This is a genomic window from Arachnia sp. (assembly GCF_057238465.1).
This window is the reverse complement of record NZ_DBHHFZ010000001.1, coordinates 344,241-457,223: the sequence shown is the minus strand read 5'-3', so window position 1 is coordinate 457,223 and position 112,983 is coordinate 344,241. Positions and strand designations below refer to the sequence as shown.

The following is a 112,983-nucleotide window of genomic DNA, read 5'->3' as shown; positions in this document are numbered from 1 at the left end:
CTCGGCCCCCATTGCCTCGACATCCGAGACGTTGACCGCCACCGCCTTCCTGCCGGTCTGGAAGGCGGGCGACCAGGAGCGTTTGAAGTGGACGTTCTCGATCAGCACGTCGGTTGTGATGACGATGTCGCCGCGCGGCACCAGCACCGCCGCGTCGTCACCGGGCCCCAGTCGCACGTCGGAGCCGAATGCCAGGCCGTCGGTGAGCTCGGCGATCATCTCGAACTCGGAGCTCATCAACGCAACCCCACCGGGCGTTCGAGGGCGAGTTCGATGAGTCTGGTGACCAGCTCGGGATAGGGCACCCCGGATGCCTGCCACAGGGCCGGGTACATCGAGATCCGGGTGAATCCGGGCATGGTGTTCACCTCGTTGATCCACGCCTGGTCCTCGGTGGCGAAGAAGTCGGCGCGCACTAGGCCCTCGGCTTCGAGCGCGTTGAAGGCCCGGCAGGCCAGCTCCCGGAGTTTGGCGGCCAGCTCCGGGGTGGTCCTGGCCGGGGCGTCGAGGGCGGCCCCGTCATCGTCCAGGTACTTGGTGGTGAAGTCGTAGAAACCGTCCTTGTCCCGGACCCGGATCTCGCCCACCACCGAGGCCCGGCACCCGTCGGGGGATCCGGGGTCACCCAGCACCGCCACCTCCAGCTCCCGGGTTCCGACGAATCCCTGCTCGAAGATCACCTTGGGGTCGTGGCGCTGCGCCTCCGTCACGGCCGCCTCCAGACCGGACGGGTCGGTGACCCGGGTGATCCCGATGGAGGAACCTCCCCTGGCAGGTTTTACGAAGACCGGGAAACCGAGCCCCGCGACCTCGGCGAACACGGCCTCCCGTTCGAGGCGCAGTCTGCGCTCCGAGGCGACGACGTAGGGGCCGACGGGCAGCCCCGCCGCCTCGAAGGCCAGTTTCATGAAGTGTTTGTCCATGCCCACCGCGGAGGACAACACACCCGACCCGACATAACGGATGCCCATCATCTCGAACATCCCCTGGATGGTGCCGTCCTCGCCGTAGGGGCCGTGCAGGAGGGCGAAGACGACATCCACCGCCTGCACATCCAGCAGCTGGTCGCCGACCCGGGTGGCGATCTCGCCCCCGCGGTCACCGACCAACCAGACCGCGTCGTGTTCGGGTTCCGGAACCTCCGGTGTGGCTCCCCCGGTGATGTGGAGATCCGCGACCTCCTCCAACGACATCCGGGACCACCGGCCGCTCCTCGAGATGCCGACGGCGACGACGTCGAACCGTTCCCGGTCGATGGCTCCGAGCACGCTGGCCGCCGTCAGGCAGGAGATGCCGTGCTCCGACGATTTTCCTCCGAAAACCAAGGCGATCTTGGTTCGTTTCGACACTGGGGCCTCCTGAGTTCGACTGCCGAATCATCCTACTTGCCGCGGGGCACCCGGCCGGATCAGCTCCTGCGTCCGGCTCCTGCGAGAATCTCGTTCACCTCGGAATCGGTCAGTTCGCGGTGGTAGAAGAGCGAGTAGAACTCCTTCACCTCCTTCGGCAGGTCGAAATCGTATACATCCGGGTAGATGGTCTCCGCCGCCCAGACCGCACCGATCACCTGGTTGACCGATGGCGGGCCGTCCATCCAGGCCCAGGGAGCCTGCGGGGAGTTCAGCACATTGCCCCTGGAAACCGCGGGCAAGGATTTGAAGGCGTCGCTCAAGGCCAGATCCGCGCCGCCTTTCCCGGGCATGGCGATGATCCAGTCGGGATCCCAGGTGAGCAGTTGCTCGGCGTTCACGTCGACCCGTCCCGAGGCCTTCTCGGCCGTTCCGTACACGTTCCTGGCTCCGATGGCGTCGATCACCTGGGCGTGGATGTTCTTGCTGCCCGCGGTGCTCAGGCCCGCATCGCCCGTGGCGTAGTAGACGGAAACGCGTTGCTCATCGGGGATCGTCGCCGATCCCCGCGCGAGTTCGGTGTTGATCCGCTCGATGTGGCTCGCCAATTGCTCACCACGCGCCTCATCACCGAAGATTCGACCCATCATCCGGTAGGACTCGGGCAGTTTCTGGAGCTCCGTCGACAACTGGACCACCTGGATCCCGCTCTGCTGTTCGAGGTCGTCGTCGATCTTCGCGTACTCGGCGGAGACCTCGCCCGCGTCGAGGATGACGTTGACCCCGCGACCCAGCAGGGTTTCGGCGTTGAACGTGCCGTCCTTGCCGTTCGCCCTGCCGAGAACCGGCAGCGCCGCGGCCTCCGGGGTCACGTACCGGGAGACCTGCTCGGTCACCTTGGTGTTCCAGCCTGCGAGTTTGTCCGCCCCGAAGGTGTAGATCATGACGGTGGCGGGAGGGCCCGCCCCGAAGGCCAGTTTCGCCGGGGCCGCCAGCTCGGTGTCACGCCCACCCATGTCCTTGAAGCTGAGTGAGCCTCCCGACGCGGAGGCCGCGGGGGTCCGGGACCCGGTCGTCTGAGTGGGGGCCGACGAGCAGCCCGTCAGGAGCGTGGCCAGGGCGACCAGCCCCGCGAACAACGGTTTCCACTGCGTTTTCATGGGTTCCTCCTGATGATGTGGTTGAACATGCGGAGTCCTTGGCGGGCCTCCGCCATCCCGCCGCCGAGGCCGATGGCCCGCCGGACGTGACCGGGGTCGATCACCAACGACCCCCCGATCTCGGCGACGCAGGCGGGTAGCACCTCGGGCGCGAAGGGCGCGCTCGGACCGACGAGGATCACCCTGGCCCCGCTGCACAGCTCGAGCAGCCGGGGCAGGGTTTTGTTGGTGAGGGCGGAGCCCGTGATGAAGACGAGTTCGCGGTCGGCCAGCAGGTACTCGGCCGCGGGGTCCGGGAGATCGTTTCCCGAGGGCGACCGCTCCAGGACGATGAGGTCACGGCCCTCGGCGGCGTATTTCTCGATGTCGCCGAAATGACCGATGGTGGCGATCCTGAGGTCCGGGCGGGTTTCCGCGTGACGTTCGAAGGTGGATCTCTCGTCCTCGCCCGCAAAGGGGTGGGCGCCGAGCCGTTCCTTCGTGGTCAGGAAGGAGTTGATGGCGGCCACCCCGAGGGCCGCCAGCTCCAGGTCCCAGGATTTCACTGCACACGCGGCATCCCGGAGGTCGCGTCCGACGATGTCGCGTTCGGCGAAACCGGCCCGGGGGCCGCCGCGGTAGATCATCGCCACCCCGGTCCCGGCGTCGGATGTGACGCAGGCCCAGTTGCCGATATGGGCCTCACGCACCTTCACCCCGGGCGGGATCAGGTCGATGAGGTCGTCGTAGAGCTGCCACGGATTGTTCATTGGTCTCCTCTGGTCTCGGGCCGGGTCACACAGAGGCGTAGCCCGGGCATTTCCGTCAGGTCAACCACCCTCATGGGAAGGTCGTAGAGGTGGCTGAGGTCCTCCCCGGTCAGGTCGGCGATGGGTTTCAGCCCGGGGCTGCGACCCTGCTTGAGGAGCAGGACGTCGTCGGCGAATTCGAAGGCGTGGTTGGGCTGGTGGGAGCTGAGCAGCACCGTCAGGCCCTGGCTGTCCACGAGCCGGCGGAGCCGCCTCAACACCCGGATCTGGTTTCCGGCGTCGAGGGCGGATGTGGGTTCGTCCAGCACGAGCAGCCTTCCACCTTGGCAGAGGGCGCGGGCGATCAGCAGCAGCATCACCACTCGCCGCTTGGGCATCTCCTTTGACATCAGGGAGATTCTAACGATTTGATCCGCTTTGGCGGACGTAGGTCAGGTTTGTGATCCGCTTTTGCGGTTTCTTGGAGATCGTCCGTCGATACGGTGCGTCAGGGATGCCCCGGTCGGCGGCGGGGATCACTCCGGAGGCGTGCGTTTCCGGAGGGCGACGCGGCCTGGTCCGTTGACCGGCCGGCCCTGTTGACGTGACCTCCCGGGGTCACCGGTGAGCCGATGCGTGTCGCGGGATAGAATCAACCGGAGAATTTGTCCTGACAATGTGGGCATTGTTGCCCGGAACGGACCCCAGATGACTGACTCCCTGCCCCGGCCCCGCACCACCGACCCGACCTCCGTGCCCGCCCTCCGCTGGGGCGTGATCGGCACCGGGTGGATCGCCGACCAGTTCGTCACCACGGTGACCCGGAACACCTCCCAGCACATTGTCGCCGTCGGCTCCCGCTCCCCGGAGCGGGCCCGCGAATTCGCCGAAGAGCACGGCATCGAGATGGCCTGTGGCTCCTACGAGGAACTCGTGGCCCAGGACGTGGATGTCGTCTACGTCGCCACGGGCCACCTGGATCACGCCTCCCACGCCCGGCTCGCCCTGGAGGCCGGGCGGAACGTGCTCGTCGAGAAACCCATGACCCCCACCGTCGCGGCCACGCGGGAACTGGTCGAGCTGGCCCGCGGCAAGGGCCTGTTCTGCATGGAGGCGGTGTGGTCGCTGGCGCTGCCCCGTTTCGACGTGGTCCGGCAGGTGCTCGAGGCGGATCTGCTGGGCAGGATCGAGGCCGTCACCGTGGACATGGGCGAGTACCTGGTGGATCACCGCCGCGCCATGGACCCGGCCCAGGGCGGCGGGGCCATGAACGATCTCGGGATCTATCCGCTGATGTTCGCCGACTGGGTCCTGCCCGGGGTCGAGGTGGTGGCGGCCGCCGGTCCCCGGCACGCGACGGGTGCCGTCGGACAGTTCATGGCGCTGCTGGAGGACGGCGAGGGGCGTCAGGCGAGCGTGTTCGCCTCGATGCTGACCGACACCCCGAGCGTCGCCGTCATCGGGGGCAGCGACGCGACCCTGGTGCTCGACGGCCCGTTCTACCGGCCGGGGCCCGTCGAGGTTCGGTTCCGGGATGGCCGGGTGTTGTCCTGGGACGAGCCGCGCATCCACCACGAGGGTCTCTTCCACGAGGCCGTGGAGGTGGCTCGCTGCATCGCGGCGGGGCTCACCGAGTCCCCGCTGCGTCCGCTGGACGCCACCGTCGCCACCGTCGAGCTGATGGAACGGGCCCGCGCCCTGATGAACGATCCCGCCTGAGGCTCACCCCCGCTGGGGTACTCGGGCCCCGACCCGCATGTCCCAGCGCCCCTCGGGGGCGGGTCCGCCCCTGAGTTCGGCGACGACCGCGGTGATCGCGTCCATGATCGCGACACCGGCCCGTTCCACGTCCTCCCGCGTGGGTTCCTCCCCCACCGGGAAGGCACTGAGGTCGACGGGCGGCCCCGCCTGCACCATCACGGGGCGCCTGCGCAGGGAGAACAGCCGGTGAAGTTCCAGTTTCTTCCGGCCCAGGAGGGCGTCTGTCCCGACCTGACAGACCGGGATCACCGGCACCCCGGTCGTGAGCGCCAGGCGGGCGGCACCCGGGCGCCCGGTCATGGGCCAGCCATCGGGATCGGCCGTTATGGTGCCCTCGGGGAAGATCGCGACACACTCCCCCGCTTCCAGGGCCTCCCGGGCGTGCACGAGCGAGTCCTTGGCCCGTTCGGAATGACGCACGACGGGAATCTGGCGGCATTGACGCGCGAACCAGCCGACCACCGGCACCTTCCAGATCTCGGACTTTCCCAGGTAGCGGGGCCAGCGCCCGGACCAGATGAGGAACTCGCCGGTCGTGGGGACGTCGAAGTTCGACAGGTGATTGGAAACCACCAGCACCCCGCCGGGCGGGAGGTTCTCCTGTCCCCGCCAGGTTCGCCTGACCAGACCACCCATCACCAGGTGAACCAGCCGCGCCAGGAAACGGTAGGCGCGGGGCGCCGGTTCATGGTTCGCCTCACGCAGAGAGCGTTGCCAGGGACGTTTTTCGACTTCCACGGAGCAGGAGAATACCGTCGGGATCGTCGCCCGTCCGAGCAGCGGTCCTCAGGAGACGGTGTCCGCGGTCCGCACGGGCAGGGTCTTCGGTTTGAATCCCGGGCGGGTCGCCTCGTAAGCCCCGATCTCGGCGTCGTGCTGCAGGGTCATGGAGATGTCGTCCAAACCGTTCAGCAGGCGGTGCTTGGTGTACTCGTCGATCTCGAACCCGATCACGAGATCCCCGCGGGTTATGGTCTGCTCCGGCAGGTCCACCGTCACCGGTTGTTCGGGGGCGTCCTCGATGGCGGCCCAGAGCCTGTCCCGGTCCTCCTCGGTGACGAGGGCCACGAGCAACCCTGCCTTGCCCGAGTTGGAACGGAAGATGTCACCGAACCGGGTTCCCACGATCACCTTGAAGCCGTAGTTCTGCAGCGCCCAGACGGCGTGTTCCCGCGACGAGCCGGTACCGAAGTCGGGTCCGGGAACCAGGACGGTCCCGCCGCTGAAGGGCTCACGGTTGAGCACGAAATCGGGGTCGCTGCGCCAACCCGCGAACAACCCGTCCTCGAAACCGGTCCGGGTGATGCGCTTGAGGTAGACGGCGGGGATGATCTGGTCGGTGTCGACGTTGCTGCGCCGCAGCGGCACTGCGATCCCGGTGTGGGTGGAGAAGGCGTCCATGTCTCAGGCTCCGATCAGGTCGGCAGGGGCGGCAAGGTGACCGGCGACTGCGGTCGCGGCAGCGACGGCGGGACTGACGAGGTGGGTGCGTCCGCCCTTTCCCTGGCGTCCCTCGAAGTTGCGGTTGGACGTGGAGGCCGACCTCTCCCCCGGGGAGAGCTGGTCGGGGTTCATGCCGAGGCACATCGAACATCCCGCCGCCCGCCACTCGGCCCCGGACGCGAGGAAGATCTTGTCCAGACCCTCGAGCTCCGCCTGGAGCCGGACCCGGGCCGAACCCGGGACGACGAGCATCCGCACGCCTTCGGCGATCCTGCGTCCCCGGAGCACGGAGGCCGCCAGCCTCAGGTCCTCGATCCGGCCGTTGGTGCAGGAACCGAGGAACACCGTGTCCACCGCGATCTGCCGCATCGGGGTACCCGGGGCCAGGTCCATGTATTCGAGGGCCCGGCGGGCGGTGGCCCGCTCCACCTCGGAGTCGAAGTCCTCGGGGGCGGGCACCACTCCCCCGAGCGGCACGCCGTGCCCGGGGTTGGTGCCCCAGGTCACGAAGGGGGTCAGCCGGGTCGCGTCGATGTCCACCTGCGCATCGAAGTGGGCGTCGTCGTCGGAGCGCAGGGTCCTCCAGTACTCGACCGCGGCATCCCAGTCGGCCCCCTCGGGGGCGTGCGGGCGGCCCTTCAGGTAGGCGAGGGTGGTCTCGTCCGGGGCGATCATGCCGGCCTTGGCACCCCATTCGATGGACATGTTGCAGATCGTCATGCGGCCCTCCATCGACAACTGTTCGATGGTGCTTCCCCGGTACTCGACGATGTAGCCCTGGCCACCGCCCGTGCCGACCTTGGCGATCAACGCCAGGACAACGTCCTTGGCGGTGACCCCGGGCGGCAGGTCGCCGTTGATGTTGACGGCCATCATCTTCGGTTTCTTCTGCGGCAGCGTCTGGGTGGCGAGCACATGTTCCACCTCCGATGTGCCGATCCCGAAGGCCAGCGCCCCGAAGGCGCCGTGGGTCGAGGTGTGGGAGTCGCCGCAGACTATGGTCATGCCGGGCTGGGTCACCCCGAGCTGCGGGCCGATGATGTGAACGACACCCTGGTCGCGATCACCCAGGGAATGGAGGCGGATTCCGAACTCGGCCGCGTTCCTGCGCAGTGTTTCCACCTGGGTCCGGGAGACGGGGTCCGCGATGGGTGCGAGAATGTTCAGCGTCGGGGTGTTGTGGTCCTCGGTTGCCAGGGTGAGATCCGGACGGCGCACCTTCCGGCCGTTCATCCGCAGGCCCTCGAATGCCTGCGGGCTCGTGACCTCGTGCACCAGGTGCAGATCGATGTAGAGAAGGTCGGGTTCACCATCAACAGCGCGTACAACATGCGCATCCCAGACCTTCTCGGCGAGGGTCTTCCCCATTTTCACGCTTCCTCATTACGATTGGGTGCAGGACAAGGCCTGCCAGATGGCGACACTCTATCTTGCATGTCCAGCATTCGAAACGATAGTCTCGGAATATGGACGAAGGAAGTGGAGTAGGAGTTCTCGACAAGGCAGCTGCGGTGCTGACGGCCTTGGAAACCAGCCCCCTGACGCTCGCAGGGCTGGTGAGCGCCACCGGTCTGGCACGCCCGACGGCACACCGGCTGGCCGTGGCCCTGGAACACCATCGCCTCGTCACCCGGGACCTCCAGGGACGTTTCGTTCTGGGACCGCGCCTCGCGGAACTCGCGAGTTCCGCCGCGGAGGACCCGCTGCTGGCCACCGCGGGGCCAATTCTCACCCGGCTGCGCGACATCACCGGCGAATCCGCCCAGTTGTTCCGCCGCCAAGGTGATCTCCGGATCTGCTCCGCCGCCGTCGAACGCCCATCGGGTCTGCGGGACACCGTTCCCCTCGGGGCGCAGCTGTCCATGACCGCGGGATCGGCCGCGCAGGTGCTGTTGGCCTGGGAGGAACCCGAGAACCTGCCGCGCCTGCTCAAGGAAGCCACGTTCACGGTGCTGACGCTGCAGCAGGTTCGCCGCCGCGGCTGGGCGCAGTCGGTTGCCGAACGCGAACCCGGGGTGGCCTCGGTCTCGGCCCCGGTGCTCTCCCCCTCCGGGAAGATCATCGCGGCCGTCAGCGTCTCCGGTCCCATCGAACGCCTGACCCGGCAACCGGGGCGGCTTCACGCCCCGGCCGTGATGGCCGCTGCCGAACGCCTGAGTGAGGTGTTGCGCCGCAACGGCACCGAATGACCGGTGGAAGAACGCCTACTGCGAGACCACGGGCCGGCGCTGCACCACCAGAACCGTCACGATGACCATGACGGCCGCCAGACCTGCAGCCGAGCAGGCCAGCGGAAGCACTTCGTCCATGCCCTGCCCGCCGCTTGTCGATACAGCGGCGGATCCCAGAAGCACGGTCCGGGTGATGACGGCCTGCGGGACCAGGAGGTCCAGCGGTCCCGTCCCGGTTCCCGAGGCGGCACTGGCGAAACCGATCATGCATCCGGCCAGGCAGATGGCCACGGGGGCGGCGAAGGACCTCATCAGCATCGACATCAACGATTGCAGCAGCACCAGCGGTACGGACACGGGAACACAGAGCGCCGCGGCAACGAGGAAGGAGGACGCAGGCGCGCCCTGGAGCCCCAGCAGCAGCCCGAGCCCCCAACTGAACCCGACGAACACCAGTTGGACAAGGACCACCAGCAGCAGGATCACGACGGACTTCATCAGCACCAGCGAAACGGGCGATCGTCCCGTGGTCAGAACGCGGTTCCACGAGCTGCTCCGATGCTCTGGACGCCACACAGCAGCGCCCAGGAGCGCAACCCCGGTGGAGAAGAACATCATCCCGTAGAACAAGGTGATCTGCCCGGTAAGGACATCCCAGCCCGTCTCCAGGGCTCCGTTGGTCGTCTGGAGCCAGTAGTTGGCTCCGCCCGAGACAACCGCCAGCAACGGCAGGAGTACCACGACCCACCACACCATGGAACGGCGCAGCTTCATTCTTTCGGCGGCAAACATCACCGTCACCTCTCAACCCGGTCGAGTCGTTTCGTACACCGGGCAAAAGCCGCCGCCCCGAGCAGGACCAAACCGATCAGCCATGGCCACGGCGGCAGGACGGGAACGAGCCCGTTTGAGCCGGCAGCCATCGCAACCGGGGTGATCACGGCGTAATACCCCCAAGGAATGACACGGGCGACACTCGGCGCGAGAAACATGTAGAGCGCGATGAAACCGCCAACCAGCCCGGTACCGACACCAACGAGCTGATTCTCACAGATCGCGGAGAGCCAGATGTGGAATGCCAGGAGAACCGTGTCGACCAGAACCAGCGACACCACATACCAGGACCACATCGGGACGTCGAGGGGCACCTGGACGCCGGCCACCACCCCCAACGCCACAACGGCCCCGGTCTGCACGAGGGTCGCCGGGATCACCACCGCCACGAGGGCGAAAAACTTCATCCGGCACAACGTCCCGGGGGTTCTACCCGTGGTGGCGTTCAGGAACCAGCCTGCCGAGGAGTGTTCGATGTCAGTCTGACGGGATGCCAGCACCGCCACGAGAATGGGATGGATGAGAGCATTCGCGAATGCGAAATTGAGAAGTGGTTGCCCCCAGGGCAACTCGTGGGGATCGTTGAGCCGGGAAACAGCCCCCGGAGCAAACAAGGAAAGAGCGACGACCGGGATCGCGGCAGCCAACAGGACCAACGTCAGGGGAATCACGTGCAGTCTCCGCATCTTCGTCATCTCCAAACGGATCTCGCCCATCACAAGGCCTCCGCCCCACCGGTCAGGTCCATGAAGACCTCCTCCAATGACTGCTGGAGGCGACGAACCTCATGAATGGGGATCCCCGCCTGCACCAGTCGCACGATCAATCGGGCGGCATCTTCCTGACCGCAACCCTGCACCCTGATCCCATTCCTCTCCAGGTGGCAGCCCCTGACCAGATTGGCGGCGGCATTGGCCTGCGGTGTCACCACGAGCAGATCCGGAATGGACCGTTCGAACAGTTCCTTCCTGCTTCCCTGGAAAACCAGCCGCCCCTGTGAAAGGACACCGAGGACGTCCGCCATCCTGTCGATCTCGTCGAGGAGATGACTGGAAATCATGACCGTGACCCCTCCGGAGGCCAGGTGGATCATCAGTTCCCTGATCTCCTCGATGCCGGCGGGGTCCAGTCCGTTGGTGGGCTCGTCGAGGATCAGCAGTTCTGGCTCCCGCGCCAGGGCCATCGCTATTCCGAGGCGCTGTTTCATCCCCAGCGAATAGGTTCGTTGCAGCCGGTTCCGGTGGTCGGTCAGACGCACCAGTTCGAGTGCCCTGTCGATCCGGGTGGTCTCCAGGTTCAGCAGCCGGGCCAGGAGCCTCATGTTCTCTGCCCCTGTGAGATGACCGTATCCGGGTGGATGCTCGATCATCGATCCGATCCGGGGCATGAGCCGTGCCCGGGCCTCACCCCGCGGATCCTCCCCGAGCAGGAAGATCTGTCCCGCGCTCGGGTGGAGCAGCCCCAGGAGCATCTTCATGGTGGTTGATTTCCCGGATCCGTTGGGCCCCAGAAAACCGTAGACACCCCCTCGGGGAATGGCCAGGTCCAGACCGTCCACGACAGTGCGTTTCCCGAAACTCTTCGTCAAACCCCTGGTCCTCACGGCCAGATCGGCGTCTCGTAACTCCATGACGCAAGTTTCGGAATCCGAGGGCCGGAAAACGTCATGCCGAAGAATGGTTCCGGCACGGTTGACACCTCATACCCGGGGATGATGCAACCGGAACGGAGCGCCCGTAGGTTTTCCCCATGCCCATCGCCGCATCGCGTGTCCGTGCGTTTCTGCCGAAACCGTTGGATGCCGGTATCGCTGCCACAGTGCTCTGGCTGGGTGCAGTGGCGCCCGGGGTCTCCGGCCTACCGTACTCGGAAGTGATCTACCCGCTGCTCCTGGTCGCATGTGGAACCGCCCTGGCCTGGCGGCAACGACATCCCGTGTTCTCGGTGTCGATCATCGGCGGGGCCATGGTCATCCATGCCGTTGTGTTCAACTCCATGTCGTTGCTGACCATGAGCTCCACCCTCCTTGCCGTGTGGACCGTTCAGTCGTACCTGAACAGACCGTTGCGGTGGCTGTTTCTCGGGTTCTTCACGGCCGGATCGGGGTTGGCCGCCAGCCTGGCCTCGGTTGCCGCAAGCCCGAGACGAGATCCACTGGAACACGTGATCCTGGTGGGCACGGTTCTGCTCGCCGTGGCGGTGGTGGCGCTGGCCGGAGCAAACAGACGTGCCGCTAATTCCCGGACCGAGAGGGCACTGGAGCGGGTGGCGCTTCTGGAAGCACAACAGGACACTCTGCACCGCCTTGCCGCCGCGGAGGAGCGGGCGCGGTTCGCGCGAGAACTCCACGACGTCCTCGGACACACCCTCGCGATCATCGCGGTCCAGGCAGAAGGCGCTCTTCTGATGTTGGAACATTCCCCGGAACGTTCCCGGGAGGCGCTGCGCAACATGGCAGCCATCAGCCGCAGGGGGGTCGACGAGACGCGTTCCCTGGTGGATGTGCTCCAGAACGACGAAGGCGTGCCCACATCCCCGGTTCCCGAACCGGAACGGGCCCCACGGAGAACCGCTCCAGGTCTTTTCCCGGAAATCGTGCTGCTGGCCGAGAGCACCGGGCTCCCGATCCGGGTCACGCTGGATCTCCCGCAGCAGGCCATGCCGCCCTCCCGGGCCGCGCTCATCCTGGACACGGTCAAGGAGGCACTGGCGAATGTGGCGGGGCATGCCGGATTCGTCCCCGTCCGGTTGTCGTGCGCCCTGACCGGGACCGGTATCGTCCTCGACGTGAAGAACGGGTCAGGGTCCCGGGGAACCGTCCCGGGTGGTGTGTCCCACACCGGAACCGGTCTGTCCAGGTTGCAGAAACGGGCAACGGCGCTGGGAGCGACCCTCGATGCAGGACCGGGCGATGATGGCTGGCACGTCTCGCTCACGGTTCCGCGGGAGCCGCAGGAACCGTGACGACCATCGCGCTGGTGGACGACGAGCCGTTGTTCACGGCAGGACTCGCCATGATCATCGACTCGCAGGAAGACCTCGAGGTCATCTGGCAGGCGGACAGCGGAATCCTGGCCCTCGAACGGCAGCAGCGGAACCCGGCCGATGTGATTCTGATGGACATACAGATGCCGGTCCTGGACGGCCTGGAAACCACCGCCGAGTTGATCGCGCGCGGGCTACCGGGACGGGTAATGGTGTTGACCACCTTCGACACGGATGACCACGTGATCCACGCCATCGAGACCGGCGCGTCCGGTTTCCTGCTGAAGAACACACCACCGGACCGTTTGCTGGATGCCATTCGAACAGTTGCCAGCGGCGATTCGGTGATCTCTCCGGGCCCCACCCGCAGGCTCCTGCACTCCCTGCGACGGGGACCTGTTCATGATTGTTCATCCACGCCCACCCGACTTCCCCGGTCTGATCGCATCGGTCTCGAACAGATGACCCCCAGGGAGAGGGAGGTCCTGGCGCTGGTCGCGGCCGGTTTGACGAACCAGGAGATCTGTGACCGGCTCTGGCTGTCGATGCCCACGGTCAAAACCCATGTGGGCCGGTTGTTGTCGAAGACGGGATCGAGGGACCGGGTGCAGCTGGTGCTGTTCGCTCTCCGCACCGGTGTGACGAGTTTGGAGGAGATCCTGCAGGGCTCCTCGTGAATCACGGGATCGGGATCTGACGCGGGATGATGATGCGCCCCGGAAATGACGAAGGCCTTGGCCGGACCAGTGTCCGACCAAGGCCTCCACCCTGGTAGCCCCGACGGGATTCGAACCCGCGCTACCGCCTTGAGAGGGCGGCGTGCTAGGCCGCTACACAACGGGGCCAGGCGATGGGATGGGGCCTCCTGGGAAGCCCGCTCCGCAGGGGTACCTGGACTCGAACCAAGACTAACTGAACCAGAATCAGTCGGGCTGCCAATTACCCCATACCCCTTTGTGCTCTCCCGAGCACGGAGAGAAACAGTACACGGCCCGCCTCGGGTGCGCAACTCGGCGATTCAGCCGTTCAGGGAGGCGAGGTTCTCCTCCAGCTCGGGACTGATGCGGACCTCTCCCGGCCCGCTGGTCGCCGGGTGTCCAAGGCGGGTGAGGATGGCGTCAACCACCTCGAAACGCCCGCGGCCCATGCCGTCGGAGATCTTCACCGCAATCCCGATCCCCTCGGGCAGGCCGACGGCGAGGATTCCCTCAGCGCCCACCTTCGCCACGGCCCCCGGCACCTGCTCCACGAGCCTGACCACGGGATGGGAGGTGCCGGAGGTGTATTCGGGATAGCGGCGGAAGGCGTCCGCCACCAGCCTGCCGGGACCTTCCTCCTTCTCGGAGGCCAGGCGCGCGAAACCATGCGCCAGCCCCGGCAGGGTGGTGGCGAAGGCGGGTGCCGTGCAGCCGTCGACCACCGGATCGCCGAGCACACCGCAGTACTCCTCGATGACGGTCCTGATGGCCTGTTGCAGGGGATGCGACGGATCGCGGTAGCCCTCGGTGGGCCAACCCGCGAGCCGGCAGGTGCGCAGCATGGCTGCGTGTTTCCCGGAGCAGTTGTGTGCCAGCGGCTCCTTCCTCCTACCAGCGGCCAGCCATGCCGCGAGCGATGCCTCGTCGCCGGGGAGGTCGGCGGTGTGCTGGAAGTCCGACGTGCTCAGCCCCGTCATCTCGAGGATGCGAAGCGCCCCTTGAGTGTGTATGGACTGCCCGAGATGCGACGCCGCGGCCAGCGCGAGCAGCTGATTCTCGAGGTCCAGGCCGCTGCGCAGCATCGCGATGGCCTGGAACGGTTTGAGAGCCGACCTGGGCAGGGTGGGCGCGGTCAAGTCCCCGAGGCTCAGCAGAACCCGCCCGTCCTCGCGAACCACGCTGATCCTGCCCCGGTGGTGGCTCTCGGCCACCCAGCCCCGGTCCACGATCCCCAGAAGCACATCCATCATGAGGTGCAGTGTAGGGTGCCGCCCGCCGCGGCTGTCCCGGGCAAACCGCTGAGCGGGTTCAGGGGGTCAGGGTCGCTACGCGCATCCTGCGCCCGATCCACCAGGCGAGGGCACCGAAGACGGCGAAACTCGCGAGGTCCGAGCAGGCCACCTCCCAGGAGATCTCCGAGGTCGCCTTGAGCGCGGCGACACCACCCATGAACAGTGCGTACCCGAAGGCGAAGACATTGTTGGCCACGTGAACGGCGATCGCGGCCTCCAGACCACCCGTGGCCCAGACCAGGGTTCCCGCAATCAAGCCGAAACCCAGTCGGTGCGCGAAGAGCGCGATGTTCTGATTGCCGTGGAAGAACGCGAAAACCAGGGCCGAACACACGATGCCCACCCAGGCCCGGCCCGCCAGGGAACCGATGGCCTGCTGCAGGTAACCGCGGAAGAAGAACTCCTCCGCGGCCGCCTGCAGGGGCGAGGTGATGAGGATCAGCGCGAGATAGACCCCCCAGTCGGGCTGGGCCGCCTGCCAGGCCATGTTCCCGCCGCGCATGAGCCACATGAAGACGTTCAGCACCGCCGCCGCCACCGCGAGGCAGATCAGCAGGTATCGCCAGCGCCCCCCCGGCTGGACGGAAATCACCCAGTCGGCCTTCCTGCCGTGCCAGTACCGCTGGATCAGCAGCACGAACAACAACAGACCCGCGATCCCGAGGTGGCTCGCCAGGATTCCGTCGGGCAGTTCATAGGCCAACGCCCGGGAGTTGTAGTCCTTGAGATCCGGCAGTCCCCTGAGCAGCCAGCCGACCCTCAAGATGGCCTGGGCCAACAACCCCGTGAGCAGGAAGGCCAGGAGAGCCCCTGACAGGCCCATCACCAGTTTCACGGGATCCTCGCCCCGAAGGGCCACCGGATACCTGAGCCCTGATCCGGGCGGGTGGGTGATCACGCGGCGGTCACGGGATTGCTCAGCACCCCGAGCCCATCGATCTCCACCGAGACCACGTCCCCGTCGGCCATCGGACCCACCCCCGCCGGTGTTCCGGTGAGGATGACGTCCCCGGGAAGCAGGGTCGCGAACGAGGAGATGTAGGTCACCAGCTCCGGGATTCCCCGGACCAGCTGGGATGTGTTCCCCCGCTGCCGCACATCCTCGCCGCCCCGGGTCTCGATCGCGAGATGACCCGCCTCCGCCGGGGTGAGGTGCGTGTTGATCCAGGGACCGAGGGGGCAGAAGGTGTCACATCCCTTGGCCCGGAACCACTGGTCCGTTTCCCGCTGCCAGTCCCGTGCGGTCACGTCGTTTGCGATGGTGTAGCCGAACACCACATCGGCCACCCGTTGCTCCGGGACCTGTTTGCAGATCCTCCCGATGACGATGGCCAGCTCGCCCTCGTGATGCAGGTCCCGGCATCCCTCGGGTCGCACGATGGGTTCGTTGGGGCCGATCACGCAGGTGTTCGGTTTGAGGAACAGCATCGGTTCCTTAGGGACTGGTGCCCCCTGTTCCGCGGCGTGATCGGCATAGTTGCGCCCGATCGCGACGATCTTGCTGCGGGGAATGACGGGGGCCAGCAGACGCACATCCGCGAGATCGTGTCTGGCACCCGTGTAATTGACGGGCACCCCGGCCAGCGGGTCCCCCGTTATCGCGGCGACGGTCTCCGGGTACTCCCCGCCGTCGACCTCCAACTCGATGATGCCGTAGGCGGGATCCTTGCCGGCCGCGGCGAAACGGGCTATGCGCATGGCGCAAGCCTAGCGACGGAATCGGTATCGGGCGCGGGGCCGCGGCGGATGCGACCATCTCGGGGAATGGGAACCGCGTCGCCACCCCCGGCAGCACACCTAGTCTTCCCGCATGACACGACAGACCTTGGCAGTTGTTGGTGGCGACGGCATCGGCCCGGAGGTGATTGCCGAGGCACTCAAGGTGTTGCGGGCCGCCGCGGGCGAAAACGCCTTCGAGGAGGTTCACTTCGACCTCGGGGCGGAACGCTGGTTGCGCACCGGCGAGGTCCTGCCCGACTCCACACTGGAGGATCTGAGGGCCGCGGATGCCATCCTGCTCGGGGCGGTCGGGGCGGCCCCCGGTTCGGGCAGGATCCCGAGCGGTTTGCTGGAGCGGGGGTTGTTGCTGAAACTGCGGTTCGCCTTCGACCATGCCGTGAACCTGAGACCGTCACGGCTCCACACCGGGGTTCCCACCCCCCTGTCTCCCGAGGTCGTGGCCCGGGGCGACATCGACTTCGTGGTGGTCCGCGAGGGAACCGAGGGGCTCTACTGCGGCAACGGCGGTGCGGTGCGGGTCGGCACCCCGCAGGAGATCGCCACCGAGGTCTCCGTCAACACCGCGTTCGGGGTGGAACGGGTGGTTCGTGACGCGTTCGCGCGCGCCCGGGCGCGTCGCGGCAGGATCACCCTGCTGCACAAGCACAACGTCCTGGTCAACGCCGGGGGTCTGTGGCGTCGGCTCTTCGACCAGGTGGGTGAGGAATACCCGGATGTCGAGCGCGACTACCTGCACATCGACGCCGCCATGATCGCCATGGTGGTCGATCCGGCCCGGTTCGACGTGATCGTCACCGACAATCTGTTCGGCGACATCGTCACCGACCTGGCGGCGGCGGTCACGGGGGGCATCGGCCTGGCGGCCTCCGCGAACATCAACCCGTCGGGCGAGTACCCGTCGATGTTCGAGCCCGTTCACGGTTCGGCTCCGGACATCGCAGGCCGGGGAATCGCAGATCCGACCGCGGCCATCAGCTCCGTGGCCCTCCTGCTGGCTCACCTCGGGCACCCCGAGGCGGCCCGCCGCGTTGATGCCGCGGTGGCCGCCGACATCGCGGCCCGCCGCCCCGGTCCCGCCCGGACCTCCGAGATCGGGGATCGAATCGCCGCTGCCGTGACCGGTTGATCCATGACACGAACGAGGGTGCCGGACCCGATCGGGTCCGGCACCCTCGTGTTCCCGGGATTTTCACTCGGCGGTTTCGCCCTTGAGCACCTTGCCGTCCGTGTGGCCCTTCAGGAAGTCGAGCAGATCGATGCCGGTGGTGTTCTTGATCATCTCGACGGTCTGCAGCACATTGTCGTTGACCTGGCGGGGCAGTGCGGCCGCCCCTTCCGTGGAGACGACGGTGAGTTTGTCGATGCTGCCCATGGGAGCGGCAACCTTCTCGGCCACCTGCGGCAGCACCTCGATGAGCATCTGCAGCACCGCGGCATCGTTGTAGTTCGCGAAGGCAGCGGCCCGTTTGTTCATGGCCTCCGCCTCGGCGGTACCGACGGCGAGGGCCGCGGCGGCCTTGGCCTCGCCCTCGGCGCGGACGGCATCGGCCTCCGCGATGCGGCGCGCCTTCTCGGCCTCACCGCGGCGTGCCCCTTCGATGGCCTCGGCCTCGGCCAACGCGGCGCGGCGCTGTTTCTCGCCCTCACCTGTGAGGCGTGCGGTCTCGGCCTGGGCCTCGGCGTTGGCGATGGCGGCCGCCTTGCGGGCCTCGGCCTCGAAGATCTCGGAGTTGCGCCGCGCCTGGGCCGCGGTTTCGGTCTCATACCGCTTCGCATCCGCGGGCTTGCGGACCTCGGTGTCGAGCTGGCGGTCCTTCAGAGCGGCCTGGCGCACGGCGACCTTCTCCTGCTCGGTGAGGATGGCCTGGTCGCGGTCGGCCTGGGCGAGCGGCCCGGCGGCCGCGGCCTGGGCGCGGGCGGCATCCGTCTCGGCCTTGATCTCGGCCTCCTTGAGCACCAGTTCGCGCTCCGAGATCGCGATCTCCTGTTCCGCCGCCAGCCTCGCCTGCTCCGCCTCGCGACGCGCATTGGCCTCGGCGATCGCGGCGATCTGGCCGACCTTGGCCGACTCGGGACGTCCCAGGTCGGAAAGGTAGGTGCCGTCGTCGGTGATGTCCTGGATCTGGAAGGTGTCGAGCACCAAACCCTGACCGGTCAGGGAGGCCTCGGACTCGTCTGCCACCCGCTGGGCGAAGGCGGCGCGGTCACGGATGATCTGCTCCACGGAAAGACCACCGACGATGGACCGGAGCGCACCCGCGAGGGTTTCCTGGGTGAACGTCTCGATCTCCTCCTGCTGCATCAGGAAGCGCTGCGCAGCGGCCCGGATGGAATCCTCATTGCCCCCCACCTTGACGATCGCGACGCCGTCGAGGTTCAGTTTGATGCCCTGCCCGGAGACCGCGTTGCGGATCTGCACCATGATGCGGCGGCTGGACAGGTCGAGCACGTGCAGACGCTGGATCAGGGGAATCACGAAGACACCGCCACCCATGATGACCTTCTGGCCGGACAGGTCGGTGGAAACCAGACCGGTCTCGGGGTTGGTGACTGCCTTGCCCTTCTGACCCGTGATGATGTACGCCTCGTTCGGACGGGCCACCCGGTACCTGCTGGCGATCAGCCAGATCACCAGGGCGACCAGTAGAACTATGCCCCCTGCTCCGGTGACCAGGGAGGAGAAATTATTCATGGATGTGCGAACCTTTCTGTTCAGTACTGGGGAGGTTCATCGGCGGTGGGGCGAACCTCGACAGCTGTGGGGGACAGGACACCGGAAACCCAGACCGGGGTTCCCGCGGGGATCGACAGTTCCGCCCGCGCCGCACGCTTGTGGGTGCCGATCCGGATTTCACCAAAACCACCTTCCGGGATATCCGTGATGACGCGGGCCTCCGCCCCGACCAGGTGGTCGCTGCGAAGGGCCTGCCCGGTTTCCGCGCGTTTCAACCAGCGGGTGAGGGCCACCGCTCCCCAACCGGCCAGGCTTCCTGCGACCAGACCGGCCAAGGAGGCCAACCACACGCTGTCGGTGAATTCATGAACGGCCACCCCACCGAACCCGAAGGCCCCGACGAAGGCGGCGATCACCGAGGTGGAGAAAACCTCGGAATCCAGACCGTCGAAATGAAGGGCGGAATCCAGTAGATCTCCCAGGATCAGGGACACCAACAGGACCATGACCCCTGCGATCCCGAGAATCAGGAAGATGCTCACCGTTGTCCCTTCTCCTCTTGTCCAGTGGTCCAAATTTACCAAACCAGCAGTGCAGCCCCGGGTGCGTATCACCCCTAGACAGAGCCGGTGAGAAACGGCAGCGGGCCTCCCCGGGCCGGATGGCCCACCCGCGCCCCGGGGTTTCCAAGCGCCGTCTCAATCGGTTTCAAGAACTCTTCCCGCGAGGCCTTTCCGGCGCGGGCGAATCCCTGGATCACGGCCAAGGGGAAAGGAATCAGGGGTGGTTCTCATTCCCAGCGCAGCCGAATCGTCGAGGTCAGTCGATCCCGGCGTCGCGTTTCTCGGGAAGCAGGAAAGCGGCGCCCGCGGCCATCGCGAAGGAAACTGCGAAGACCGCGAAGGTGGTCACGATGCCACCGCTGCTCATCAGCACCGGAACGAGCAGGGGCGCGATTATCGAGGCGAGCCTGCCCACCCCGGCCGCAGCCCCGGTACCGGTGCCGCGCAGCGACGTTGGATACAGTTCGGGGCCGATGGCGTACAGGGCACCCCACGCGCCCAGGTTGAAAAATGACAGGGCGCATCCGGCTGCAATGATCGCGCCCTCCGTTCCCGCGACCGCGAAACCCAGCGCGGAGAGGGCCGATCCTGCGAGGAACAGCGCCAGGGTCAGACGGCGGCCGATGACCTCGATCAACCAGGCCGCCACGGCATATCCGGGTAGTTGGGCCAAGGTGATGATCAGGGTGAACTCGAAGGACTTGACCAGGGTGAAACCCTGTTTCACCAGCAGCGACGGAATCCAGATGAAGGCCCCGTAGTAGGACAGGTTGATGCAGAACCACACCAGCCACAACGCCAGGGTACGGCGCCTCAGCTGCTTGGAGAACAGGGTGGACCTGGTCGTCTCGATCGTCTCTCCCCGGTGCTTCGCGGCCTGCTCGGCGGTGTCGATCGTGGGGCCGTCGTAGGAGGTTTTCGCCGACCTCTCGAAACGCCCGACCGTCGCCTCGGCCTGCTCATAGCGTCCTGCGGTCTCCAGGTATCGCACGGATTCGGGTGTGCCGAGCCGGATCAACAGCGCCCACAGGGCCGGCACGGCACCCAGCGCGAGGGCCCAGCGCCATCCCTGTTCGGAGCCGGCCACCACGAAGTACCCGATGATCGCCGACAGGATCCAGCCCACGGCCCAGAACGCCTCCAGCCAGATCACCACACGGCCCCGGATCCGACGGGGGGCGAATTCCGAGATCAGGGTGGAGGCCACGGGGAGTTCAGCACCGAGCCCCAGCCCCACCACGAAACGCAGCAGCAGCAGGGCGGCCACCGAGGACACGACGGCCGTGGCCCCGGTCGCCAGCCCGTAGACCAGGAGCGTGAGCGCGAACACGGAACGACGACCGATCTTGTCGGCGAGCAACCCACCGAATGTGGCCCCCAGGGCCATGCCGACGAATCCGATCGAGACGACCCACGACTTGGTGGCGTCATCCAGTCCCCACTGCTGCCCGAGCGCGACGATGACAAAGGAGATCAGGCCCACGTCCATCGCGTCCAGGGCCCATCCGACCCCCGATGCGCCCAGTAATTTGCCGTGTTCGCGCGTCATGGGCAGTCGTTCCAGGCGTTCTGTTCTGGTCAGCATTTCAGTTTTTCCTCCGGATCTAAACAACGGGTGCCCGCCGACAACGGGCACCCGTTGTCGGCGTTGGGATCAGCGAGCGGCCGTGCCCTCCACGTAGTCATCGGTGCCGTGGTCCTTGACCCAGCTCATGAGCCTGCGCAGCTCGCGGCCGGTGGCCTCGATCGGGTGGGCCTCACCCTTGGCGCGCAGCTCCTTGAACTCGGGGGCCCCGGCCTCCTGGTCCTCGATGAAACGCTTCGCAAAGGCCCCGGAGCGGATGTCGTCCAGCACGGCCTTCATGTTCTCCTTGACGTGTGCGTCGATGACGCGAGGCCCGGAGACGTAGTCACCGAACTCGGCGGTGTCGGAGATGCTCCACCGCTGCTTGGCGATGCCCCCCTCGTACATGAGATCGACGATCAGCTTCATTTCGTGCAGGCACTCGAAATAGGCCACCTCGGGCTGGTAACCAGCCTCGACCAGGGTTTCGAAACCCGACTGGATGAGAGCGGAGACACCGCCGCAGAGAACCGCCTGCTCGCCGAACAGGTCGGTCTCGGTCTCCTCCGTGAACGTCGTTTTGATACCACCCGCGCGCAGCGCACCGATGGCCTTGGCGTAGGAGAGCGCCAGCGGCCAGGCGTTTCCGGTGGCGTCCACCTCGACGGCGATGATGGCGGGCACCCCCCTGCCCTCGGAGTACTCACGGCGCACCAGGTGCCCCGGCCCCTTGGGTGCGACCATGCAGACATCGACACCTTCCGGGGCCTTGATGTAGCCGAACCGGACGTTGAAGCCATGGGCGAAGAACAGGGCGTCGCCGGGCACCAGGTGGGGTGCGATCTCCTCGGCGTAGAGCTTCCGCTGCACCTGGTCCGGGGCCAGGATCATGACGAGATCCGCCTCCTCGACCGCCTCCGCCACGGAGACCACACGCAGCCCCTCCGCCTCGGCCTTCGCGACGGACTTCGACCCGGGCCGCAGTCCGACCCGGACATCGACCCCGGAGTCACGCAGGCTCAGCGCGTGGGCGTGTCCCTGGGAGCCGTAGCCGATGACGGCGACGCTGCGGTTCTGAATTATGGACAGGTCGGCGTCCGAGTCGTAGAACATCTCAGCCATTTCTGTTTCCTCACTTTTCCTGGTGAATTACTTGGACTTGTGATCGGCGAGGGTCCTGGCTCCCCGCCCCAGGGCCACCTGGCCCGACTGCACCAGCTCCTGGATGCCATGGGGGGACAGCATCTCCAGGAGGGCGGCGAGCTTCTCGGGGCTGCCGGTTGCCTCGATGGTGACGGACTCGGGACTGACGTCCACGGCCTTTCCCCTGAACAGGCTCACCACGTCGATGATCTGGCTACGAGAGTGCACGTCTGCGCGAACCTTGACCAGAACCATCTCACGGCACACGGTGTTGGGTCCGAGTTCCAGCACCTTCCGGACCTCGATCAACTTGTTGAGCTGTTTGACGATCTGCTCCAGAACGGCATCGTCCTCGACGGAGGCCACCACCGTCATCCGGGAGATCTCCGGGCGCTCGGTGGGGCCGACCGCGAGCGAGTCGATGTTGAATCCACGACGGGAGAAGAGGGCGGCGATCCGGGTCAGGACCCCCGGTTTGTTGGAGACCAGAACCCCAAGGGTGTGCATACTCACAGTTCTTCCTCTTCCCACACTGGGGCCATGTTACGGGCCACCTGGATTTCATCGTTGCTGACCCCCGCGGCCACCATGGGCCACACCATCGCGTCCTTGTGGACGACGAACTCCACCACGACGGGGCGGTCGTTGATCTCCAACGCCTTCGCGATGCACTCGTCCATCTCGGTCTCGTTGGTGGCACGCAGACCGACGCACCCCATCGCCTCGGCGAGCATCGGGAAGTTCGGGAGGTGTTCGGTGTGGAGGTCGGTGTTGGAGTAGCGGGAGTCGTAGAACAGGGACTGCCACTGCCGGACCATGCCCAGGGCATGGTTGTTGATGATCGCGATCTTGACCGGGATCCGGTTCAAGGCACACGTGACCAGTTCCTGGTTGGTCATCTGGAAACAGCCATCGCCGTCGATGCCCCACACCACTTTGTCGGGCTGGGCCACCTTGGCTCCCATCGCCGCGGGAACGCAGAACCCCATGGTGCCCGAGCCTCCGGAGGTGAGCCATTTCATCGGCTGTTCGTGGGGAAGGAAGTGCGCCGCCCACATCTGGTGCTGCCCGACCCCGGTGACGTAGACGGTGTCCTCGGGGCTGAGCTGCCCGATGCGCTGGATGACCTCCTGCGGCGAGAGCTTCCCGTCGGGCGCCTCGTCCCAGCGGGGTTGGTAGCGCTCCTTCACCCTGCCGAGGGCCTGCACCCACTCGTCGGTGTCGGGGGCGCGGACGATTTCCTTGGCGAGCAGGGCCAGGGTCTGGCGGCAGTCGCCCACGATCGGCACGTCGACCGCGCGGTTCTTGCCGATCTCGGCCGGGTCGATGTCGGCGTGGATCACCTTGGCGTTGGGTGCGAAGGAGTCCAGTCTGCCCGTGACCCGGTCGTCGAAGCGGGTGCCGATGGCGACGAGCAGGTCGGCGCGCTGAAGCGCACCCACGGCGGCAACGGTCCCGTGCATCCCGGGCATCCCCATGTGCAGTGGATGGGAGTCGGGAAGCACACCACGAGCCATCAGGGTGGTGACCACGGGTATCCGGGCCTTCTCCACCAGGGCGGCGAGTTCCTCGAACGCCTCCGCCTTGACGATGCCCCCGCCGACGTAGAGGACGGGTCTCCTCGACTGCGAGATCAGTTTCGCGGCCGCGCGGATCTGACGGACGTGCGGCTTGACGGTGGGTTTGTAACCGGGCAGGTCCAATTCCTCGGGCCAGTGGAACGGGGCCTTCGCGGCCAGCGCGTCCTTCGCGATGTCGACGAGCACGGGCCCGGGTCTTCCCGTCGAGGCGATGTGGAAGGCCTCCTTGATGGCCGAAGGGATCTCCTTGGTTTCCTTGATCAGAAAACTGTGTTTCGTGATCGGCATCACGATCCCGCGGATGTCGGCCTCCTGAAAGGCGTCGGTGCCGATGGCGGTCCCGTTGACCTGCCCGGTGATCGCCACGAGCGGGGTGGAGTCCATGTAGGCGTTTCCGATCGCGGTGACCAGGTTCGTGGCCCCGGGACCGGACGTGGCGATGCAGACCCCCACCTTGCCGCTCGCGATCGCGTAGCCCTCGGCCGCGTGACCGCCACCCTGTTCGTGGCGCACCAGGATGTGACGGATCTTCGAGTCGAACAACGGGTCGTACGCGGGAAGGATCGCCCCGCCGGGAATCCCGAAGGCTACTTCCACCCCGGAACGTTCGAGAGACTCGACGAGCGCCTGCGCGCCCGTCAGCAACTGGCCGTCTGCCCTGGACATCGCTCTCCCTTCGATTGCAGCCCGGAACTGCTTCGTTCAACAAAAAACCCTCGGCGCCATCTGGCACGCGAGGGGGCGTCTCGACACTGGATCGAAACGCTGTCAGACGATTACGAGCTGACTGTTGGTCATGCGCCCAAGGATTGCGGGAGGCCCGGATGCTGTCAAGCGACACACCCCACCTGTCCTGAATGCTGAGACGCCACCCACCCGGACGATCGGGCCACCACCCGGGCGACAGGCCCACGGCACCGCACCCGAAACCCATTCCGCGGTCCTCGGGAGCATTTTCCACGACCCCCTCCGCAATTCTTCGGCAACGCCTCGATGAACCCTCAACCTCGATCACCGCTCGAGGGTTTCGAAAAATCTCACAAATCCATTAGATACGCCTCTGACTAGGGGTTTCACTTATTCACCCCGGGAAATGCGCAGGGGCTTCGGCTTGAGCTTCAAGGCTTGTTTTCCTAACGTTCCGGATTACCCGACTCGGATCCGCGAGAAAGGACCAGCGATGATCGACTCCCCACGAAAGGGCCGTGCGCTCAGGCTGTTGCGCGACTCGGCCATCGGGTTGGTGCTGACCGCCCAGTTGACGGTCGTCGTACCCGCCATCTTCCCCGACGGCAGGGCCGAGGCCGCCGGTGGCAATGTCACCGCCAGGGTGGCCGTGAACGTCCGTTCCGGTCCCGGAACCGGTCACTCCCGCCTCGGCGTGCTCTACCCGGGTGAATCGCTGTCCATCCGGGGTTCCGCCGCCAACGGCTGGGTTCCCGTCACCTGGCACGGCCGCAACGCCTGGGTGGCCTCGGCCTACGTCACCGGGTGGGGGGACGGCGAATCGGGTTCCTCCACCAGCGAGAAGGGTTTCGCCTGGACGAGGGTCAAACTCAACGCGCGTAGCTCCCCCTCCCTCAGTGCCGATATCCGGGCGGTCCTCGACAAGGGCGCCCGGGTTTCCCTGACCGGCCGGGTCTCGGGACGGTGGAGCCAGATCGACCTGAACGGCGACACGGCCTGGGTGGCGACCCGTTACCTGGGCCCGTTCACCCCCGGAGGAACAGCACCCACCCCCCAACCAGCATCCGTTTCCGCCACCGAAGCGCCCGAGACGATCGGTTCCCGATGGGGAAGCACCGAACTCAACCTGTGGACCGCCGCGCGCGGCGACCGGTTCGTCGAGGTGGCGCCGAAGGGCACCGAGTTCAAGATCACGGGCACCGTCTCCGGCGGGCGCGCCCAGGTCGTGTGGAAGGGCGCGGTGCGCTGGGTTACCGCCCGCCACCTGACCGACAGCGCCCCCGCCAGGTCGTCCGCCTCCTCCGGTGGGGAGACCTGCCTGGCTTCGTTCTACAGCGATGACTCCGCCACCGCATCCGGTGAACCCTTCGACCAGTGGGCGATGAAGACAGCCCACAAGACGCTGCCCCTCGGCACCCGGCTGCGGGTGAGGAACCTCGCAAACGGCAAGACCGTCGACGTGACGGTGAACGATCGGGGACCCTACGTCACCGGCCGCTGCCTCGACCTGACCACGGGCGCGTTCAGATCCATAGCGGACACCCGGCAGGGGGTCGCGAAGGTCAGCTACGAGATCATCGGCTGAGAACACGACCATCATCCCTGGCTGCTCAGGTGCCGTGGAATAGTTGAGCCATGGTAGACACCGCAGCGATCGCTGCCATCAATCTGAGACTGAATCTGCTGGGGCTGCGGGTTCCGGAGGCCGTCGACCACGCCGAGGGATCCGACCTTGTGCGCCCGATACTGGCGCGGCAGCGTGAGCTGGACCGGCGGCTCTCACACCGGCTTCCCGCAGTTGATGGCCGCATCCAGGCGTTCCTGGATTCCTACCTGGAGGGGACCGGTACCGCCCCGAAGCTACCCCGGCAGACCTTCGTGCTGGATCAGGCCGGACTGGCCAGGACGTTGTCGTTGCCCGTCGGGGCCGACCAGTTCTCCTCGGAATATCTGAGCAGCTACCGCCTGGTCAACGGGGTGCTGCACAATCCCCTCAACGATCGCCGCACCACCAAGGGGGTCTTCCACATCGCCGAGGGTGGCACCGCGGTGCAGGACGACAAACTGGCGGTTCCCCGGGAGGTCTACGGGCGCCTGCTGGAGCACGCCCTGAACCCGCCCGCGGATGCGATGACCCTGCCCTACTGCGCTGGAGATGCAGCCCCCGCCCAGGCGTGGGTGTCCCTGCTGCTGCGTCCCGTGGTGGTTCCCCGCGTCCCGGGTTTCGCGCGGGAACGCAGCCTGGAGGTGCGTTTCTTCGCCCCCGGCACGTTGGTGGCGAACCTTGACTTCGTGGAGGGCATCTTCGGAAATGGGGGTGACCCCTACCTGCCGGACAACGACGCCTCCTTGAAACCCAGGGGCTGGACGGGTCACACTGGCGCGGTGATCCTGGCCCCGCACCTGACGAAACTCACCAAACGGGAACTCGGCCTTCCCCACCACGACGACGCGACACAGCGCCAGCGCCGCGACGGCATGTGCTGGCAGGACCCGGAGGAGCTGTACAACGGCGGCAGCGCTTTCAAGGTGTGCGCCCGTGACGAGCGCGGGGTGATCGTCACCGTGATCGCCGACAACTACTTCGGGTACTGCAAGAAGGAGGTCAAGGCCCAGATCAGCTACTCCGCCAACCTGCTGGGGCTGGTGGAGGAGGAGCACGCGGGCGGCGCCATCTGTTTCCCCCGCTACAACCTGGGCCAGCAGTTCACCGACAACTACGCCGATCCCAGCTATCGGCTGGCCGACATCATCGCCCGCGACCCGCAGCGTTTCATCTCCCAGCCCGAGGGGCACGCCTTGGATCTGGAGAACGAACACATCATCCTGGTCCCCGAGCATTCCACCTACAGCCTGCGTGACCAGACCGTCACCTGGGAGGTCGACGGCCGCAAGGGCCAGATCCCGTTGCACGCCGACAAGGCATACGTCGGGCCGGATGGTTATCTCGTGCGGCTGCACCACCCGGAGACCGACGGCACCCAGTGGACCCTGGTCGGAACCGCGCCCCGCGCCACCCACTGCCACAAGCCCGCCACGGTCTCGGGCGGTGGCAAGTCCGAGATCTCCAAGGCCATCACCGACGCCGTGATCACCGGCGACGCCTACGTCCGGGATTTCGACGAGGACATGGCGGCGGTCACCCGGATCCTGGGTTATGACTTCAGCCGCCGTTTCGCGGACCCGGCCCGGAACGGTCATGACGCCCGGCCCGTGTTGTCCGACCGGCGTTCCGTGGGTTCGGTGATCAAGCTGCTCACCCCGAGCCGCGACTACAACGACGAGTACAACGCGTGGCTGGAAGCGATCCCCAACCATGTCAAGGAACTCGTTTTCGTGGTGAAACGGTTCTACCGCCCGGAGTGGGGCGAGGACTGGGCCAGCCATTTCACGGTGGGCATCATCAACGGACGAAAGGGAAGTTCGCTGCGTCTCGACGGGGAGAAGATCCGCGTGAACATGCTGCGGGTGGGTTTCGCCCCCGACGGTTCGTGGCGGCTGTTCGGGCTGCGCCACGACTTCCAGCCCGCGGCGAAGGTGCAGACCGAGGACGACATCACCGCCAGCATCGTCGTGCCTCCCCGACCCTCGGGCAGCACCCTCTCCAGGAAGTTCGTGACCAACTGCGAGCAGCTGCTGTTCCAACGCCCCGACGACGCCATCCACCGCGGCTACGACAAGCAGGCGGAGTGGGACATCGCCCAACCCGGGACCTTCCTTTCAAATTTCGAACCGCTCTCGCTCCAGGATGCCCGGGCGTTGGTGGACAACGCGATCGAGTTCAGCCAGTTCACGGCTCCCACACAGGAGCTGATCCGTTCCTTCGCGGCATCGACCGGTCCTTCACCCTCCTGGCTCGTGAGCTCGGCCCATCCGCGGCTGGTCAATGGCAATCCCTCCAAGAATCCCCGCTATCTGCAGCAACGTCCCGACATCACCAACCCGGAACGCTCCGCGGAGGCGGAACTGGCAGCCCGGCTGCAACGCAAACTGCCGATGACCCAGGAGCTGTGCCTGCCGGTCGACGTGGTGGCCGCGGGCCGCAGGAACAACGCCGCTGAGCCCGGCATCCCACCGCTGTGCGCCTACTCCCCCCTGCACTACATGGAACTTCCGGAGCTGTTCATGGAGTTCATCAGCTCCATGACCGGGAAATCGCCCTCCACGACGGGGGCCGGTTCCGAGGGGGCCATGACCAAGGGACCCTTCAACGCTCTTCCGTCGGTGATCGACCTGAACGCCGCCTTCCTGTCCTTGGCGCTGACCGGATACGACGGGTGGTTGTCCAGCGCCGGGGTGGTGGGACCGCACGTGCGGGTCGACCACGACATCAGTCTCCTGGTTCCCGAGGTCTTCTCCCGGATGTCCGACTCCGAGCGTTGCGCGGCGAACCTAATCGAGGAGGGCTGCCTGGAGCGCGTCCAGGACTACGAGGTGGACGGCGAGCTGATTCTCGCCTCCCGGCTGGGCTACCGGATGACCGAGAAATTCGCGTCCAAGTACTTCGGGCGGATCTTCCTGCACCCCCATGTTGTCTTCACCCCCGAGATGCTGCGCCCCGAGCTGCAGGACCCGGATGTGTTCGCCGAATCGGTGCGAACCATCTCGACCACGCACGCCCGGGTCGCCCAGGCGTATTTCGACGACGGCACCGTGGCCCTGGCTGTTCCCCCGGTGCGGGCGCTCCTCGAGATCATGGCCACCGGCCACACCCAGGATGGCCTGACCCTGGACGACGCCCCGTTCCGGGAGCTGTTCAGTCGCGATTCCGTGCTGGCATCCGACTGGTACGAGGAACGCGTTTCCGCGCTCCGCGAGGTGGAACTGGCCCGTCTGAAACGCTCGCTGGATTCCATCGACGCCTTCACCGCCAATGAGCTGCACGGCGCAACCGCCGAACGCCTGGGCCTCGCGGCGCGGCGCGCCTCGGTGGAGTCGCGGATCGAGGAGCTGAACCAGGTTCCCGATCTGCTCTGGGGCACGATCGGCCGACAGGTCACCTGGCGGCTGTGATCCCACCGCCTCAAGGATCCGGTTTCACCGCCCTCCCCCGAAACCGGACGAATGTGCACCACGTGGTGGCGGCGATCGTCGTCTTCACCATGACCGTGTCCGCGTTGGTCTGGCTGGCACGCCCCATGGGGAACTCCTGGAACGGCGAGCTGATCCCGGTGGACGGCGTCCTGTCCAGCCACATGGACGGGCACACCTGGGTGACCCGGGAACATGCCATCTCGTCCCTGGCCCAAGTTGTGTCGAGCGGGCCCGAGCACATCGCGTTAGCCATGAGATCCGAGAACATCGGTGATGCGGAGCGGACCTGGTGGCGGGAGTTGACGACCCGCACCTCCGTATCCGGCGTCGAAAGGCAACTGACCTTGCGAAGGCTACAGGCCGGGAACGTGGAGCAGACCTTGGTGATCGGGCCGGGCACGGAGTTGCGCGTCTTCAAACCGGGCCTGCCCGAGCTCCCCGCGAGTACACGGCCCGGTTCGGTGTGGAAGGCCGAGGGACGGGTGCAGGTGTCGCGTGACCTGCAGACGATGACAGAGACGGGGTGGCGCTACCAGGCCAAGGCCTCCACCCCGGAGGATCCGGGACAGGCCGCCCCGGGGTGTCTCCGGATCACCTCCGAACTCGAAATCGACGGGAGGATCGAGAACACGGACCGAACCTGGTGTCCCGGGCTGGGGCCCGTTCCTTCCGCATCTCAACAGCCGGTTACGGTGCCACCGCTCACCCTGGCCTCTGATCTGGACTGGCGGGTGGAGGACTGGAACCCGACATCAACCTCCCTCTCCCAGCGTGAACCCGTAGTCTGGCCCGTCGAGTTGCCACCGGTGGGTAATCACGACGTCATGGTCGTCGCCCATCAAACGGCCGGGGACCTGTTGTTCATGGGCACGAACGCCAAGACCTTCCGCGCCCATCCCGGAGGTTACGTAACGTCCCTCACCCGACAGGGCGACCTGATCCTGGCCACCACCACTACCCCGAACGCCACGGGCTACGACCTGCAGGGACGGCCACGCTGGCGCACCCGCCTACCCGACACCGTTCCCTTCGCCCCAGACTGGCGGGAGGACAGGGTCGTGATGGTGGACGCCAGCGGGACCGTGACGGCACTCGACGGCGCCACGGGATCCATCCTGTGGCAGCAGGAGCTGGACGCAGGACCCACCGCCAAAGCCATTTGGTGCGGCGATCACGTCGTGGTCCCCACCAGCGACGGTTTGACGGGAATCGATGCTCAGTCCGGCGAAACGGCCTGGTCCCTGGACCTTCAGGAACGCCCCAATTCGGTGGCCTGCATCGCCGGTCACGTAGTGGCAGCGGCCAATCCGAGGCTGGTCGTGGCATCCCCGGACGGGAACCTTCTGTCCGCCCACACCATGGCCGAGGACAACCTTGGTGAGCTTCTCAACGTGGACGACACGTTGGTGACGCTGAGCAGGAACTCCATTCGCGGGTTCACCTTGGGCGGGGATGACCTGAGGGCCACTTGGAGGGTCGGGGGGCGGTTTCATTCAATGGTGACGGACGGTCACGTAATCGCCGCGCTGAGTTCCGACACCCTGGTCGCCCTGGGTTCCTCGGGCGGCCAGCTCGGCTCGTGGCCCATGACGGCGGCCACCCCCGCCACCAACCTGAGCCTAGGGACGCTGCAGCAGGGAGTCGCCAGCCTGGGAATGGACGGCATAGTCAGGAAGTCATCATGATCAGGGCGTTGAAGCAACTCTGGCGAGGAATCGTCGTCCGTCCCCTGGTCACGGGTTGCGTTCGGCCATCCGGATGGCCTCCCGTGGTCAAACTCCTCGGGGTCATGCTGCTCATCGTCTTCGCCCTTTCCGTGATCCACATCATCGCCACGCCGCTGCTCAGGGGAAACGGTGAGCTGCAGCCCTTTGGTTCCCTGGGGTTGTTCTTCCCCCAGGCCTCCCTGCCCTTGGTCATCGCCGGCATATGGCTCTCCACGACGTTGCTGCACACGGCAGCGCTGCACTCCGGCTGGTTCGTCCGGTTGCTGGCGCTACTGCTGTTGGCGGCGTCGCTTCAGGCCGCCTTCATCGTGGCATCAGACAAAAATTTCTGGTGGTTGTCCCTGCTTGCCGCAGGCCTGTTGTTGCTGCTGCACCTGCTCCGGTTCCGTCGCAGCTACTCGGATTGGGAACCCCTCGTGGTAGGAGTACTCACGGCCCTGCTCATCGGGGCGCCGTTGCAGGCCGTCCTCTCGGGGATATCGTTCGGTTTCGACATACGACTCATGCTGTTGGCCATCCACCTCCAGGTCCTCCTCATCGTCGCAGTGATTCCGCTGACGGTGGCGGGAGCGGCCCTGGCCCAGGTTTCCATCCAGGCGGGCTTGTCCCTCGGGTCGGTGACCAGCCGTTCCCTGTCACCGCTGTGGACGTGGCTGGTCCTGATCGCGATCCTGGCCTGGCGCACCTTCGCGGTGCTGCGTGATCTGGCGGACATCCCGCCGCAGATGTTGTCCACCAAGCTCCTCTGGACCCTCCTGTCGCTCAGCATCACCGCCCTGCTTCTCTGGCTGCTCTTGTCCTTGGCCGGGCGACACGCGGACGATCCCCTCGAAACCCTGCTGGAGCCCTTCTCCCAGGTCAGCTATCTGCTCGTTCTGGGCACCACGCTGTGGCTCTTCATCCCGGTCCTGGCACACACCACCAACACCGCGCTGACCTCGCTGGGGCAACAGAACCCGGATTGGCTCATCGCCTTGGCGGACAGCAGCTCCATGGCCAATAGCAACCCGTGGAGACGGTTGCTGAGCGGGTTGGGGTTGCTGGTGGTGGGCGTGGTCCTGACCCGTGGACGCGGCCGATGGCAGGTGGGGGCGCTTGCCGCGGCCTTCGCGGTTCCCCAGGCGCTTCTGCTGCTGACCGGACTCCTGCCCAGCTGGATGAGCCCCGACCTCGATCGGTCCGCGACCGCCCTGTGGTTGCAGATCGCCTTCACCGCGGCGGTCATCCTTGTCGCGATTCGGCGCGAGTTCACCAGAGAACGCGCGCGCATGCTGCTGACGGTCGGGGCCGTGCTGGTGGTTCACGACCTGCGTTTCATACTGGACGACCCACTGAGCTGGGTGGTGGGTTTCTCCTCCGTGGCCGTGCTGCTCTTCGGTCTGACCTGGCGTCTGCTGACCGATGGCGAGTTCACTCACGCGGACACGAAAACCCTGCCTCGCACCACCCGGGTGCTGCTGTATCTGGCGAATGCCGGTTTCGCCTGCACCCTCCTGCTTTTCAGCACGCTGACACGGGACACCACCGGCTACTTCGACCTTGAGGTCTGGGAGAAGCTGGGTGACGATGTCTTTGCTCCGCCTCTGCTCATAACCGTCGTGCTGCTGGGCCTGGCGAAAACCATCGCACCGGACACGATCCGGTTTCCCCCACCCCCAGTTCCCGCTCCCCCGCTTCCTGTGTACGGGCCCGGAGTGGGACCAGTCGTCGGCAGGGTTCCATGAAACCGAGTTCCTGATCAGGCCGGCGGTCATTTTTCCGACCTTTCGTTTCAACCGAGACGAGACGATGTGCTGTATGGGGGTCAACGCAAACACCGAGGCGAGGGCATCATCAGCGCACCGGAGCCCAGGAGACGGCCCGAATTCCCGGATCCCGGAAGCCGGGGGATCCGTCAACGCCGGGAGGCACTGTGCTTCACGCGGACCGGTGGAGGCTGGTGGCAACAGCCGTGGCCACCAGGCCTCCTGCCTGCCGCAACCGGTCGCCGGGATTCTGTCTCCTGGACATCCGGGGTTCCAATGCCGTTTCCGTGAAGTCGCTGGCCCCGATCGGAACGGCCGGTCATCCCCCGGGCAGTCGCCATCCCGGCCCAGTGTCCTCGAGCCAGCCCAGTTCGGTGAGTTCCGCGGCCGCGGCGATCACCTCGGGCACCGTCATCCCGGTTGCTACCGCCAGTTCCGAGGCCCCCACCGTCGTTCCCACGGGGACGGCCTCCCTGACGGATCTGAGGGGGACGGGAAGGGAATCGATGGGCCGCTCCTCTCCCCGCAGCGGAAGTTCTTCCTGAAACCCCAGAGGGGACAGCAGGGCGGTCACGTCCGTGGCCGAGGTGACGAGTGTGGCAATTGATTCCCGGATCAGATGATGCGGGGTCACGGACAGCGACGACGTGACCGGCCCGGGAACCGCCATGGCCACACGACCCAGCTCCGCCGCCCAGGAGATGGTGTTCCTCGCCCCGGAACGGGCTCCCGCCTCCACAACCACGGTGCCGCTTCCGAGGGCCGCTATCAGCCGGTTCCGCCCGAGGAAACTGGCTCGCAGCGGATGGATGCCCGGAGCCAGCTCCGTGATGACGGCGCCGGTGGCCTGGATCTGGTTCCGAAGCCCGTGATGGCTGGCTGGATAGGTCTTGTCCACCCCGGTCGCCATCACGGCCAGGGTCGGGCCTCCCGCCCCCAGCGCGCCACGGTGGGCGGCGCTGTCGATCCCGAAGGCCAGTCCGGAGACCACCAGCCAGCCGGAGGCGCTGAGGTCGGCCGCCAGTTCTTCCGCCACTTGCAGGCCGTAGCTGGTGGCCGCCCGGGCCCCGACAACCGCCACGGCCCGCGGCATCATCAACAACTCAGGGTTTCCCGCGACCCACAACCCCAGCGGCTGCCCGCCCTGGTCCCCCAGCTGGCAAGTCCCGAGATCGGCGAGGGCTCCGGGCCAGAACTCGTCCCCGGGAACGAGGAAACAGGCACCGCTTCGGGTGGTTGCGGCTTCCAACTTCTCTGGATCAACCCCCTGCGCACGGCGCCCCAGGGATGTGGATTCGCCCTGCCGCCGGATGGTTTCCCACACTTCCCGGGCCCCGTGGGTCTCGACGAGATGGGCAAGCCTCGGATCAGCGGCGACCTGAAGTGCACACAGGGCCATTCGGGCCCTGCGTTCCGCGGTATCCATCACGCAGCCTCCTGGAATGCGCCCTGCCTCAACTGCATGGCCACACGCAGGGAGGCCGCCGATATCCGCTCCTCCCCGGCCAGGTCGGCAACGGTCCACGCCAGTCGCAGCACCTTGTCCACGCCACGGGCGCTCAGCAGGCCACGGTTCAAAGCCCGTTCCAGGGGTGACGGATCCTCCGGCAGGGGCAGGTGCGAACGCAGCCACGGGCCGGACACCTCACCGTTCGTCCGCCAGGGCGTGTTCCGAAGCCGCCCCGCCTGTCTTTCCCGCGCCTCCAGAACACGCGCAGCGATCCCCGCGCTGGACTCGGGTTGTTCCAAGGCTCCGCCCAGGAAGGAACGATGCTGCGGCAGCATGTGATGCCGGATGTCGATTCGGTCCATGATCGGCCCCGACAACCGTTCCTGGTACCTCCGCACCGTCATGGGAGAACAGCGGCATTCGCGGCCCGTCACCCCGTGGAAACCGCAAGGGCAAGGGTTCGCCGCCAGCACCAGTTGGAATCGTGCCGGGTAGCGCACCTGCACGGCCGCCCTGCCTATGGTGACCCACCCGGACTCGAGTGGGGTACGCAACGCGTCAAGGATGCGCGCCCCGAACTCGGGGGCCTCGTCGAGAAACAGCACTCCCCGGTGGGCCAGGGAGATGGATCCGGGACGCACCAGTCGCGCTCCCCCACCGATTATCGAGGCCGGGGAGGATGAGTGGTGCGGATCCGCGTACGGCGGTTCGATCAGCAAACCCCCGCTGAGATCCATCCCGGCAAGCGAGTGCAGGGCCGATACCTCAACCGCCTCCTCACCGTCGAGACAGGGCAGGATGCTGGTCAGCCTGGCCGCGAGCATGGTCTTTCCGACCCCCGGGGCGCCGTGCAGGAACACGTGATGCCTCCCCGCAGCCGCCACCTCCATGACCCAGCGGCCATCGAGATGCCCACGCACATCCCGGAAGTCCAGCGGGGGCCGCTGCCGGGGATTCGTGTCCTCCTCGACGGGAAGTTCCCAGCCACCCGATGGCGGTTCCCCGTTCAGCACGGCGACGAGGTCCTTCAGGTGACCGACGGCCCAAACCGTGATCCCGGGCACCAGCGAGGCCTCGGCCTCCTGACTGGCCGGGACGATCACCTTGTCGAATCCGCTCCGCACGGCGGCCAGCACCGCAGGCAGGATTCCGGGGACCCTGCGCAGCCTGCCGTCCAGTCCCAGCTCTCCCAGACACACGTGGTTCCGGGCGGCCTCCACCGGTACCTTTTCGATGGCGGCCAGGGCGGCCGTCGCTATGGCCAGATCGTAATGGGTGCCGGTCTTCGGCAGGTTTGCCGGGGAGAGGTTGATGGTCACCAACCCGTTGGGCCACGGCAGGCCGGCCCCCGTCACGGCCGCCCGGACCCGTTCCTTCGCCTGCGAGAGCGCCGCATCCGGCAGGCCGACGAGCACGGTGCGGGGCAGGCCGCCTCCCTCGGCCACCTCGACCTCCACCATCGCCCCGTCGAGCCCATTGAGCGCCACGGACCAGGCCGATGCGGTGCTCATTCCTCGATCCCCCGGACGTGGTTGACAACGGGTTCTCGTCCGGGACGCAGCAGCACCCCGACGGCATCGATGCGCAACCGGTCCGCCCGGATCCTGTGCTCAGCGAGCCACAACAGGCTGAGTTGCCGGAGTTTGCTGCGTTTGCGCCACGTGATCGCTTCGAGGGGATCCCCGAAACCGAGTCCCGAACGGCACTTCACCTCGATGAACACCAGCGCCCCGGCGTGCGGGTCGTGGGCGATGATGTCGAGCTCACCCTCGTTGCACCGCCAGTTGCGGTCAAGCACCTGCCATCCGAGACCGATCAGATGCTCAACTGCGTGTTCCTCCCCGATCCGGCCGATCGCCCGGGTTTTTCCACGAACAACCACAAGATCACCTCCTGCCCACACTCTGGGCAGGAAGCCGGTCCCGCGAACTATTTCCACAGGACCTTCTCCCCGCGAGACCCCTGAAGAAATCACCCAGACGGGGGGTCCGGCGGAGAACAGAACCTAGGTCTGGTTGGGAACCGGGAAATCGGAGTGGGTGATCTCCTCGATCGAGACGTCACGGAAGGTCAGGACCTTTGCGCTCTTCACGAACCTGGCGGGCCGGTACATGTCCCAGACCCAGGCGTCCCCCATGGACACCTCGTAGTAGACATCGCTGCCCTCGGTACGAACCTTCAGGTCGACAGCGTTGCACAGGTAGAACCGTCTCTCGGTCTCCACGGCATACGTGAAGATGCTGACTACGTCCTTGTACTCGTGGTAGAGGTCAAGCTCCAGCTTGCTCTCGTACTGTTCCAGGTCTTCCGTGCTCATGGTGCCTCACACTCTAGCCGCATCGGGTACGCAGGCGTAGCTGAGACGGTGGATGGGGCTCGGCCCGAGCCGTTCCAGGGCTTTCTTGTGGGCTGTGGTGCAGTATCCCTTGTGCACGGCGAGACCATAGCCGGGGTATTCCCGTTCGTAGGCGACCATGATCGCGTCGCGCTGGACCTTTGCGACGATGGACGCGGCGCTGATGCAGGCCGACACCTTGTCCCCCTTCCAGATACCCAGCCCCGGCGTTCCCAGGCCGCTCACCGGGAAGCCGTCGGTCAGGACGAACCCGGGCCTGACCCCCAGCCGGGCCACGGCCCTGCGAAGCCCCTGCAGATCGGCCTCGTGCATCCCCAGCGCGTCGCATTCGGCGGGTTCGACACGGGTCCAGGCAACCGCCATGGCGCGTTCCAATATCAGTTCGCAGAGCCCGGCCCTGCGTTTCGGGCTGAGCGTCTTGGAGTCGTCGAGCCCCTCCACAGGGCGGGCGGGGTCCAGGATCACGGCAGCCGCCACCAGCGGCCCGGCGCAGGCTCCGCGCCCCGCCTCGTCCGCCCCCGCGACCGGGCCGAAACCCGCTGCCGTCAGGGCGGCCTCATATGCGTGGGCGCCGGTCAACACCCTGCCGGGGCCTCGATGATGGTGGGTTCCGCGGGTGCCTCCTGCTCGGGCGCTGGGACCTTCGCGTAGGTATCCGGCACATGGAAGGTCGACAATCTGTCCAGCGGCGCCACGACGGCCACCGCCGCCCCAACCACTTTGTTCGTTGGCACGAACGCAGCCGATCCGGCCTTCCTGCCGTCCCGGGTGTCCCTCAGGTGGCAGCGGGAATCCGCTGACGCGTTCCGGTGGTCCCCCAGCACGAATATGTGACCGGCGGGAACGATTACGTCGAACGACATGGTCGAGGGGGCCACCTGGACCCCGTTCTCGGAGTACAGGTATTGCGACTCGTCCAGCGCCTCCCCGTTCACGGTCACCGCCCCCGCCGCCGTGCAGCAGGCCACCCGGTCCCCGGGCATGCCGATCACGCGTTTGATGAGATATCCCGCGCCGGAGTTCGGCAGGACCCCGATGAACTCGAGGACCTGCTCCGCTGGTGTGCGTTCAGGTTGCGGGCCCGAGAGCCAGTGCGCGGGATCCTCGAAGACCACGACATCGCCGCGCTGGAATCCCCCGAACTTGGCGACCAGTACCCTGTCCCCCACCTTGAGGGTGTTTTCCATGCTGCCGCTCGGGATGCTGAACATCTGGGCGACGAAGCCCCGCAGCAAGGTGGAGATCAGGAGCGCACCGACGAGGATGATGGCGATCTCCCCAACCCCACTGAAAAACCTTCGGTTGAAGGACCGTGGTTTCTCCTGCGCGACCCCGGTGCTGGATTCCTCGGTGTTTTCCAACGCAATCGCCTTCCTGAGAAAAACAAACGGCCCGCGCCGCCGGGTCTCACCCTACAGGCGCGGGCCAAACAAACGCGCTCAGGCGCGCTTTTCCTTGATCCTGGCGGCCTTGCCGCGCAGACCACGCAGGTAGTACAGCTTGGCGCGCCGCACGTCACCGCGGCGTTCCACCTCGATTTTCTCGATGATGGGGCTGTGAAGCGGGAAGGTGCGTTCCACGCCCACGCCGAGGCTTATCTTGCGAACCGTGAAGGCCTCCTGCACGCCACTGGCGTTGCGGGCGATCACGACGCCGGCGAACACCTGGATACGGGATCGGCCGCCCTCGATTACCCGCACGTGAACACGCACCGAATCGCCGGGACGGAACTCGGGGATGTCTGGACGCAGGGAGGCCTGGTCAACGGCCTTGATCAACGGATTGGTCATGGTGTCCTCGTCAGTGCCACAGGTCACCGCGGTAGTCGTTTCCTCGCCGCGTCCCGGACTGTCCCCCTGTGGCAGGAGCCGGAACTGAGCGGACCGCCCTGTTGGGCAGCGGCTGACAATTATGCCACAAGAGGCGTGGCGATGCCGGATCTCCAGTAGCCGACGTGGGGCGCCCGTTCCCGGACGCCCCACGCGGGTGGCTTGAGCTGACGGTTCGGTGAGACCCGGTCTCCTACTTGCCGTCGCCCTTGAACAGCGACTTGATGAGGTCGCGGTTCAGCTGGGAAATGGACTCCAGCGGGATGCCCTTCGGGCAGACCGCGGAGCACTCCCCGATGTTGGTGCAGTTGCCGAAGCCCTCTTCGTCGTGCTGGGCGACCATCGCCTTCACGCGACGGTAGCGTTCCGGCTGGCCCTGCGGGAGCATCGCCAGGTGGGTGATCTTCGCCGAGGTGAACAGCATCGCGGAGCTGTTCGGGCAGGCAGCCACGCAGGCACCGCAGCCGATGCAGGTGGCGTTGTCGAAGGCCTTGTCGGACTCCCGCTTCGGGGCAGGGGTCGCGTGGGCATCCGGAGCGGAACCCGTGTTGGAGGAGATGTACCCACCGGACTGGACGATCCGGTCCAGTGCCGTGCGATCCACCGCGAGGTCCTTGATGACCGGGAATGCCCCGGCCCGCCAGGGCTCGATCTCGATGGTCGCCCCGTCAGCGAAGGAACGCATGTGCAGCTGACAGGTGGTGGTTGCGGAACCGCCGTGGGCAACGCCGTTGATCACGAGACCACACATGCCACAGATGCCCTCACGGCAGTCATGGTCGAAGGCAACCGGTTCCTGGTTGGCGTCCGTGAGCTGCTCGTTGAGCATGTCGAGCATCTCCAGGAAGGACATGTCCGGGGACACGCCGTCGATGTCGTACTCGGCCATCGCACCCCTCGAGTTGGGGCCGGCCTGGCGCCAGATGCGCAGCTTGAGCTTCACTTGTAACTCCGTTGCTTCAGTTCGATTGCCTTGTAGACGAGTGGCTCGCGGTGCAGGATCGGCTTGTTGCCCTCGCCGGTCCACTCCCAGGCCGCGACGTAGAGGAACTCGTCGTCGTGACGCAGCGCCTCGCCCTCCTCGGTCTGGGACTCCGCCCGGAAGTGACCGCCACAGGACTCCCTGCGGTGCAGGGCGTCGATGCACATCAACTCACCGAGTTCGAAGAAGTCAGCGACCCGTCCGGCGCGTTCGAGGGCCTGGTTGAAGTCCTCGTTGACGCCGGTGACACGCACGTTGCGCCAGTACTCCTCACGGAGCTCTCGGATGAGACCGATGGCCTTGATCAGTCCCTCCTGCGTGCGGTTCATGCCGCAGTATTCCCACATGATCTGGCCCAGTTCCTTGTGGAAGGAATCCACGGAACGGGTGCCCTGGATTTTCAGCAGCTTGTAGAAGCGTGCCGTGGCGGTCTGCACCGCCTCCACCACAGCCGGGTGGTTGTCCGAGATCTTCTCGAAGGGGCCGTCGGCCAGGTAGTCGTTGATCGTGTTGGGAAGCACGAAGTACCCGTCGGCGAGCCCCTGCATCAGGGCCGAGGCGCCGAGGCGGTTCGCGCCGTGATCGGAGAAGTTGGCCTCACCCGTGACGTAGAGACCCGAGATCGTGCTCTGCAGGTCGTAGTCCACCCAGACCCCACCCATGGTGTAGTGAACCGCCGGGTAGATGCGCATGGGCACCTCGTAGGGGTTCTCACCGGTGATCTGCTGGTACATGTCGAAGAGGTTGCCGTACCTGTTGGAGACCCCGTCCTTGCCCAGCCGGTTGATGGCGTCGGAGAAGTCGAGGTAGACGCCCCTACGCACCTGTTTGATGGTCCCGTCCGCCTGCTTCTCGGCCACTGCCGGGCCGACCCCGCGGCCCTCGTCGCACATGTTCTTGGCCTGACGCGACGCGATGTCGCGGGGCACCAGGTTGCCGAACGCCGGGTAGATCCGCTCCAGGTAGTAGTCGCGATCCTCCTCGGGGATGTCGCGGGGATCCTTGGCGCAGTCCGCGGCCTTCTTTGGCACCCAGATGCGGCCGTCGTTTCGCAGCGACTCCGACATCAGGGTCAGCTTGGACTGGGTGTCGCCGTGAACGGGGATGCAGGTGGGATGGATCTGCGTGTAGCAGGGGTTCCCGAAGTAGGCGCCCTTGCGGTGCGCACGCCAAGCGGCAGTGGCGTTGCATCCCATGGCGTTGGTCGAGAGGAAGAACACGTTGCCGTAGCCACCGGTACCGAGCACGACTGCGTCGGCGGTCCAGGCCTCGATCTTGCCGTTGACCATGTTGCGGGTGACGATGCCGCGGGCGCGGCCGTCAACGACGATCAGTTCGACCATCTCGTGGCGCGAGTACATCTTGACGGTGCCCGCCTCGATCTGGCGTTCCAGCTGCTGGTAACAACCGATCAGCAGCTGCTGGCCCGTCTGGCCACGGGCGTAGAAGGTGCGCTGCACCTGCACGCCACCGAAGGACCGGGTGTCCAGGAGGCCGCCATACTCGCGGGCGAACGGAACGCCCTGGGCGACGCACTGGTCGATGATGTTGGCGCTGACCTCCGCCAGCCGGTAGACGTTGGTCTCGCGGGCACGGTAATCGCCGCCCTTGACCGTGTCGTAGAACAGCCGGTAGGTGGAGTCGTTGTCGTTGCGGTAGTTCTTCGCCGCGTTGATGCCACCCTGGGCCGCGATGGAGTGGGCGCGACGGGGGCTGTCCTGGTAGCAGAAGTTCAGGACGTTGTAGCCGGCCTCACCAAGGGTCGCGGCGGCGGCACCACCGGCCAGGCCGGTGCCGACGATGATGACGCTCAGCTTGCGTCGGTTCGCAGGGTTGACGAGACGGGCCTGGAACTGGCGGGTCTGCCAGACCTTGTCGATCTCCACCGCGGGTGCCTTGGCGTCGGCGATGTCCTCGCCTTCGATCCAGTAGTCGGAAGGGTTGAAAGTCGTGGTCGTCATGGTGCTGCTCACTTCAGGATTCCGAACTGGACACAAAGGGGCATGATCATGAATCCGGCGTAGAGCACGACGGAGACGACCAGCGCGATGATGTTCAGCCACTTGCGGGAGTTGGCGGAGAGATTCCCACCCAACGTCGCGAAGGCGCTCCACAGGCCGTGACGGATGTGCATGCACACGAGCGCTATGGAGACGGCGTAGAACACGGTGATCCACCATTGCTGGAATCCGGCGATCACCATGCTGTGCGGATGATCGCCGTTACCGCCCAGGGAGCCCGGGACGACGGTGAACTGGATCAGGTGGAAGATCACGAACACCAGGATGATCACGCCGCCCCAGCGCATGGTCCGGGACGCGTAGGTCTGCGCCTGGCGTTTGGTGACCTGGTACTTGCTGCCGCGGTTCTTGACGGTCTTCGCCGACAGCGTCGCCGCGGACCAGATGTGGAGGACGATGGACAGGAGCAGCACCGCCCTGAACACCCATATGAACTGCCCGGCCGGCATGACCGGGTACAGGATGCCACCGTCCTCGCTGGCGCCCTTCAGCCAGTGGGCGTAGTGATCGAAGGCGTGGTATGTGTTCGCGCCGGCGTTGGCCGCGAAGTCGTAGCCGACGAACATCTTCAAGTTGCCGTACATGTGCACGAGCAGGAAGACAATCAGGATCAGACCGGTTACCGCCATCAGGGCCTTCCGGGCGACCGTGGACCGCAACGCTCGTTGATGGATAGTTAGTGATGTTGCCACGAGGCTCACTCTAGCTGCCTTCGGACGTTGTTTCGCACACCGGGTCCGATTAAGGGTCGCCCCGTCGCAAAAATGCGCCAAACCCTTGCCCATAAGGGGTTTTACGCTACCCGGAAGGGACGAAAATATGTCCCTCAGGTGCCCTCTTCGAGCAGGTCCGGGCGGCGTTGCCGAGTGCGCTCCAGAGCCTGTTCCCGACGCCATGCCGCGATGGCCGCGTGGTTGCCGGACAACAGGATGGGAGGCACCTGACGGCCCCGCCAGACGGGGGGTTTCGTGTAGTTGGGGTATTCCAGCAGCCGGTGTCCGGGAGCGTGTGATTCCTCCACCAGCGAGTCCGGGTTCCCGAGCACCCCCGGGAGGAGCCGAACCACCGCCTCGGTGATGACCAGCACCGCTGCTTCACCACCGTTCAGGACATAGTCGCCAAGGCTTACCTCAATGAAGTCGTAGCTCTCCGCGCAGTGGTCCAGCACCCGCTGATCGATGCCCTCGTAGCGTCCGCAAGCGAACACCAGCCTCTCCCGGGTGCTCAATTCGTGGGCCAGGCCCTGGTCCAGCACCCGGCCCGTCGGGGTCGGCACCACCACCGTCATGGGCGCGGGGTTGAGGTGTTCCATGGCATCCAGGGCCTCGCCCCAGGGTTCGGGCTTCATCACCATGCCGGCGCCCCCGCCGTAAGGGGTGTCGTCGGTGGTGTGGTGCCGGTCGTGGGTCCACCAGCGAAGATCGTGGATGGCCAGGTCGACGATGCCCGCCTCGACCGCCCGGCCCACCAGCGACAACGACAGCGGCGCCAAATAATCGGGGAAGATCGTGATGACGTCGATTCTCATTCGAGTTCCTCCAACAGTCCACCCACTTCAGCGAACTGCACCTCCCCCGCCACGAGATCGACCCGGGGCACCAGGGCCGACACGAAGGGAACCAGGCGCCGCCCGTGGGTGGTCTCGACCGCCAGGCAGTCCTGCGCCGGTAGGTGCAGCACCTCCACGATCTCACCGACCTGCCGGCCGTCGGCGTCCAAGGCGCGAAGCCCGATCAGCTGCCGGTCGAAGTACTCCTCCGGTTCACTCGGGGTCTCATCTGCAGGAACGTCGACGAACAGGCGTTCGCCGCGAAGCGTCTCGACAGCGGTCCTGTCCGGGTAACCCCGGAAGGAGACCACGAGTCTCCCGCGATGCCAGCGGATGCGCTCCAGGACCAGCTGTGCACCGGACGCGAGACGGAGCCCGGACCCCGGTTGGAACCGGCGTCCGGGCTCGTCGGTACGCAGATCGATGAACACGTCGCCGCGGATGCCGTGGGCGCGACCCACGACCCCGACGAGCACCTCAACCAGATCGGTCAAGGCGGACCCGTTCAGCGGCGACGGGGCCGGTCGACATCAACGAAGTCGACGCGGACCTGTTCGTTTCCCGCCAGCGCCCCGACCACGGTGCGCAGCGCACTCGCGGTACGACCCTGCCGACCGATCACCTTTCCGATGTCCTCGGGATGGACACGCACCTCCAGAAGACGACCGCGGCGCAGGTCCTTGTCGCGCACGGTCACATCGTCGGGGTTGGAGACGATCCCTGCCACCAGGTGCTCAAGAGCGTCGGCGAGCACGACTCAGGCCTCCTGCTCGGCGGCCTCGTCCTCGGCAGCAGCCTTGGCGGCTTCTTCCTCGGCCTTCTTCTTCGCCTTCGAGATGGCGGGGGCGACGGCATTGCCGTCCTCGGCCAGGGCCTTTGCGAATTCGGCCTCGCGGTCGCGCGGCTCGGGCTGGGGAAGGATCCCGGAGGAGGTGTCCTCGCCCGTGAACTTCTGCCAGTCGCCGGAACGCTTGAGGATGGCTACCACTGCCTCAGTCGGCTGGGCGCCCACGGACAGCCAGTACTGGGCGCGCTCGGAATTGACGCGGATCAACGACGGATCATTCTTGGGATGGTAGAGACCGATCTCCTCGATGGCCTGCCCGTCCCGCTTGGAACGGGAGTCCATGACGACGATGCGGTAGTGGGGTGAGCGAATCTTGCCGAAACGCTTCAGACGAATCTTGGTGGCCAAGTTCGGAATCTCCTGTTGCTTTTGGGTCTGTGACCAGACGAGTTGGATGGCCAGTGGGCGGTGCGTGTGGGGCACGCCCGGCACTGACCGGATGAACCGTGCTCGCCGGAGTTAGAGGGCGCCAGCGACAGGTGCGGATGTATTCTGCCAGATTTCCCCGGGCAGTCCCAACAATTCCCCCGTAGGATCGGTCGCGTGGACATCGGTGAGGAAGACTTCTACGCGCTGGTCGAGGAGGCCCTGGACACCCTCCCGGAGGAATTGCTGGACGGTCTGGACAACGTGGCCATCGTGGTGGAGGACGAACCGGAGGACGGTTCCGACACCTTGGGGGTCTACGAGGGAACCGCCCTCACCGAGCGTGATTCCTCGTGGTTCGGGATGCTGCCGGACCGGGTGGTGCTGTTTCGCGGCCCCCTGTCGCGGATGTGCGAGGACGAGGACGAACTGTTCGAGGAGATCGCCATCACCCTGGTCCACGAGATCGGGCACTACCACGGCATCGAGGAGGAACGGCTCCACGAGCTGGGCTGGGGTTGAGCCTTTCCTCAGGAGTTCCCACAGACCCCGGAGAGGTCTCCAGCGTAGGCGATCGGGGCCGTGACGCTGCACATGCTGGCGGAGGCCACGGTCCTGTCCCCCAGCGCCGACAACGGCAGCGAGGTTCCCCAGGCACGTTTCGCTCCGAGCAGTGCCGACAGGCCCTTGGGTTCAGCGACCTTCTCCACCACGGTTTTGTCCGGATCCAGGCCGGCTGCGGTGGCGGCGTGCCGGAAGAACTCGTCGCGCCCCATGACGGCGTCGGCGAGTCCGAGTTCCACCGCCTGCCGGGCGCTGAAGACCCCGGCCCCGAATTCGTTTCGGATTCGTTGCGGGTCGATCTTCCTACCCGCAGCCACCTCGGAGACGAAAATCTCGTAGTCGTCGTCAACCATCGCTTGGAGTCGCTGGCGTTCCTGCTCGGTCAGATCCCGGTACGGGTTGCTCAGGTCCTTTCCGGTGCCCGAGGTGATGTACTCCTGGCTGATGCCTCCCGTGGTGGTGATCCCCTGCTGCAACAGAGTGCTTCCCGTAGCGACGACATCCTTGTAGCGCGGCAGCGGGCCCAGGATCACGCCGATGGAGCCGATCATGGAACCGTGATCGGCGATGATCTCGTTCGCCGTCGCGGTGGAGTAGACCCCACCCGAGGTGGAGGAGCCCTCGACGTGCACGAGCACCGGTTTCCCGGTGCGCTCGCGATAGCGGGTGATGGCGTCGGCGATGGCCTTGGACCCGGTGATGGTGCCGCCCGGGGTGTTGACCAGCAGCACCACCCCGTCGGCCTGGTCCGTCTTCAGGGAGTCCAGTTGATCCGCCACCTCGTAGCCGTAGGTTCCGGAGGGGAGCAGCGCCCCGTCGGTGGCGTCGGTCATGATGATGCCGGAGATCCGGATGGCCCGCAGGTGGCCGCTGGCCCCTTCAGCTCCCCAGACCCTCTCGAGGGAGGTGCTGGCTCCGTCCTTGGTGATGGAACTGAGCAGCATTCCCAGCGAGATCACGGCGAACAGTCCGCCCACGATGCTGAGCACCACGAAACCGGTCATCAACCCCAGCCCGGCCCCCAGACCGGTGCCGAATCCGCGTTTGAAGCCGCCCTTCCCGGCCGGGGGTGGCGCCACCGGTTGGATGGGACGGCCGAGAGGCGGGGCGTAGGGATTGGTCTCGGGCTCGTGGGATTCGTTCTTCGACTTCTCAGGCTCCGTCATGCACCAAGTCAATCAAATCCGGGTCAGGAAATCAGCCGTCCGCGCAGAACCCGGGCGACCGGATCCCGGAGCACACCCGTGTCGAGACGCGGGTCGGTGCTGGTGACGATCAGGTCCGCGCTGGCCCCTTCCGTGAGGGAATCCGCACCGAGCCAGGACCTGGCGCCCCAGCTCGACGCCTCGATGGCGAACGCCCCACCTCCGAGCGAGGCCAGTTCCGCAACCTCGGAGAGAATCTCCCCGTGGGGCACCACGGTACCCGCGTCGGTGCCCGAGTGGACATCGATCCCGGCCTCGATGGCCTTGCCGATGGTTTCCCGGCGACGCGCGTACAGGGCCATCATGTGGTCGGCGAACACCGGATACTTGTCACGTCCCGGTTCCGCGTACTGGGGGAAACGGTTCAGGTTGACCATGGTCGGCACCAGGGCGACACCACCGTCGGCCATCTGCTGGATCACCTCGTCACTCATCCCGGTGCCGTGTTCGATGCAGTCAATCCCGGCCGCCACCAGCTCCGCTACGGACTGTTCCCCGAAGCAGTGGGCGGTGACCCGGGCCCCCTCCTCGTGGGCCACCGCGATCGCCTCGGCCGCCAGGGCTGCCGGGAAGGACGGCTCGAGGTCACCCGTGGAACGGTCTATCCAGTCGCCGACGAGCTTCACCCAGCCGTCGCCGTCGCGGGCCTCGTGACGTATCTGTTCGATCAGGGCCTCGGGTTCCACCTCGACGGCCAGGTGACGGATGTAGCGGCGGGTGCGGGCGACGTGTCTGCCCGCGCGGATCAGCCTCGGCAGGGTCTCGTCCTGCTGCACCCAGCGGGTGTTGGAGGGGGATCCCGCATCACGGACCAGCATGGTTCCGGCGGCCAGGTCGGCACGCGCCTGGCGAAGTGTCTCCTCGACGCTGACGGCTCCCTCCACCCCCAGCCCGATGTGGCAGTGGGCGTCCACCAGTCCGGGGATGATGTAGGCGTCCCGGGCCAGGGTTCTCGCCCCGGCGACGGGTTCGGAGGTGAGTCTGCCGTCGGCCACCCAGAAGTCCCTGGGTTCCTCATCGGGCAGGAAGGTGCCGTGTATGTGCATGGGCTCCGCAGTCATGGGCGAAAGCATAGAGACTCCGGGCCGGGAACGGCCTATTTCCGCTGCTGCTCGTCGAACATCTTCTGCAGCTCGGGGGGCAGCTGGAAGTCGTCCATCGTCTGGGGGATGGACTGCGCGGCCCCGGGTTTGATGCCGCGGGCGCGCTCGGCCTCCTGCTGTTTGCGTTTGGCTGGGTTGCCGGAGATCTTGTGCCCGCGTTTCCGAGACTTGCCCTGCTGCTTGCGTGCTGCACGTCCCCCGCCCATACCCGGCATTCCGGGCATCTTCCCCCCTGCCATCTGCTCCATCATCTTGCGGGCCTCGACGAACCGGTTGACGAGGTTGTTCACGTCCGAGACCTGCACCCCTGCACCCTTGGCGATCCGCGCCCTGCGAGAACCGTTGAGGATGCCGACGTCGTCGCGTTCGGCCGGGGTCATGGAGAAGATGATCGCCTCGATCCGATCCACTTCTTTCTCGTCGATCGAGTTGATGGCGTCCTTGAACTGACCGGCGCCGGGCAGCATTCCGAAGATCTTGCTCAGCGGTCCCAGTTTCCGCAGTTGTTGCATCTGGGCCAGGAAATCCTGCAGCCCAAAACTTCCCTTGCCGGCGCTGAGTTTCTCGGCCGCCTTGCGGGAGGATTCCGCGTCGAAGTTCTTCTCGGCCTGCTCGATCAGGGTCAGCACATCCCCCATGCCGAGGATGCGGGAGGCCATCCGGTCCGGGTGGAAAACGTCGAAGTCGGCCAGGCCCTCGCCGTTCGATGCGAACATGATGGGTTTGCCGATCACCCGGGCGATGGACAGGGCGGCGCCGCCGCGAGCATCGCCGTCGAGTTTGGTGAGGACAACCCCGTCGAAGCCGATGCCCTCGTTGAAGGCCTTGGCGGTGTTGACGGCGTCCTGACCGATCATGGCGTCGACGACGAACAGCACCTCGTCGGGGTGGGTGGCGGCCTTGATGTCGGCGGCCTGCTGCATCAGCACCTCGTCGATGCCCAACCGGCCCGCGGTGTCGATGACCACCACGTCGTAGAGGCTGCGCTCCGCGTGCTCCAAGGCCTTCCGGGCCACCTGGACCGGATCGCCGACGCCGTTGCCGGGTTCCGGCGCGAAGACGTGCACCCCGGCCCGCTCCCCCACGATCTGGAGCTGATTCACCGCGTTCGGCCGCTGCAGGTCGCAGGCCACCAGCAGGGGGCTGTGTTTCTCGGATTTCAGCCAGCGGCCCAGTTTCCCGGCGAGGGTGGTCTTGCCCGCGCCCTGCAGGCCTGCGAGCATGATCACCGTCGGTGGTTTCTTGGCGAACCGGACGGTGCGGGCCTGGCCGCCCAGGATGCCGATGAGTTCCTCGTTGACGATCTTGATGATCTGCTGCGAGGGGTTGAGGGCGCGGCTGATCTCGGTTCCTGCGCAGCGTTCCTTGACCGCTGAGACGAATTGCTTGACCACACCAAGGTTGACGTCCGCTTCGAGCAGGGCGATGCGGATCTCGCGCATGGTGGCGTCGATGTCGGCCTGGCTGAGGCGCCCCTTGGACCTGAGGCTCTTGAACAGATCTGCTAAACGGTCCTGAAGTGTGTCGAACAAGTCCTTGGCTCCTTGGGTTCCGGGGCGGTGCCTGCCAAGAATACAGTGGAGTTGTCAGTGTATGTAGGTGCTCGGGCCGCCGAGGGACTCCGCCTCGCGTCCCCGGTTTGGCAGTTCAACGCTCACGACCCACTGGTTGCCCTCCGGGCCGGCGGTGAATCTACCCCCTGACAGGTCGATGCGTTCCTGGATCCCGGCCAGCCCGTAGCCCAGCGACAGCTTGGACTCGCGTTTGTTCTCGGGCAGTTCGTTGCAGACGCGGAGCCTGACGACGGTTTCCTCCACTTTCAGTTCCACCAGGCATTTTCCCCCGTGCTCCGCGTAGCGGATGATGTTGGTGACGCCCTCCTGCATGGCTCGGGTGATGGTACGTCTCGTGATCTGGGGCAGATCGTCGGATGATGGGTCGATCTTGAACTCGGTCTGGAAGTGCGCGTTCTTGAGGGTTCCCTCCAACCGGTCGGCCACGGTGAGGGGACGCACCAGGGCGGGAAGCTCCCCTTTCTCCCCGTCGGACATGACATCCGTCAGGAGGAAGAGTTCTCCCTCCGCGGCCTCCAGGGAACCCGCTATCCGGTCCAGGGCGAACCGGACCTCCTCCGCGTCGTCGCTGTCACCATAGGCCATGCACTGCAACAGGACCACGGAGAAGTGGTGCGCCAGGACGTCGTGGAGCTCGCGTGCCAAAAGGTTGCGTTCCTCCGTCCGGGCGGCCTCGATGGCCTCCATCAGGGCGGCGGCCTGCTGGTCCTGGCGGCTCCGGATCTTCGCGTACTGCCAGCTGATGGCAGCGCAGACCAAGCCGATGAAGGGCATCGAGACCCCGACGACGAGTTCCGGGCTGTCGGTCAGCCTGGTTATGCTGAGCACCCACAGCCCGATCAGGGCCGCCAGCCCGGCGCCGAGGGCCCAGTAGGGGTTCCGTCCCCGGGTGAACTTCCAACAGGCCATCAGGATCACCGCGGACAGCGCCACGGGGGTCTGCTCGGGGGTGATCAATATGCCAGCGACGGCCACGGCACCCATGACCCCGCCGGGGATCGGCCACCAGTACATGATCGCGGTGCTCAGGTAGCCGAAGATCGCCCAGGCCAGCGACCAGTCCAGCCGCTGGGTGTTGTAGGTCCAGAACGCCAGGGCTCCGAGGACGAGCAGGGGCAGCGCGACGCAGGCGATCCTTCGTCCGAGCGATTTCTTCTCCTCGGTGGAGGCGGCGTCGTCCACCCCGCCTGCCCTGGATTCCGGGAGGCGGAACTCAAGCAGCTGGCCTTTTCCGGTGAACGCCCTGGAGAAGCGTCCCCCGAGGGCCTGCACCCGTTCCTGGATCCGTTCGAACGCGGAGATGTCTTCTTTGCGGAGTTCGTTGGGTGTGACGATCTCCGCCATCACCTGGGTTTCCCCGGGTGGGCAGTCCACCTTGAGCCGCAACGGGTCGGGACGCAGGGCCTCGGCGGAGTTCAGCAGCAGCTGCGCCACCCGGGTGGCGGTCAGCTGGGTGACGACGCTCCTGTGGTTGAGTCTGTCGTCAACCTTCAACTCCACGTGGAACCCCTGCCTGCGCAGGGTCTCGGCCATGCTGGCGAGTATCTGGACCGGTCCGATGATCGACAGGGACTCGTCGTTGCCTTCTGCCACGGGGTCCTCCCGCAGCATCCCGACCAGGGCCCGGACGCGGGTGACCGCGTCCAGGCAGATGATCTGCACCCTTTCGAGCGCATCCCTGAGAACCCAGGCGTCGCAGGTGTGGCGCGGGGCCTTCTGGCCCTCCCAGGCCTCCTCCAGCCGCTCTCCCACCACCGTCCGGAGCTCACCTGCCAGCCTCAGCCGCTCGCCGCTGCGAATCTCGGCGATGTCCCCGGCCAAGATGGCGAGCCGCACCTCTCTGCGGCCAATGGCGGCGTGGAGCCCCCTGATGACCAACCCCAGGAAAACACCGAACAGCGTCAGAGCGGCATAATGAACCATCTGTTCCATGGGACCGTCAGGGGTACCCACCGCGTTGAGTCCGCGCAGCCCCCCATAGCATGCTCCCGCCAGAAAGGTCGGGAGAATTGTCCGTGCACCATACTGGAAGGCAAAGATCGCCGAGGCCAACATGAAGAAGACGAAGTCAGCCCCGGTGTCATTGCTGATCAGAATGAGGGTTGTGGGCAGCAGGCCAATGGACAGGCCAATCCACGGCCGCCAAAGCAGAACGAAACAGGCCACCCCAATGGTGCAATAGATCAGAGCGACCATGGGTGAAATCTCTTGTCCCGCCATAGGGATTTCCAAGATATCTGAGATCAGCTGGACCCCGACGATGGTCAAAACAATCCAGCGGCCGACACCCGTCAACGCGGCTGTCGGCCCCTGATCCCCTGTCTTCGACCCCATGAACCCCCAATCGATTCAGATCATTTTTCAGTCGGCGGCGGCCCGGAGCCCCGCCGAATCGCTACCGAACCTTACACCAGGTGCGGATCCCGAACCACAGCTTGACAATGCATCCGAGGCCATTGGTGTCATTGCCCTGGATGGTGGAGATGGGGACCTGATTGGTGACCGGTTCGGTGGTGTTGGCATTCGCGGGAACCGCGCCAAGGGTGATGCAGGAGCCCAGAACGAGGGCGGCTGCCGCGAGGCGCATCTTCTTCATCGCTTTCCTCCACTTTTCACGCGACCACCGACATCCTTCCCCAGACAACACAGGGAATCTTACACACCGCGTCGCTGTAAGCACAGTTTTGTTGGCGGGTCATCCGTAGAGCACCTCCATCGAACCTCCCGTTCAACCTGGTTCAGCGTCGAGGATTTCCCGATCTCCCCCGAGTCCTCTGGAAGACACGCCGTTCCGCGTGGCGCGACAGTAGATGAGACAAATCTCGCCTGTTTGGATTATGGTTCCACCATGACCGAGCTCTGTCGCGTACTCGTCGCCGACGATGATCCCATGGTCCGTGAGGCCTATCGCATGTTCCTGACCCGACACGACAACTACGAGGTGGTCGGAGAGGCACGCAACGGTCGGGAAGCAGTGGAGGCATACGAGGAGCTGAAACCCGATGTGGTGCTCATGGACCTGCAGATGCCGGACATGTCGGGGGTGGATGCCATACGCGAGATCAACCGAAAGCACCGCGGGGCCTGCATAGTGGCCCTGACCACCTTTGGCACCCAGGAATACATCGTCTCCGCCCTGCGCGCCGGCGCCTCCGGGTACCTGATGAAGGACTGCGGCGGCCCGGCGCTGTTGACCGACATCCAGCAGGCCCGCGACGGCGAGATGCCGCTCGCCCCGGGAGTCCGGCGTGAACTGGTGGCCGATCTCCTGACCGGCCACCCCAAGATCCTGACCGACGAGGCCGCAGCCGCCGGGCTCGCCCCGCGTGAGAAGGAACTGCTGATCTGGCTGGGCCAGGGTATGACCAATGCCCAGATAGCCGCCAAGATGTTCATCTCCGAGGGCTCCGTGAAACAGTACCTGTCCCACATCGGTGACAAAATGGGGCTGAAGTCCCGCACCCAGATCCTGGTGCGGGCCATTCAGCTGGGGCTCGTCGATCCGACGCTCATGACCCCCGGGGTGTCCTGAGGTTCCTGTTCACCTTCACTCCCCGAGGATTCCGGCCACGAAACCCTCGGGGTCGAAGGGGGCCAGATCGTCCACGCCTTCCCCGAGACCGACGAGCTTGACCGGCACCCCGAGTTCCCGCTGCACCTGGATGACTATGCCTCCCTTGGCGGAGCCGTCCAGCTTGGTGAGCACGATTCCGGTGACATCCACCACCTCGGAGAAGATCCGGGCCTGCGTCATGCCGTTCTGACCCGTGGTGGCGTCGAGAACCAGCAGGACCTCGCTGACGGGGGCCTTCTTCTCGATGACTCGCTTCACCTTGCCGAGCTCGTCCATCAGCCCGACCTTGGTGTGCAGCCGCCCTGCGGTGTCGACGAGAACCACGTCGGTTCCCTCCTCCTTGCCCTTGGCCACCGCGTCGAAGGCGACGGATGCGGGGTCGCTGCCCTCGGCGGAACTCACCGTCGCGACGCCGACCCGTTCCCCCCACGTCGCGAGCTGTTCGGCGGCCGCGGCCCGGAAGGTGTCGGCCGCGCCCAGCACCACGGAACGACCCTCGGCGACCAGCACCCGGGCCAGCTTGCCCACGGTGGTGGTCTTGCCCGTCCCGTTCACCCCGACCACCATCACAACGGCAGGGTCGCCCTCAGCGGCGGTCAGGTTCAGGCCCCGGTCGAGGTCCGGCCCGACCAGTTTCAGGAGTTCGGTGCGCAGCACCTGACGGGCACGTTCGGGGTCAGACACACCGTCGATGCTCAGTTCCCGACGCAGTGCCTCGGTGAGTTCCGTGGTGGGTCCGACTCCCAGGTCGGAGGCGATCAGGGTGGCCTCGAAGTCGTCCCAGGTCTCGGAATCGATCCGGTCGACGCTCAGCAGCTCGCCGAGAGCCCGGGCCAGCACGTTGTTGCTCGACGCCAGACGGCGACGCAGCCGGGCGAACCGGGAGCGCGGCTCCTCGGGTCGATCCAGCTCGGGTTCCGCGGCTTCTACTGCCGGTTCCCCGGCCTCGACCGGTTCCTCCCCGGCCACCGACTCCTCTTCGGCCACCGGCTCTTCTTCGACCACCGGTTCCTCTTCGACGACGGCTCCCGCCCCGGGGGCCTCGATGGCCTCCCGTGTCTCGCCGGGGGGTAGTTCCTTCTTGCCGTACCTGATGATGAGCGCAGCCACCACCAGCCCGGCCCCGACGATCGCGACGACCAACCAGAAAATCAAATCTCCCACGGGGCAATCCTAGAAGGTTTCGCCCGCCGGGCAGATCACGATGTCCCGGGCGACAAGAGGCAACACCCGCGGCCACCGGGCAGAAAAGGAAAAGGGAGGCCCTGTCCCGCTGGTCCATGGCCCGGCGTCACGGTCTCCCTCTCGAACCCACGTCATCCCGCTTCCCGGGGCGGATGTGACCGCGTGACGGGGCGCCGGATGGCGGCTACTGGAGCCGCTGGCTGACCACTGTGGAGAGACCGTCGCCGCGCATGGTCACACCGTAGAGACTGTCCGCGATCTCCATGGTGCGTTTCTGGTGGGTGATCACCAGCAGCTGGGAGTTCTGCCTCAGCTCCTCGTAGATTCCGAGCAGGCGGCCCAGATTTGCGTCGTCCAGGGCAGCCTCCACCTCGTCCAGGATGTAGAAGGGGCTCGGGCGGGCGATGAACAGGCTGACCAGGAAGGTCACTGCCACCAGCGAGCGTTCCCCTCCCGAGAGCAGCGAGAGCCGTTTGACCTGTTTGCCCGCAGGCCGGGCCTCGACATCCACCCCGGTTTCCAGCCAGTTCCCGGGGTCGGTGAGCAGCAGCTTGCCCTCGCCTCCGGGGAAGAGCCGCTGGAAAACCTCCCCGAAGGTGCGTTCGACATCGCGATAGGCCGCCTCGAAGACCTCCTGCACCCTCCGGTCGACGTCGTCGATCAGCGCGAGCAGGTCGGCGCGGGTCTGTTTCAGGTCGGCGAGTTGCTCGGCCAGGAAGGCGTGCCGGGTCTTCAACGCCTCGAACTCCTCCAACGCCAGCGGATTGACCCGCCCCAGGGCCGCCAGCCCCCGCTCGGCGCGGCGCAGGCGTTTCTCCTGCTCCGCGCGCACGTAGGCAATGGGTTCGGGAATCTCGTCGTCGGGGCCGAATGCGGTGCCATCGGGCCGGGTGATGACCGGGACCGGCTGGTCCGGGCCGTATTCGGCGACGAGCTGGTCTCCTTCCAGGCCCAGTTCGGTCAGGCTCTTCTCCTCCAGCTGTTCGATCCGCATCCGGCGTTCGATCCGGGCCAGTTCGTCCCGGTGGGCGCCCCGTGTGAGCTCTTCGAGACGTTGACCGGCGGCCCGGGAGGCCTGCCTGGCCTCCACCGTCGCGGTCTCGGCGGCTCGTCGGCGGGCCTCCGCGGCGTCCCGGCTGGCCGTGGCCCGCCCCATGGTGATCTCGACCATCCCGGACAGTCGCTGTGCCGCGTCGTGCACCGCCCGACCCACCGCCGCCTCGCGGCGAAGCTGCTCCGCCCGGGCGCGGGCCCGGGCACGCGACTGGCGTTCCGCGGCCGCGGCCCGCAGCAGGCCATCGGCCCTGCCCGCGAGCGAACGGGCTTGTTCCTCGGCCGTTCGCAGCAGCAGCCTGGCGTCCATCTCCGCCTGCCGGGCCAGCCTGGCTGCCATGGCCAGCTCGTCGCGGCTGGTGGGATCGGGTTCGAGGATCTCCTCCCCGCTGGCCGCGACCAGCCGGGCCTCCAGTTCGGCCAGCCGGGTTTCGTGCTCGGCCCGGCCCCGGCGGGCGGTCTCAATGGCCGAGGCCAACCGTTCGGCCTCGCGGGCCGCGGCCGCCTGCGCCTGCCGGTGGGCGCCGAGGGCATCCGAGATGGCCGTGAACTGCGCGTCGGATTCGTGCAGGGCAGCCAGGGCCGTCGTTTCTTCGTCGCGTGCCCCCTGCAGCGCTGCCTGTGCCACCTCCAGGGCGAAACGCTGCCGGTCCGAGTCGGCCTCGACCCGCACCAGCTGCTCCTCGGTTTCCGTCAGGTCCGCGTTCAGGGCAAGCAGCGAGGGTTTGGCGGCCGATCCGCCCTCTACCAGCCAACCGGAAAGCAGATCTCCTGTCCTGGTGACGGCGATCAGCGACGGGTCGGCCCCGATCACATCCCTCGCCTTGGACAGGTCCTCCACGGCCACGATCCCGGCCAGCAACCGGGACAGCGCCCCCACCAATTCCCCGGGTGCGGTGATGAGTTCGAGCAACGGGGTTCCCTCCCCCACCACTGCCCCGGTGATCACCACGTGGGCCCGCCCGAGGTCCTCCTCAGCCAGGTGGGCAACTGCCGATAGGGCGTCGTCGAGTCCGGTGGCGACTACCGCCTCGGCCGCCGTCCCGAGGCCCGTCGCCACGGCCTGTTCCCAGCCGGGGGCCACCTGGATGAGGTCTCCCATGCGTCCCAGCACACCGGGACGGCCCAGCAGTTCGGTGGAACCGTCGCGTTGCCTGGTTGCCAGTCGCAGCGCCTCCACCCGAGCGGTGAGGGCGGCTTTCTGCCTTGCGAGACGGGTTCCTTCCTCCACGAGTCGCGCCACCTCGGTCTCGTGCTCCGTCACGGCGCTGCTCGCGGCCTCCCAGGCTGCGTCCAGATTCGACTCATCGGTTCCCAGCCCGGCGAGGGTGTTCTCGGCCTGCCGGTACTGGTCGGCGGCCTCCCGGGCCCGGGTGAGGGCCTCCTCCCGCCGCGCGGCCAGGCGTTCCTCCTCCCCCTGCCCGGCCTCCAGCCGGGAACGGACGGAAGCCACCTGTCCCTTGAGGCGGGCCAGCCCCTCCCTGCGGTCCGCGACCGCGCGCAACGCGGCCGCGTAGGCCTGTTCGGCCTCGGTGTGCTGGGTCTCGGCCTCGTTTCGCCGACCGGATGCGTCGTGGAGGGTGGACCGGGCCTGTTCGATGTCGTCCGCCAGTTCGGTCTCGCGTCGCCTGACCTCGCGCGCCTCGGCCTCCAGGGAGTCGGGATCCCGGCCGGAGGCGTCGATGGCCGGCTGGGCGTCGCCGTGTCTCATGCGTTCGGCCGCCACCGAGATCGTCGAGGAGACCCGCTCCTTCAGGGCGGCCAGCGCGTACCAGCGTTCCTGGCAGCGGTCGAAGTCCCGCGCGGCTTCCTTCAATTCCACCTCTGCGGCCTCCTCCGCGGCCATCGCGGCCCGGGTCTCGACCTCAGCGATTTCCTTCGCCTTGGCGGCCGCTGCCTCATCAGCGAGATCGGTCGCCAGCGCCTGGCGCGCTGCGTGGAGGTCGTCGGCCAGCAGCCGGGCCTTCGCGTCGCGCTGCTCCGCCTGGATGACGGCGGCGCGGCGGGCCGCCTCCGCCTGGCGTCCGAGCGGTTTGAGCTGGCGCTGCAACTCGCCGATGAGGTCCTGGAGCCGTTCCAGGTTCGCCCTGGTGCCCTCCAGCTTGCGGACTGCCTTCTCTTTGCGTTTGCGGTGTTTGAGCACCCCGGCCGCTTCCTCGATGAATCCCCGACGGGACTCGGGAGTGGCCTGGAGGATCGCGTCGAGCTGACCCTGACCGACGATCACGTGCATCTCCCGCCCGATACCGGAGTCGCTGAGCAGCTCCGTGACGTCCAGCAGACGGGATGGAACGCCGTTGATGGCGTACTCGGAACCGCCGCTGCGGAACATGGTGCGGGTGATGGTGACCTCTGAGTACTCGATGGGCAGCGCGCCATCGGAGTTGTCGATGGTCAACTGCACCTCCGCCCGGCCCAGTGGGGCGCGTTTCGGGGTGCCCGCGAAGATGACGTCCTCCATCTTCCCGCCGCGCAGGCTCTTGGCTCCCTGCTCCCCCATGACCCAGCTCAGCGCGTCCACGACGTTGGATTTCCCGGATCCGTTGGGTCCGACTATGCAGGTGATGCCCGGCTCGAAATTGAGGGTGGTGGCCGAGGCGAAGGACTTGAAACCCCTGAGGATCAGCTGTTTGAGGTACATGCAGACTGTTCCCCCTGTTTGGCGGAGGGTTCACGGGCGGCCCGGAAGGTCCAGAACTTGTTCACCAGGAAGTTCACCGGGATGGTGCAGACGATGGAGATCAGGTTCGCCCAGTACTGCCGGCTCCGAAACCCGGAGGATCCGTCGAAGACGGTGGCGGGCAGCGCCACCGGGGAATAGGGGTGCATCAGGGCCGTGATGATCACCTGTCCGACGGCCAGCGCGACCAGCCCGACGATCAGGAAGGGCCAGTACTCACGGAACCAACCGGCCAGTTTGTGGGACTTGAAGGTCCACCAGCGGTTCAGCTGGAAGTTGAACAGGTTCGCCAGCAGGAACGCGATGGTGGACATGACGTGGTACCAGCGGATGTTGTACTCGGTGCCCGGGATGGCGAACCACACCCCCTCCCCCTCGGGAACACCCGCGCTGGCCCAGAGCAGCGGGAACAGTTTCCGGCACGCGATGAGCACCCCCATGTTCACCAGAACGCCGAGGCCACCAACGACCCCGAACCGGATGAACTGCCACAGGGAATCCCGGTTGTTCCGGAACAACTGACCGATCGCGTTCATGCACCATCCTCACGACTTGGGCAGCCGCTGGCATCTCGGGCACAGGAAGCTGCTTCGATTGGCGAATCGCCGGCGCACCACGGGTGTTGCACAGCGTCGGCACGGTTGGTCCTCGCGTCCGTAGGCGTCGAGCCCACGTTCAAAATACCCCGATTCGCCGTTGACATTGACATACAGTGAATCAAAGGAGGTGCCGCCGGCGGCCAGGGCCTCCGACATGACGTCACGGGCGTGTCCCAGCAGGGCGACGGCGCGGACCTGGGTGAGACGTTGCGTGGGGTGGTCGAAGTGCAGCTTCGCACGCCACAGGGATTCGTCGGCGTAGATGTTCCCGATCCCGGAGACGAGTCCCTGGTCGAGGATGGCGCGCTTGACCGTGGTGCGTCTCCCCCGCAACCGGCGGGCCACTTTTGCGGGATCGAACTCGGGGTCGAAGGGGTCGAGGGCGATGTGCGGGACCGGGCACTCGCCGCCTCCCGGAACGAACTCGAGCCCACCGAACATGCGCTGGTCGACGAAACGCAGCTGGGTGCCGTCGTCGAGGTCGAACAGGACCCGCGTGTTGCGCAGCTGGGGATCCCGGGGCCGGTTCACCCGGAATTGTCCGCTCATCCCCAGGTGAGCGATCATGGCGTCATCGCCCAGGACCAGCCAGAGGTACTTGCCCCGGCGCGCGACGGCGTCGACGCCCCGGCCCGCCAGGTCGGAGACGAAACCCTCCGGACCGGCGGGATGGGAACGCACGGGGCGGGGGTGAAGGACGGTGACCGCTTCGATTTCGCGTCCTTTGAGGTGGTTCTCCAGGCCCCGGCGCACCACCTCGACCTCCGGGAGCTCAGGCATCTGGCAGCAGGCTCCGGCAGGCCTCGTGGGCGGCCAGTTGTTCGGCACGTTTCTTGCTGGAGGCGACCCCCGAGCCGACGGCCCGCCCGCCTACCATGGCGGTGGCCGTGAAGACACGCTGGTGATCGGGGCCCTCGCCGACGATCTCGTAGCGGGGAGGTTCCAGGCCGTTGTGGGCGCAGTACTCCTGCAGGGCCGTCTTGTAGTCGGTGTAGTGCCCTTTCAGTTCGCTGGAGGCGATTCGTTCGTCTAGGAGGGCGTGCACGAAACAGGCGGAGGCCTCAGCCCCGCAGGACATGTGAACGGCACCGATCACCGCTTCCATGGTGTCGGCCAGAATGGAGGTCTTGTCCGCTCCCCCGGTGTTTATCTCTCCTTGTCCCAGCCGGATCAGCTCCCCCAGGTCAAGTCCACGGGCCACCTCCGCCAGGGCGTGGGAGCTGACCACCGACGCGCGCAGCTTGGCGAGCTGCCCCTCCGCCAGGTCGGGAAAGGATCTGAAGATGTGCTCGGTCACCACGATCTGCAGCACCGCGTCGCCCAGGAACTCCAGCCTCTCGTTGCTGGGGATGCGTCCGTGTTCGAAGGCGAAGCTGCGGTGGGTGAAGGCGAGCTCGAACAGCTGGGTGTCCACATGGACACCCAGCTCGTCGAGGAGGGCTGACAGCTTGTTCAGGCCTGAACGACCTGACGACGGGCACCCTTGGCACCGTACTGCCCGCAGGAGGGGCAGGCGGTGTGGGACAGGTGCGGTTCACGGCAGGCCGGGTTCACGCAGGTGACGGTGGGGACGACAGAAGTCTTCCACTGCGCACGACGCGAACGGGTGTTGCTGCGCGACATCTTGCGCTTCGGAACGGCCACGATCTTCTCCTCGGACTTGTTGGATCCGCTGATCCCCCAGCCCCGCGCGGGACTGCGCCGATCAGCGCTTCCTGTTCTGGTCTCAGTTCTCGCCGCCGAGATCAAGCCCCGCGAGTTTCTCCCATCGCGGATCAACCTTGGCCTCGTGCCCGTGGTCCGGGTCGTCGTTCAGGTTGAACCCGCATTCCTGGCACAGGCCGAGGCAGTCGGGATCACACAGGGGCGTGAACGGCAGCTCCAGCACCACAGCATCACGCAGGGCCTCCTCGAGGTCGATGGCTTCGTCAATGACGACGCTCTCGTCCTCGTCCACCTCGTTTCCGGGGTAGAAATAGAGTTCCTGCAGCTCGAAGGAGTTCTCGTCCTCCATCGCGCTCAGGCATCGGGCGCACTCGCCACGCACCAGCGCGCGAGCCGTTCCCGTGACCAGCACCCCTTCGACGACCGCCTCGAGTTTGAGGTCGAGATCGACTTCGGAGCCCTGTGGTACCGAGATCATGTCGTAGCCGAGATCGGCCGGGGCGGGGACGTCAACCCGAATTTCCTTCATCGCTCCCGGACGGCGCCCCAACTCCAGCACGTCGAAAACGTAGGGAGAGCGACGGTCCGGGTGGTGATGCACGGAGTTCATGGCATGCATTCCCTTCGTCCGATCGACCACAACCACGTCATGACCGAGGAGCAATCGTACCGAGTCGGGAAAGATTCGCCAAACATCTCGACGAGACCCGGACGATCTCCCCGATGCCACGCGCGACTCAGCCACGGGAGGTCAGTCAAAGCCGGGCCCCGTCGCCTGCTAACCTTGGCAACAGTTCGATGCCCGAAGTATCACGGAGGGAGGGAGCCATGGATCTGCACGACATGCTGTTCGACTACGTGGACCGCTTCCGCTCCCTCCTACCCTCGGGCGCCTGGCAGGGTCTCGCCCGGGACCTGGCCAAGAACGATGTGCTGGCCCTGCTCCACCTCCACCGCGCGCGATCCTCGCGGATGAGCGACCTCGCCGCCTACCTGGAAGCCCCGCTCAACACTGCGACGGGGGTGGTCGCCCGGCTGCAGCAGCGCGGCCTGGTGAAACGCCAGCACAGCCCGGACGACAAGCGCATCGTGTTGATCTCCCTGACCGAGAAGGGAGGCAGGCTCATCGCCCAGGGCATCAAGGACAGCGTCTCGCTGATCGGGCGTCTCTTCGAGGAGCTGAGCCCCGAGGAGGTCGAGGTGGTGCTGCGGGTAATCAACCGTATCCCGAACCTGTTGGCCGAACAGTCGGCGGAGCGCAGGCCTCGGGCCATCCGACGAATCCCCATCGAGTGACCCCACCCAACCATCGAACGGGCAGACCCACCCCAAATAGTTCGACTTTCGAATGATTCTCAAACGGAAGGAGTAGCCATGGAGCGAATGATCCTGCTGACCGGGAAAGGAGGCGTCGGCAAGACATCTCTGGCGGCCGCCCACGCCGTCGCCTCGGCCGGGGACGGAAAACGCACGCTCCTGGCGAGTATGGACGCCGCCCACAACCTCTCGGACCTGTTCGACCGCCCCCCGGCGCCCGAACCCACCGAGGTGGCCCCGAACCTGGAGATCACCGAGGTGGATGCGGGGCGCGTCGCCGAGGAGGAGTTCGCCGACGTCGCCGCCGCCCTGTCAGCACTCATCGCCCAGAACGACGATGACCAGGTGCTGGATCTCCCCGGCTTCGACCCGCTGTTCTTCCTGCTGCGGGTCCACCAGCTGGCCCACACCGGCGACTACGACCGCATCATCCTGGACATGGCCCCCACCGGCGAGACCCTGTCGCTGCTTCAGTTCCCGGAGCTGCTCACCTGGTGGATGGAACGGATCTTCCCGTTGCAGAAGCTCGCGGTCAGGGTGCTGCGCCCCGTGGTCAGGGGGGCGTGGCGGGTCGAACTGCCCAACGCCGCCGCCATGAACGACATCGAACGGCTCTTCCAGCGCCTCCAGGAGATCCAGGCGTTGTTGAAGGATCCCGCCATCACGTCGGTTCGTCTGGTCACCCTGCCGGAACGGATGGTGATCGAGGAGACCCGCCGCAGCTACCTCTACCTCAACCTGTTCGGCTACAGCGTCGACCACGTCTTCGTCGGCGGGCTGTACCCCGCCAAGGAGGTGGGTGCGTTCTTCAGCACCTGGGTGGAGCATCAACAGCAGCACCTGGCCGAGATCCGCTCGTCATTCGCTCATCTCCCGATCACCGAGGTGCCACGGTTCCGCAAGGATCTCGTCGGCCAGGGCGATGTGACCCGCCTGGCCGAGGTCGCCATCGATGCCCACGCCTTCGACATCGTGCCGGACCTGGCCCATGAACGCTACGTCAACGCCGACGACGGCTACGACCTCCGGCTACCGCTGCCGGGAACCGCAGCCGAGCAGGTCGACCTCAAGTTGTCCGCCACCGACCTCGCGGTTCGCATCGGCAACTTCCAGCGCAACATCCCCCTGCCCAGCACCCTGCTGGGCCACGACATCGCCGGCGCGAAACTCCGCGACGACGTCCTGACCATCCGATTCCGCCCCACCCCACAGGAGGTCCAGTCATGAACCGCGAATTCGTTCGTCATCTGCTGCACGCCCGTCGTCATCTCCGCGAGGCCACCCTGAGCCTGGTCCCGCCAGCCCCCAGGAAACGGCTCCGCAACATCGAACGCGAATGGCGGGCACTGATCGTCGAGTGCCTGTCCGAGGATCCGACCGGATCCACCCAGGAACCGACCGGCCCGTCGGGACCCAGACGGATCGACATCGAGGAGTGAGCATGCGGATCATCCTGCACACCGGCAAGGGCGGGGTCGGCAAGACCACCGTCGCCGCCGCCACGGCCCTGCACCTGGCGGACCGGGGAAACCGGGTCCTGGTGATGAGCACCGACCCGGCGCATTCGCTGGGTGATGCGCTGAGTCTGTCGCTGACCAGCGAACCGACCTGCGTCGCCCCCAGCCTGGATGCCCTGGAGATCGACACCCTGGTGGAGAACGACCGGGCGTGGGCGGGTCTGCGCGACTACCTGGCGCGTCTCATGGTCCGGGAGGGTGAGGTGACGCTCGCCACCCAGGAGGCGCTGCTGCTGCCCGGGCTGGGTGAGTTGTTCAGCCTGCTGCGGGTCCTCGATCACGCCTCCTCCGGAAACTATGACGTTCTGGTGGTGGACTGCGCACCGACCGGCGAAACCCTGTCGCTGCTGAAATACCCGGAACGCCTCGACCAGCTGTTCCGCACCGCACTGCCGACGAAGCGGGCGCTGGTGCGGGTCCTCGGCAAACCGTTCGAGCGGTTGACCCGGATCCCGATGCCCGAGGATCGCCTCTTCGACGACGTGCTCGGGTTGCTGGACCGGCTCAAACGGCTGGGCGAGCTGCTCCACGACGGGGAGGTCACCACCTTCAGGCTGGTCACCACCCCGGAGCACGTGGTCATCGCCGAGACCCGGCGCGCCCACACCTGGCTGACGATGTACGGCTTCATCGTCGACGCCGTGGTACTCAACCGCATCTACCCCGACTCGGCCCTCGACGACTACTTCGAGCCGTGGGCCGAGGCGCAGGCGGCGGGCATCCGACGGATCGAGGAGAGCTTCGCGCACCTGCCGATCCACCGTCTCCCGTTCCAGGAACGAGAGATCGCCGGGCTGGAGGCCCTCGGAGACCTGGCCCGGACGATGTACGGCGACGACGACCCGGCGGCTGTCAACTACCGGGGCGACTACCTGCGTGTCACCCGCGGCGACGGCTGCCTGCGACTCCACATCAGCCTGCCCCACGCGGATCGGGCCGAACTCGACCTCCGTCAGGACGGCGACGACCTGCTGCTCGCACACCGGAACGAACATCGCCGGATCGCGATGCCGGACTCGCTGCACGGCCGCCAGGTCACCGGCGCCAGGTTCCTCCACGACGAACTGGTCCTCACGATGACCTGACCCCCGGTTCCGGCCGCCAGGCCGAAGTTGGGTGAAACCAATTCTCGTTTCCGGTTTGGTGGTCCTTGGCAAAGAGTTTATGATCATTCCGAGGAATCTGCCCAGGAGACCTTGCCTCCCACCCCGCTCCGGGGCTGGGCCGCACGGTCCCCCCGCTCCGGGGCCAGGGTCCTGAGCCAGTTGCGCCATGCCCAAGAACCGGAGGATTGACGGCGATGCCCAGACCAACCACCCCGAAACCGACCCGCCGAGCCGTTCTGGCCGGAATGTCAGGCGCTGCCGCGCTGACCGCGATCTTCCCGCTGCCGGGCTGCTCGTCGCAGAGCGGCCCCTCGGGAACCGAGACCATTCCGCTCCCCGAACGGCTCACGAACCGCCAGGAAGTCGTGATCGCCATGGATCCGTCCAAGGTCACGACCCCATTCGACCCGGTCAAGGGCTTCGGTGAGACGGGGGTGCTGCTCTTCAACAGCGCTCTTCTGGCCGCGGATGAGAAGAACCAGATCGTCAACGACGTGGCGACCGGCTACGAGGTGAGCCCCGACGGCCTGGTGTGGACCTTCAAGATCCGCACGGACATCAAGTTCACCGATGGAACCGCCCTGACGGCCGAGGACGTCGCCTTCACCTACAACCAGGCGAAGGAGGCCGCCAAGGTCAACCTGCCGGGATTCGACACCGCCGTGGCAACCGGAACCGACACCGTGGAGCTCCGGCTCACCGCTCCCTCCTCCACCCTGCTGTACACGGCGGCGACGCTGGGCATCGTCCCGAAGAGCACCTACTCCGAGGGTTTCGGGGACAAGCCGATCGGCTCGGGCCCGTGGAAGTTCGGCCACTACACCCAGGGTCAGCAGCTGATCCTGGAACGCAACGACGATTACCACGGACCCAAGGCGAAGTTCGCCAAGGCCACCCTGTTGCTGATGGAATCCGATGCGGCGCTCGCGGCGGCCCAGTCGGGACAGGTCGACCTCGCCTGCGTCTACCCGGGGGTCTCCTCCCAGCAGGTCCCCGGTTTCTCGCTGGCCAGCCTGCCCACCTTCGGCTGCCGGCTGATCTCCCTGCCGTGCGTGGCCCCCGGGGCCTACGAGGTGGATGGGCAGAGCGTCGGCAATGCGGTCACCAGCGACCCGGTGATCCGAAAGGCGATGGCAACCGCCCTGAACCGGGAACAGATCGTGAAGGACTGCCTGCTGGGTTACGGTGAGGTGGCCTTCGACATCTTCGATGCCTTCCCCTGGGGCATCAAACAGGAAACGGCGAGCCTGAAGGACGGTGACGTCGCCGGGGCCGATGCGATGCTGGACCAGGCGGGCTGGGCCAAGGGCGAGGGCGGAATCCGCGAGAAGAACGGCACCAAGGCGAGCTTCACCCTGCTGTACCCACCCAACGACTCCGGCCGCCAGGCCATCGCGGAGGCCTTCAAGGCCCAGATGACGCAGATCGGAATCAACGTGGAACTCGAAGGCACGGATTTCACCTCGATGCAGGACCGCAACCGCAAGGACGCCGTGGTGCTGGGCGGTGGACGCCTCAACCCCTACCACGAGTACTACATGCTTTCCGGGACGCTGGCCCGCAAGAAGGGTTGGTCGAACATCGCCTGCTATTCGAACGAGCAGGTGCAGGCCAATCTCGAGGCAGCCCTGGCCGCCACCGATCAGGAAAGCGCGAACAGGTTCTGGCATGCCGCCCTGTGGGACGGCACCAATGGCGGCAGCATCCTCGGGGACAGCCCCTACCTGATGGTCGGCTACATCCATCACAACTACTTCGTGCGCAACGGGCTGGACATCGGAACCCAGCGGCTGCATCCCCACGACCACTTCTTCCAGGTGATCAACAACCTGAACACCTGGGACCTCAAGGCCTCCTGAATGACCGCCGCAGCCCGTTCCGAGCAGTCGCGGCGCGACCTCACGAAGCGCTCCCCGGTGGGCTATGCGGTGGCCCAGCTGGCCAAGGCGGCCTCCCTGATCTTCGCGGTCAGCGTCATCACGTTCTTCCTGGCGAAGGTCGCCGGTTTCAACCCGGTCGACGCCTACTTCGGCAGCGAACTGACCGCCAGTCCCGAGCAGAAGGCCGCTTTGGCCGCCAAGTGGGGGCTGGACCAGCCCACCGTCGTGCAGTTCGGTCTGTGGTGGTGGAACCTCCTGCACGGCGACCTGGGGACCTCACTGGTTTTCGAGAGGCCCGTGTCGGCGGTGATCGGGGACGCGCTGGTCAACTCGTCCATGTTGTTGTTCGTCGCTTGGCTGGCCTCCGGGTTGCTGGGGGCCGGCCTCGGGATAGTCGCGGGAAAGAACCGGGGGCGTTTCCTCGACCGGGTCATCAGCACCGTCTGCTACGTGTTCGCAGCCATTCCCACCTTCTGGTTCGGGATAGTGCTGCTGCTGATCTTCGCCGTGTGGTTGAAGTGGGCCCCGATCGGTTTTTCGGCCCCCATCGGCAAGACCTTCGCCGAGGCAACCCTCGCCGAGCGTCTCAGCCACATGGTGCTGCCAGCTGCCACCCTGACCCTGGTCGGGATCTCCACCATCACGATGCAGACCCGGACCAGGCTCATCGAGGAACAGAACTCCGACTACGCCCTGTTCGCGCGCAGCCGCGGGGAGACCTCATGGCAGTTCGTCTGGCGGCACGGCCTGCGGAACTCCCTGATGCCCTTCGTGACGTTGCAGTTCGGTTCCATAAGCGAAATCATCGGCGGCTCCGTGCTGGCCGAGAGCGTGTTCAGCTACGCCGGGCTGGGGGCGGTCACGGTCACGGCCGGCATCAAGGGGGATCTCCCCCTGCTGATCGGCATCACCGTCATCACTTCCGCGATCGTGTTCCTCGGGAACCTGTGCGCCAACCTCCTGTATCCACTGATCGATCCCAGAATCAAGGAGACCTGGTCATGACGGCCCTGCTGATCGGTTCCGAGGAACTGACCGAACGCTGGAACGGCCGCAAGTCGGCGACGGTGGTGTTCGCCGTGAGCCTCGTCGTCCTCGTCGCTGCCGCCCTGGGTGGAAGCCTGATCCCGGAGACGGCATACCAACCGTCTTTCGGGCGAACCAACCTGCCGCCGGGCGCCGGCGGCCTGTTCGGTACCGACTGGCTCGGGCGCGACATGCTGACCCGGACGCTGAAGGGCCTGTCCATCAGCATCTGGATCGGGTTGTTCGCCTCCGTGGTGAGCTCCGTGATCGCGCTGCTGCTGGGGATCGGGGCCGCGGTCCTGGGGGGCTGGTTCGATCGTTTCGTGCTCTGGCTGGTGGATCTGATGCAGGGCATGCCGCACCTGATCCTGATGATCTTCATAGCGATCCTGTCGGGACGCGGGATCACGGGCGTGATGATCGGCGTGGCCGTGACCCACTGGGTGAGCCTGTGCCGGATCGTCCGCGCCGAGACCATCCACCTGCACACCAGCGCCTACGTGATCGCATCCCGGCAGATGGGTAGGAGCAGGTGGTTCATAGCGGTGAACCACTACATGCCCTACATCCTCCCCCAGACGATCGTCGCCACCGTGCTGATGTTCCCGCACGCCATCCTGCACGAATCCGGGCTGACCTTCCTCGGTTTCGGGATCCCCCAGCAGCTGCCCGCCATCGGCGTGATCCTCTCCGAGTCCATGCGTTACCTGAGCACGGGCCAGTGGTGGCTGGCGCTGTTCCCGGGGCTCACCCTGCTGGCCCTGGTGCTGCTGATAGACCGTTTCGGCCAGTCCCTGTCGGCCCTGATAAATCCCCGGACCTCCCAGAGGTAGGCACAGATGTCGCTGCTCGAAGTACGCAACCTGTACGTCGGTTTCGCGATGTACCACACCTTCTACCGACGCCGGATCGGCTACGGGGTGGAGGACCTGAGCCTGACCGCCGAGCCGGGCGAGATCCTCGGGATAGTGGGGGCCTCCGGGTCGGGCAAGAGCCTGCTGGCCCACGCGATCATGGACCTGCTGCCGAGGAACGCCGTCAAGCACGGCGAGATCCTCTTCAAGGGTGAACCCGTCGCCGGGAAACGTGTTCTAGAACTCAGGCGGAAGAGCTTCGCCCTCGTTCCACAGTCGATCAGCTTCCTCGACCCGCTGCTCAAGGTCAAACACCAGTTGCGGACGGGACCCACCCCTGACGCGAAGGAACTGACGCGCATCGCCGAACGCCTCGACCTGTCGCCGCGCGATCTGGAGAAATACCCCTTCCAGCTGTCGGGGGGCATGGCCCGCCGGATCCTCCTGGCAACCGCGATCCTCAGCCCCGCGGAGTTGATAATCGCCGACGAGCCGACTCCGGGGCTGAGCGTGAAACTCGCGGAGCAGCTGCTCGCGGATTTCAGGTCACTCGCGGATCAGGGGCGTTGCGTGCTCATCATCTCCCACGATGTGGACCTGATCAGCGCGGTCGCCGACCGGGTGGCCGTCCTGAACCGGGGAAGGTTGGTGGCCTGCATGCCGACCCGCGAGTTCACCCATCCAGACGATTTCGACCAGCCTCCCTACGTCAAGGCGTTGTGGAAGGCGTTGCCGCAGAACGAGTTCTGCACGGAAATCCCCGACTCCCGGGAGGAGCCGACACGTGCTGACAGCTGAACACATCACCTTCGGTTACCGTCACGGCCAGCCGATCCTGAACGATGTCTCGGCCCGGCTCGAGTCCGGGCAGGTGCTGGGACTGGTGGCGCCGTCAGGGTTCGGGAAGAGCACCCTGGGCAAGATCATGGCCGGGTGGATCAACCGGTTCCGGGGAACCGTCACCCTGGACGGGGAACCGTTGCGGGCCCACCGGCCCTGCCGGGTGCAGTACATCAACCAGAACCCCGAGGTCAGCGTCAATCCCCGCTGGCGGATGGGCCGCATCCTGACCGAATGCTGGCCCGTCGACGAGGACACCAGGCATCAGCTGGGCATCGAGGACGCCTGGCTGGGTCGTTTCCCGAGCGAGCTCAGCGGGGGTGAGCTGCAGCGTTTCTGCATAGCGCGGGTGCTGCACCCCGAGCTCCGTTACCTGATCGCCGACGAGATGACGACGATGCTTGATCCCCTGACCCAGGCACAGATCTGGACCGAGTTGACGGGGCTGACCCGGGAAAGGGGTATCGGGCTGCTCATGGTCACCCACAATCCGGCACTGGTGTCCCGGTTGTGCGATGACGCCATCCACCTGGACCGCCTGAATTCTTGAGAATCAAGTCCTCGGGTCAGCGCGTTTCTCGCAACCGGGCGGCGGCCTCGGCCACGCACGGGGGCACATGGGGTGAGACGTCACCGCCGAGTTTGATCACCTCCCGGGTGATGGTGCTGGAGAGGGTGACGTGCTGGGCCGCCGCTGGAAGCAGGATCGTCTCCAGGCCCGTCAGCGAATGGTTCATGTTGGCCAGTTGAAGCTCGAAGTCGAAATCGGCGCCGAATCTCAGGCCCTTGACCACGGTGGTTATGCCGTGTTCCCTCGCGAAATCAACCAGCAGCCCGCCCATCTCCTCCACGGTGACCCCGTCGAGGTGGGCGGTGGCCTCCCTCACCAGGCCGACGCGCTGCTCCCCGAACAGGTAACCGGTTTTCAGGCTGTTGCTTCCCACGGCCACCAGCACCTCCCCGAACAGGTCCCGGGCGCGGGTGATGATGTTCAGGTGGCCGTTGGTGATGGGGTCGAAGGAGCCGGGGCACAGCACCTTTGTCATGATTCTCCTGCTGGTTTCGTGGCTGCGAAGTAGAGGCTCGTTTCACCGTAGTCCCGGCGCCAGCAGTCGTCGAGCCCACCCGGCCACGCCGGGGGAGGGCACCGTTTCGAACGCTCGACCACCACGAGGGCCTGCGGGTTCAGCATTCCGGGGGAAAACAGTGGGGCCAGGGTCCTGTCGAGGAGCGCCGAGTCCATCTCGTAGGGCGGATCAACGAAGACGAGATCCCAAGGGCCTGCGGGAATCCGCCCTTCGACTTTTCCACCCCGCGCCTCGATGCGCAGCCCGGTCCTGCGGGCATTGCCCGCGATCAGGTTCGAGGTGTGGGAGTCCACGGCCACCACCCGGGAGGCTCCCCGGCTGGCGGCCTCCAGTGCGACCGCTCCGGTACCGGCGTAGAGGTCCAGCACCGCGACCCCCGCCAGGTGTTTCTCCGCCGGTTCCCCGACTGTGCCGAACCACGTGACGAGGGTGGAGAACAGTGCCTCCCGGACCCTGTCGCTGGTGGGGCGGGTTCCGCAGCGGGGAGCCGTCAGCTGCGTTCCCTTCGCGCGCCCCGCGATGATGCGCGTCATCCCTTCTCCAACCATTCCCCGGCGGCGACCTGTTCGGCCTGGTCGATCATGTCCGCGAGCAGCGGGTCCTCGGCGGCCCGGGGATCGGAAAGCACCTCGCAGGCCAGTTCCTTCGCCTGTTCGATGACCTCGCGGTCCCCCAGCACCCGGAGCAGCTTCAGCGACGAGGCCCCGGACTGTGCCGCACCCAGGACGTCCCCCTCGCGCCGCAGTTCCAGGTCCCGCTCCGCCAGTTCGAAACCATCGGTGGAGGCCACCAGCGCCTGGAGCCTGTCGACGGCGGTGAGGGCTTCCGGGGCGGGGGCCGCGAGCAGCAGGCACAGGCCGGGATGCCTGCCCCGCCCGATCCTTCCGCGGAGCTGGTGGAGCTGGGCGATTCCGAACCGGTCGGCGTCGAGAACAACCATCACGGAGGCGTTCGGGATGTCCACCCCCACCTCGATGACCGTGGTGGACACCAGCACGTCCAGTTCCCCGGCGGTGAATGCCCGCATGGTCAGGTCCCGTTCGGCGGTGGCCTGCCTGCCGTGGACCATTCCGACGCGCAGCCCCTTCAACGGGCCCTCGGCGAGCATGGGGGTGATCTCCGTCACCGCGCTCAACCCGGCCCCGGCCTCCAGGTCCCCTTCCGTTTTGTTGCCGGAGATGGCGGGGCAGACAACGAAGGCCTGGCGTCCCTGCGCCACCTCCTCGCGGATGCGTTCCCAGGCCCGGTCCACCCAGTGCGGGTTGCGGGCGGTGTCCACGAAAACGGTCTTCACCTCCGCGCGTCCCGCGGGGCGGTCCCGCAGCTCGATGGTTTCCAGGTCGCCGAAGACCGTCATGGCCACCGAGCGGGGAATGGGGGTGGCGGTCATCACCAGCGTGTGGGGTTGGTGATCGGACTTCGCCGCCAGCGCGGCCCGCTGCTCCACTCCGAAACGGTGTTGCTCGTCGACCACCACGAACCCGAGGTCCGCGAACCCGACGTCCTCCGACAGCAGCGCATGGGTGCCGATGACGATTCCCGCTTCTCCGGATGCGACGGTCTCCCGCGCCCGGCGGCGGTTGGCTGCGGTGAGGCCTCCCGTCAGCAGCGCCACCTGCGTGGCCTGCGGGTGGGCCTCCAGGGTTCCGGCCGCCCCGAGCCCACCGAGCAGCGAGGTGATGGATGCGTGATGTTGCTTGGCCAGCACCTCGGTGGGGGCCAGCAGCGCCGCCTGGCCTCCCGCGTCGACGACCGCGAGCATGGCGCGCAGGGCGACGAGGGTCTTTCCCGAGCCGACCTCCCCCTGCAGCAGGCGGTGCATCGGGCGTTCGGCGGCCAGTTCCTCGAAAAGGGTCTCCCCCACTTCTTCCTGACCTGCGGTCAGCCGGTACGGCAGGGATGCGTCGAAGGCAGCCAGGATCCCGTCGTCGCGGCGGGGCCTGGGGGTGGTGGTTCGCCCGGCCAGAGCGGCCCTGCGCGCGGCCATGGCCAGTTGCATCCCGAATGCCTCGTCGAACTTCAACCGGGCGATTCCGCGTTCCGCGTCGAACACGTTGACGGGTTCGTGGACCTCCCGCAGAGCATCCGGGAGGCCGATCACCCGGGCCCGTTCCACCACCCAGGATGGCAGCGTGTCGCCCAGCGGCAGCACATGGGGAAGGGCGAGCGCTATCGCGTCGGCGATCTTCCAGGTGACCATCTTCGCGGTGGCCGGGTAGAGGCCGACCAGCCGGGCTCGCTGGATCACCTTGACCATCGTGGCCTTCGCGTTGGCCTTGCGGCCCGTGATCGCGCCGAACTCGTCGATGATGACGTAGTCGGGATGGGTGAGCTGAAGCTGCCCCCTGAACTCCCCCACCTTGCCGACGAAGATGCCGCGGGCACCCGGGGTGAGCTGATTGGCCCAGTACTTCGCATAGTTCGGGCGTTTCTCGGGAACGAAGAAGGCCGCTTGCAGTTCCCCGTGCCCGTCGGTCAGCACGGTGGCGACCCGGGTGGTGCGTCCGTCCACGATCCTGGTGGCCACCACCCTGGCGACGACCGCGACATCCTCACCGGGACGCAGGGTCCGGAAATCGCTCATCTCGGTGCCGGAGAGATACCTGCGCGGTACGTGTCTCAGGAGATCACCCAGGGTGAACAGTCCGAGCCTGGCCAGCTCAGAGGCGGAGTCCGCGCCGACGACATCGCGCAGCCCGCGGTTCAGCTCGCGATGGATCGGGGTCCGGAATCGGCTCATGGGGCGAGCCTACCGAGGGACACTGACGAAAAACGGCTCGCGGCCCCAGCCGCGAGCCGTTGCCCGGACCCCTCGTTCAGCGGGTGACCTTGCCTGCCTTGAGGCAGGAGGTGCACACGTTGAGGCGCTTGGGGGCACCGTTGACGGTCGCACGGACACGCTGGATGTTCGGGCTCCAGCGACGGTTGGTCTTCTTCTTCGACCAAGGCACGTTGTGACCGAAGCCGGGTCCCTTGGCGCAGATATCGCAGACGGCAGCCACTGGAATCTCCTTGTTGCTTGGGCCAGACGCGCCAAAGCAACGCCTGGTTCGATCATTGGGTTCACCCGCCGAGGCGGGCAACCGGTAGATGATAACCCGATATGCGCCCAATCCTCAAACCGTGATTCCCGGAGCGCGTCCTCCCCTCAGGTGGCGACCACCACGGGCACGATCATCGGGCGACGCCGCAGCCTCCGCGACACCCAGGCGCCAATGGTGCGACGGATCACCTGCTGCAGGCGGTAAACGTCATCCACACCATCGTCCAGGGCCTGCTGAAGGTCGGCGAGGATCTGCTCTCGGACCGTGTCGAAGACCGACGGGTCCTCGGCGAAACCCCTCGCGTTGATGTCCAGGGCGCCGATGACGGACTTGGCGTGGAGGTTGACCACGGCCACCACGGAGATGAACCCCTCCTCACCGAGGATGAGCCGGTCACTGATCGATTCGGTGATGTCACCAACGATCGAGCCGTCCACGAAGATGTAGGAGGCATCGACGCGCCCGACCTTGCGGGCCCGGCCGTCCACCAGGTCAACCACGTCACCGTCCTCGCACACCACGGTGTTCTCCGCCGGGACCCCGGTGGAGATCGCGAGCTTGGCGTTGGCGATCAGGTGCCGGATCTCGCCGTGCACCGGCATGACGTTGCGTGGTTTCAGGATGTTGTAGCAGTACAGCAGTTCACCGGCCGAGGCGTGACCGGAGACGTGGACGAAGGCGTTGCCCTTGTGCACCACCTGCACCCCCAGTTTCGTCAACCCGTTGATGACCCGGTAGACGGAGTTCTCGTTCCCGGGGATCAGGGAACTCGCCAGCAGGACGATGTCGCCGGGGCCCAGTTCGATGACGGGGTGTTCCCGGTTCGCGATCCGGCTCAGCGCGGCGAGCGGCTCGCCCTGGGAACCGGTGGAGATGATCACCACCTCGTCGTCGCGGTATTTCTCGATGTCCTTCATCTCGATCAGGACGTTCGCCGGGACCTGCAGGTATCCGAGATCCCGGGCGGTGGCCATGTTGCGCACCATGGAACGTCCCACGTAGGCCACCTTGCGGCCGTGCTTGACGGCCAGGTTGAGCACCTGCTGCACCCGGTGCACGTGGGAGGCGAAGCACGCGACGATCAGTTTCCTGTCCGCCTGATCGAACACGCGGGCGATGGAGGGTTCGATGTCCTTCTCCAGGGGCGTGAATCCCGGGGTTTCCGCGTTGGTGGAGTCGGGCATGAACAGATCCACCCCCTCGTCCGCGAGCCGTGCGAAGCCACGCAGGTCGGTGATGCGTCCGTCGAGGGGAAGCTGATCCATCTTGAAATCCCCGGTGTGCAGGACCGTGCCCGCCGAGGTGCGCAGGGCAACCGCCAAGCCGTCGGGAATGGAGTGGTTGACCGCGAAGAACTCGAGCTCGAAATTCCCCGCCCGGTGCCGTTCCCCCTCCTTCACCTCTATCAACCGATAACCGCGGATGCGGTGCTCCTTCAGTTTGCTGGCCACCAGGGCGAGGGTCAGTTTGGAACCGTAAACAGGAATGTCGGCCCGCTGCTTGAGCAGATAGGGCACGGCACCTATGTGGTCCTCGTGACCGTGGGTGAGCACCAGGGCGCGGATGTCACCGAGACGATCCGACAGCAGGCCCAGGGCGGGCAGGATGAGGTCGACGCCGGGGTGGCGGTCCTCGGGGAAGAGCACACCGCAATCGACCAGGACCATTTCACCATCGATCTCGAAGGATGCGCTGTTCCGGCCCACATCGCCGAGTCCCCCCAAGGGCGTGACACGAAGGGTTCCGGGTTGCAGGGGCGGAGGCGTACGCAGTTCACTCACCCGCAAAAGGCTAGTGCAAACAGCAGCCATCACTACACTGACAGCCATGCCCATTCCGGACTCCGTGCGTCTCGCCATGCCCGTCGAGGCTGTCGACATAGCCAGGCTCCAGCGGAAGGCCTGGTCCCGGCAACCCGGCATGGCAGCGGCGCTGGCGGCCATTCCCGCAGATCAGGCGGTACGCACCTGGCACGAGGCCATCGTCAAACCCCCACTTGCCCACTGCCGGGTGCTGGTGGCCCTCTCCCAGGGGCAGGTGGCGGGTTTCGTGGTGACCGGGCCGAGCAACGACCCGGATGCCGAGGTGAGCGACGGCATGGTCGCCGAGTTCATCACCGAGTCGGACGCGCTCGACGACCACGCCTCGCGCCTGGTGAACGCCGCGGTGGACACGCTGCGCGCCGACGGCTACGAGACCGCCACCTGGTGGGTCCGCAGCGACGACGACGCCCTGCGTGGTTTCCTGATCGAGTGCGGCTGGGTCGCGGACGGCGCCCACCGAAGCCTCGGGACCGAGGACGGGACGGAGGCCGTCAAACAGGTCAGGTTGATGACCCGGATCGCGGATCGGGGCACCGCCCCGGACGCCGGCTGATCCGCGGGCCCCGTTCAGAGACCGAGGATCGTTTCGATTCCCTCGGTCAGACCCGGGTGATCGACCACCCACCGCACTCCCGCCAGCACCCCCGGCATGAAACTGGCGCGGTCGAAACTGTCGTGCCGGATGGTGAGCGTCTCACCGTGGGCGCCGAGCAGCACCTCCTGGTGGGCGACGAGCCCCTGCAGCCGTACCCCGTGGATGTGGATGCCGTCGACCACGGCCCCGCGGGCCCCGGCGTCGTGCACCGTCGCGTCCGGGACCGGCCCCATGCCTGCGGCGGCCCGAGCGGCCGCGATCTTCCCGGCCGTGGTCGCGGAGGTTCCCGACGGGGCATCCGCCTTGTTCGGGTGGTGCAGTTCGACGATCTCGACGCTCGGATAGAACGGGGCCGCCTTCGCGGCGAACTGCATCATGAGAACCGCTCCGATGGAGAAATTCGAGGCGATCAACACCCCCACCCCCGGGTTGGACGCACACAGCTCCCGGACCCGCGCGAGTCTTTCCTCGTTGAACCCGGTGGTGCCGATCACCATGTTGATTCCCCGCGGAACCGACCATTCGATGTTGTCCATCACCGCATCGGGGTGGGTGAAGTCCACCGCCACGACCGCATCCCCGATCCGCTCCCGTGGCTCACCGAGATCCACTCCCCCGGTGATCTCCAGGTCGTCGGCGGCCATCACCGCGCGGCGCACCTCGCTGCCCATCTTCCCACCGATACCGAAAACACCGACCCCAAGAGTGCTCATCCTCAACTCCTTCTCGTCTCTTCCCCATCAGTTCTACCGGACCGGTGAAACCCGAAGGGGCCGACCCGCAGAACGGATCGGCCCCTCACCGGTTTCGCGGCTCAGGCCTCGTCGGCCTCAGCGCCCTCCTCGAGCACGGGAGTCAGGCTCAGCTTGCCTCGGTCGTCGATCTCGGAGATCTCCACCTGGAGCTTCTGCCCCACGGAGACCACGTCGTCGACGTCCTCGACACGTTTGCCGCCGGCCAGCGCACGCAGCTTGCTGATGTGCAGCAGGCCGTCCTTGCCGGGCAGCAGGGAGACGAAGGCACCGAAGGTGGTGGTTTTCACGACGGTGCCGATGAAACGTTCGCCCTTCTCCGGCATGTGTGGGTTGGCGATGGCGTTGATGGCGGAAACCGCGGCCTCCGAGGCCTCCCCGGTCTCGGCGCCGACGTAGATGGTGCCGTCGTCCTCGATGGTGATGTTGGCCCCGGTGTCGTCCTGGATCTGGTTGATGACCTTGCCCTTGGGGCCGATGACCTCACCGATCTTGTCGACGGGGATGCGCAGCGTGACGATTCGCGGAGCGTACGGGCTCATCTCGTCCGGGACATCGATGGCCTCGCCCATCACCTCGAGCAGGGTGTGCCTGGCCTCGCGGGCCTGCAGCAGCGCCTTCTGCAGCTCCACTGCGGGGATACCGTTCAGTTTGGTGTCGAGCTGGAGGGCCGTGACGAAATCACGGGTGCCCGCCACCTTGAAGTCCATGTCACCGAGGGCATCCTCGGCTCCCAGGATGTCGGTGAGCGCCACGTAGCGGGTCTCACCGTCGATCTCCTCGCTCATCAGCCCCATCGCGATGCCTGCGACGGGGGCCTTCAGCGGCACGCCCGCGTTCAGCAGGGCCAGGGTGGATGCGCACACCGAACCCATCGAGGTGGAGCCGTTGGATCCGATGGCCTCGGAGACCTGTCGGATCGCGTAGGGGAACTCCTCCCGGGTGGGCAGCACCGGAACGATCGCGCGTTCCGCGAGCGCCCCGTGGCCGATCTCGCGGCGCTTCGGGGAACCAACGCGCCCGGTTTCGCCGGTGGAGAAAGGCGGGAAGTTGTAGTTGTGCATGTACCGCTTGGTCGACTCCGGGGAGAGGGTGTCGATCTTCTGCTCCATGTCCAGCATGTTCAGGGTGGAGACCCCCAGGATCTGGGTCTCGCCCCGCTGGAACAGCGCCGAACCGTGGACGCGCGGGATCACCGCGACCTCGGCTGACAGGGTGCGGATGTCGCGCGTACCCCGGCCGTCGATGCGCACGCCCTCGGTGAGGGTGCGGTGACGGACGATCTTCTTGGTCAGCGACTTCAGGGCCGCCGTGATCTCGTTGCCGCGCCCCTCGAAACGCTCCGCGAGGGCCTCGGTGACGTCCTGGCGGATGGCGTGGGTGGCGTCGTCGCGGTCCTGTTTGCCCGGGATCCGCATCGCCTCGGAGATCCGCTCGGCGGCCAGTTCCTCGACGGCGGCGTAGACATCGTCCTCGTAGTCACGGAAGATGGGGAAGTCGAAGGTTTCCTTGGGCAGTTTCGCCTTCAGTTCGGACTGGGCGTCACACAGGGTCTTGATGAAGGGTTTCGCGGCCTCCAGACCCTGCCCGACGACCTCCTCGGTGGGGGCGGTCCTGCCGGAACGCACGTTCTCCCAGGTGGACTCGGTGCCGCCGGCCTCGACCATCATGATCGCGACATCCCCGTCGGGCAGGACACGCCCGGCGACCACCATCTGGAAGGACGCCTTGGCGACCTGCTCGACGGTCGGGAAACACACCCAGGTCTCGTCGATCAGGGCGACACGCACGCCGCCGATGGGACCGGAGAACGGCAGCCCGGCCAAGGTGGTGGCCATGGACGCGGCGTTGATCGCGGCCACGTCGTAGTAGTGGCTGGGGTTGAGGGAGAGGACGTTGACGATCACCTGCACCTCGTTGCGCAGCCCCTTCACGAAGGCCGGGCGCAGCGGACGGTCGATCAGCCGGGCGGCGAGGATGGCGCCCTCCCCGGGGCGTCCCTCACGACGGAAGAAGGAACCGGGGATGCGTCCCGCGGCGTACATCCGTTCCTCGATGTCAACGGTGAGCGGGAAGAAGTCGATGGCGTCCCGCGGGGTCTTCGCGGCGGTGGTGGCGGCCAGCAGCATGGTGTCGCCATCAAGGTAGACCGCGGCCGAGCCGTCCGCCTGCTGGGCGAGGATGCCGGATTCGAAGCGGATGGTGTGTCGACCGTATTTGCCGTTGTCGATGACGGCTTCGGAGAATTCGAGACCAGGTCCTTCCATGGACAATGCTGGCTCCTTTCGGTGGGTTGGCTGCCCGCAGGGCGCGGCTCACCGCCAGTACCACCGGTCTTCGATCGAGACCCGCGGGGCTGCAACTACCCGAAGGTCACTACCGAGGACCAGGTGAGACCCCCTGGCAGGCAGAAACTACGTTGTGGTGATTAAGTTTTGTTTGCGCCAATCCTACCGGCTGGGCTCCGGACAAGCGCGTAGGACAGCCCCGCGTGTGCGGGGCTGTCCTATGGTCAGATCGCGTGAATGACTACGCCGGTCAGCGGCGCAGACCGAGCCTCGCGATGAGTTCACGGTAGTGCTCGATGTCCCGTTGGGCAACGTAGTTGAGCAGACGGCGGCGCTGGCCGACCATCAGCATCAGGCCGCGACGGCTGTGGTGATCCCCCTTGTGGACCTTGAGGTGCTCGGTCAGGTGAGCGATCCGCTTGGTCAGCAGAGCGATCTGCACATCCGGCGAACCGGTGTCGCCCGGTTTCGTGGCGTATTCCTCGATGATCCTTGTCTTCTCGGCAGCATCCATGTCTGGACTCCTTCCGGTTCGCTGCACGGCGCCCCGGTGGCGGGTGCGGTTGGGGCTCTTGTTGATCCGTGGCCGATCGACGGCAACTGTGGGACCTTACCATCGGTTCCGCCGGGAAACCAAACCCGCCGGTTCCGGCATCAACTCCGCCGGGTGAGGATGCGGCGGCAGTTCTCAATGTCCTGGTTCATCTGGACGATCAAACCCTCGACGCCCTCGAAACGCACCTGCCCGCGCAGCCTCTCCACGAAGTCGACGTCGATCTGGACCCCGTACAGCTCCAGGTCGTTGCGGTCCAGCACGTGGGTCTCGACCCGCCGGTCCGCCCCCTCGAAGGTCGGGTTGGATCCCACGGAGATGGCTGCGGGCATCGGCTCTCCCCCGGCCGTTGTCAGCCACCCCGCGTAAACCCCGTCCGCAGGAACGACCAGTTCCGTGGGAACGACCAGATTCGCGGTCGGGAACCCGAGTTCACGTCCCCGCTGATCCCCCACCACCACGACACCGCTGAACCTGAAGTCGCGGCCCAGATGCTGTGCGGCCAGCCGCACATCACCGCGGTCCAGGGCCTCTCGGATGAGAGTGGAGCAGGTGGTCTGGGCGTTGATGGCCGACAGTTCGAGCGTCCGCACGTCGAAACGTCCCGCGGCCAGTTCCCTGAGGGTCCCGACATCCCCCGATGCGCGATGCCCGAAGCGGAAGTTCTCCCCAACCACCACCACCCGAGGGGCGAGCGGCACGACGAAACGCTCGACGAACTCGGCGGGGCTCATGGCCGCCACCTTCTTGTCGAAACGCACCACCCGCACCTCGCGGGCCCCCGCTTGTTTGAGCAGGTCGATCCGGGTGGGCAAGTCGCTCAACAGGCGTGGGGCGTGTTTCGGCGCCAGCACCGACAACGGATGGGGCCAGAAGGTGATGACCGCGAGTTCGCCATCACCCCGTTCGGCCTGCAGCACACACCGGTGCCCGAGATGGACTCCATCGAAATTACCTATGGCCACTACCTTGGTTCCGCTGTTCACGACGGACAAGGTTAGCCACGGGCAGCGCGGTGCGCATCCACCGGACGAGCGAGCACCCGGTACCGGCCCCGTAGCGGGCCCGGTACCGGGTGCTCGTGTTCCTGGTCGTCAGTCCTCTTCGAGGATCACGAACAGCTTCCGGGGGCCGTGAACGCCCTCCACTCGCGACAGTTCGATGTCGCTGGTCGCGGAGCCACCGCTGATCCAGGTGATGGGCCGTCCGGCCTGCACCGAGGCCTTGAGCCGGTGCACCGCCTCCGGCACGTCGGAGACGACGCTGTCGGCGGTGACCACGCACACGTGGCGGTCGGGCACCAGGGTCAGGGCGCGGCGTCCCTGGTCCTCGGCGTGATCCAGGCAGATGGTGCCCGTCTCGGCCATCGACACCCGCGATCCCGTGAGGACCGCGTCGATGGAGTTCAACTGCTGATGGCTGAGGTTTTCGTCACGAATCACCTCGAGACCACCGGCGGTAACCGCGTTCACCCAGGCCGTGGGAACCCCGTCGGGCACGACCACGGTCCGCGCGCCGAGTTCCTTCAGGGCGGCGACGATCGCCTCTCCGGTGGCGGTCGCCGGGGAGCGCACGATCTTGGCCTTGTAGTCGAGGATGTTCTCCACGAAGGTTTCGAGCACATCATCCAGCGGGGTGGGCTGGTTGTAGGCCCACGTGATGGGCACGTCCTTGGCCGGGTCCTTCTCCTGGATGTCCTCGGTTGCGGCCCGGACGCGGGCCAGAATGTCGTCGCGGGCGCTGCTCACTTGGAGGCCTCCTCTTTCTCTCGCTTGGCCCACCACTTCCGGAACGATTCCTTCGGTGGCACCGGCAGGTCACGGGACCGGCTCCAGGCGGATGCCGGGAACGGCATCGGACCGAAATGGGTGCGTTTCTTGAAGATCCGACCCGCCAGGCGGGAGAAGAACTGCACGAACGCGAGGTTGCGGCCGCGGGCCATGACCCAACCCACCAACTTGAAGATGACGGACTCGATGGTGGGACGGTGCGCGGTCTTCTTCTGCACCACCTTGTTGCGCATGTGCACCAGGATGTCCGAGATCGGGATCTTGACGGGACACACGTCGTTGCAGGCCCCGCAGAGGCTGGAGGCGTAGGGCAACGACTTGTCGACCTTCGACGCGACGCCCCGCAGCTGTGGGGTCAGGATGGCGCCGATCGGCCCGGGGTAGACGGAACCGTAGGTGTGGCCACCGACCCGCTCGTAGACGGGACACACGTTCATGCAGGCGGAGCAGCGGATGCAGCGCAGCGCCTCGCGACCTACCGGGTCGGACAGCACCTTGGAGCGCCCGTTGTCCAAGAGGACGACGTGCAGGTCCTGGGGTCCGTCACCGGGGGTGACACCAGTCCAGATGGAGGTGTACGGGTTCATCCGCTCCCCCGTGGAGCTTCGGGGCAGCAACCGCAGGAAAACCTCGAGATCCTCCCAGGTGGGCACCAGCTTCTCGATGCCGACCACGGAGATGAGGGTCTCGGGCAGGGTCAGGCACATGCGCCCGTTGCCCTCGGACTCGACGATCACGAGGGAACCGGTTTCCGCGACGATGAAGTTGCCTCCGGAGACCGCCACCTTGGCGCGCAGGAACTTCTCGCGCAGGTGGACACGGGCCGCACCGGCGAGCTCCGGCGGGTTGTCGCTGATGCCGTCGGGAGCGGGAGCACCCCACAGCCCCATCTCCTCCTTGAAGATCTCCCGGACCTCCGAGCGGTTCCGGTGGATGGCGGGAACGAGGATGTGGGAGGGACGGTCGTGACCGAGCTGGACGATGAGCTCGGCGAGGTCGGTCTCCCACGCCGCGATCCCGGCGTCCTCGAGGGCCTCGTTGAGGTCAATCTCCTGGGTGGCCATCGACTTGATCTTCACGACCTCGTTGGTGCCCTTGGAACGGGCGAGGTCGATCACGATCTTGTTGGCCTCCTCGGCGTTCCGGGCCCAGTGGACGGTGATCCCGGCGGCGGTCATGGCCTTCTCGGCCTGGATGAGGTACTGGTCCAGGTGCCGCCCGAGACGATTCTTGATCTGTTCACCAGCGACCCGCAGTTCCTCCCAGTTCCTCACCTCGGAGGCCCGGATGGCCCGCTTGCTGCGGATCACGGTGGTGGCGTGCTTGAGGTTCCGGCGAAGCTGCTGATTGTGCAAGGCTCCCTTGGCCGCCTTGGGGAAGGCGGGCATCCCGAGGTAGGTACCTGTGGGGGGGGCCGGGGTCAGGCGTTCACGTGTGGCGGTCATGCTGCGGCCTCCTCGGTGTGGGCCAGGATCTCGGCCAGGTGGATGGTTTTCACGCCCATGTTCATGCGGTGCATGATTCCGCCGATGTGCATCAGGCAGGCGTTGTCGCCGGTGACGAGATACTCGGCCCCGGTCGACATCACGTTGCGTGCCTTGTCGGCCCCCATCGCCACGGAAACGTCGGAGTTCTTGACGCAGAAAGTACCGCCGAAACCGCAGCACTGGTCGGAGTCGGGCAACGGCACCAGGTCGATGCCCCGCACGGCTTTCAGCAGCTTGTAGGGCCGGTCGCCCACGTGCGCGACACGCACGGAGTGGCAGGTGGGGTGGTAGGTGACGCGATGCGGGAAGTAGGCCCCGACATCCGTCAGCCCCAGCACGTCGACGAGGAACTCGGTGAAATCGTAGGTGCGTTTCACCAGTTTCTCGGAAGCCGCCTTGAGGCCCTTGTCCCCGACGTGTTCGGCCAGCATCGGGTGCTGGTGCCGTACCGCGCCGATGCAGGACCCGGAGGGGCCGACGATGTAGTCGTAGTCCTCGAAGGCCCGCACGTAGCTCTTGACGGTCGGCACGGCCTCCTTGAAGTATCCGGTGTTGGTCAGCATCTGGCCGCAGCAGGTCTGTTCCTTGGGGAACACCACCTTGCAGCCCAGTCGTTCCAGCACCTTGACCACCGCGATGGGGGTGCCGGGGAACATGGTGTCGTTTATGCAGGTGGCGAACAACGCCACCGTCTTACCCGTTCCGGGTGCCATATCTCTCTCCTTAAAACAGATGAGGCATTCCTGTGGTTGGCCGACCCTGCCACCGGGTCGGCCAACCGTGATTCAATTGTCGGTTCTCAGCCCAGCATCGGCGAAACCAGCCAGCTCAGCACCGGGGTGGACATCAGGCCTGCGAGCAGGCAGAGCAGGAACAGCAGGATGAAGCTCCAGGCGATGATCCGGCGCAGGATGGCCGATTCGCTTCCCGCCAGGCCGATGGCGCTCGAGGCGATGGCCAGGGACTGGGGCGAGATCATCTTGCCCACGACACCGCCGGCGGCATTGGAGCCGACCAGCAGCTGCCGCATGCCGTCCACACCGAGGGCGGAGGCTTCTCCGATCTGCTGGCCGACGTTCGACTGGAGCCCGGAGAAGAGAATGTTGGCGGAGGTGTCCGAACCGGTCACGTAGGTGCCGATCCAGCCGAGCACCGGAGCCAGGAATGGGTAGATGGCGCCGGCTCCGGCGATGAACATGCCGAGCGCGAGAGTCTGACCGGAGTCGCCCATGACGTAGGCCAGGGCGACCACAGCCCCAATGGTGAGCATGGCGAACTTCATCTTCTTGACGTTGACCCACAGCTCCTTGAAGGCGTCCTTCATGGAGACCTTGTAGACAAGGGCGGTCAGGATGGCGACCAGCGCCAGCAGGATACCCGGGGTGGATGCCCACGGGAAGGCGAAGGTCTGGTGGGAGGCAGGCGCGCCGGAAGCGCTCAGCATCTCGGACAGTCCGGGCCACCGGAACCTGGCCCAACCGGCCTTGCCACTGCCGTCGAGGGAGACGAAGAAATCCTTCACCGCCGGTATGGCGGCGATCCCGAAGACCACGATGACCATCAGATAGGGCACGAGGGCCATGAAAATCTTGTTACCGGTGAGGTTGGAGGTATCGGCGGCCTCCGCCTTGGCGGTCTCGGTCTCGAGTTCGGGATCGACCGGGCGGCCGATGCGGGACACGATCTCAGCGTCACCCTTGGGTTTCCAGATCCGGGTGAAGGCGATGGCCACCGCGACGCTGACCAGAGCGGCGATGAGTTCGGTCAAGGTGTACAGCGGGGTGGCGGAGACGATCCACTTGACGATCCCGAAGGTCACGCCCACCACCAGTCCGAAGGGCCAGCACTCCTTGATCCCCTTCTTGCCGTCCATGACCGCGAGGAGCAGGAAGGGCACCACGAGGCACAGAATGGCGGTCAGCCGCCCCGTGGTTGGGGAGATGGAGAGCACGTTCTCAAATCCGCCCACCGCTGCAGCCTGGATGACGGGCAGCCCGACCGCGCCGAAGGCCACGGGAACGGTGTTGGCAAGCAGGGCGATGAGTGCAGCGCGAATCGGTGAGAAACCGACGGCAACCAGCATGGCGGCCGCGATGGCGACCGGGGCCCCGAAGCCGGCGAGGGCCTCGAGAAGGCCGCCGAAGCAGAAGGCGATCAGCAGGCCGAGCACGCGCGGATCGTCGCTGATCAGGAAGAAAGTGTTGCGCAGGTCCTCGAACCGACCCGAGATCACCGTCACCTGGTACATCCAGATGGCCATCAACAGGATCCACACGATCGGGAACAAGCCGTAGATGAATCCCTGGAAGCTCGACGAAACGGCCATCGTGACGGGCATCTTGAACGCCAGGATGGCCACTACGAAGGCCAAGGCCCAGGACACGGCCCCGGCGATGTGTGCCTTCCAGCGCAACGCTCCGAGGGTGACGAGCATGCACACGATGGGGATGACGGCCACCAGGGCCGAGAGCCACTGCGACCCGAGTGGATCAGCAGAAGGCTGAAATACCTCTAGGAGGGATGACATGTCGGGAACTCCATCGTCCAGTTTTCTGGGCCCGGGCGGGCCCGTGGTTGGTCCGACCATAGCACATTGTCGCGACGGGGTGTCCAGCCATTTTCGACCCGTTTTCAGGGGGTAAATCCCCTCCGAGAAGTAGCGCTTCCGGTGTCCCTCAGGGCAGCCGCGCGAACACCACCACGTCGTCGAACCAGCGGAAGATGTGGGTGGTCTCGACGAACCCGGCGGCCCGGAGTGCGCTCAGGTGGAACTCCAGACTGACTTTCACGGTCGGGGACTTGTCGGACCAGCGTTCCTCCCATTCCTTCGCCTCGGCCTCCCAGCCCGGCACGGAACGAGCCGCCTCCCACCAGGCCTCCCAGGTCATGGCCCCGGAGTCGATGGCGGCCAGGCGGAACCTCTCCCGCTGTTCCTCCGCAACCCCCTTCACGAATGACTCCGCGGCCCCGTCGAAGTAGAGATGATCGGCGTTCAGGAACACCGCGCCCGGGTTCAGCACCTGCGGCAGGGCCACGTACAGCCCCGCCAGCTTGTCTGGGCTGAGCCAGTGCAGGGCCGTCGCGCTGACCACGGCATCGAAACGTTCCCGGCCCACCTCGTGGATCCAGCCCGGATCGGCCAGGTCGAGGTCGAGAAGTCTCATCCGTTCGCCGTGCCGGTTGGTCTCCCGCCCCAGACGCAGCAGGATCGGATCGCGGTCGAGGCCAACCACCTCGGCGTCGGGGAAACGATCGGCCACGGCGTCGCAGAGGGAACCGGGACCGCATCCCAGGTCCAGGACCCGCAGGGGCCGGTCCTCGGGGTGGGCCGCCGCCAGCATCTCCAGCATCGCTTTGACACGCTGGTCACGGAACTCTATGAAGGCGGTCTGCTGGATGTGCCAGGCGGCAAGCAGTTCCTCCGGGGTCATGCATTCTCCTTCGGTTCGGTTTCGGGGCTGAAGATCAGGTGGGGCAGTTCCTCGTGCTCGAGGCGGTGCACCCGCAGGTGGTAGATGGGTTCCAGGACCTCGGGGGTCAGGACCTCTTCCGGGGTGCCGCTGGCAACGACCTTCCCGTCATTGATCACGAGCAGCCGGGTGCAGAACCGCGCCGCCAGGTTCAGATCGTGCAACACCATCACGACCGCGCAACCGAGTTCCGTAACCAGCCCCAGCAGGGAGAACTGGTGGTGCAGGTCGAGATGGTTCGTCGGTTCGTCCAGCAGCAGGTGACTGGCCCGCTGGGCGATGGCCCGGGCCACCAGCACCCGCTGGCGTTCGCCGCCGGAGAGCTGTGTGATGAGCCGGTCGGCCAGGTGACTGGCCTCCACCTGTTCGAGGGCCTCGTTTATGATCACCCGATCGGAGGCGTCTCCATACGCCAAGAGGGTGCGGCTGGCGAGCCGGCCGAGACCGACTGCGTCACGGACCTTGAGAGGCAGGGCCGTTTCGGTGTCCTGCGCGACCACGGCTATCCGGCGCGCGATTTCCCTACGTGGGAGCCGGGAGAGGTCGTCCCCGTCAATCACGACGGTGCCCCCGCTGGCGCGGAGGGCCCGGTTCAGGGCAAGAAGGAGAGTAGTCTTCCCCGAACCGTTCGGGCCCACCACCCCGACGACCTCACCCGGCTCAGCGGTCAGGTGGGCCCCCGCGAGCACCACCCGGCCGCCACGGGCCACGCTGAGCTGATCGGCTTGAATCACTTGTTCGCCGTTTTCTTCGCCAGCGTGGCAGCGCCCTCGACAGAGAGCACGTTCGGTGGATCCGTCAGCACGAACGGGATCACGACGAGATGGTCATTGATCACCGCCTTGAGTTGTTCCGCCCCGCTGAAGGATTTGAAGGTCTGGATCGTCTCCTCGTCGCTGGCACCCGACGAGAGCAGCACGATCCAATCGGGGTTGCGGGCCAGGAGGTCCTCCATTGAGCCGTCGAACACCCTGGTGGTGTTGTCGCCGTAGACATTGGTGAGGCCGTTCGCGTCGAGGATGGGCTGGCTCATCGACGAGCTTCCGTAGGCGCTGAACCGGGTGGATCCCGCGGTGATGTAGAGAGCCGCTCCCGTTCCCCGGCCCGAGGGCGCATCGGCTTTCAGTTTGGCGGTCTTCGCGTGGATTTCGGCGATGACGGCGTTCGCCTTGTCCTCGACCCCGAAGATCTTGGCCAGGTTGTTGATCTCGTTGTCGATCAGCTCCCAGGACGCCTTCTCGACGGAGTACTTGGGGCAGTAGGCCTCGGGAGAGTAGAGCTGGACCCCGGCCTTGGCCACCTGCTCCCGTTCGACTCCCTTGTCGTAGCCGATCACCAGATCCACGTGCGAGTTCAGGATCGTCTCGGTCGCGATCTTCACCCCACCGGTGTCGGTCTTGCCCGCTTCCACCGATTCGATGGCGTCGTGCTTGGCCTGGAGTTCCGGGGCAGCCGATCCGAAATGAGCGTTCCCCGCCCGCAGATTGATCTTGTCCATCAGTCCGAGGGCGTCCATGTTCGACACACTGGTGTCCCCGAGAACGAGCACCCTCGACGGCGGCGCGTCGAAGTGTAGCGTCTGCCCGCAGCTGACGATGTCGACGGGATAGTTACCGCCTCCGGACGCAGCGGCGCTGTTGCTGGCGCTCTGGGCGGCGCGTTCGGCCGCGGAGGTGCCGCAGGCGGTCAGCAGGAGGGCTGCGGCGCCCGCAAGAGCGATGATTCGTCTCATGGCTTCCCTTTCAGGACTGTGCATTTGGTTGTTTACCCCCTGGGTGCGGCCGGATTCCCCATCCATCCGGCCGCAACAATTTGTCTCGCCCGACCCGGATCAACTGCCCGCGATCTCCTGGGACAGCTGGGTGGCTCCCTTGACGGAAAGGGTGGTCGGTGGGTCGGTCAGCGAGAACGGCAACACCACCACCTGGTTGTTCGTCACCGCCTTGAGCCGATCGGCGCCGTTGAAACCCTTGAACGCCTCCAGGGTCTGCTCCTTCGTCGCTTCGAGGGAGAGCAGCACGATCCAGTCGGGATTCCGCTTCAGGATGTCCTCCATGGAACCGTCGAAGACGCGGGTGGTGTTGTCCTCGTACGAGTTCTTCAACCCGTTTGCCTCGAAGATCGGCTGGACCATCGAGGAGGTTCCGTAGGCGTAGAAGTTGCTCTGCCCAGGGGTGATGTAGAGCGCGATCCCGGTGGCGCCGGCGGCCTTGCCCTTCGCATCTAGGGCATCGACATCCGCCTTGCGCTTCTCGATCACGGATGCGGCCTTGTCCTGGACACCGAAAATCGAGGCGAGGTTGTTGACCTCGGTGTCGATGAGATCCCAGGTGGCGTGTTTGACCGAGTAGTTGGGGCAGAAGGCCGCCGGTGAGTACAACTGCACCCCGGCCTTCTTCAACGCCTCCCGGTCAACCCCCTCCTCATAGCCGATCACCAGGTCGACCTTGTTCTCCAGGACGACCTCGGTGGAGACCTTGACGCCACCGGTTTCGATCTCGCTGGAGGCGACCGCCTGAATTGCGTTGTACCTGGCCTGCAGTTCCTCCTGACCGGTGCCGAAATTCTTGTCCCCGGCCCGCAGGGACAGCTTGTCCACCACTCCGAGGGCGTCGAGGTTCGGCAGGCCGGTGCCGTTGAGGATCAGGACCTTCTTCGGCGCGGCGTCGAAACGAAGCTTCTCTCCGCAGCTGTCCACCTCGGTGGGGAAACCGCCCTGCTGGGCGGCGCCCGGGGACGTCGTGGCAGAAGCACTGGCGCTCTGGGAGGCCCGTTCGGCTGCGGAGGTGCCGCAGGCGGTCAGAGCGAGGGCCATCGCGGCGATTGGAACAAGAAGTTTCTTCATGAATTCCTAGCTCTTTTCCGGGTTCACAGGCTGTGGCCCTGACGGCGGACCAACAACACGAGCCACGGGGCCCCGACAAGCCCTGTGACCACACCAATCGGGACTTCGGCCGGGGCGAACGCGAGACGCGCGAACGCATCGGCCCAGACGAGGAAGAGACCGGCAGCCAGCGCGGAACCGAGCACCAGGAAGCGGTGGGCGGGACCTATGAAGGATCTGACCAGGTGGGGCACCACAAGGCCGACGAAACCGATGCCACCCGCGGTGGCGACGGCCAGGGCGATGGCCGCGGACACCGGGATCAGCAGCAGGATGCGGGCCCGGGCCGGTTCGATGCCAACGGCTTGGGCGGTACGGTCGCCGCTGGCCAGGGCGTCGAGGATCGGACCGCACAGCACCATCAGCACCGTGAGCAGCAACGCCGCGACCGTGATCACGGGTACCGAATCCCAACCGACCCGGGCCAGCGACCCGAGGGTCCAGAACATGACCGAACGGGCGGTTTCCGGTGAGTCGGAGGAAAAAATTATGAGATTGGTCAGGGCCTGGAACCCGAACCCAACCCCCAGGCCTCCGAGGATCAGCTGCAGCGGCGACTGGGTGCGTCCCGCTATCGCCAGTACCAGCATGGTGGCCAGCAACGCCCCGGCGAAGGCCATCACCCCGACGACGGTGGCAACAGAAGCGCCGACAATGATGATGGCGAAGGCGGCACCGGAGGACGCACCCGCGCTGACCCCCAGCACGTAGGGTTCGGCCAGGGCGTTGCGGACCACGGCCTGCAACACCACGCCCGAGACCCCGAGAATCGCGGCGACCGCCACCCCGGCGATGATCCTGGGCAGCCGCGTGTCCCAGACGATGGCGTCGATGGAGCGATCCCACGTGATCTGGACATCAAGTCCCGGTATGTGGCTGGCCAGGACACCGATGACCTCATCCAAGGGCACGGCAGCGGCCCCTATTACAACCGTGAGGGCCGGTGTGAGAAGCAGCGCCAACGCCAGCAGCGCTAGGCGCAGTCCAACCCCGGTACGGGACCGGAAACGGGCGGTGCGAGACATTGGGCGGCTTTCCGTTAGGGGGCCGTTGCGCGCGGCCGGTTCGCTCGCCCCAGTCAGCATTCGGACTGCGGGATTCTCCCTCACCGTTGCGCGTCAGTCCCGGATTCTCACCGGGTTCCCTGACCAGGACGGGTTGATCGTAACAGAAGCCATGAACCGCCAACACCCCGGGGGAGGTAACTTCGATCAGGCCTGTTGCCCGGGCTGATCGCCCGGGCGTGGCTCCGGTGAGACAATGGCCCCATGTTGCAGGGAGACGACCGAAAGGCGCATCGGATAGCGCTGGATCACATTGAGGCGTCGCTGCTCAACGGGAAGTACAAGGTTGGGGCGAAACTGCCCCCGGAACGCGACCTGGCCAGGGAGCTGGGTGTGAGCCGCGGCGCGGTCAGGGAGGCCATCCGGGTGCTGCAGGCCCAGGGAATCCTGGAATCCCATCCGGGACCGGGGCGTGGCACCCGCATCATCTCCGGGCACACGGAGGCGCTGGGTCGTTTGTTCCGGCTGCACGTCGCGCTGTCCTCCACCTCGGCCGCGGATTTGACGGATACCCGGGTGGCGCTGGAGCGCTCGACGGTGACCCTGGCGGCTCGTCACTGGGATGACGAGGCTCTCAACCGCATGGGCGAGCTGGTGGACCGGATGGATCAGGACACGGCCCTCGATTCCTTCAATGCGCTCGACACCGAGTTCCACGTCGAGATCGCCATCACCGCCCGGAACCCGTTCATCGGCGACCTGACCTCGGCCATCCGGGAGGCCCTGCGCGCCCCCATCCGGAACGCCTCCATGGCCATCGACGACTGGCAGGCCTTGCGCGACAACCTGTGCACCCAGCATCGCGGCATCTTCGAAGCGATCGAAAAACGCGACGGCGACGGTGCGGCCACCCTCATGGAGGAGCACATCCGCACCGCCTACCGCGCCCTCAAGCTGGGGATCTGAAAGTTCACACCAGCACCGCCACTGGCCTCGCGCCGTCACCGTCGGGACGGTACAGGGCGAGCAGTTCGCCCGCCGGGGAAAGGATCCCGGTCACTCCGGCGGGCACGGTCATGTCCAGGCGGCGTCCGAAACCCACGTCCGCGGCCCTTGCGGGATCCACCGTGACGCAGGGAAAGCTGCGCCTGGCAGCATCCGCCATGGACATCATCGCGGGGGGCTCCTCGCCCAGTTCTACGGCCACTGACAGGTCGTAATCACCGACCCGAGTGCGTCGGAGGGCGGTCAGGTGCCCGCCGACCCCGAGGGACTTCCCCAGGTCGCGGGCGATGGCGCGGATGTAGGTCCCGGAGGAACACTCGACGTCGATGTCCACGTCGAGGATGCCCTCCCCCGGGCGGAAGGCCAGCACGTCCAGACGGGTCACCTCCACCTCGCGCGCCTTCAGTTCCACAGCCATCCCGCGCCTTGCCAGGTCGTAGGCGCGTTTGCCGTTCACCTTGATCGCAGAAACCGCCGAGGGCACCTGTTGGATCCTGCCACGCAGCGAGGCGAGCGCCGGTTCCAGATCCTCCGGGACAATCCCGGATGCGTCAGCCACCGCTGTGATCTCACCGTCGGCGTCATCGGTCGTGGATCCCTGCCCGAGACGGACGGTGGCCAGGTAGCGTTTGTCGTGCAGGGCGAGGTGCCCCAGCAGCCGGGTTGCCCGGTTCACGCCGAGGATCAGCACCCCGGTGGCCATGGGGTCGAGGGTACCGGCGTGCCCGATCCTCCGGGTGCCGAGCAGCCGGCGGAGGCGCCCCACCACTTGGTGGGAGGTCACCCCCGCCGGTTTGTCGACGACTACGACACCGGATCCGGTGTTCACTCGTCCCCGTCGCCCGTGCGCGGTTTCCTGTAGGGGTCGGCATCACCCGCGAAGGATTTCCCCACCGCCTCGGCGGCAGCCTCGGCGTCCCGGGCCTGCGCCTTGGCCAGCAGGTCCTCAATGCTGCGGGCCGCCTCCGGGGTGGCGTCCAGCACGAAGGCGAGCGTCGGGGTGTGCCGCAGCTGGAGCTGCGACCCCACCGCCGTGCGCAACATGCCCGTGGCCGACGCCAGGGCAGCCGCGGTCCCCGCCCTGGCCGATTCGTCGCCCATGACCGTGTAGAACACGGTGGCCTCCCGGTTGTCGCCGGTGAGCCTCACGTCCGTGACGGTGACGAACCCCAGCCTGGGATCCTTGACCCTTCTTTCCAAGGTGGAAGCGAGAATCACCTTGATCTGATCCGCCAGCTTGGCGTTCCTGGGATTTGGCATCTGTCAGCTCCTGTCAGGACCTCTCGCGCTCGACCATCTCGAAGGTCTCGATGACGTCGCCGATGCGGATGTCGTTGTAGTTGCTCAGCGTCATGCCGCACTCGAAGCCCTCCCGAACCTCGGTGACGTCGTCCTTCTCGCGCCGCAGCGACGCGATGGAGGTTTCCGCCACCACCACGCCGTCGCGCAGCAGCCGGGCCTTCTGGTTCCGCTTGATGGAACCGTCGATGATCATGCAGCCCGCGATGTTTCCGAACTTGGAGGAGCGGAAGATCTCGCGGATCTCGGCCTGGCCGCGCACCTCCTCGGCGAAGATCGGTTTGAGCATGCCCTTGAGGGCCGACTCGATCTCGTCGATGGCGGCGTAGATGACCGAGTGGTAGCGGATGTCCACGTTCTCGCGGTCGGCGAGCTGGGCGGCATGGGCCGTGGCACGAACGTTGAAACCGATGATGACGGCCTTCGACGCCGCCGCCAGCGACACGTTGGTCTCGGTGATGGCACCGACACCGCGGTCGATGACGCGCAGGCTGACCTCGTCTCCGACGTCGATCTGCGAGAGCGCATCCTCCAAGGCCTCGACGGAGCCGGCCCCGTCGCCCTTGAGGATGAGCAGCAGTTCCTGGGTCTCGCCCTTCTGCAGCTCGTCGAACAGCTGGTCGAGGGTCTTGCGGCGGCTCGTCTTCGCCTGCTGCGCGGCACGCATGCGCGCCTCGCGCTTGTCGGCGATCTGCCGGGCCATCCGGTCGTCCTCGACGACCAGGAAGTTGTCGCCGGCCCCGGGAACCGAGGTCAGCCCCAGCACCTGCACGGGCATCGACGGCAGCGCCTCGTTGACGTTGTTGCCCTGGTCGTTGATGAGGGCACGCACACGGCCGTGCGCCGAACCGGCGACGATGGAGTCCCCGATCCGGAGCGTCCCGCGATGCACCAGCACGGTGGCGACCGGGCCACGTCCCTTGTCGAGGTGCGCCTCAATGGCCACCCCCTGGGCGGGCATGTCCGGGTTGGCACGCAGGTCGAGGGCGGCGTCAGCGGTCAGGATGATGGCCTCGAGAAGGCTGTCCAGGCCTTCGTGGGTGACGGCGGAGACGTCGACGAACTGCGTCTCGCCACCGTACTCCTCGGGCACCAGCCCGAACTCGGAGAGCTGGCCACGGACCCGCACCGGATCGGCGGTGGGTTTGTCGATCTTGTTGACCGCGACCACGACTGGCACATCGGCCGCCTTGGCGTGGTTGAGGGCCTCGATGGTCTGCGGCATCACACCGTCATCGGCCGCGATGACCAGCACCGCGATGTCGGTTGACTTGGCGCCCCGGGCACGCATGGCCGTGAACGCCTCGTGGCCGGGGGTGTCGATGAAGGTGATGGCGCGTTCCTCGCCGTCGACCTCGGTTTCGACCTGATAGGCACCGATGGCCTGCGTGATGCCGCCGGCCTCCCCCGCCACCACGTTGGTGTGGCGCAGCGCGTCGAGGAGTTTCGTCTTGCCGTGGTCGACGTGACCCATGACCGTGACAACCGGCGGGCGGGCCCTGAGGTCCTCCTCGCTGCCGATGTTCTCTCCGAACTCCAGGTCGAAGGATTCGAGCAGTTCACGGTCCTCGTCCTCGGGAGAGACCACCTCGATGTTGTAGTCCAGCTCGGCTCCCAGCACCTCGAGGGTGTCGTCGGCCACCGACTGGGTCGCGGTGACCATCTCACCCAGGTGGAACAGCACCTGCACCAGGGAGGCCGGCTCGACACCGATCTTCTCGGCGAGATCCGTCAGGGAAGCGCCGCGACGCAGCCGAACGGTCTGGCCGTCGCCCTTGCGGAGCCGCACACCACCGATGGTGGGGGCCTCCATCTGGTCGAACTCCTGCCTGCGCTGCTTCTTGGACTTGCGTCCGCGCCTGCCGCCGGCACCGCCGCGACCGAAGGCACCCTGGGTGCCACCACCACGGCCGCGACCGCCACCACGGCCCGGACCACCGGCCGGACCGCCCATCGGCGGACCACCGAATCCACCGCTGCTGGGACGTCCCTGCGCACCTGGGCGGCCACGCCCCGAACCACCGGAACGGCCCGAACCACGGACGGCCGCCTGGCCGAGGGTGGAGTTCTGGGTCTTGGGCATCATCGCCGGATTGGGGCGGGGCAGGCCGCCGGTGCCTCCGGGACGCGGCATCCGCTGATCGCCGCCCGGCCGGGAGCCCGAGTCACGCCGCTGCGAACCGGGGCGGCCGACACCCATCCCCTGGGAGACCGCGAACGGATTGTTACCGGGACGCGGAGTGCCGGGACGGCGTGCCGTGGAACCCGGGGTGGGTGCGGAACCGCCCGGGCGGGGCCCCGGCCGGGCACCGGGACGGGGCGTGGGGCCGTCCGAGGCCTTGGACGCGGGCCGGGTACCCCCGGGACGCGAACCCGTTCCGGGACGTGATGTGGTCCCGGGACGTGAGGAGCCGCCGGGACGCGGACTCGTTGGCTTGGGCGCCGCCCCCGGGCGGGGTGCTCCGGGTTTGGGACCCGGGCGGCCGGGGGAAGGCTTGGGACCCGGGCGTGCCGGCTCGGTCGGGGTGGGGGGAACCGCCGGGGTGGGGGTGGGCGCCCCGGGGGTTGCCACCGGCTTCGCAGCTGCAGGGCCGGAAGGGGTCCTGCCCTTGTTGGCCGAGGGACGCGGCGTCGGTTTCGCCGCGGAAGGTTTGGGGGCTGCGGGCTTGGCAGCAGGGGTTTCAGGTTTGGGCGCGAACGCTTCGCGCACCTTGCGCACCACCGGCGCTTCGAGGGTTGACGAGGCACTGGAAACGTACTCGCCCATTTCCGTGAGCTTCTTCAAGAGCTCTTTGCTTGTGATCCCGATCTCTTTCGCGATCTCGTGGACGCGGGGCTTGGCCACTACTCTCCTTCGTAAGGGCCATGAGCGCACGCGCGCGCCACTGGCCCACTAGCTGATTTGCTGGGTCATCTCATGTACTCATCGAGTGGTCATGAGCGTTAACTCACTTTCTGGGGGACGCGACCTGGAGGTCGCGCGTCAGGAATGGCCCCGTGGGTGCACGCAGGCCAACGAGGATTCTACCGCCCCCGCCGCTTCAGATGCCAACCGGAGGGGGCTGCGACAACCGGATGCGCAAAGACCCTGCCAGCACGGCACCCGGCCCGAACGCGCGACGCAGGGCCTGGCGTTTCTCCGCGAGCCGTAGACAACCCACGTGCAGGTAGGCGCCGCGCCCGGGGAGGCGGGGCCGTGTCGCATCCACGACCTCGTCGCCGATACGCACCAGACGCACCATCCGGGACTGGAGATCACGGTTCCGACATCCGATGCAGGTACGTTCCGGTTCCACGCCCCAAGCCTGTCACAACATCTCCCACGGTACCCGCAGGTTCACCACAGCCTCTTGACAGCCGCTCCCCCAACCCTTGTTCGGTGTGGCCGGAGGAGCCGGCCCGGAAAGGGAAACCAACGATGAAGAAACTTGTCGTCGGGGGCGCCGCCGTCCTCGCCACCGCGGGGATCGGCCTGGGTCTGACGCAATTGGCCAACGCGGATTCGAACTCCCCGAAACCCACCGAGAGCTCCAGCGTCTCCGTTGCGACGGGACAGGCGGGCAACCGGCAGGGCGGCTCCGTCGATGGGCAGCGCGGCGGCCCGGGCGGCGGCATGATGGGGTTGCGGGGTATCGACACCGCGGCGTTGGCCCAGAAGCTCGGTGTCGAGGAGTCCAAGTTGAACGAGGCGCTCCAGAGCCTCCGGCAGTCCCAGGGTCCCGGGGGTGCTCCCGGCCAGGGTCAGCTGTCCGGCAACGGCACCGGCCAAGCGACCGAGGGCGGCCAGGGACAGCTCCCGGCCGCCCCGCCCGGCGAGTCTGGAGCGGGTGACAGGGAAACGGAGATCGCGAAGGCTCTCGCCCAAGCGCTGGGGCTCGAGGAGTCGACGGTGACCACCGCCATCCAGGAGGTCAGGACCGAGGCGAACAAGAAGGTCCTGGATCAGGCCGTCTCCGAGGGGAAACTCACCCAGGCGGAGGCCGATGCGGTTGCGAAGGCCGCCGCGTCGGGAATCGCCGAGGTCCGCGGCGCGGGTGGCGGACCCCGGTGATCCCCGGGGTCAGGAATCGGTGGACTCCACGTCGGGTTGGATGTCGATCCGCCACCCCGTGAGCCTCGCCGCCAGTCGCGCGTTCTGCCCCTCACGCCCGATTGCCAGCGAAAGCTGGTAATCGGGCACGATGGCGCGGCAGGCGTGCGCGGCCTCGTTGGTCACGGTGACGGACAACACCTTCGCGGGGGACAGCGCCGCGGCGACGAAACGCCGGGGGTCCTCGGACCAGTCGACGATGTCGATCTTCTCGTCGCTGAGTTCGTTCGTGACGGCCCTGACCCGCTGCCCCATGGGTCCTATGCAGGCTCCCTTGGCAGAGACGTCGGGATTCTTGCTCGCCACCGCGATCTTGGACCGGTGACCGGCCTCGCGGGCCACCTCCTTGATCTCCACCACGCCCTGGGCGATCTCCGGCACCTCCAGTGCGAACAGCTTGCGAACCAGGTTCGGGTGGGTGCGTGAGACGACCACCTGCGGACCCCGCAACTCGCGCCTGACCGAGACCACGTAGACCTTGAGCCGTTTGCCGTGCGGGTATTCCTCCCCCGCCACCTGCTCCGCCTGCGGCATGATGGCCTCGAGGGAACCGAGATCGACCCGGACGGCACGGGAATCGCGATCGGCCTGGATGACACCGGTCAGGATGTCCCCCTCCGTACCGGAGAAGTGCCCGTATTTCTGATCGTCCTCCGCCTCCCGGATCCGCTGGAAGATCACCTGGCGGGCCGTCGCCGCGGCGACCCGCCCGAAATCGTCGGGGGTGTCGTCGTAGAAACCGATGACATTGTCGTCATCATCGAACTCGGGTGCCAGGACCGCCACCCTCCCGGTTTTGCGGTCGATCTCGACCTTCACCCCGCGAAGCGGATTGTCGGTTTTCTGGTAGGCGTTCAGCAGGGCGTCCTCAAGGGTTTTGATGAGGTAGTCCATCGGGATTTCCTTGTCGCGCTCAATTGCGCGCAGGGCTGCCAGGTCGATGTCCATGTCAGACCTCCTCCTCGTTTCCGGCTTCCTCGCCCGGCAGGGCGAATTCCTTCGGGGGGTTGAGCTCCACCTGCACCTGCGCCTTGCGCACCTGTTCGAACGGCACCTCGCGCCTGGTGCCGTCGACATCCAGTTCCACCTCGGTGTCGGTGACGCGCAGGATACGTCCCGTGCACTCCCCCTCCGTCAGGCTCAGGCGAACGAGCCGGCCCCGGTTGCGGCGGTAGTGTTTTGCCTCGGTCAGGGGTTTTCCGACGCCCCGGCTGGTCACCTCCAGGGTGTAAGAGGCATTGCCCACGACGTTCGAGGCGTCAAGAGCAGCCGATATTCGCGCCGATGCGGCGGAGATGTCATCCAGTACTGGGCCACACCCACGCGGTCCATCGCCATCGACGGTGATGCGCAGCAGGCGTCGCTTTCCGATTGGGGTCACTTCGAGGTTGTCCAACTCCAGCCCGGCTTCCGCCAGGATGGGCTCGACGAGCACCGCGAGCTGTTGTTCTTGCATGAAGGCTCCGATTCGGTTGTGGGCTCGGTTGTGGGAGCAATCCTACGTGGCGCGGAAGCTAGACTTCGGCTCATGCCCCTGACCCGCCGTCATCTGTTTGCAGGACTGGGAGCCCTGGTATTCACCTCCTGCGCACCTGAGCCAATGGTGGACAAACTTCCCATCGCCCCACCCAAACCAACCCAGGATCCGGGCGTGTCGGCGCTCTCAGCGGCAGTGACGGAACTGTCCGGGGCGGTCTCCCGGCAGTCCGATCCGTGGCGTGCCGCCGCCCTGGCCCAGACCTCCGCCTGGCAGGGACGTCTGCTGGCGACAGATCCCCTCGTCGGTGGTGAGCCGGTGTTCCCGGAGGCCTCGCCGTCCCCGTCCGCCTCGCAGGGCAGCGACCCGAGCGCCGATCTGACTGCCGCCACGAAGCTGGTGCTGGATGCAGCCACGAAGGTGCTCGGAGAGACACGGAACCAGCCCATGAGGCTGCTTCATCTCTCGGTCCTCCTGGCCGCCAAGGGCCTTGCGAATCCGGATTCACTTCCCGGCGAGGCCACGGGCGAGCCGTACCAGTACCAGGACATCACGGACAAGACCGCGCTCGGTACCGCGCTCACCCACGTCTGGGCGCTGTTGCAGGCCCTCGAGAAGGGACTGGGTTTCACACCGTCGAAGGACCCCCAGCACGCAGCCCTGCTGGCGCGGCACACCGAACTGAAGGGGCTTCGTGACCGGTTGATCGCGGCGCTGGGAACCGAACGGCCCCGCCAGGACGGGCACTACGAACTTCCGGTCATCACGGACGCGGCCACCCTCCAGACCGCCCGGGCGGAGTTGGAGCTGAAGCTGTTGAACGGCCTCGCGGGAGTGGTGGCCGCGGCCGGTGAGAAGGACTGGCTGGACGAGGCCCTGGCCCAGGTTCCCCGCGTCCAGGCGCTGGGCGGAAGGCTTCCGGCCTGGCCGGGCTGGGTGAACTCCTGACCCGGACGGGTTCAGCCTTCGGTGAGTTCCCGGACCGCAGCGACGGCATCGGCCACCGGCACCTCGCGTTTCTCCCCGGTGCGGCGGTTTCGGACCTCGACCAGCCCACCGGCAAGGCCCCGCCCGATCACGACGGCAACGGGCATTCCCAGCAGCTCCGCATCGGTGAACTTCACTCCGGGACTGGCCTTGCGGTCGTCGTAGAGGACATCAAGCCCGAGATCGGAGAGTTTCCCGGCCAGTTCCTCGGCGGCCTGGAACATTTCCTGGCCCTTGCCGGTGACCATTACCTGCACCTGGTAGGGAGCCAGTTCCACCGGCCACGAGAGCCCCTTGTCGTCGCAGGTGCCCTCCGCGACGGCAGCGACGAGACGGGAGATGCCGACTCCGTAGGAACCCATGGTCACGGTCACCAGTTTGCCGTTCTGGTCGAGAACCTTCAGGCCCAGCGCATCGGCGTACTTGCGGCCGAGCTGGAAGATGTGACCCACCTCGATGCCGCGTTCCAGGCTGAGGGGACCGGAGCCGTCAGGGGCGGGATCGCCCTCACGCACCTCGGCCACGTCGATGACGCCGTCGGGGGTGAAGTCGCGGCCCGCGACCAGGTGCATGACGTGGCGGTCCTGCTGATCGGCGCCCGTCACCCATTCGGTGCCGGTGACGACCCGGGGGTCGACGAGGTATCTCACCTTGGAGGGTGACTTCTCCCCCAGCGCACCGGGGCCGATGTAGCCCTTGACCAGCGACGGGTGGGCGGTGAAGTCGGTCTCCTCGAAGGGGGCGGCATCGGCGGGGGCCAGGGCGGCGGCGAGACGTCTGGCGTCGACCTCGCGGTCGCCCGGCAAACCAACCACCAACGGCCAGGTCTTCCCGTCGGGCTCGGTGACCTTGAGCACCACGTTCTTCAGGGTGTCGGCGGCGACCCATTCCCGGTCATCACGGGGATGGGTCGTGTTGAGCACATCCAGCAGGGATGCGATCGTCGGGGTCCCGGGGGTGTCGATGACGACGGCTTCAGGCACACCGCTGAAGTCGACGGGGGGAGGCGGGGTGACCTTAACGGCCTCCACGTTCGCGGCGTAACCTCCGGGGGAACGCACGAAACTGTCCTCCCCTGCGGGCAGCACGGCCTGGAACTCCTCGGAGGCGGAACCGCCCATGGCCCCGGATGTGGCCTTCACGATCACGTATTCCAGGCCGAGACGGTCGAAGATGCGGATGTAGGCGTCACGGCAGGCCCGGTAGCTGGCCTCGAGGCCCGCATCATCAATGTCGAAGGAGTAGGCGTCCTTCATGACGAATTCGCGTCCCCTGAGCAGCCCGGCGCGGGGGCGGGCCTCGTCGCGGTATTTCGTCTGGATCTGGTAGAGCATCAGGGGCAGGTCCTTGTAGGAGTTGCACAGATCGCTCACCAGGAGGGTGAACATCTCCTCGTGGGTGGGGCCGAGCAGCATGTCATTGCCCCGGCGGTCCTGCAACCGGAACAGGTTATCCCCGTACTCGGTCCAGCGGTTGGTGACCTCGTAGGGATCGCGGGGCAGCAATGCGGGGAACCGCACCTCCTGGGCCCCGGCGGCCTCCATCTCCTCCCGCACGATGCCCTCGATCTTCTGCATCACCTTCAGACCGAGCGGCAACCACGAGTACACCCCCGGCGCGACGCGACGGATGTATCCCGCCCGGACCAGCCACCGGTGGCTGGCGACCTCGGCATCCGCCGGGTCTTCGCGCAGGGTCCGAACGAACAACTGGCTGAGGCGCGTGATCACAGAGGTTCCTTCCTGTCCGAGACGGGAGAACTCTACCGCCCGGTTGCCCCGATCCGGTCATGTTCCGGGGCAACGACCAGGACGTCTCGTCAGTAGTGAACCGTTGACAACGACCCGACCTCCTGGAATCCCAGCCGCTCGTAGAGCCGGATGGCGGGGGTGTTGAAATCGTTCACGTAGAGACTGATGACCGGATGGTGTTCCTGGGCCTGGGTCAGCATTCCGGACAGCAGCGCCGCCGCCTGTCCCCTGCCCCGCAGCGACGGCTCCAGCCACACCCCCTGGAGCTGCGCGTGATCCCCTACCCTGGGACCCAGGTCCGCCTTGAACACCACCCGGCCGTTGTCCACCACACCCCAGGCATCCCTCGACCTGAGACGCTCCTTCACGTGGGCGTCGTACCCCGGTCCGTGTTTGTAGGGGGAGGCCCCTATCTCGTCGGTGTACATGGCGATGGATGCCGCCAGGTAGGAGTCGAAGTCCCGGGTGGTCAGTTGCCGCACACGCGGGTCGGGAACCACCAGCGGCGGGCCCGTGAGCGCCATCAGGGGCTGGCGCTGCCTCACGTTCACCACGTTCATCCAGTCACCGCGGAATCGAGTGGTCAATCCCAGGTACAGGCCGAGCGCCATCATGCTCGGGCCGAGGATGGACGCGCAATGGCGCCTTTCCCCGACTGCACTGACGAAGGCGGGAATCGCCTCCGGGTCGACACCGGCGGGAAACAGCGTGCCGCCGTCCATGCAGACCGCTGTCAGCTGCCCGTCCCGTTCGAAGCCGTGGAAGAGCCCGAGCACGTTTTCGTCGACACCGTACTGGTGCAGTTTGTGGGTCAGGAAGAGATTCTCGACGGGGCGCTGCAGAAGGAACTCCTGAATGGCCCACAGGTCCTGTGGGCCAAGGGTTCGCAGCCTCGTCGTCATGTCAGGAAACCGATATCTGGGGCTCACCCACCTCGTTCATCTCGGCCGCGATCCGGTGGGCCTCGGTGAGGAGGGTTTCCACGATCTGATCCTCCGGGACGGTCTTGATGACCTCGCCGCGCACGAAGATCTTGCCCTTCCCGTTGCCGGAGGCCACACCCAGGTCGGCCTCACGGGCCTCGCCGGGACCGTTCACCACGCATCCCATGACGGCCACCCGCAGCGGGGCCGTCATGCCCTCCAGGCCCTTCGTCACCTCTTCCGCGAGGGTGTACACGTCCACCTGGGCGCGTCCACACGACGGGCAGGAGACGATGTCCAGTTTCCGGGGCCGCAGGTTGAGGGATTCCAGGATCTTGGTGCCGACCTTGACCTCCTCGACGGGCGGAGCGGACAGAGAGACCCGAATGGTGTCGCCGATACCCTCGCTGAGCAGCGCCCCGAAGGCCACCGACGACTTGATGGTGCCCTGGAAGGCCGGACCGGCCTCCGTCACACCCAGGTGCAGGGGGTACTCGCACGCCTCCGCGAGCAGTTCGTAGGCGCGAACCATGACCACGGGATCGTGGTGTTTCACGGAGATCTTGAAGTCATGAAAACCCACCTGCTCGAACAGGGAAGCCTCCCACATCGCCGACTCGACGAGCGCCTCCGGCGTGGGTGACCCGTACTTGGCCAGCAGCCGCTTGTCGAGGGATCCGGCATTGACGCCGATTCGCAGCGACACCCCGGCCTCGGTTGCCGCCTTGGCGATCTCCGCGACCTTGTCGTCGAACTGTTTTATGTTGCCGGGGTTGACGCGCACCGCGGCGCAGCCCGCGTTGATGGCGGCGAAGACGTATTTCGGTTGGAAGTGGATGTCGGCGATCACCGGTATCTGCGATTTCATGGTGATGATCGGGAGCGCCTCCGCGTCGTCGGCGCTGGGAACCGCGACCCTGACGATGTCGCAGCCGGCGGCGGTGAGCTCGGCTATCTGTTGCAGTGTGCCGTTGATGTCGGTGGTCTTGGTGTTGGTCATCGACTGCACGGAAATCGGTGCGTCGCCTCCCACATGGATTGACCCGACCTTGATCTTGCGGGTTTTCCTACGGGGCGCGAGCACCTTCGCAGGTGCTGCGGGCATGCCAAGGCTCACAGTCATGAGGCCAGATTACTAACCACCGGACATTGGGGTTGAATATCCGTGTGAAGACCCTCATTCTCGGCGGCACCAAAGAGGGCCGCGACCTGGCAGAGCTTCTCGTGGCGGACGGTCACGAGGCCATCACTTCCTTGGCCGGACGGGTTCGCAAACCGGCCCACATAGCAGGCGAGGTGCGGGTCGGCGGTTTCGGTGGCGTGAGCGGACTGGCCGACTGGCTGGTGGGCAACGGGATCGACCGGGTGATCGACGCCACCCACCCCTTCGCCGAACGGATCAGCGCCAATGCCGTGGCGGCCTGCCGGAGGACCGGGACACCGCTGCTGCGGATCTCCAGGCCCAGCTGGGCCTCGCACCCGCTGGCCGGCACCTGGACCTGGGTGGACTCCCACGACGAGGCGTCCCGGGAAGCCGCCGGATACGAGAAGGTGCTGCTGACGGTCGGCAAACAGTCGCTGGACCATTACCGGAACCTGCCGGACGTCGCGGCCCGCATGGTGGAACTCCCCGAGGAGCCGCTTCCCGGCTCGTGGCGGCCACTGCTGGAACGCGGCCCGTTCACCGTCGACTCCGAGAAGGAACTGCTGCGCGATCTGGGGGTCGATGTGTTGGTCACGAAGGACTCGGGCGGTTCCCTGACCGAGGCGAAACTGACCGCCGCCGCCGACCTGGGGGTGCGGGTGATCATGGTGCGCCGCGCCCCTGTCCCGAAGGACGTGCCGCAGGTGGCGACCCCGCGGGAAGCCCTCGCGTGGGTCAACAGGACTTCATGACCCCGGTTCGCATGAGGTCGATCAGCACAGGCATGGCGGATGACGGATTGGGCCCCACCCTTCCAGCGGCCAAGTCGGGATCTGCTCTGCGAGCCCTCTCCACTGCCTGTGGGTGATTGTGGATCGGGAAACGCCGGTTGAGATGCTTGCCGGACATGATGTCTTCTTTCCTCACGCGCCGATCCAGTTCCTTGGTTCCTTCAACAGATCTCAGGTCGGTCACGTGCCACACCAGCCAGACCTCAAATTTGAGATTGCTGACAAGAACCTTGATGCCGTCTCGCGACGCTTCTCTGAGACATTCATCGAGGTCGGTGTGCTGGTCCACGTCGAGCAGCAGACAGCACCAGTCGAATGGTTCTGAGTTTCGCTTTGCCTGTTTCACCTCCTTGCGTGCACGACTGAGAACCCGCATGGGGGACTGCCCGACCCCAACCGTCTTCACGCTGACCTGTCCGCCACGAAAGTGCCGTTTGAGCATATCGACATACTGGGGTTCCGTACAGGTTCCCTCGGTCACCACCAGTCCTCGCTTACGCAGTGCCCGCTTGGGACGCCGAGCAGCCATCAGCCCGCGTCCTGAACCGCGGATGGTTCCCCATCAAGGTCAAGCACCCGCCCCAGGAAACTGGGTGCCAGCGAGGGAACCCCGCCATAGCGGCCGCTCAAGTAGCGTTTCGCCACATTGGCTCCCTTGTGACGGGGGAAATCAGCAAGTGAGTACAGCTCGCTGGCCCCGTCGTTCCCCTTCTCCGTCAGCCAGATCTGCTCCGGCTCCAACTTCACGCTGCTCTGCGGGGATATCAGATAGGAGTCGTGCGTGGTACAGATCAGCTGGGCCCCAAGAGGGTTCTTCTGTTCATCCGCGAAGAACCCGATCAACATCTCCACCAGATGGGGATGAAGACTTGAATCGATTTCATCGACAACCAGCACGCCCCCCTGCTGAAGGGTCACCACCGCTGGGACCACCAGCGCGAGCCAAGCCACGGTTCCTGCGCTCTCTCGCTCGAGGGACAACCTTCCCGGCCGCGACCCATCCCCCTGATGCTCGAACCAGAGATTTCTCACCACATCGTCCAAGAAGCCGGGGAAGTCCTCTTCACTCTTGACGAGGTCGCCGGCACCAAACAGTTTCTGCTGCGCCAAGTTCAGATGCCGCTGGACCTCCAGCAGTTCGGGCGGAAGCACTTCTTCATCAAGACCGGCATCGACAATACCGATATCCGCCATCTGCAAGAGAGAAACAACATATTCCCTGGAAGATTCTCCGGCACCCTCAGGGCTCAAAAGTATTTCTGCCAAGTTCTTGGCCGTGCTGCGTCTATGGTCTTCACCAAGCGGCAGCACCATGACGCCTCCCAGAAGCCCACCGGCAATCTTTTCCAGACCTCCCCGCCCCAGTTGCAAAGCCCTACTGAGTACAAGCTCACGCTTGGCGACCGGCCCAATCGGCCCAAGATCCGGGTGCAATTTCACCGTTCCGGTGGAGTCTCGCAGCAACAGACGCCTGCGACGAGCACCGGGGAGATCGAACAACGACTCACTCACCACTCCTTCGTCGTCAATCTCGAAGCGATACTGGTGGCGCACCCCATCGAGCACGAAATCAAAAGCGAATTCGCTGCTGGCTGACATGCTGGAATCATCCAGCGCAAAGGCATCCCGCGGCATCGTTTTCTGGTTCAGCCACCCCGAAGCCGACATCTTGATGGCGGACCTCGCGTACCACAGGGCATCGACGATCGCCGACTTGCCAGATGCATTCGCCCCCAGGATCGCCGCCACCGGGTAGGTCTGGTCCTGCCAGGTTTCCCCCTCTCTGGGACGGAGGGTGCGGAAGGACGGCCTGGTGAGGTCCAGGACGGCTTCGTCGCGCAGGCTGCGATGGTTCCGCACAGAGAAACTGAGTAGCAGCATAACGGCATCCTACGCCGGAACCAGCTGTCGAGCGTAAAATTTACGCAGAACGCTCCTTTCAAGGCTATTCGCAGTTGGCCGCGGCGCCTTGACTGGCCAAGTGGAGTTGCCACGCCCGGGTGGGTACCATGCAGCAGGATACGGGTTTGGCAGTGCTGGTTGTTGCGGTATCACACCCCGGCACCAAAGAACGTTCCACAGGTGGCGACCCCGCGGGAAGCCCTCGCATGGGTCAATGAAGCACCCGCATGACAAGCCCCGGGGAGGGCGCGGGGCATGCACTGAGAGGACACGCCGCCATGAGCTTCAACACTCGGTTTGCCCTCACCGACCAATATGCGCATACTTATATTCATGCCCAGCAAGAACGTGTACGTCGCCGAGTCCGACCTGCCCATGTTCGAGCGGGCATCTCACCTGGCCGGTGGGATGTCGGCCGCCGTCGCCGCGGGTTTGAGGCTGTACCTGGCGCAGCATGAGAAGAACCGGGAAGGAGCGGGCATGGAAACCATTGAACTCAAGGTGGACGACGGTGGCGTCGTGAGAACGAAACGCTTCTCCGGTCGGCTCTTGCTCCGCCGGAAGCAGAACGAGGGACTGCGCACACGCACCTTCAGCGTCTACGCCACGGCGCGTGGGCAGTATGCCGTGCACACACGCGACGAGCCGGACTGGTCCAGGATGTCCGCCGAGGACGACAACTCCCCCCTGTGGGAGAACCAGGAAACCTGGGAAGGCGAGTGGTGGAACACGAAACACCGTGAGCTGCACGTCTTCCGGGACATCACCGGAATGCGCGGCGAGATGCCTGACTACCTGATCGACGAGATCGAGCGAGCGGAATCCCAACCCATGGTCGAGGATCTGGACATCTGACCGGCTGTACCGACCGGAGACGGCCTCGGCGCGTTCCTCAGGCCCCGAGACCCGCGACCTCCCCGATGATCGTGACGGCCGGGGGACGCACTGCCTCCGCCTTCGCGATCTCCGCGATCTCACCGACGGTGGAGCGCAGCACCCGCATCTGGGGCAGGCCGGCGTTCTCCACCATGGCCGACGGGGTTTGCGGATCCAGGCCGGCCTCGATCAGGCGTTCGGTGATCCGGGGCAGGTGGAGCACCCCCATCATGATCACGAGGGTCATACCGGAACCGGCCAGGCGATCCCAGTCGATGTCGCAGCGTTCGTCGCCCGGGGGAACGTGTCCGCTGACCACGGTGTAGCCCTGCGTGATGCCGCGTTGGGTGACCGGGATCCCCGCCAGCCCGGCACCGGCGATGGACGAGGAGACACCGGGCACGTAGCTGACGGGAACGCCCGCGGCGACACAGGCCAGCCATTCCTCGTAGCCGCGTCCGAAGACGAACGGATCGCCGCCCTTGAAGCGCACCACGACCCTGCCCGCCAGGGCCTGCTCGACGAGGATCTCGTTGATCCTTTCCTGCGGGGTGAACTCGCCGCGCGGAATCTTCCCGACGGGAATGATCTCCGCATTCTTCCCGGCCTCGGCCAGGAGGGCCTCCGGGACCAACCGGTCGGTGACGATCACATCGGCGTCGCGCAGGGCCTTCAACCCGGCAACCGTGATCAGGTCCGGATCGCCCGGACCGGCACCAACGAGAACGACACGACCGCTCATTCCATCTCCTTGCCCAGCGCGTCGATCAAACGGGCCCGAAGCCCGGGTTCAGGAACGCGCACCCTGAACCATTCAGAATCCAGCCCCGGGAAGGTATCACCTCGACGCACCCCGAGCCCACACGCCCTCAATTTCTCACGCAGCCCGGCCGGTCCCCGGACCAGCAGGAACGGGGCATCGGAATCGACGACGTGCAACCCCAGGGCCCGCAGATCCGCGGTCAGGGCGTCACGGTCATCCCGGAGTTCTTCCTGCCAGCGTTGCGTCTCGGAGCGCGCCCTGTCGGAGCAGACCGCGCGGATGGCCGCCAGCGCGGGACTCGATACCGCCCAGGGAGTTTGAATCCGCCGGAGAGCCGCGATCAGGGTGGGATCGCCGATGACGTAGCCGACCCGCAGCCCCGCCAGCCCCCAGGTCTTGGTGAGCGAGCGCAGCACGAGCACCCCGGTCAGGTCACCACCGAGCAGCGACTGCGACTCCCCCGGCACCGCGTCCATGAACGCCTCGTCGACCACCACCACCCGGCCCGGCCTGATCAGCCGCCTGATCTGATCGGCGGGATGCAGCACCCCGGTCGGGTTGGTCGGGTTCCCGACGAACACCAGATCGGCCGCCTCCGGGACCCGTTCCACATCCAGCCGGAATCCGTCCTCCGGCCAGAGCAGTACCCGTTGCGGCACCACCCCCGCGGCTCGAAGCGCGGCCTCGGGTTCGGTGAACTGCGGATGGATCACCGCGGGATGCCGGTGCCGCAACCCGCGGGCGACGAGGGTGAACGCCTCCGCCACCCCGGCGACGGGCAGCACGCAACCCGGTTCGGTCCCGTGCCATGCGGCGAGCACGTCGATGGTCTCCCCTGTTTTCGGGTAGGGAGCCAGTTCCACGGCCCCGAGCTCCGTCAGCAGCCACTGCGGAGGGGACGTCAGACGGACGTTCACGGCCAGGTTCTCGATGCCGTCCGCGAGTTCCGCATCGCCGTGGTGGTCCAGGTCGAAGTCCCCCGGGGATGCGGCACTGCGCGGCACGATTCCCGCACCTGCTGCGGGGTCCGGCCGGTGGGCGTGGACCGCATCGGCGAACCTCTGGGCCAGCTGGGGATGCCCGGCCCAGTGAACGTGCAGATAGGAGGCGTGCACATTGCCCCGGGTCCAGCCGTCGGTCCTGGGCCCGTCGGGGGTCTCCCAGGCCCAACCGGGTTCGCTGCCGGGCGGGAACTGGGTCGTGGTGCGGTGGAACTCGTGTCCGGTGATCTCCTCTCCGGACCGCGCGTAGAAACCGTCCCGGGTCGTAGTGGCTCTCCGGTACCCGAGGGTCAGTCGCGGACCCATGGCCGCCACCCCGGGAATCGCCCCGACCATGCCGGTGGCGTCGACGCTGCCGGACAGGTACAGCATCCCGGCGCACTCCGCCACCACCGGCCCCCCGGAGGCCACGAAGTCCGCGATCTCCCGACGCAGATCGGCCCGTGAGGCCAGGGCTGCCGCGTGAACCTCGGGAAACCCTCCCCCCAGGTAGATGCCCGCGGTGTTCTCCGGCAGCCGGTCGTCGACGGCGGGGTCGAAAACCTGCACCCGGCAGCCCGCGGCCTCGAGCAGTTCCACGGTCTCCGGGTAGCGGAACGTGAAGGCCCTGCCACCCGCGACCGCAACCACGGGCCTGCGTTCGCTCGGGGGGGTGACCTCAGCAGCCGGGTTCCATGCGGTGGCGTCCAGTTCCGGGGCGGACCGCGCCACCGCGATCAGCGCATCCAAGTTGATGTGCGCGCCGACCTGGGAGGCCAGCCGTTCCATGGTCGCGTTCGCATCGGCCCGTTCCTCCACGGGAACCAGTCCGAGGTGCCGCGAGGGCGCTTCGATGGAGGTGTCTCGGGGCAGTACCCCGAGGATCGGCAGCCCCGTTCTTTCAAGGGCGGACAGCACCTCGTCGCGGTGCCTCGGAGAGGCCACCTTGTTGACGATCACCCCCGCGAAGTTCAGCGCGGGGTCGTAGTGGGTCAGACCGAGCGCGACCGCGGCGACGGAACGCGAGGTGTGGGAGGCGTCCAGGCACAGCACTATCGGGGCATCGACGAGTGTGGCGACATGCGCCGTCGATCCGAAACCGCGGGTGCCGAGCTGCCCGTCGAACAGGCCCATCACGCCCTCGATCACGGAGATCTCGGCTCCCCGGGCGCCGTGGGCCAGCAGGGGCACCACCCGCTGCTCCCCCACCAGGAACGGATCCAGGTTGCGCCCCACCCGTCCCGAGGCGAGCGCGTGGTAACCCGGGTCGATGAAATCGGGACCCACCTTGAAACCCTGGACCGCCGTCCCGCGGGCGGCCAGCGCCGCGATGATCCCGGTCGTGATGGTGGTCTTGCCCTGCCCCGACGCCGGAGCGGCCACGACGAAACGGGGAAGGCTCACCATTCGATCCCCCTCTGGCCCTTCTGACCCTCGTCGAAGGGGTGTTTGATCTTGGTCATGTTCGTGACCAGGTTCGCCACTTCCAGGACCGGTTCGGGGCAGCGGCGTCCAGTGATGACGATGTGCTGGAACCCGGGCCGGTTCGTCAGGGTCTCCACCACCTCGTCGACGTCGATCCAGCCCCATTCCATCGGGTAGGTGAACTCGTCGAGGACGTAGAGCCCGTGGGTCTGCTCCGCCAGTCGGCGTTTCACCTCCCCCCAGCCGTCACGGGCGGCCCGGGCGGGATCATCCTCGGAGGTCTTTCGAGCCCAGGACCATCCGGACCCCATCTTGTGCCATTCGACGGCACCTCCCTGGCCGGTTTCCTCGTGCAACTTCCCCAGGGCCTCGAAGGCGGCCTGTTCGCCGATCCGCCACTTCGCCGACTTCACGAACTGGAAGACCCCAATACTCCATCCCTGGTTCCAGCCGCGCAGCGCCAGCCCGAAGGCCGCCGTGGACTTTCCCTTTCCCTCGCCCTGGTTGACGATCACCATGGGCCGGTTCCTGCGCTGCTTGGTGGTAAGCCCGTCGTCGGGCACGGTTTCCGGGTTTCCCTGGGCCATCAGGCCACCTCCTCGGTCTGTCGGCTGCGGCGAACCGCATCGGTGAGAGCCTGAACCAGGCTGGGTTTCTCACCTCGCGTGAAGGTGCCGCCGACCGCTGGGAAATTGCTGGCCGGGCTCAGGGCATGCGCCATGTCCTCGGCACCGAATGCCGCGGTGAATGGGAGCTTCATGTGATTGGGGTATGCCTTCCTGTGGGTCCGCGCCCACGTCGCAGTTGGCTGGGTCGATGGCCTGGCTCACCCTCACCATGGGGTTCACAGTGGCGGGACCGCTGCGGATTCTCACCGCATTCCGCGCCCAGCGGCCCCATTGTTCCACAATCTGGATAAGCTCTCTCATCGTGATTGATGTCGTTGGTGTGCCCGCGTCCGGGCTCGACGAGTTGCCCCCGAGCCTGCGGGAGCTGGTGTCCTCGGCGCCTGTCGTGGTGGGTGGCGCCAGGCACCTGGAGATGCTTCCCGATCCGTCGCGTGGTGTTCCGTGGCCCAAGCCGCTGCGCGCCGGGGTGGCGGAGCTGTTCGGGGAACTCGGTGATGACGTGGTGGTGCTGGCCTCCGGTGACCCTCTGCTGTCCGGGGTGGGGACCACCCTGATGGAGGTGCTGGGAGCGGAACGCATCCGGGTGCATCCCGCGCTGTCGTCGGAGACCCTCGCACGCTCCCGGATGCTGTGGCCAGCGGAGACTGCCACCTGGGTTTCGCTGATCGAACGCGATCCTCGACACGTGCTGACGTTGGCCGCCCCCGGCGAACGGGTCATAGCCCTGTCCGCGGATCAGACCACCCCGGGTGAGCTGGCGCGGGCCCTGGTGACGGCGGGCTGGGGAAGTTCGGCCATGACTGTGCTCGGCGACCTCGGCACGCAGAGGGAGTCCCGGCAGGACTTCACTGCGGAAACCCTCGCCGCACACCAGGAGGAGCTGCCGCGCCTGAACGTGGTGGCCATCGAGTTCGGCACCGGAACTCATCCGATGGTCGTCGGGCCGCTGCTGCCCGACGGAGTCTTCGCCAACGACGGACAGCTGACGAAACAACCAATCAGGTTGCTGGCCCTGGCGGCGCTGGCGCCGGCACGAAACCAGGTGCTGTGGGATGTCGGGACGGGGTCGGGAAGCATCGGGATCTCCTGGTGTCGCAGCGCCCCCGGCACCCGCGCCGTCGCCTTCGAGAAACGCGGTGACCGCGCCGCCCGGGCCTGCGACAACGCGGCCCGCCTCGGGGTGGCGGACCGTTTCGAGGTGCGGGTGGGCGACGCCCTGACCTTGATGTCCGATCCGTCACTGCCCGTCCCGGATGCCATCTTCTTCGGTGGGGGCGCCAACGCGGAAACCTGCGAGACCGCACTGACCGTGCTTCCCGCCGGGGGTCGGCTGGTGATTCATTCGGTCACCCTGGAGACCGAGGTTCTGCTCGCCGATTTGCAGGCCCGTCTCGGCGGCGAGTTGATGAGGATCTCGTTCGAGACCGCGAAACCCCTCGGGTCGTTCCGCGGCTGGCAACCGGCACGTACCATCACCTGCTATTCGTTGATCAAATAGACCTCATGCCCGTTCATCTCCTCGGCGCCTGACCAGGTGCCGCCGGTTTGCTGAACCCGCATGACACCGAGCCGCTGTTCAACGAAGTGAACTGCCCGCCACAATTCTTTCTCGCCCCCGACCGCCAGGGCCGCGCGAGGCCTAGGATCATGCCATGAGGAGCGTTCGGGCCCGCGGCGAGCGCGGCGCCATCACGGTGTGGACGGCGGTCGCGCTGATCGGTTTCATTCTGATCGTCGGGATCGGGGTGGATTTCGCGGGACAGGTCAGGGCCACACAGGAGGCCCGTGGTGTCGCGGCGGAGGCCGCCCGGTCGGGAAACCAGCACCTGCGGATGACGGACGGGCGTCTGAGGCCCGACCCAGCGGTCGCGAAAAAAGCGGCCGAGAACTACGTGGCGGCGTCCCGGTTCCACGGCACGGCCCGGGTGATCGGCGATGACATCGTCGAGGTGGAGGTGACGGGGGAATACACCTGCGTGTTCCTGAAAGCCATCGGGATCACCACTCTCCCGGTCCGGGCGAAGGGCACCTCCGAACTACATCATTCCTCCTAGAAACCCCGAGAGGACACCGCTGGCCCTGCCGCTGCTCATCCGACCGGTCAACGGTTTTCCACGCGCCAAATTGCTCCCCGGAAATCGCAGATGAAGATCAGCCATGGTGATCACCCCGAGGACACACCAAGGCTTGCTCAAAACCACCCTCAACCGCATTCCCGCGGCAGAGGACCGCTGAAAATGAACACGCCTTTCACACCGCTGGCCGGACAGCACCCTCAGCAGCCGTGTTTGTTGTGGTTGGTGGGGCAGGGGGCGTTTTTGGTGGGGGTGCCGGTCTGACTTGGTGGTGGTGACGGGGTGGCGAGGTGGTGCCTGTCGTTGGGAATGTTGACCGCGGATACCTCGACCACTTTGGTGTGGGCCTGGGCGGTGAGGTCCATCTCGATGGTTCCTTGTTGTCCGAGACCACTCCATACGATCACCCAGTGCGCGGTCGCGGTGATGGTGTAGTCACCGGTTTGGTGGTAGACGTAGCCGCAGCTGGGGGATTTCTCGTTGCGGGTTTGGTGTTCGGGATGTTCGACGCCTTTGTCGCATTCCTTGGTGTCACCGTTGCCCATCTCCCAGGTGAGGTGGGTGACCGCTGCGGTGGCGGTGATCGAGTACCCGGCCTGCGTTACGGTTTTGGTGACGGGTCCCCAGGTGTTGGGGGTGGGGTTTTTGACCCACATCCAGTTGTTCCAGCCGACGTAGTTGTATCCGTTGGGTAGTTCTTCGAGGGGGTGGGGCCACAGCCCGATTTCGGGGGCGTGGAGGTCCATGCGTTCGACTGCGATCCTGGCCAGGGTCACAGGGGCTGGGGCGCCACCGGGGTGGGTGGGGTCGTCGGTTGGTGTGGGTAGGCCGGGGAGGTAGCTGGCGCAGGAACCGTCGGTGGCGTAGCTGATGCAGGGGTCCGGGGGGTGTTGCTGGTCCAAGGGCAGGCAGGGTATCCCAACACACGGGGTGAATTCGGGGGTCTCGGTGGGTCGGGTCACCGGACCCCTGCCGGGCCGGCCCGGTTTCCCAGGCTGGCCACCAGACCCCGGAGCCCTGATCTCAATTACACAACCTCCGGCGTTTCTGTCTTTCCTTCCGCAGCGGACCTCTCCTTCGGCGCGGGCCGATTGTGGGAGTAGGCCGGCCACAATCAGGAGACAGGCAATGAGAACAGCAATGGCGGTCAAGCGTTTCATGCCGGGCACCTCAGGGCGTTTTCGTTCGTGGCATCCCCGAATTTCCAGCCGGTCTCGGTTTTGACCACATTCACATTCCACTGGAGATACTGCGGGCGGTCCACGGGAACCACGCTCTTACCGGCTGAGTCGATCACATCGACCTTCCCGACATCGGTGCACATCTGGACATCAACGGAGCGCACCCCATCAAACTCGACCGGCTCCGAGGCACCCGTGATGTGAACAACCGCCTCCCCGGTCTGAACCTGACCCTTCCTGCGATACTCCGCAAGAAGTTCTTTCTCTATGGTTTGACTCTGTCCCGTGGTGATGTCCATGAGAGGCTGGGGATCGGCATCCGGATTACTGAAAACCTCATCCGAGATGCGGATGTATTCGATCACGGTGTTTGCTGCTTCGAGTTGTTCCGGGGTGAAGGTCTCCGACGGCTGCGGCCCAGAGGGTGATGATGCAGCCGACGGTTGGGCCGTGGTGGTTCGGGGAGGCTGCTGCGGGGCGGTCCCCCAGGAAGCCGATTCACTGCTCCCCGGACCGGGCTGCTGCCCGCTGCACGAGGACAGCAGCAAAACCGCGGCCACAGCGACCGTCGTGGTGGTTCCTTTGATGCGATGTTTCATTGTTCAACACCCCCATTGGTGTCACAAACCCGGCAGGTGTCTCCAACCCGGGATCACACGACTCTAGAACCAACACCCAGACCCTGCGGGGCATCGAAGAGACTCTGGCCAAAAGTTAAGGTCTCGGCAGCAGGAAGCGAAGCGGGTGGTTTCGGCTCAGCGGCTCCACCGGGTTTCTTCCTCGGACGCGATCCCGCAGAGACACCTCACCGCAGGATCTCTCAGGGGCTCCACAGGGGTGAACCGGGGCTGACCCCAATGGTGTCACCGCCGCGGCGGTGCGACAGT

108 protein-coding genes, 2 tRNA genes, 1 pseudogene and 1 riboswitch (1 of these 112 cut by a window edge) are annotated in these 112,983 nt (G+C 66.3%); of the genes and pseudogenes, 28 read left to right on the top strand and 83 right to left on the bottom strand.

The window, feature by feature from the left end:
* The 5 genes and pseudogenes from ACO6D6_RS02130 to ACO6D6_RS02110 form a co-directional block, all read right to left on the bottom strand.
* Positions 1 to 237, bottom strand: the beginning of a protein-coding gene (locus ACO6D6_RS02130; RefSeq protein WP_484782855.1) for a thiamine-phosphate kinase. Its footprint begins 687 nt before the window's first position; only the first 237 of its 924 coding nucleotides appear in the window; it begins with the start codon at positions 235 to 237; the stop codon falls past the left edge of the window.
* Positions 237 to 1,349 carry a D-alanine--D-alanine ligase family protein gene (locus tag ACO6D6_RS02125; RefSeq protein ID WP_484782854.1) on the bottom strand — a complete coding sequence of 371 codons (1,113 nt, stop codon included), beginning with the start codon at positions 1,347 to 1,349 and terminating at the stop codon, positions 237 to 239. Before ACO6D6_RS02125 ends, ACO6D6_RS02130 begins: the two co-directional genes overlap by 1 nt.
* Positions 1,350 to 1,408: 59 nt before the next feature.
* Positions 1,409 to 2,509, bottom strand: a complete 1,101-nt coding sequence (locus tag ACO6D6_RS02120) for an ABC transporter substrate-binding protein (RefSeq protein ID WP_484782852.1) — start codon at positions 2,507 to 2,509, stop codon at positions 1,409 to 1,411.
* On the bottom strand, positions 2,506 to 3,258 hold the full coding sequence (locus ACO6D6_RS02115; protein WP_484782851.1) for a Rossmann-like domain-containing protein: 753 nt from the start codon (positions 3,256 to 3,258) through the stop codon (positions 2,506 to 2,508). The genes ACO6D6_RS02120 and ACO6D6_RS02115 overlap by 4 nt, the downstream gene beginning before the upstream one ends.
* A gap of 223 nt (positions 3,259 to 3,481) precedes the next feature.
* Positions 3,482 to 3,569, bottom strand: a pseudogene (locus ACO6D6_RS02110) (ABC transporter ATP-binding protein); the annotation flags it as partial.
* A 376-nt stretch (positions 3,570 to 3,945) separates the two neighbouring features.
* Between ACO6D6_RS02110 and ACO6D6_RS02105 the strand changes: the two are divergent.
* Positions 3,946 to 4,956, top strand: a complete 1,011-nt coding sequence (locus ACO6D6_RS02105; RefSeq protein WP_484782850.1) for a Gfo/Idh/MocA family protein — start codon at positions 3,946 to 3,948, stop codon at positions 4,954 to 4,956.
* Between the two features lie 3 nt (positions 4,957 to 4,959).
* On the opposite strand, the gene ACO6D6_RS02100 is transcribed toward ACO6D6_RS02105, so the two are convergent.
* Genes ACO6D6_RS02100 through leuC form a run of 3 tightly spaced genes read right to left on the bottom strand, consistent with a single transcriptional unit; the run spans position 4,960 to position 7,809 of the window.
* Positions 4,960 to 5,736, bottom strand: a complete 777-nt coding sequence (locus ACO6D6_RS02100) for a lysophospholipid acyltransferase family protein (protein ID WP_484782848.1) — start codon at positions 5,734 to 5,736, stop codon at positions 4,960 to 4,962.
* A gap of 48 nt (positions 5,737 to 5,784) precedes the next feature.
* Positions 5,785 to 6,399, bottom strand: coding sequence for a 3-isopropylmalate dehydratase small subunit (gene leuD, locus ACO6D6_RS02095; RefSeq protein ID WP_484782846.1), 615 nt, complete (start codon positions 6,397 to 6,399; stop codon positions 5,785 to 5,787).
* Positions 6,400 to 6,402: 3 nt separating this feature from the next.
* Positions 6,403 to 7,809: a 3-isopropylmalate dehydratase large subunit gene (gene leuC, locus ACO6D6_RS02090; RefSeq protein WP_484782845.1), complete on the bottom strand. Its 1,407-nt coding sequence runs from the start codon at positions 7,807 to 7,809 to the stop codon at positions 6,403 to 6,405.
* Between the two features lie 98 nt (positions 7,810 to 7,907).
* On the opposite strand from leuC, the gene ACO6D6_RS02085 reads away from it, so the two are divergent.
* A complete protein-coding gene (locus ACO6D6_RS02085; RefSeq protein ID WP_484782843.1) occupies positions 7,908 to 8,630 on the top strand; it encodes an IclR family transcriptional regulator in 723 nt (240 codons plus the stop codon).
* 15 nt (positions 8,631 to 8,645) lie between these two features.
* On the opposite strand, the gene ACO6D6_RS02080 is transcribed toward ACO6D6_RS02085, so the two are convergent.
* The 3 genes from ACO6D6_RS02080 to ACO6D6_RS02070 are packed head-to-tail and all read right to left on the bottom strand — an operon-like array spanning position 8,646 to position 11,076.
* Positions 8,646 to 9,404 (bottom strand): ABC transporter permease, encoded by a 759-nt coding sequence (locus ACO6D6_RS02080; RefSeq protein ID WP_484782842.1) that lies wholly within the window; start codon positions 9,402 to 9,404, stop codon positions 8,646 to 8,648.
* 5 nt (positions 9,405 to 9,409) lie between these two features.
* Positions 9,410 to 10,162, bottom strand: coding sequence for an ABC transporter permease (locus tag ACO6D6_RS02075; protein ID WP_484782841.1), 753 nt, complete (start codon positions 10,160 to 10,162; stop codon positions 9,410 to 9,412).
* The gene (locus tag ACO6D6_RS02070; RefSeq protein ID WP_484782840.1) at positions 10,162 to 11,076 is read right to left on the bottom strand and encodes an ABC transporter ATP-binding protein; all 915 of its coding nucleotides are present in this window, start codon (positions 11,074 to 11,076) and stop codon (positions 10,162 to 10,164) included. The genes ACO6D6_RS02075 and ACO6D6_RS02070 overlap by 1 nt, the downstream gene beginning before the upstream one ends.
* 119 nt (positions 11,077 to 11,195) lie before the next feature.
* Here ACO6D6_RS02070 and ACO6D6_RS02065 point away from each other — a divergent pair, with 119 nt between their 5' ends.
* Together ACO6D6_RS02065 and ACO6D6_RS02060 are read left to right on the top strand one after the other, a co-directional pair.
* On the top strand, positions 11,196 to 12,410 hold the full coding sequence (locus ACO6D6_RS02065) for a sensor histidine kinase (RefSeq protein WP_484782838.1): 1,215 nt from the start codon (positions 11,196 to 11,198) through the stop codon (positions 12,408 to 12,410).
* Positions 12,407 to 13,108 carry a response regulator gene (locus ACO6D6_RS02060; RefSeq protein ID WP_484782836.1) on the top strand — a complete coding sequence of 234 codons (702 nt, stop codon included), beginning with the start codon at positions 12,407 to 12,409 and terminating at the stop codon, positions 13,106 to 13,108. Before ACO6D6_RS02065 ends, ACO6D6_RS02060 begins: the two co-directional genes overlap by 4 nt.
* 92 nt (positions 13,109 to 13,200) lie before the next feature.
* Here ACO6D6_RS02060 and ACO6D6_RS02055 read toward each other — a convergent pair.
* From ACO6D6_RS02055 to ACO6D6_RS02035, 5 genes are all read right to left on the bottom strand, one after another.
* Positions 13,201 to 13,276, bottom strand: a tRNA-Glu gene (locus ACO6D6_RS02055).
* Between the two features lie 37 nt (positions 13,277 to 13,313).
* A tRNA-Gln gene (locus tag ACO6D6_RS02050) sits at positions 13,314 to 13,385 on the bottom strand.
* 64 nt (positions 13,386 to 13,449) lie between these two features.
* Entirely contained in the window at positions 13,450 to 14,379 is a 930-nt protein-coding gene (locus ACO6D6_RS02045; RefSeq protein ID WP_484782834.1) for an asparaginase, read from the bottom strand.
* Positions 14,380 to 14,437: 58 nt separating this feature from the next.
* Positions 14,438 to 15,280 (bottom strand): CPBP family intramembrane glutamic endopeptidase, encoded by an 843-nt coding sequence (locus ACO6D6_RS02040; protein ID WP_484782832.1) that lies wholly within the window; start codon positions 15,278 to 15,280, stop codon positions 14,438 to 14,440.
* A gap of 35 nt (positions 15,281 to 15,315) precedes the next feature.
* The gene (locus ACO6D6_RS02035) at positions 15,316 to 16,119 is read right to left on the bottom strand and encodes a fumarylacetoacetate hydrolase family protein (protein ID WP_484782831.1); all 804 of its coding nucleotides are present in this window, start codon (positions 16,117 to 16,119) and stop codon (positions 15,316 to 15,318) included.
* Positions 16,120 to 16,231: 112 nt separating this feature from the next.
* Between ACO6D6_RS02035 and ACO6D6_RS02030 the strand changes: the two genes are divergently transcribed.
* Positions 16,232 to 17,287 (top strand): 3-isopropylmalate dehydrogenase, encoded by a 1,056-nt coding sequence (locus tag ACO6D6_RS02030; RefSeq protein ID WP_484782829.1) that lies wholly within the window; start codon positions 16,232 to 16,234, stop codon positions 17,285 to 17,287.
* Positions 17,288 to 17,350: 63 nt separating this feature from the next.
* Here ACO6D6_RS02030 and ACO6D6_RS02025 read toward each other — a convergent pair whose 3' ends face one another.
* The 6 genes from ACO6D6_RS02025 to ACO6D6_RS02000 all read right to left on the bottom strand — a co-directional run bounded on the left by ACO6D6_RS02025 (position 17,351) and on the right by ACO6D6_RS02000 (position 24,351).
* Positions 17,351 to 18,853 (bottom strand): flotillin family protein, encoded by a 1,503-nt coding sequence (locus ACO6D6_RS02025; protein WP_484782827.1) that lies wholly within the window; start codon positions 18,851 to 18,853, stop codon positions 17,351 to 17,353.
* A 20-nt stretch (positions 18,854 to 18,873) separates the two neighbouring features.
* Entirely contained in the window at positions 18,874 to 19,377 is a 504-nt protein-coding gene (locus ACO6D6_RS02020) for an NfeD family protein (protein ID WP_484782825.1), read from the bottom strand.
* A gap of 277 nt (positions 19,378 to 19,654) precedes the next feature.
* Positions 19,655 to 20,983 (bottom strand): MFS transporter, encoded by a 1,329-nt coding sequence (locus tag ACO6D6_RS02015; RefSeq protein WP_484782823.1) that lies wholly within the window; start codon positions 20,981 to 20,983, stop codon positions 19,655 to 19,657.
* Between the two features lie 69 nt (positions 20,984 to 21,052).
* Positions 21,053 to 22,084: a ketol-acid reductoisomerase gene (gene ilvC / locus ACO6D6_RS02010; RefSeq protein WP_484782822.1), complete on the bottom strand. Its 1,032-nt coding sequence runs from the start codon at positions 22,082 to 22,084 to the stop codon at positions 21,053 to 21,055.
* 27 nt (positions 22,085 to 22,111) lie between these two features.
* Positions 22,112 to 22,612, bottom strand: coding sequence for an acetolactate synthase small subunit (ilvN, locus tag ACO6D6_RS02005; protein WP_484782905.1), 501 nt, complete (start codon positions 22,610 to 22,612; stop codon positions 22,112 to 22,114).
* A gap of 2 nt (positions 22,613 to 22,614) precedes the next feature.
* Positions 22,615 to 24,351: an acetolactate synthase large subunit gene (locus ACO6D6_RS02000; protein ID WP_484782821.1), complete on the bottom strand. Its 1,737-nt coding sequence runs from the start codon at positions 24,349 to 24,351 to the stop codon at positions 22,615 to 22,617.
* Positions 24,352 to 24,865: 514 nt separating this feature from the next.
* On the opposite strand from ACO6D6_RS02000, the gene ACO6D6_RS01995 reads away from it, so the two are divergent.
* The 4 genes from ACO6D6_RS01995 to ACO6D6_RS01980 all read left to right on the top strand — a co-directional run bounded on the left by ACO6D6_RS01995 (position 24,866) and on the right by ACO6D6_RS01980 (position 32,857).
* A complete protein-coding gene (locus ACO6D6_RS01995; protein ID WP_484782819.1) occupies positions 24,866 to 25,957 on the top strand; it encodes an SH3 domain-containing protein in 1,092 nt (363 codons plus the stop codon).
* A 50-nt stretch (positions 25,958 to 26,007) separates the two neighbouring features.
* Positions 26,008 to 29,385: a PPi-type phosphoenolpyruvate carboxykinase family protein gene (locus tag ACO6D6_RS01990; RefSeq protein WP_484782818.1), complete on the top strand. Its 3,378-nt coding sequence runs from the start codon at positions 26,008 to 26,010 to the stop codon at positions 29,383 to 29,385.
* A gap of 62 nt (positions 29,386 to 29,447) precedes the next feature.
* Entirely contained in the window at positions 29,448 to 31,091 is a 1,644-nt protein-coding gene (locus tag ACO6D6_RS01985; protein WP_484782816.1) for an outer membrane protein assembly factor BamB family protein, read from the top strand.
* A complete protein-coding gene (locus ACO6D6_RS01980) occupies positions 31,088 to 32,857 on the top strand; it encodes a hypothetical protein (protein ID WP_484782814.1) in 1,770 nt (589 codons plus the stop codon). The genes ACO6D6_RS01985 and ACO6D6_RS01980 overlap by 4 nt, the downstream gene beginning before the upstream one ends.
* A gap of 340 nt (positions 32,858 to 33,197) precedes the next feature.
* Here ACO6D6_RS01980 and ACO6D6_RS01975 read toward each other — a convergent pair whose 3' ends face one another.
* The 14 genes from ACO6D6_RS01975 to rpsP form a co-directional block, all read right to left on the bottom strand.
* Positions 33,198 to 34,304, bottom strand: a complete 1,107-nt coding sequence (locus ACO6D6_RS01975) for a DNA-processing protein DprA (protein WP_484782904.1) — start codon at positions 34,302 to 34,304, stop codon at positions 33,198 to 33,200.
* Complete coding sequence (locus ACO6D6_RS01970) at positions 34,304 to 35,839, bottom strand: YifB family Mg chelatase-like AAA ATPase (protein ID WP_484782812.1); 1,536 nt, start codon at positions 35,837 to 35,839, stop codon at positions 34,304 to 34,306. Before ACO6D6_RS01970 ends, ACO6D6_RS01975 begins: the two co-directional genes overlap by 1 nt.
* Complete coding sequence (locus ACO6D6_RS01965; RefSeq protein ID WP_484782811.1) at positions 35,836 to 36,210, bottom strand: YraN family protein; 375 nt, start codon at positions 36,208 to 36,210, stop codon at positions 35,836 to 35,838. Before ACO6D6_RS01965 ends, ACO6D6_RS01970 begins: the two co-directional genes overlap by 4 nt.
* A 123-nt stretch (positions 36,211 to 36,333) precedes the next feature.
* The gene (locus tag ACO6D6_RS01960) at positions 36,334 to 36,645 is read right to left on the bottom strand and encodes a DUF2469 domain-containing protein (protein WP_484782809.1); all 312 of its coding nucleotides are present in this window, start codon (positions 36,643 to 36,645) and stop codon (positions 36,334 to 36,336) included.
* Between the two features lie 6 nt (positions 36,646 to 36,651).
* Positions 36,652 to 37,266, bottom strand: coding sequence for a ribonuclease HII (locus ACO6D6_RS01955; protein WP_484782807.1), 615 nt, complete (start codon positions 37,264 to 37,266; stop codon positions 36,652 to 36,654).
* Complete coding sequence (lepB, locus tag ACO6D6_RS01950; RefSeq protein ID WP_484782806.1) at positions 37,260 to 38,045, bottom strand: signal peptidase I; 786 nt, start codon at positions 38,043 to 38,045, stop codon at positions 37,260 to 37,262. The genes ACO6D6_RS01955 and lepB overlap by 7 nt, the downstream gene beginning before the upstream one ends.
* Before the next feature lie 78 nt (positions 38,046 to 38,123).
* On the bottom strand, positions 38,124 to 38,474 hold the full coding sequence (gene rplS / locus ACO6D6_RS01945; protein ID WP_484782805.1) for a 50S ribosomal protein L19: 351 nt from the start codon (positions 38,472 to 38,474) through the stop codon (positions 38,124 to 38,126).
* A 232-nt stretch (positions 38,475 to 38,706) separates the two neighbouring features.
* Entirely contained in the window at positions 38,707 to 39,456 is a 750-nt protein-coding gene (locus ACO6D6_RS01940; RefSeq protein WP_484782803.1) for a succinate dehydrogenase/fumarate reductase iron-sulfur subunit, read from the bottom strand.
* Entirely contained in the window at positions 39,453 to 41,456 is a 2,004-nt protein-coding gene (locus ACO6D6_RS01935; RefSeq protein ID WP_484782801.1) for a fumarate reductase/succinate dehydrogenase flavoprotein subunit, read from the bottom strand. Before ACO6D6_RS01935 ends, ACO6D6_RS01940 begins: the two co-directional genes overlap by 4 nt.
* 8 nt (positions 41,457 to 41,464) lie before the next feature.
* Positions 41,465 to 42,208 carry a succinate dehydrogenase cytochrome b subunit gene (locus ACO6D6_RS01930; protein WP_484782799.1) on the bottom strand — a complete coding sequence of 248 codons (744 nt, stop codon included), beginning with the start codon at positions 42,206 to 42,208 and terminating at the stop codon, positions 41,465 to 41,467.
* A gap of 134 nt (positions 42,209 to 42,342) precedes the next feature.
* Positions 42,343 to 43,044 (bottom strand): tRNA (guanosine(37)-N1)-methyltransferase TrmD, encoded by a 702-nt coding sequence (trmD, locus tag ACO6D6_RS01925; protein ID WP_484782797.1) that lies wholly within the window; start codon positions 43,042 to 43,044, stop codon positions 42,343 to 42,345.
* Entirely contained in the window at positions 43,041 to 43,559 is a 519-nt protein-coding gene (gene rimM / locus ACO6D6_RS01920; RefSeq protein ID WP_484782796.1) for a ribosome maturation factor RimM, read from the bottom strand. Before rimM ends, trmD begins: the two co-directional genes overlap by 4 nt.
* An 11-nt stretch (positions 43,560 to 43,570) precedes the next feature.
* Complete coding sequence (locus ACO6D6_RS01915; RefSeq protein ID WP_014846367.1) at positions 43,571 to 43,819, bottom strand: RNA-binding protein; 249 nt, start codon at positions 43,817 to 43,819, stop codon at positions 43,571 to 43,573.
* 3 nt (positions 43,820 to 43,822) lie between these two features.
* Entirely contained in the window at positions 43,823 to 44,260 is a 438-nt protein-coding gene (gene rpsP / locus ACO6D6_RS01910) for a 30S ribosomal protein S16 (protein WP_484782794.1), read from the bottom strand.
* A 195-nt stretch (positions 44,261 to 44,455) separates the two neighbouring features.
* Here rpsP and ACO6D6_RS01905 point away from each other — a divergent pair, with 195 nt between their 5' ends.
* Positions 44,456 to 44,800 (top strand): metallopeptidase family protein, encoded by a 345-nt coding sequence (locus ACO6D6_RS01905; RefSeq protein ID WP_484782792.1) that lies wholly within the window; start codon positions 44,456 to 44,458, stop codon positions 44,798 to 44,800.
* A gap of 8 nt (positions 44,801 to 44,808) precedes the next feature.
* Here the strand turns inward: ACO6D6_RS01905 and ACO6D6_RS01900 are convergent, their stop codons facing one another.
* The 5 genes from ACO6D6_RS01900 to ACO6D6_RS01880 form a co-directional block, all read right to left on the bottom strand.
* Entirely contained in the window at positions 44,809 to 46,008 is a 1,200-nt protein-coding gene (locus ACO6D6_RS01900) for a S49 family peptidase (protein ID WP_484782790.1), read from the bottom strand.
* Between the two features lie 23 nt (positions 46,009 to 46,031).
* Positions 46,032 to 47,108 (bottom strand): amidohydrolase family protein, encoded by a 1,077-nt coding sequence (locus ACO6D6_RS01895; protein WP_484782789.1) that lies wholly within the window; start codon positions 47,106 to 47,108, stop codon positions 46,032 to 46,034.
* Between the two features lie 35 nt (positions 47,109 to 47,143).
* Positions 47,144 to 48,682: a signal recognition particle protein gene (ffh, locus tag ACO6D6_RS01890; protein ID WP_484782787.1), complete on the bottom strand. Its 1,539-nt coding sequence runs from the start codon at positions 48,680 to 48,682 to the stop codon at positions 47,144 to 47,146.
* A gap of 54 nt (positions 48,683 to 48,736) precedes the next feature.
* The gene (locus tag ACO6D6_RS01885) at positions 48,737 to 50,647 is read right to left on the bottom strand and encodes a sensor histidine kinase (RefSeq protein WP_484782785.1); all 1,911 of its coding nucleotides are present in this window, start codon (positions 50,645 to 50,647) and stop codon (positions 48,737 to 48,739) included.
* A 472-nt stretch (positions 50,648 to 51,119) separates the two neighbouring features.
* Positions 51,120 to 51,320: a hypothetical protein gene (locus ACO6D6_RS01880; protein WP_484782784.1), complete on the bottom strand. Its 201-nt coding sequence runs from the start codon at positions 51,318 to 51,320 to the stop codon at positions 51,120 to 51,122.
* A 252-nt stretch (positions 51,321 to 51,572) separates the two neighbouring features.
* Between ACO6D6_RS01880 and ACO6D6_RS01875 the strand changes: the two genes are divergently transcribed.
* Positions 51,573 to 52,256 (top strand): response regulator, encoded by a 684-nt coding sequence (locus ACO6D6_RS01875; RefSeq protein ID WP_484782782.1) that lies wholly within the window; start codon positions 51,573 to 51,575, stop codon positions 52,254 to 52,256.
* 15 nt (positions 52,257 to 52,271) lie between these two features.
* Here ACO6D6_RS01875 and ftsY read toward each other — a convergent pair whose 3' ends face one another.
* The 7 genes from ftsY to ACO6D6_RS01840 form a co-directional block, all read right to left on the bottom strand.
* A complete protein-coding gene (ftsY, locus tag ACO6D6_RS01870; protein ID WP_484782780.1) occupies positions 52,272 to 53,462 on the bottom strand; it encodes a signal recognition particle-docking protein FtsY in 1,191 nt (396 codons plus the stop codon).
* A 205-nt stretch (positions 53,463 to 53,667) separates the two neighbouring features.
* Positions 53,668 to 57,177, bottom strand: coding sequence for a chromosome segregation protein SMC (gene smc, locus ACO6D6_RS01865; protein ID WP_484782779.1), 3,510 nt, complete (start codon positions 57,175 to 57,177; stop codon positions 53,668 to 53,670).
* Entirely contained in the window at positions 57,159 to 57,752 is a 594-nt protein-coding gene (locus tag ACO6D6_RS01860) for a GtrA family protein (protein WP_484782777.1), read from the bottom strand. The genes smc and ACO6D6_RS01860 overlap by 19 nt, the downstream gene beginning before the upstream one ends.
* A gap of 9 nt (positions 57,753 to 57,761) precedes the next feature.
* Positions 57,762 to 58,595, bottom strand: coding sequence for a bifunctional DNA-formamidopyrimidine glycosylase/DNA-(apurinic or apyrimidinic site) lyase (gene mutM, locus ACO6D6_RS01855; RefSeq protein ID WP_484782775.1), 834 nt, complete (start codon positions 58,593 to 58,595; stop codon positions 57,762 to 57,764).
* A complete protein-coding gene (gene rnc / locus ACO6D6_RS01850; RefSeq protein WP_484782773.1) occupies positions 58,588 to 59,229 on the bottom strand; it encodes a ribonuclease III in 642 nt (213 codons plus the stop codon). Before rnc ends, mutM begins: the two co-directional genes overlap by 8 nt.
* Before the next feature lie 38 nt (positions 59,230 to 59,267).
* A complete protein-coding gene (gene rpmF / locus ACO6D6_RS01845; protein WP_484782771.1) occupies positions 59,268 to 59,459 on the bottom strand; it encodes a 50S ribosomal protein L32 in 192 nt (63 codons plus the stop codon).
* An 82-nt stretch (positions 59,460 to 59,541) separates the two neighbouring features.
* A complete protein-coding gene (locus ACO6D6_RS01840; RefSeq protein ID WP_484782770.1) occupies positions 59,542 to 60,090 on the bottom strand; it encodes a YceD family protein in 549 nt (182 codons plus the stop codon).
* 218 nt (positions 60,091 to 60,308) lie between these two features.
* On the opposite strand from ACO6D6_RS01840, the gene ACO6D6_RS01835 reads away from it, so the two are divergent.
* The 9 genes from ACO6D6_RS01835 to ACO6D6_RS01795 all read left to right on the top strand — a co-directional run bounded on the left by ACO6D6_RS01835 (position 60,309) and on the right by ACO6D6_RS01795 (position 68,570).
* Positions 60,309 to 60,776, top strand: coding sequence for a MarR family winged helix-turn-helix transcriptional regulator (locus tag ACO6D6_RS01835; RefSeq protein WP_484782769.1), 468 nt, complete (start codon positions 60,309 to 60,311; stop codon positions 60,774 to 60,776).
* Positions 60,777 to 60,854: 78 nt separating this feature from the next.
* Complete coding sequence (locus ACO6D6_RS01830; protein WP_484782767.1) at positions 60,855 to 62,024, top strand: ArsA family ATPase; 1,170 nt, start codon at positions 60,855 to 60,857, stop codon at positions 62,022 to 62,024.
* Entirely contained in the window at positions 62,021 to 62,236 is a 216-nt protein-coding gene (locus ACO6D6_RS01825) for a hypothetical protein (RefSeq protein WP_484782765.1), read from the top strand. Before ACO6D6_RS01830 ends, ACO6D6_RS01825 begins: the two co-directional genes overlap by 4 nt.
* A gap of 2 nt (positions 62,237 to 62,238) precedes the next feature.
* On the top strand, positions 62,239 to 63,399 hold the full coding sequence (locus ACO6D6_RS01820) for an ArsA family ATPase (RefSeq protein ID WP_484782764.1): 1,161 nt from the start codon (positions 62,239 to 62,241) through the stop codon (positions 63,397 to 63,399).
* Positions 63,400 to 63,614: 215 nt separating this feature from the next.
* Positions 63,615 to 65,279, top strand: a complete 1,665-nt coding sequence (locus ACO6D6_RS01815; protein WP_484782762.1) for an ABC transporter substrate-binding protein — start codon at positions 63,615 to 63,617, stop codon at positions 65,277 to 65,279.
* Positions 65,280 to 66,305 carry an ABC transporter permease gene (locus tag ACO6D6_RS01810; protein ID WP_484782761.1) on the top strand — a complete coding sequence of 342 codons (1,026 nt, stop codon included), beginning with the start codon at positions 65,280 to 65,282 and terminating at the stop codon, positions 66,303 to 66,305.
* Positions 66,302 to 67,159 (top strand): ABC transporter permease, encoded by an 858-nt coding sequence (locus tag ACO6D6_RS01805; RefSeq protein WP_484782759.1) that lies wholly within the window; start codon positions 66,302 to 66,304, stop codon positions 67,157 to 67,159. The genes ACO6D6_RS01810 and ACO6D6_RS01805 overlap by 4 nt, the downstream gene beginning before the upstream one ends.
* Positions 67,160 to 67,165: 6 nt before the next feature.
* Positions 67,166 to 67,978: an ATP-binding cassette domain-containing protein gene (locus ACO6D6_RS01800; protein WP_484782757.1), complete on the top strand. Its 813-nt coding sequence runs from the start codon at positions 67,166 to 67,168 to the stop codon at positions 67,976 to 67,978.
* Entirely contained in the window at positions 67,965 to 68,570 is a 606-nt protein-coding gene (locus tag ACO6D6_RS01795; protein ID WP_484782756.1) for an ABC transporter ATP-binding protein, read from the top strand. Before ACO6D6_RS01800 ends, ACO6D6_RS01795 begins: the two co-directional genes overlap by 14 nt.
* A 16-nt stretch (positions 68,571 to 68,586) precedes the next feature.
* Here ACO6D6_RS01795 and coaD read toward each other — a convergent pair whose 3' ends face one another.
* The 5 genes from coaD to ACO6D6_RS01770 form a co-directional block, all read right to left on the bottom strand.
* Positions 68,587 to 69,066 (bottom strand): pantetheine-phosphate adenylyltransferase, encoded by a 480-nt coding sequence (gene coaD, locus ACO6D6_RS01790; protein ID WP_484782754.1) that lies wholly within the window; start codon positions 69,064 to 69,066, stop codon positions 68,587 to 68,589.
* The gene (locus ACO6D6_RS01785) at positions 69,063 to 69,641 is read right to left on the bottom strand and encodes an RsmD family RNA methyltransferase (RefSeq protein WP_484782753.1); all 579 of its coding nucleotides are present in this window, start codon (positions 69,639 to 69,641) and stop codon (positions 69,063 to 69,065) included. The genes coaD and ACO6D6_RS01785 overlap by 4 nt, the downstream gene beginning before the upstream one ends.
* Positions 69,638 to 71,848 carry an ATP-dependent DNA helicase RecG gene (locus tag ACO6D6_RS01780; protein ID WP_484782751.1) on the bottom strand — a complete coding sequence of 737 codons (2,211 nt, stop codon included), beginning with the start codon at positions 71,846 to 71,848 and terminating at the stop codon, positions 69,638 to 69,640. Before ACO6D6_RS01780 ends, ACO6D6_RS01785 begins: the two co-directional genes overlap by 4 nt.
* A gap of 76 nt (positions 71,849 to 71,924) precedes the next feature.
* Complete coding sequence (gene rpmB / locus ACO6D6_RS01775) at positions 71,925 to 72,110, bottom strand: 50S ribosomal protein L28 (RefSeq protein ID WP_014846338.1); 186 nt, start codon at positions 72,108 to 72,110, stop codon at positions 71,925 to 71,927.
* A 146-nt stretch (positions 72,111 to 72,256) separates the two neighbouring features.
* Positions 72,257 to 73,963: a ribonuclease J gene (locus tag ACO6D6_RS01770; protein WP_484782903.1), complete on the bottom strand. Its 1,707-nt coding sequence runs from the start codon at positions 73,961 to 73,963 to the stop codon at positions 72,257 to 72,259.
* A 16-nt stretch (positions 73,964 to 73,979) separates the two neighbouring features.
* Between ACO6D6_RS01770 and ACO6D6_RS01765 the strand changes: the two genes are divergently transcribed.
* Entirely contained in the window at positions 73,980 to 74,528 is a 549-nt protein-coding gene (locus ACO6D6_RS01765) for a GNAT family N-acetyltransferase (RefSeq protein WP_484782749.1), read from the top strand.
* 14 nt (positions 74,529 to 74,542) lie between these two features.
* Here the strand turns inward: ACO6D6_RS01765 and dapB are convergent, their stop codons facing one another.
* The 13 genes from dapB to ACO6D6_RS01700 all read right to left on the bottom strand — a co-directional run bounded on the left by dapB (position 74,543) and on the right by ACO6D6_RS01700 (position 88,819).
* Positions 74,543 to 75,283 (bottom strand): 4-hydroxy-tetrahydrodipicolinate reductase, encoded by a 741-nt coding sequence (dapB, locus tag ACO6D6_RS01760; RefSeq protein WP_484782747.1) that lies wholly within the window; start codon positions 75,281 to 75,283, stop codon positions 74,543 to 74,545.
* 101 nt (positions 75,284 to 75,384) lie between these two features.
* Positions 75,385 to 77,589: a polyribonucleotide nucleotidyltransferase gene (locus tag ACO6D6_RS01755; protein ID WP_484782746.1), complete on the bottom strand. Its 2,205-nt coding sequence runs from the start codon at positions 77,587 to 77,589 to the stop codon at positions 75,385 to 75,387.
* Between the two features lie 271 nt (positions 77,590 to 77,860).
* On the bottom strand, positions 77,861 to 78,124 hold the full coding sequence (gene rpsO, locus ACO6D6_RS01750; RefSeq protein ID WP_484782745.1) for a 30S ribosomal protein S15: 264 nt from the start codon (positions 78,122 to 78,124) through the stop codon (positions 77,861 to 77,863).
* A gap of 140 nt (positions 78,125 to 78,264) precedes the next feature.
* A complete protein-coding gene (locus ACO6D6_RS01745; protein ID WP_484782743.1) occupies positions 78,265 to 79,149 on the bottom strand; it encodes a bifunctional riboflavin kinase/FAD synthetase in 885 nt (294 codons plus the stop codon).
* 108 nt (positions 79,150 to 79,257) lie between these two features.
* Positions 79,258 to 79,911: a LutC/YkgG family protein gene (locus tag ACO6D6_RS01740; protein WP_484782742.1), complete on the bottom strand. Its 654-nt coding sequence runs from the start codon at positions 79,909 to 79,911 to the stop codon at positions 79,258 to 79,260.
* Complete coding sequence (locus ACO6D6_RS01735) at positions 79,908 to 81,398, bottom strand: LutB/LldF family L-lactate oxidation iron-sulfur protein (RefSeq protein WP_484782741.1); 1,491 nt, start codon at positions 81,396 to 81,398, stop codon at positions 79,908 to 79,910. The genes ACO6D6_RS01740 and ACO6D6_RS01735 overlap by 4 nt, the downstream gene beginning before the upstream one ends.
* The gene (locus ACO6D6_RS01730) at positions 81,395 to 82,153 is read right to left on the bottom strand and encodes a (Fe-S)-binding protein (protein ID WP_484782740.1); all 759 of its coding nucleotides are present in this window, start codon (positions 82,151 to 82,153) and stop codon (positions 81,395 to 81,397) included. Before ACO6D6_RS01730 ends, ACO6D6_RS01735 begins: the two co-directional genes overlap by 4 nt.
* Before the next feature lie 86 nt (positions 82,154 to 82,239).
* Positions 82,240 to 83,967 (bottom strand): L-lactate permease, encoded by a 1,728-nt coding sequence (locus ACO6D6_RS01725; RefSeq protein WP_484782739.1) that lies wholly within the window; start codon positions 83,965 to 83,967, stop codon positions 82,240 to 82,242.
* A gap of 148 nt (positions 83,968 to 84,115) precedes the next feature.
* Positions 84,116 to 84,871 carry a class I SAM-dependent methyltransferase gene (locus ACO6D6_RS01720; RefSeq protein WP_484782737.1) on the bottom strand — a complete coding sequence of 252 codons (756 nt, stop codon included), beginning with the start codon at positions 84,869 to 84,871 and terminating at the stop codon, positions 84,116 to 84,118.
* Positions 84,868 to 85,644, bottom strand: coding sequence for an ABC transporter ATP-binding protein (locus ACO6D6_RS01715; protein WP_484782735.1), 777 nt, complete (start codon positions 85,642 to 85,644; stop codon positions 84,868 to 84,870). The genes ACO6D6_RS01720 and ACO6D6_RS01715 overlap by 4 nt, the downstream gene beginning before the upstream one ends.
* Entirely contained in the window at positions 85,641 to 86,642 is a 1,002-nt protein-coding gene (locus ACO6D6_RS01710; RefSeq protein WP_484782733.1) for an ABC transporter substrate-binding protein, read from the bottom strand. The genes ACO6D6_RS01715 and ACO6D6_RS01710 overlap by 4 nt, the downstream gene beginning before the upstream one ends.
* Positions 86,643 to 86,741: 99 nt before the next feature.
* Positions 86,742 to 87,755, bottom strand: a complete 1,014-nt coding sequence (locus ACO6D6_RS01705; RefSeq protein WP_484782732.1) for an ABC transporter substrate-binding protein — start codon at positions 87,753 to 87,755, stop codon at positions 86,742 to 86,744.
* A 23-nt stretch (positions 87,756 to 87,778) separates the two neighbouring features.
* Positions 87,779 to 88,819: a FecCD family ABC transporter permease gene (locus tag ACO6D6_RS01700; RefSeq protein WP_484782731.1), complete on the bottom strand. Its 1,041-nt coding sequence runs from the start codon at positions 88,817 to 88,819 to the stop codon at positions 87,779 to 87,781.
* A 243-nt stretch (positions 88,820 to 89,062) separates the two neighbouring features.
* On the opposite strand from ACO6D6_RS01700, the gene ACO6D6_RS01695 reads away from it, so the two are divergent.
* Positions 89,063 to 89,764, top strand: coding sequence for a FadR/GntR family transcriptional regulator (locus tag ACO6D6_RS01695; protein ID WP_484782730.1), 702 nt, complete (start codon positions 89,063 to 89,065; stop codon positions 89,762 to 89,764).
* Between the two features lie 4 nt (positions 89,765 to 89,768).
* Here ACO6D6_RS01695 and truB read toward each other — a convergent pair whose 3' ends face one another.
* The 4 genes from truB to ACO6D6_RS01675 form a co-directional block, all read right to left on the bottom strand.
* Positions 89,769 to 90,632 carry a tRNA pseudouridine(55) synthase TruB gene (gene truB / locus ACO6D6_RS01690; RefSeq protein WP_484782729.1) on the bottom strand — a complete coding sequence of 288 codons (864 nt, stop codon included), beginning with the start codon at positions 90,630 to 90,632 and terminating at the stop codon, positions 89,769 to 89,771.
* Entirely contained in the window at positions 90,629 to 91,063 is a 435-nt protein-coding gene (gene rbfA / locus ACO6D6_RS01685) for a 30S ribosome-binding factor RbfA (protein ID WP_484782727.1), read from the bottom strand. The genes truB and rbfA overlap by 4 nt, the downstream gene beginning before the upstream one ends.
* Positions 91,064 to 91,076: 13 nt before the next feature.
* The gene (gene infB / locus ACO6D6_RS01680) at positions 91,077 to 93,947 is read right to left on the bottom strand and encodes a translation initiation factor IF-2 (RefSeq protein ID WP_484782725.1); all 2,871 of its coding nucleotides are present in this window, start codon (positions 93,945 to 93,947) and stop codon (positions 91,077 to 91,079) included.
* Positions 93,948 to 94,143: 196 nt separating this feature from the next.
* Complete coding sequence (locus tag ACO6D6_RS01675) at positions 94,144 to 94,398, bottom strand: YlxR family protein (protein WP_484782723.1); 255 nt, start codon at positions 94,396 to 94,398, stop codon at positions 94,144 to 94,146.
* Between the two features lie 122 nt (positions 94,399 to 94,520).
* Here ACO6D6_RS01675 and ACO6D6_RS01670 point away from each other — a divergent pair, with 122 nt between their 5' ends.
* The gene (locus tag ACO6D6_RS01670) at positions 94,521 to 95,153 is read left to right on the top strand and encodes a hypothetical protein (RefSeq protein WP_484782721.1); all 633 of its coding nucleotides are present in this window, start codon (positions 94,521 to 94,523) and stop codon (positions 95,151 to 95,153) included.
* A gap of 9 nt (positions 95,154 to 95,162) precedes the next feature.
* On the opposite strand, the gene nusA is transcribed toward ACO6D6_RS01670, so the two are convergent.
* Complete coding sequence (nusA, locus tag ACO6D6_RS01665) at positions 95,163 to 96,140, bottom strand: transcription termination factor NusA (RefSeq protein ID WP_484782719.1); 978 nt, start codon at positions 96,138 to 96,140, stop codon at positions 95,163 to 95,165.
* Position 96,141: 1 nt separating this feature from the next.
* Complete coding sequence (gene rimP, locus ACO6D6_RS01660) at positions 96,142 to 96,648, bottom strand: ribosome maturation factor RimP (RefSeq protein ID WP_484782718.1); 507 nt, start codon at positions 96,646 to 96,648, stop codon at positions 96,142 to 96,144.
* A 195-nt stretch (positions 96,649 to 96,843) separates the two neighbouring features.
* Between rimP and ACO6D6_RS01655 the strand changes: the two genes are divergently transcribed.
* Positions 96,844 to 97,617 (top strand): hypothetical protein, encoded by a 774-nt coding sequence (locus ACO6D6_RS01655; protein WP_484782716.1) that lies wholly within the window; start codon positions 96,844 to 96,846, stop codon positions 97,615 to 97,617.
* An 11-nt stretch (positions 97,618 to 97,628) separates the two neighbouring features.
* Here the strand turns inward: ACO6D6_RS01655 and ACO6D6_RS01650 are convergent, their stop codons facing one another.
* The 3 genes from ACO6D6_RS01650 to ispG all read right to left on the bottom strand — a co-directional run bounded on the left by ACO6D6_RS01650 (position 97,629) and on the right by ispG (position 101,453).
* Positions 97,629 to 99,386 (bottom strand): proline--tRNA ligase, encoded by a 1,758-nt coding sequence (locus ACO6D6_RS01650; protein ID WP_484782714.1) that lies wholly within the window; start codon positions 99,384 to 99,386, stop codon positions 97,629 to 97,631.
* Between the two features lie 89 nt (positions 99,387 to 99,475).
* Entirely contained in the window at positions 99,476 to 100,309 is an 834-nt protein-coding gene (locus ACO6D6_RS01645; protein ID WP_484782713.1) for a GNAT family N-acetyltransferase, read from the bottom strand.
* A gap of 1 nt (position 100,310) precedes the next feature.
* Complete coding sequence (gene ispG, locus ACO6D6_RS01640) at positions 100,311 to 101,453, bottom strand: flavodoxin-dependent (E)-4-hydroxy-3-methylbut-2-enyl-diphosphate synthase (protein ID WP_484782711.1); 1,143 nt, start codon at positions 101,451 to 101,453, stop codon at positions 100,311 to 100,313.
* Positions 101,454 to 101,497: 44 nt separating this feature from the next.
* On the opposite strand from ispG, the gene ACO6D6_RS01635 reads away from it, so the two are divergent.
* Positions 101,498 to 102,226 carry a cobalt-precorrin-6A reductase gene (locus ACO6D6_RS01635; protein WP_484782710.1) on the top strand — a complete coding sequence of 243 codons (729 nt, stop codon included), beginning with the start codon at positions 101,498 to 101,500 and terminating at the stop codon, positions 102,224 to 102,226.
* Here ACO6D6_RS01635 and ACO6D6_RS01630 read toward each other — a convergent pair.
* Complete coding sequence (locus tag ACO6D6_RS01630) at positions 102,210 to 102,746, bottom strand: RloB family protein (RefSeq protein ID WP_484782709.1); 537 nt, start codon at positions 102,744 to 102,746, stop codon at positions 102,210 to 102,212. The genes ACO6D6_RS01635 and ACO6D6_RS01630 overlap by 17 nt on opposite strands.
* Before the next feature lie 47 nt (positions 102,747 to 102,793).
* A complete protein-coding gene (locus ACO6D6_RS01625; RefSeq protein WP_484782707.1) occupies positions 102,794 to 104,146 on the bottom strand; it encodes an AAA family ATPase in 1,353 nt (450 codons plus the stop codon).
* Positions 104,147 to 104,500: 354 nt separating this feature from the next.
* Between ACO6D6_RS01625 and ACO6D6_RS01620 the strand changes: the two genes are divergently transcribed.
* Complete coding sequence (locus tag ACO6D6_RS01620; protein WP_061787196.1) at positions 104,501 to 105,022, top strand: EXLDI protein; 522 nt, start codon at positions 104,501 to 104,503, stop codon at positions 105,020 to 105,022.
* Positions 105,023 to 105,059: 37 nt separating this feature from the next.
* Here ACO6D6_RS01620 and cobA read toward each other — a convergent pair whose 3' ends face one another.
* Genes cobA through ACO6D6_RS01600 form a run of 4 tightly spaced genes read right to left on the bottom strand, consistent with a single transcriptional unit; the run spans position 105,060 to position 108,971 of the window.
* Positions 105,060 to 105,785, bottom strand: coding sequence for a uroporphyrinogen-III C-methyltransferase (cobA, locus tag ACO6D6_RS01615; protein WP_484782706.1), 726 nt, complete (start codon positions 105,783 to 105,785; stop codon positions 105,060 to 105,062).
* Positions 105,782 to 108,193 (bottom strand): bifunctional hydrogenobyrinic acid a,c-diamide synthase/histidinol phosphate aminotransferase CobBC, encoded by a 2,412-nt coding sequence (gene cobBC / locus ACO6D6_RS01610; protein WP_484782704.1) that lies wholly within the window; start codon positions 108,191 to 108,193, stop codon positions 105,782 to 105,784. The genes cobA and cobBC overlap by 4 nt, the downstream gene beginning before the upstream one ends.
* A complete protein-coding gene (gene cobO, locus ACO6D6_RS01605) occupies positions 108,187 to 108,798 on the bottom strand; it encodes a cob(I)yrinic acid a,c-diamide adenosyltransferase (RefSeq protein WP_484782702.1) in 612 nt (203 codons plus the stop codon). The genes cobBC and cobO overlap by 7 nt, the downstream gene beginning before the upstream one ends.
* Positions 108,798 to 108,971 carry a hypothetical protein gene (locus tag ACO6D6_RS01600; RefSeq protein WP_484782700.1) on the bottom strand — a complete coding sequence of 58 codons (174 nt, stop codon included), beginning with the start codon at positions 108,969 to 108,971 and terminating at the stop codon, positions 108,798 to 108,800. The genes cobO and ACO6D6_RS01600 overlap by 1 nt, the downstream gene beginning before the upstream one ends.
* Positions 108,972 to 109,028: 57 nt before the next feature.
* A riboswitch (cobalamin riboswitch) is annotated at positions 109,029 to 109,093 on the bottom strand.
* 48 nt (positions 109,094 to 109,141) lie between these two features.
* Between ACO6D6_RS01600 and cbiE the strand changes: the two genes are divergently transcribed.
* Positions 109,142 to 110,338: a precorrin-6y C5,15-methyltransferase (decarboxylating) subunit CbiE gene (cbiE, locus tag ACO6D6_RS01595; RefSeq protein WP_484782699.1), complete on the top strand. Its 1,197-nt coding sequence runs from the start codon at positions 109,142 to 109,144 to the stop codon at positions 110,336 to 110,338.
* 154 nt (positions 110,339 to 110,492) lie between these two features.
* Positions 110,493 to 110,894 (top strand): TadE/TadG family type IV pilus assembly protein, encoded by a 402-nt coding sequence (locus tag ACO6D6_RS01590; RefSeq protein ID WP_484782697.1) that lies wholly within the window; start codon positions 110,493 to 110,495, stop codon positions 110,892 to 110,894.
* Positions 110,895 to 111,115: 221 nt separating this feature from the next.
* On the opposite strand, the gene ACO6D6_RS01585 is transcribed toward ACO6D6_RS01590, so the two are convergent.
* Both ACO6D6_RS01585 and ACO6D6_RS01580 read right to left on the bottom strand, forming a co-directional pair.
* On the bottom strand, positions 111,116 to 111,817 hold the full coding sequence (locus ACO6D6_RS01585; protein ID WP_484782696.1) for a hypothetical protein: 702 nt from the start codon (positions 111,815 to 111,817) through the stop codon (positions 111,116 to 111,118).
* 254 nt (positions 111,818 to 112,071) lie between these two features.
* A complete protein-coding gene (locus tag ACO6D6_RS01580) occupies positions 112,072 to 112,395 on the bottom strand; it encodes a hypothetical protein (protein WP_484782694.1) in 324 nt (107 codons plus the stop codon).
* Positions 112,396 to 112,983: the final 588 nt, after the last annotated feature.

Excerpts from the sequence above, each read along its gene's own strand:
- ACO6D6_RS01770 (WP_484782903.1), bottom strand. The coding sequence starts at position 73,963 with ATGGCTGCTGTTTGCACTAGCCTTTTGCGGGTGAGTGAACTGCGTACG.
- cobA (WP_484782706.1), bottom strand. The coding sequence starts at position 105,785 with ATGAGCGGTCGTGTCGTTCTCGTTGGTGCCGGTCCGGGCGATCCGGAC.
- ACO6D6_RS01625 (WP_484782707.1), bottom strand. The coding sequence starts at position 104,146 with ATGCTGCTACTCAGTTTCTCTGTGCGGAACCATCGCAGCCTGCGCGAC.
- ACO6D6_RS01735 (WP_484782741.1), bottom strand. The coding sequence starts at position 81,398 with ATGACCGCCACACGTGAACGCCTGACCCCGGCCCCCCCCACAGGTACC.
- ACO6D6_RS01720 (WP_484782737.1), bottom strand. The coding sequence starts at position 84,871 with ATGACCCCGGAGGAACTGCTTGCCGCCTGGCACATCCAGCAGACCGCC.
- ACO6D6_RS01580 (WP_484782694.1), bottom strand. The coding sequence starts at position 112,395 with ATGGACATCACCACGGGACAGAGTCAAACCATAGAGAAAGAACTTCTT.
- ACO6D6_RS01765 (WP_484782749.1), top strand. The coding sequence starts at position 73,980 with ATGCCCATTCCGGACTCCGTGCGTCTCGCCATGCCCGTCGAGGCTGTC.
- ACO6D6_RS01785 (WP_484782753.1), bottom strand. The coding sequence starts at position 69,641 with ATGACGCGCATCATCGCGGGGCGCGCGAAGGGAACGCAGCTGACGGCT.
- cobO (WP_484782702.1), bottom strand. The coding sequence starts at position 108,798 with ATGGCCCAGGGAAACCCGGAAACCGTGCCCGACGACGGGCTTACCACC.
- ACO6D6_RS02015 (WP_484782823.1), bottom strand. The coding sequence starts at position 20,983 with ATGCTGACCAGAACAGAACGCCTGGAACGACTGCCCATGACGCGCGAA.
- ACO6D6_RS01780 (WP_484782751.1), bottom strand. The coding sequence starts at position 71,848 with ATGAGCCGATTCCGGACCCCGATCCATCGCGAGCTGAACCGCGGGCTG.
- ACO6D6_RS01875 (WP_484782782.1), top strand. The coding sequence starts at position 51,573 with ATGACCGAGCTCTGTCGCGTACTCGTCGCCGACGATGATCCCATGGTC.
- dapB (WP_484782747.1), bottom strand. The coding sequence starts at position 75,283 with ATGAGCACTCTTGGGGTCGGTGTTTTCGGTATCGGTGGGAAGATGGGC.
- ACO6D6_RS01695 (WP_484782730.1), top strand. The coding sequence starts at position 89,063 with ATGTTGCAGGGAGACGACCGAAAGGCGCATCGGATAGCGCTGGATCAC.
- ACO6D6_RS02105 (WP_484782850.1), top strand. The coding sequence starts at position 3,946 with ATGACTGACTCCCTGCCCCGGCCCCGCACCACCGACCCGACCTCCGTG.
- ACO6D6_RS02025 (WP_484782827.1), bottom strand. The coding sequence starts at position 18,853 with ATGAATAATTTCTCCTCCCTGGTCACCGGAGCAGGGGGCATAGTTCTA.
- ACO6D6_RS02075 (WP_484782841.1), bottom strand. The coding sequence starts at position 10,162 with ATGGGCGAGATCCGTTTGGAGATGACGAAGATGCGGAGACTGCACGTG.
- ACO6D6_RS01590 (WP_484782697.1), top strand. The coding sequence starts at position 110,493 with ATGAGGAGCGTTCGGGCCCGCGGCGAGCGCGGCGCCATCACGGTGTGG.
- ACO6D6_RS01970 (WP_484782812.1), bottom strand. The coding sequence starts at position 35,839 with ATGAGCACCGCATCGGCCTGGTCCGTGGCGCTCAATGGGCTCGACGGG.
- coaD (WP_484782754.1), bottom strand. The coding sequence starts at position 69,066 with ATGACAAAGGTGCTGTGCCCCGGCTCCTTCGACCCCATCACCAACGGC.
- rimP (WP_484782718.1), bottom strand. The coding sequence starts at position 96,648 with ATGCAAGAACAACAGCTCGCGGTGCTCGTCGAGCCCATCCTGGCGGAA.
- ACO6D6_RS01995 (WP_484782819.1), top strand. The coding sequence starts at position 24,866 with ATGATCGACTCCCCACGAAAGGGCCGTGCGCTCAGGCTGTTGCGCGAC.
- ACO6D6_RS01860 (WP_484782777.1), bottom strand. The coding sequence starts at position 57,752 with ATGAACGCGATCGGTCAGTTGTTCCGGAACAACCGGGATTCCCTGTGG.
- ACO6D6_RS01805 (WP_484782759.1), top strand. The coding sequence starts at position 66,302 with ATGACGGCCCTGCTGATCGGTTCCGAGGAACTGACCGAACGCTGGAAC.
- leuC (WP_484782845.1), bottom strand. The coding sequence starts at position 7,809 with ATGGGGAAGACCCTCGCCGAGAAGGTCTGGGATGCGCATGTTGTACGC.
- ACO6D6_RS01600 (WP_484782700.1), bottom strand. The coding sequence starts at position 108,971 with ATGAAGCTCCCATTCACCGCGGCATTCGGTGCCGAGGACATGGCGCAT.
- ACO6D6_RS02030 (WP_484782829.1), top strand. The coding sequence starts at position 16,232 with ATGACACGACAGACCTTGGCAGTTGTTGGTGGCGACGGCATCGGCCCG.
- ACO6D6_RS02085 (WP_484782843.1), top strand. The coding sequence starts at position 7,908 with ATGGACGAAGGAAGTGGAGTAGGAGTTCTCGACAAGGCAGCTGCGGTG.
- rbfA (WP_484782727.1), bottom strand. The coding sequence starts at position 91,063 with ATGCCAAATCCCAGGAACGCCAAGCTGGCGGATCAGATCAAGGTGATT.
- ACO6D6_RS01815 (WP_484782762.1), top strand. The coding sequence starts at position 63,615 with ATGCCCAGACCAACCACCCCGAAACCGACCCGCCGAGCCGTTCTGGCC.
- ACO6D6_RS01895 (WP_484782789.1), bottom strand. The coding sequence starts at position 47,108 with ATGACTGCGGAGCCCATGCACATACACGGCACCTTCCTGCCCGATGAG.
- ACO6D6_RS01840 (WP_484782770.1), bottom strand. The coding sequence starts at position 60,090 with ATGAACTCCGTGCATCACCACCCGGACCGTCGCTCTCCCTACGTTTTC.
- cobBC (WP_484782704.1), bottom strand. The coding sequence starts at position 108,193 with ATGGTGAGCCTTCCCCGTTTCGTCGTGGCCGCTCCGGCGTCGGGGCAG.
- ACO6D6_RS01700 (WP_484782731.1), bottom strand. The coding sequence starts at position 88,819 with ATGTCTCGCACCGCCCGTTTCCGGTCCCGTACCGGGGTTGGACTGCGC.
- ACO6D6_RS01980 (WP_484782814.1), top strand. The coding sequence starts at position 31,088 with ATGATCAGGGCGTTGAAGCAACTCTGGCGAGGAATCGTCGTCCGTCCC.
- ACO6D6_RS02035 (WP_484782831.1), bottom strand. The coding sequence starts at position 16,119 with ATGCGCATAGCCCGTTTCGCCGCGGCCGGCAAGGATCCCGCCTACGGC.
- ACO6D6_RS02080 (WP_484782842.1), bottom strand. The coding sequence starts at position 9,404 with ATGTTTGCCGCCGAAAGAATGAAGCTGCGCCGTTCCATGGTGTGGTGG.
- ilvC (WP_484782822.1), bottom strand. The coding sequence starts at position 22,084 with ATGGCTGAGATGTTCTACGACTCGGACGCCGACCTGTCCATAATTCAG.
- ACO6D6_RS01710 (WP_484782733.1), bottom strand. The coding sequence starts at position 86,642 with ATGAGACGAATCATCGCTCTTGCGGGCGCCGCAGCCCTCCTGCTGACC.
- ACO6D6_RS01975 (WP_484782904.1), bottom strand. The coding sequence starts at position 34,304 with ATGGATACCGCGGAACGCAGGGCCCGAATGGCCCTGTGTGCACTTCAG.
- ACO6D6_RS01755 (WP_484782746.1), bottom strand. The coding sequence starts at position 77,589 with ATGGAAGGACCTGGTCTCGAATTCTCCGAAGCCGTCATCGACAACGGC.
- ACO6D6_RS01820 (WP_484782764.1), top strand. The coding sequence starts at position 62,239 with ATGCGGATCATCCTGCACACCGGCAAGGGCGGGGTCGGCAAGACCACC.
- ACO6D6_RS01645 (WP_484782713.1), bottom strand. The coding sequence starts at position 100,309 with ATGACGACGAGGCTGCGAACCCTTGGCCCACAGGACCTGTGGGCCATT.
- ACO6D6_RS01880 (WP_484782784.1), bottom strand. The coding sequence starts at position 51,320 with ATGAAGAAGATGCGCCTCGCGGCAGCCGCCCTCGTTCTGGGCTCCTGC.
- ispG (WP_484782711.1), bottom strand. The coding sequence starts at position 101,453 with ATGACTGTGAGCCTTGGCATGCCCGCAGCACCTGCGAAGGTGCTCGCG.
- ACO6D6_RS02070 (WP_484782840.1), bottom strand. The coding sequence starts at position 11,076 with ATGGAGTTACGAGACGCCGATCTGGCCGTGAGGACCAGGGGTTTGACG.
- mutM (WP_484782775.1), bottom strand. The coding sequence starts at position 58,595 with ATGCCTGAGCTCCCGGAGGTCGAGGTGGTGCGCCGGGGCCTGGAGAAC.
- smc (WP_484782779.1), bottom strand. The coding sequence starts at position 57,177 with ATGTACCTCAAACAGCTGATCCTCAGGGGTTTCAAGTCCTTCGCCTCG.
- ACO6D6_RS01825 (WP_484782765.1), top strand. The coding sequence starts at position 62,021 with ATGAACCGCGAATTCGTTCGTCATCTGCTGCACGCCCGTCGTCATCTC.
- ACO6D6_RS01725 (WP_484782739.1), bottom strand. The coding sequence starts at position 83,967 with ATGTCATCCCTCCTAGAGGTATTTCAGCCTTCTGCTGATCCACTCGGG.
- rpsO (WP_484782745.1), bottom strand. The coding sequence starts at position 78,124 with ATGGATGCTGCCGAGAAGACAAGGATCATCGAGGAATACGCCACGAAA.
- ACO6D6_RS01620 (WP_061787196.1), top strand. The coding sequence starts at position 104,501 with ATGCCCAGCAAGAACGTGTACGTCGCCGAGTCCGACCTGCCCATGTTC.
- ACO6D6_RS01705 (WP_484782732.1), bottom strand. The coding sequence starts at position 87,755 with ATGAAGAAACTTCTTGTTCCAATCGCCGCGATGGCCCTCGCTCTGACC.
- trmD (WP_484782797.1), bottom strand. The coding sequence starts at position 43,044 with ATGAGAATCGACGTCATCACGATCTTCCCCGATTATTTGGCGCCGCTG.
- nusA (WP_484782719.1), bottom strand. The coding sequence starts at position 96,140 with ATGGACATCGACCTGGCAGCCCTGCGCGCAATTGAGCGCGACAAGGAA.
- ACO6D6_RS02120 (WP_484782852.1), bottom strand. The coding sequence starts at position 2,509 with ATGAAAACGCAGTGGAAACCGTTGTTCGCGGGGCTGGTCGCCCTGGCC.
- ACO6D6_RS02115 (WP_484782851.1), bottom strand. The coding sequence starts at position 3,258 with ATGAACAATCCGTGGCAGCTCTACGACGACCTCATCGACCTGATCCCG.
- ACO6D6_RS02045 (WP_484782834.1), bottom strand. The coding sequence starts at position 14,379 with ATGATGGATGTGCTTCTGGGGATCGTGGACCGGGGCTGGGTGGCCGAG.
- ACO6D6_RS01990 (WP_484782818.1), top strand. The coding sequence starts at position 26,008 with ATGGTAGACACCGCAGCGATCGCTGCCATCAATCTGAGACTGAATCTG.
- rplS (WP_484782805.1), bottom strand. The coding sequence starts at position 38,474 with ATGACCAATCCGTTGATCAAGGCCGTTGACCAGGCCTCCCTGCGTCCA.
- ACO6D6_RS01670 (WP_484782721.1), top strand. The coding sequence starts at position 94,521 with ATGAAGAAACTTGTCGTCGGGGGCGCCGCCGTCCTCGCCACCGCGGGG.
- ACO6D6_RS02000 (WP_484782821.1), bottom strand. The coding sequence starts at position 24,351 with ATGTCCAGGGCAGACGGCCAGTTGCTGACGGGCGCGCAGGCGCTCGTC.
- ACO6D6_RS01835 (WP_484782769.1), top strand. The coding sequence starts at position 60,309 with ATGGATCTGCACGACATGCTGTTCGACTACGTGGACCGCTTCCGCTCC.
- ACO6D6_RS01800 (WP_484782757.1), top strand. The coding sequence starts at position 67,166 with ATGTCGCTGCTCGAAGTACGCAACCTGTACGTCGGTTTCGCGATGTAC.
- ACO6D6_RS02065 (WP_484782838.1), top strand. The coding sequence starts at position 11,196 with ATGCCCATCGCCGCATCGCGTGTCCGTGCGTTTCTGCCGAAACCGTTG.
- ACO6D6_RS01730 (WP_484782740.1), bottom strand. The coding sequence starts at position 82,153 with ATGGCACCCGGAACGGGTAAGACGGTGGCGTTGTTCGCCACCTGCATA.
- ACO6D6_RS01830 (WP_484782767.1), top strand. The coding sequence starts at position 60,855 with ATGGAGCGAATGATCCTGCTGACCGGGAAAGGAGGCGTCGGCAAGACA.
- ACO6D6_RS01960 (WP_484782809.1), bottom strand. The coding sequence starts at position 36,645 with ATGAGCACGGAAGACCTGGAACAGTACGAGAGCAAGCTGGAGCTTGAC.
- ilvN (WP_484782905.1), bottom strand. The coding sequence starts at position 22,612 with ATGCACACCCTTGGGGTTCTGGTCTCCAACAAACCGGGGGTCCTGACC.
- ACO6D6_RS01900 (WP_484782790.1), bottom strand. The coding sequence starts at position 46,008 with ATGACGGAGCCTGAGAAGTCGAAGAACGAATCCCACGAGCCCGAGACC.
- ACO6D6_RS01935 (WP_484782801.1), bottom strand. The coding sequence starts at position 41,456 with ATGACGACCACGACTTTCAACCCTTCCGACTACTGGATCGAAGGCGAG.
- ACO6D6_RS01885 (WP_484782785.1), bottom strand. The coding sequence starts at position 50,647 with ATGGTTCATTATGCCGCTCTGACGCTGTTCGGTGTTTTCCTGGGGTTG.
- ACO6D6_RS01810 (WP_484782761.1), top strand. The coding sequence starts at position 65,280 with ATGACCGCCGCAGCCCGTTCCGAGCAGTCGCGGCGCGACCTCACGAAG.
- leuD (WP_484782846.1), bottom strand. The coding sequence starts at position 6,399 with ATGGACGCCTTCTCCACCCACACCGGGATCGCAGTGCCGCTGCGGCGC.